Here is a 91568-nt window from a genome sequence, read left to right on the forward strand (position 1 = left end):
AAAATCACCTATACGCGTACCTATAGTGATAATGTCATCTCTGGTTAAAAATACACCAAATGGTATGTTTTGAATAGGGAAATCTGTATCTGCAGATGTTTCTAACCAGGTTTTACGTTTTGGATCGTTAGTCTTTGAGGGCATAGATTTTTGATAAAATGTTAGTAAATGCTCATTTCAAATATAGAATTAAAATAGTACCAAAGGCATGTATTCACTACTTTTGAACCTAATTTAACAAACTTTATAGCGCATGCAACGGGATACCGAAATCTTTGATCTAATTCAAGAAGAAAAACAACGCCAACTTAATGGTTTAGAGTTGATTGCTTCAGAAAACTTCGTCAGCGAGCAAGTTATGGAAGCTGCAGGATCTGTATTAACAAATAAATATGCAGAGGGTTACCCTGGCAAGCGCTATTATGGTGGTTGCGAAGTGGTAGATGAGGTAGAGACGATCGCCATTGAGCGCGCTAAAGAGCTTTTTAATGCGGAATATGCAAATGTTCAACCGCATTCTGGATCTCAGGCAAATACAGCTGTTTTTCATGCAGTAATGAAGCCGGGAGAAACTTTTTTAGGTTTTGACTTATCACACGGTGGTCACTTAACACACGGTTCTCCAGTAAATTTTTCAGGTCGTTTGTACAATCCGGTATTTTACGGAGTAGATAAAGAAACGGGATTGCTTAATTATGATAAGATTGAAGAGCTTGCTGTAAAAGAAAAGCCAAAAATGATTATCGCAGGAGCATCTGCATATAGCCGTGAAATAGATTATAAGCGTTTTAGAGAGATTGCAGATAAAGTAGGTGCAATCTTAATGTGTGATATGGCGCACCCTGCCGGTTTAATTGCAAAAGGTATTATAGGTGATCCTGTACCTCATTGTCATATTTGTACAACGACTACTCATAAAACATTACGTGGTCCTCGTGGTGGCTTAATTGTAATGGGTAAAGATTTTGAAAATCCATTTGGTATTACGTTAAAGAATGGAAATCTGCGTATGATGTCTTCTTTATTAGACAGTGGTATTTTCCCAGGAAATCAAGGTGGACCTCTAGAGCATATTATTGCTGCTAAAGCAATTGCTTTTGGAGAAGCACTTACAGATGATTTCTTACATTATATGGTTCAGGTTAAGAAAAATGCTGCGGTTATGGCTGCTGCTTTTGTTGAGAAAGGATATGATATCATTTCTGGCGGAACAGACAATCATATGATGTTAATTGATCTTAGAAATAAGGATATTTCCGGTAAAGATGCAGAAGAAGCTTTAGGTAAAGCAGATATTACAGTAAACAAAAATATGGTGCCTTTTGATACCCGTTCTCCTTTTGTAACATCGGGAATGCGTATAGGTGTTGCAGCAGTAACTACACGAGGTCTTGTTGAATCTGATATGAAAAAAGTTGTAGATCTTATTGATGCTGCTCTTATTAATTTTGACAATGACGATAAACTAGAATCTATTGCTGATGAGGTGAATGAAATGATGGGTCACAGACCATTATTTAAACATTAATCAGTTATCTATTAAATAAAAAAACCGATGCCAGCAGCATCGGTTTTTTTATTTAATTTTTCTTAGAGATTGTAAATTTAGTAAGTCTTAAAGAATCTCTTTTATAGTAATATAATCTTCTCTAAATTTTACTTTGTCATTCGTTTGGCTTCCATTCAAAACTTCACCCATAGGTGATGCGCTAGATATGCAATATATATTACCGGTAGCTAGTTTTAATTCTCCAAAAGGAATTCCTATAAAGTAAGATGCTTTATCAGTAATTACAAGACTTCCCTCACCTATAACCGCATTAGGAGTTAAACTTATACGGTTTAAAATTTCTTTTTGTTTTTCAGCTTGATCAATTTGACCTTGAGTGCGCTCCATCTCTTGTTGAATCATCTCAACACCAGTTTCATATTTATCGCCTGCACTGCTTTTGCCATCGCTTTCACGAGATTCTATAAGACCTGCTTTGGTTTCCCGCAATTGTTCAAGACGCTTGTTTAATTTTTCACGAAGCTCTTGAATAAGTTCTTTTTTTAACATTGCCAGTTTTTGATTAGAGGCGGCGAAATTAAGCTAAAACAAATCACCTACATCGTTGTTTATTTTAATTTAAGAATAAAAATTTAGGCATCTTTAATCACCTGCGTTTCAGATAATTTATCGTGAAAGCCTTTTTTGAAAATCAAAAATGATAAGCGATCAAAAGGGATAAGTCTGCACAGGGTACGTATGAGAATTGTTATTATACCTGGCTTTTCACCTTCATTAGTTACTACTTTAGTTTTAGTGAAATACTTCCCAAGTGTTTTCTGAAATACAAACTCCGAAACACCATAGTAGAGCATAAAAATCACAAATATTAAACCATAGCCAGTGGTCAAAAGCAGCTGCGTATCGCTTGTAGAAAAGATCGAATCTAAAAGTAAACTTCCTAAGATAGCCAGTATGACAAACGCAAAAAAGTCTATTATGAAGTTTACAAAACGTATACCTGTTGTGGTTACATAACTTTGTATATTAAGTGCAGCACTATTGTCTAAAGTAGCTGCCTTTACCAGTTCAGCCATTTTAAGTTTACTTATTTTTCGTTTTGCTAGTTCGCGTTCTGCTGCTTTTACTTGTTCTGGTTCAAATTTATGCACTTCAACAGTAACAATTTTTACCAGTTCTTTATCTGTGTATTTGTGCATACCTGTTTTAGGCTTATTAACCAATGCCATATTCTCTTACTCTTAATTTTTAAGATGTTGAAGTTATTGACTTCTATCAAATACTTGGACTTACTCTCTTAAAAAATTTTTAAGTGGAACAATGAATTTCTCAAAACGCTCTATATGCGGAAGGTGGCCAGTGTTTTCTATCTCAACTAAGCGGCTATTAGGGATTTTCTGTTGGGTGGTTTTACCTAGTTTATCATAGAGTCCCATTGTACTTGCTACTTCTTTTGAGACAAGAGGCTTACCTAAAGCTGTACGATCTCGGGTTCCTATAATAAGTAGGGTAGGTAATTGTATTTCAGGGAATTCATAGACTACCGGCTGCGTAAATATCATATCATACGTAAGTGCAGCATTCCAGGCGATTGTCTCATACTGCGAATTGAGCGTCCATCCTGCCAGTAAATTAACCCACTCATCATAAGCAGGATCCCATTTGCCATCATAGTAATTTTCCAGTTGATATTTTTTTATTGAAGCATAGTCTTTTTTAAGTTCGTTCTCATACCACCATTCTACCGGTTTGTAAGGCACATTTAATTTCCAATCTTCGAGACCTATAGGGTTTTCAAGAATTAATTTCTCTGTTACTTCAGGGTACATTAAGGCAAATCGGGTTGCCAGCATACCACCCATAGAATGACCTAAAACTGCGGTTTTAGAAACTCCTATACTATCTAAAACAGCTTTTGTGTTTAATGCAAGTTGCTGAAATGTATAATGAAAAGTTTCTGGCTTAGATGATTTACCAAATCCTATCTGATCAGGAACTATAACCCGATATCCCTCGGCAGTCAGCGCTTCAATCGTGGTTTTCCAATAGGCACCATTAAAGTTTTTACCGTGAAGTAGCATTATATTTTTGCCGATATAATTCTTTGGTTTAATATCCATAAAAGCCATTTCTAACTCTTGATTTTGAGCGGAGATGTTTATGGTTTCAGTCTTATAAGGATATTCATAATTGTTGAGTTGTAGATCTAGTAATTCTAATGAATTCTCTTGAGCGGAAGCTATAGAAACGCAAATGATAAAAAGCGGAAGTAGGAGATTTTTCACGACTGAAAGTTTAAGTGAGTGAAGGATATTTTTTATAAGATTACAAAATCTTATTTAGCTCTTCAACACTTTAATATATCTTTAATTATCGCAGCTGAATGCTGAATCGTAGAATTTATATATAGTACTTCTAAGTAATACTGAAATGGATAAATCAACAATAAGCAGGCGTAATTCGTTAAAACTCTTTGCACTCACAGGCACTACACTTTTGACAATGCCGGGATATATATTTAGTTCTAAAAAACAAAATTCTATACTTCGTTTTGGCATTATCACAGATTCGCATTATGCAGATCGTGAACCTGCAGGAAGCCGATTTTATAGAGATTCAATACCTAAAATGCAAGAGGCTATTGATAGCCTTAACACACAAAATTTAGATTTTATTATTCATCTGGGAGATTTCAAAGATGAGGATACCGGTGCTCAGCCAGGAGATACACTGGCTTATCTTGACAAAGTAGAAGCTGTGTTTCAAAAATTTAAGGGCCCTAAATACCACGCTCTTGGAAACCACGATGTAGATAGTATTACAAAGCAACAATTTCTAAATCATATCGCTAATAATGGGCAGGAAAAGGCAGAAAGTTACTATGCATTTACAGCAAACGGAATGCGATTTATTGTTTTAGATGCAAATTATGATGCAGATGGAACCTCTCATTTTTTCGCGAACGGCTCAGACTGGGAAAATGCTAATATTCCAGAGAAAGAACTGAATTGGTTGGAAGATCAATTGGAAAGTTGGCCAATTCCAACTGTTGTATTTTGCCATCATCCGTTGTACGAATTTTACAAAGAAGAGGCCAAATTTCATGTAACCAATTATGCGGAAGTCCAGAAATTACTAGAATCTCACGGTCAGGTTGTTGCTTGTTTCCACGGACATGTACATACCGAAGATTATCAAGAATTTAACGGTATTCAATACATCACGCAATTGGGAATGGTAGATTATGAAGGTGTCGAAAATAATGCTTTTAGTATTGTAGAGATTACCTCTACTCATATCAAAATTGAAGGGTATAAACGAGCTTCAGATCACACGATTATGATATAAACCAACGTGTTTAAAAATCAATAGCGGTAGTATTGTGAACCTCTTTTAAAACAAAATAGCTTTCTAATACACCGATATTGTGAATTTTTGAGAGTTTGCTTCTTACAAATTCGTGATATTCTTCAAGCCCTTCAAGATGAATTTTTAGAAAGAAATCTACTTTTCCAGCCATATGATAACACTCTTGAACTTCAACAAGTTCTTTAATTTGCTGTTCAAAAGTGTCGATAAACCCTTCATTATGGTAGCGTAAAGAAACCATGCAAATCGCTGTAACCGGGCGATTTAGCATTTTCTTGTCAAGTATGGCCACATAATGTTTTATGTACCCTTTTTTTTCGAGCCTACGTATGCGTTCATAGACGGGAGATGCTGTAAGGTGCAGTTGCTTCGCTATATCTTTAGTTGTTTTTTTTGCGTCATTTTGTAAAATTCTTAGAATTTTCAAATCTGTTTCATCAAGTAGTTCCATAGAAGAATATTTTCCTGTTAAACGAGTTACGAAGTAGCGCTTTAAGATTAAATACTGGTAAAATATTTAATATAAAGACTAATTTACTTAAATTTAAGGGAACTGCAGCTTATTATATGGTGTGAATAGTCTTTTTGGTAATTTTATACTGAAATATCGACGTTATGAAACAGCAAAAAATATTAATCACAGGAGCTTTCGGACAGTTAGGAACTGCTCTCACCCAAGCTCTAATTACAAAGTACGGCTCTGATGCGATTGTAGCAACAGACTTAAATATACGTGATGAATTTACGTGTGCTACAATAAAACTGGATGCTACTAATATTGAAGCTCTGGATGAGATTGTAAGACAACAAAAAATCACTCAAATTTATCATCTAGCCGCAATTTTATCTGCCAAAGGTGAAGAGTTACCCTTGCAAACATGGGATTTAAATAATTCTACATTTTTTAATGTGCTGGAAGTTGCTCGTCTAAACGATATAAAGAAAGTGTTTTTCCCGAGTTCGATAGCAGTTTTTGGTCCAGATGCTCGTAGCGAGAAAGTGGCTACAGATTTTGCTTTGCACCCTACAACGGTTTACGGGATAAGTAAAGTTGCAGGTGAGCACTGGGCACGATACTACAACTTAAAGTATAACCTGGATGTACGTTGTTTACGTTATCCTGGTCTTATTAGCTATCAATCTTTACCCGGTGGTGGAACAACAGACTATGCCGTGGATATATTTCACAAAGCGATTAATGGTCAGGATTTTGAAAGTTATTTAAAAGAGGATACGCAATTGCCTATGCTTTATATGGACGATGCAATTGAAGCGACTCTTCAACTTATGGAAGCGCCAAAGGAAGCAATTAAGACAGTAGGATATAACATACAGGGATTAAGCTTCTCACCGGTAGAACTTTTAACGGCAATTCAAAAATATATTCCTGATTTTACTGCAACTTATAAGCCAGATCACAGGCAAGCAATAGCAGAGAGTTGGCCAATTTCCTTAGATGATAAACCGGCTCGAGAAGAGTGGGGATGGAAACCAAAATTTGATTTGGATAAAATGACTCAGGAAATGCTTAAGCAATTAGAGTTAAAAAAAAATAATAGTCAGAAATTACACGCATAAATAGAAAGCTATGTTTACATCAGTAAGAGAAAATATACAAGAAGAATTACAAGAGATACGTGAAGCAGGTCTTTATAAAGAAGAACGAATTATCACTACACCTCAACGTGCAAAAATCAATACAAAAAACGGCTCTGAGGTTTTAAACTTTTGTGCAAATAACTATTTAGGACTATCTGCTCATCCCGAGATTATCGAGGCTGGTATTTCGGCTATAAAGAGTCATGGGTTTGGTTTGTCTTCTGTACGATTTATTTGCGGTACTCAGGATATTCATAAAGAACTAGAACGTAAGACGGCAGAGTTTTTAGGTACTGAAGATTGTATTCTTTATGCAGCCGCTTTTGATGCAAATGGAGGAATTTTTGAACCTATTTTAGGCAAAGAAGATGCTATCATTTCTGACGAACTTAACCACGCGAGTATTATAGATGGGATACGCTTATGTAAAGCTGCCCGCCATAGATATAGCCATAACAATATGGAGGCGCTCGAAGAAGAATTGAAAAAAGCTTCTGGTGCCCGTAGAAAACTTATAGTTACAGACGGGGTTTTTTCTATGGATGGTACTATCGCCCAACTCGATAAGATATGTGATCTTGCCGATAAATATGATGCAATGGTTATGGTAGATGATTGTCATGCTACAGGCTTCATAGGCAAAAACGGTAAAGGAAGTCACGAATACAATGACGTCATGGGACGTGTAGATATTATTACAGGAACCTACGGAAAAGCTTTGGGTGGTGCTTCAGGTGGCTTTACTGCTGCGCGAAAAGAAATCGTAGATATGCTACGTCAAAAATCAAGACCTTATCTATTTTCTAATACACTAGCACCAGCTATTGCGGGCGCTTCTATAAAAGCAATAGATATGCTTAGTAATTCTGCAGATCTTATTGCTAAAGTTCAAAATAATGCAAAACGTTTCAGAAAAGAAATGACAGAGGCAGGTTTTGATATTATAAAAGGGGAACATCCTATTGTACCTATAATGCTTTATGATGCTAAGGTGGCTCAGGAATTTGCAGCTAAATTACTGGATGAAGGAATTTATGTAATTGCTTTCTTCTATCCGGTTGTGCCTCAAGAAAAAGCACGAATTCGCGTTCAGCTTTCTGCAGCTCATGAAGATGAGCATATTACTAAAGCGGTTGCGGCTTTTACTAAAGTAGGAAAAGAATTAGGAGTTATCTAGTACATAACTGCTGTGAAAAACAAAACCCTTATGTGTGAGCATAAGGGTTTTTTGTTTGTCTTAATTGAGGTAGTTGACCTTTAAGGGCGATTTGAGTTTTTTAGCAGTACGCTCTAAAAAAGCTTTCCATTCTTCTTCAGTAGTAAATTCGCCTCTTTTTTTCCAGCCAAAACCTGCATAATAAGTCACCGTATTGTCTTCCGGTTTTATCGTTGCATAGAGATTGCTCTCATCGGTTTTTGTGGAGATATATTTCTGGGTGCTCAGTAAATTATTAGGTACAAGAATTGCAGATCCTATTTCAGAATCATCTAATGTTTCCCAATAACTTATATAACCCAGATCTTCATTTATTATCGTGTTTCCGGTGTTTTTATGAAGTGTAAGTCCTGCCGAAATACTGTCTGCACCTGTAAGATTAATTTCGAATTTAGAAAAATAGCTTCCGCGATCGAGAGTTATTTTTTTATGTTCTGTTATTGTGGTTCCACCAGCATCCCAATCTGCATATTCTAAAATAAAACTGGTACGTATTGGTCCATTAGAAAGTGTCTTCCAGTTTGTAAAGTTCTTTGAATAATAAAAAATAGTATCCTTTTTAACTGCAATTCCTCCAATTCCACGGCTAGCGCCCACGTGAAAATTATCTAAACCTTCTCCTGTATCTTCATGATAGGTGCCGGCCCCAGATAGTGTTTTTTTATACCATTTATTAATAATAGGGTAGTCAACTCGCTTTAACCAAGCATCAATGCCACTGGTTAACGTGCCGCCGGGAACACTATCTTCAACCATTTGCTGAGCGACAGGACCATAGGTTCTAAATGCTACTTTATCATTTTCCCAGGCATAATCATCGGTACGTTCTGGGACGAATCTGGAATACGCCAATGGATCAACAGAATCTGTAACTGTTTTTTTAGCCACAGGGGTTAATGTATATGTATTTGTACTTTTGGCAGCTATTTCAGGTTGAAATAATAACATATCTAAATTAGAATCACCATCTTCATCTACCAATTGACTTACCAAAGTGTCGTTTGTGGCCGTATTTACCACAGCCACTGTTTTAGTAGAATCATTCACGTTATACGGAATTTGATTTAGTGGGATAGCTATAGTTTCAAAAGATCTTTTTACATCAAGTTTATTTTCAACGCTTATCTGAAGCGAATCATTTTTAACACCACAACTTGATAAGATGAGTAGGGCAGTGGTTATAATCCCTAGGTTAGAATACTGCATTTAACTATTTTAAATTTTCAAAATCAATGAAAAACGAAGTTATAATACTTTTTTTAGTTGCAGCTGATTCTAATAAAGCGACTCTCAAAATTTGAAAGATTAAGAAGATTTACAAGGTTCGTTTGATAATATGCTAATAATACAAGCAGTTTTAAAGCACACTACCCACAATCGTATATGAAATATTAAAGTTGGAAACTCCTGCCGGAGCAAGAGCACTTGCCTCAATTCTAAACTGAATTGGGATATCTGTGCGGCAGCCAACAAACTCTAAAATTTTAATGGCTTGAGTACCATCATTAGGAATCTCGATATAATTCCCGCCATTTGTGGGTTGTAAATCCCGTGGACCAAGTGGTTTTATGATTAGTAGATCATATGGTATAGAAGCCGGAAATCTAATACCGCTATTACTGGTCGTTCTCGCACTGATTTTTACATTTTCAGGACTATTTTCCGTGTGTATATATAAACTATATCTAAAGATATTTCCGGTGCAAACGGTAGAGGAAGGAACTATAAGAACGGGATTAAGGATAAAACTTATTAAGTTTGCATCTGCCTCACTTTCAAATCCTAATGTTGAATCATCAAGACCTGCTTCTTTAATCACATCCTCAAACGACTGCATGAAATTAGGAAGACCTGTGACATCAAGCGTACCATCAAGAATTTGAGCTTCAGTAGAAAAAAATGGTGCACTAAGTACGATATATAATAAAAGAGTTCTCATTTAAATGTTATTTAATTTCAAAAACAATTTCAAAGCCTGCGGGCAATGAGATGGCATTTGGGTTGCTTATTTTATACTGAATTAAATAACCCGTATTTTCTCCATCACCCGTATAACCACTACTAAAGTCAGATGCAATGAGTTGGGGAGTAGTAGATAGGGTTAGCGGAGTCGAAATAGGATTTGGAATAAAATTTCCATTAATAGATGCGCTATTAATAACTTGTAATGTAATTACCATACCATCCGGTAAAGGTTGATTTATACGGGTATATAAGGAAGCTGTTTCTAAATTAGATCCTCTATAAGTATAGTTTAACCAAAATTCACCCGGGTTTGCAGATCCACCGGTTGGAAAAGGATTACCTGCTTCTTCAACAATAAAAGTTTCACCAGAGTTTGTATTTTCTGGTTCAAGATCAACGATTGCTATAGGTTGAAGATCTAAGGTTACAGTAACACTTTGCTGGCCGCCTCCTAAAATTATTGAGCTGAGCGTTGCGTTAATACGTTCCTGAGCCGTAAATCCTTGAAAGAACATTAGCACAACAATTAAAATAATATGTTTTGAAGTTCCCATAATTAATTACTTAGGTTGAAGTTTGTTGTTTTAAACTTAATTTTTCGATCCTTAGTTTTTAATCTGATATCTACATTTTCTTCTTCGCCAGGAGCAACTTGAACATTAAGTGTTGTTGGAATTTGATACTCACTTTCTATAGAGGTATTAGATAATGCTATTTTATAATTTCCGGGAACGATATTTTTAAATATAAAGTTACCTGCAACATCAGATTCTACTGCGTATTCAAAATCTTCATTATTTAGTTTTATGTAACCTTTATACCCCAAAGTATCACGAGAAATAATCTTCATAATTTTGCCTCTTACTGTGGCTGCTTTAACTAATTCTATATTTAAATCTGCAATTTTGTTTTGCGTAACAACTACTTCATAAGGCGCTTTTTTTGCTTCGACAAAACCTTCAGGAAGTGTTGCGTGATCTAAAAAAATATAGTTTGTTCCTAATGGTAAATTATTTAATCTAAAAGAGCCGTTTTTTTTAGAAGTGATACGTTGTCCTGCAGCAATAATTTTAATATTCTCACTCTCAAAATCTGAGTGGATAGAGTATAATTTTCCATCGATCCCACCTTGCTCTAAAATTCGTTTGATAGGAGCTCCAAAGCTGTACGTATATTTTCCGAAGGCTAATAATTCTCGTCGATTTACAGATCCCGCATTTTCATAATAATTAGCTCTAATCTCAAAAAGATGGTTTTTTGAAGGTTTATATGAAATATTTGCATTTAAAAAATCCCTTCTCAAATACGTGTCTTCTGGACTAAATCCACTATTATAAGAAGCATTTATACGTATGGCTTTACTCATACTATAGTTGATTCCTAAACTGTATCGCGTATAACTGGTACTAAGATTTGATAATCCATATCTATTATTATAGTTATGATTTAGTCCTACTCTAATCGACAATCCAGAGTCGATTAAATAAGATGCGTTAAAACTATGTGCGTAGGAATCTCTGTAATTACTTGTTGCACTTAATAAGTTACGTGTTTTAGCTAACCTCCCATTGAAACTAAAATTAAAACGCTCTCCTGAAAATAGGTATCTGTAGGTAATTCCCTTCTCTTTATAGAAATAGGATTTAGGTTCTAATTGATCTTCACGCTTTCTCTGATCTACCCGAATAGTTACAAAATGCTTTTGGTTAAAACGGTAGCCCAATAAAGCATAGCTATTTTCATAGTAGGGCTCAGCAGCATAGAATAATGGATTGAGTCTCTGGTTTACTCTAGAAACGATATGACCGATAGATGCATTCCATTTTTTATTCTTGTAAAACAGATTGTTTGCGTACTGCAAACTATTTCTAATAGAACCAAAGTAGTTCTCACCTGTAAGTGTAAGATTACCGCTGTATGTGAATTTTTTATAGGATTGAGAATAATTGATAAATCCTGCATAGTCTGTATATAAATTAGTGAAACTACCCGAAAGCTCTGTCTCAAGATGTGTATTCTTACTTTTATAATCGAGTGATACCGTTGCAATTTGACCCTGCTCATCTGGATTAGCATCAATTTTGTTACTAACACCTCTTATCGTACCTTTTGATTCAGAAAGAGATATTCCTAATTGTAATTTTTTAGTTACTGCATACTTTGCCTGCACACCATATAGGGGAGTGTCATTATAACTAAAAAGCCGTGGATTAGAATAAAATGCAGTGAAAATCCATCGCTTTACACGTTGATCTATTCTAAAACCCATTCCATAGCGGTTATCAAAACCCAATCTATTAATGAAGTAGGCATGATCTCCTAGATAGATTGTTGTTTGATTTTTATAATCATAGATCAAGCTGTACTGATCTGTAACCCCAAAGCGTTTTAAAGTTTGTTGTTGCGGTGCACGTAGCAGAAAATTTAAATGATGTTGTTTCTTCTCATCTAAATAACCATCTCCAGCTAATTCTGCAGAAATAGTCGAAAAAAGAATATCTTTTGCCGTGTAGCTATTATAATTGAAACTGGCTCTTATAGGAAATCTAAAAAATGCCTCCCGCTGCTTAATTTTACTTGGGAACACAGTCGTGTTTGCATAGCTCTTTAGAGATTCATTTATATTCGTTCCTGTTACCTCTAAATATGTGCTCAATGTTATTAGATAATAATGCTTTGCATTTGTAGGTCTGGATGATGTTATAGTTATTAAACTATCTGGTTTTACTAAAGGCATATCTATTTCGCTCAATAAACCATTCGAAGAAATTTGTATCTCTTGAAGCACATTTCCTGTATTGCGAATACCAAATATTGTTATAATTTCTTCTCCAGCCTTTACACTTTCAGGATTTGAAATAAGAAAAACTTCTAATTTGTAGTTTTCAGCTACAACAATTTTAAAGTCTTCACTCCGCAGATGTTTACCTGATTTATCGGTAAGCTTTAATGTGATTATTTCTGTGCCTGGAGATGTATTAGCCGGTATAAAAAAACTTAGTAATACAATTTTTGATTTACCGGGAGAGAGCTCAGAAATCTTATCAGACGAAATGAGTTTCCAGTCTTTAGGTAATTTAGGCTCTATATTAAAGATCATTGCGTTTTCACCTTCTAGTTCAAGCTCTAAAGCCAAAGTATGTTTTTGACCCGGCAGGTAATTTTTTTTACTATTTTTAATTTTGATGTTTAGAGCTATAGCCTTGTCAGTTGTTTTTCTCTTGTCTTTTAAACTATCAGATTTTGTATCATATGGGTTCTCTAATTTAGTGTGACGTGTTATATTATTATGATTTGACATAGTTGTATCAAAATCATAGTTCGCAATACCTGTATGTCCTAAAAGACAAACAGGAAGCGCATAAATTAATTTTAATACGAAGTTTTTCATAAGATATAAATCAGGATTTGAGGAAGTAGCTTACGCTCTTATTTTATACTCAGACTTATGTTTGTGCCCACGTATTCTTTGCGTGCATCTGCCGTAAGTAGGCATTGGTAAGAACCAGTTTTGAGATGAGAAATATCCAAATTGTAATCAATACACATATTCGGAAAAACCATTAGCCTCTTGGTTTTAGTTTTTAAAATCTGATCGCCGTTTTCGTTATACACTTCCAGATTGAGTCGCACACCTTCTACGTAGTCAGAGCTGTTAAATAGATTTACTTGCAAAGAATTTTTATGGTCTTCATCTTCCTGTAGTAGTACATTTTTAAAATCAAGGTTTACTTCAGATTTTTGATTTACATGGGTAATTAGCCCTATTGCGTATCTCACTTTAGTATCTAAATCTATTTGTTGCGTCAATCGCTCTTTTTTTATAGGCTTTTGAACTTCTATCATAAGTACAGACCAGAAAGTTCCTGATACTGTATAATCCTTTGGAATTTTAAGTGCGTATTTGTACACATACTTTTCTTTAGGAATTAAAACCTTGTCCATTAAGCTTCCTAAAAACCAGGATTTTGAAGATTGCGTATGGGTAAGCGAGTCGCTAAAAATACGTGTAGATCCGCAGGAGTATAATGCATCACTTAATTTGAAGATTAAGCGCTGTTCTTGATCGGTTGTGTTTAATAATACAATCTCTCCTTCAATGATATCTCCAGAATTTCCAGAGGATGTATGAGTAAGACCATTAAGAACAACAACACCCGCTTGTGTGGTGAAGCTGAGTAAGAAAACGAGTACAGTTTTTAAGGCTAAATTTCTCATAATATCTCTTTGATTTAGATTAAAGTTAGCCTGAAATAGAGGCGATTAAGATTATTTTCGGTGGTTGCCGTTTTCATTTAGACGAGTGGTAAGATTTACTCTTTAACCAGACTTTTACACGTTAAAAGGATTAAGCATAAAAAAAGCTCCATACTGTGTAAGGAGCTTTTAATGAAAGGGTTGAAAAGCATTATAGGTCTGTTAATGTATAAATAAGTGTTGATTGATAGCTACCTGCGTTATATGCTGCGAAGTTTCCATTTTGCTCTAGGGTATAGGTAAGTTTTACCCCTTGATTTTCATCTCCGGTGTACACACTTTCAATACTATCTACAAGTAATGCATCGGTTCCTACAGGGACTGTTTTTCCTAGAGCTACTCCGCCAGATACTACTGTTCCTCCAGAATCGACTGTACCACCGTCTGTAATTAATAATGGTGCTTCCGGAGTAATTCTCAAGTCTAAATTACCTGGAAATGTACTGCCGGTTTCAAATTGCACATTGATTTTTCTGGATAGGTCATATCCATCAGTATTTGCAGCACTTGCAACCACGCTGGTGTAGTTTAGGTAAAGGTCTGTGTAGCTCAAAGCTTGAAAAGCATAAAGTCCTGCTTCAGAATTTATACCGGTCACTGTAGCTTCAGACATATCAAATAAGATTGCTGCGGCTTCTGTATTTGTATTTGCGTCAAAGATGTCTAGAAGAGCAACTTCAGGAACATCTACATTAAGAATATGTGATGCAATATTGGTATCACTATTGTCTTGGGCATTGGCTAATTGAAAGCCGCTGATTGCTACTGCTACTACTAAATAATTTTTTAAATTTTTCATGTGTACGAGATTTAAGATTAAATTTTAAATTGAAATTTGTTATGATTCTTATATGTAATTAGTTATTAGTAACCCTTTATCTTATTACTTTTCTATCGAAGTATATTTTGTACAGAATCTTGTAATAAATAAATTGCTTACTCCAGTAGTCTTTAAAGCATTCTTAAAAGCTTTATTATTTAAGCCGGTAAGGCTTACTCTTTTTTGCTTCTCGACCGCAGTTTTCTTAATGAGATAGAGCATAAAAACACCAGATATATCCATTTTTTCAATTCCTGAAATATTTATGGATATATTGTTATAGCGTGTAAGTGCGTACTCAATTTTCTTTTGGGTTTCTGAGACGTTTTTACTGGTTAACTTCCCATTTATCTTCAAGACATATTTTCTTTTAGTTAAGGTTACCATAGTTTCTAGTTGATTTGGTTTGTCAAATATTTGTATTTATTCAGCTGTGAGTGGGAATATTCGATCACTAACCTTTTACTGTAGATAAATGGAAGTTGACTGTATTTGAGTCGATTAACAGTTGTTTTATAGCCGATTATGAAGATTTCCTGAAGGCAATTACAGTTATTTACAAGTGGAGGAGTTAAAATAATGTAATTCAAATTTCGGCTCATCTATACTTAATAGCTTTTCAAAGCGCAGAAGAGGCACTTCTAACTAAAAAATCCAGTTTCACTTAGTACAATAGTTAATTTTAGGATAGGTACTTAAAAATACCCTGAGCAGAACCTTAAGTAGTATACTCCAAATCAAAACATATACCTATGACACTGAAATTTGAATTAGACTCAGATGTTTTAAAACTAAACGGAAGATTTACCGAAGAATCAATTAAATTAGTCGAAGATCTTATTACCGCTTTTTTAAAGAGTAACTCCAGAATAATTGTGGACCTATCCTTTTTAAATAGGATAGATGTGGAGTGTATTTATTTTCTTGAAGATTTACAAACTATTCAGAGAGAACAAGAGAAGATAATACTTTTGAGACGTGTAAATAATAATAGAATATTCAAGGCTTTTAAAGTGCTCGATCTTCATACCATTTTTGAAAATTCTTAATCACTAGTTTTTTATATGTATTATCAGTTTCTGATTTTGCTACATATTTCCTCAAGTTATAAATTATCTAAAGTTTTATTAAACAATATTGCACTTAAGAAAGTCCGGTTAAATTTGTAAGTATGATAGTTGCTTACGATATAAATGAAACTCGCATAATCACGCAAACACACCATGCACATATTGCTGGTTTTATTTGTAATCATTTAAAAAGTGAGTATAGATCTCTATTTTTTTCTGAAGTTATTGCAGCTATATTCTATCACGAAACTCAGGAAACCGACTTTAATTACACCCGCCAACTTAACGATTTGGGACAACCGATTTCTTTTGATAAACCCGATATTACACTCGAAGAACTGGCTGAGAAAACAAATAAAATCTTAGATAAGTTAAAAACGCGTTCCTTATTAGTTGCAGCTTTAGTTTCATCTCATTTACAGTTCTTAAGTCCGCAAGTATTTACCTCCGGTTTAGTATATAAATCAAATTCTAATCTTGATCGCAAAGCAATGCGTTTGTATAAAATCAAGAAAGCTGATTACGACTACTTATATGGGATTGTTCGATTTTGTGATAGGTTGTCATTAATGATTTGTCAAAATGAGTTTCCAGATGCGCAAAGGTCTTTCGACATTAATAATGCACTTGATAATAAAATACACCAGCTCAAAGACAAAAACGGAAGACTTATTATTGATCCCTGGCCATTTGTGGGTACAGAACTTACTATACATTATGAATATCATAAACTAAAACAACGCAGCTTTAAAAACAGTGAGACTTTTTATAAAGCGGTTGACGAAAGTAGAATAGGACTCGAGAAAATTATATTTTCTAAAACATAGGTTACAGCTACAAATCTTTTTAGTTCTTAATTTTTTAGGTATTTTCTAAAAAATTTTTTTCTACATTTGAAATTCAATAGTTCATAAATCGAATTATTACTCTCACACACTTTTCATCTTTATCTAAAAATAAATCTTTCAGTAGGAGGTTTTAAGGCACTTAGAATGTTCCTGTTCCTACATTAACTTTTTTAATTTTTTAGATGAGAAATATATTTGTGCTTTGGCTATGCTTGTTAGGCATCCTTTTAAATTCGTGCAAACAATCAACTACTGAAAAGCCGGAAGAACCTATAGATAACTTGGCGTTTATTGAGGAAGAACTTCAGTTTGCTGATAAGCAATTAAGCGGACTCCTGACAAAGGCAAAGGCTGCAAATAAAAATCCCCGTACGGTAGAAAAAGATTCTTCCATCTATTTTATTGATAGCACTTCATTTGATTGGACCGAAGGTTTTTTCCCAGGGACCTGCTGGTATTTATATGAAGCGACTCAGGATACAAAATGGAAAGAAGCAGCAATTCATTTTCAGAGCTTATATAAAGATCACAAAGATTTACCTGCTTTTCATGATCTAGGATTTGTCTTTAATTGCTCGTATGGAAATGGAAACCGTATTGCGCCTAATGATGATTATAAAACAATTTTGATCGATGCAGCAAATACGCTTGCAAATAGATATGATGCTCGGGTGGGAAGTATAAAGAGCTGGGATGCAGACAAGGGATGGCAGGCAGATAGAAACTGGGAATATCCTGTGATTATAGATAATATGATGAATTTGGAGTTGCTTTATGAAGCGTCAATCTTGACTTCAGATTCAACTTTTGCGCAGATTGCAAATGCCCATGCAGATAAAACAATGGCAAATCATTACCGGTCAGATTACAGTTCGTATCACGTTGTAGATTATGATTCTATTTCTGGTGAAGTACGCAAAAAAGAAACCGCCCAGGGATTTGCAGATTCTAGTTCATGGGCACGTGGTCAAGCTTGGGGCTTATACGGTTTTACGCTTTGTTATAAATATACAAATGACAAGAAGTATCTTGATATGGCAGAGAATATTGCAGCTTATATTTTAAATTCAAAAGAATTGCCAGATGATAAAATACCGTATTGGGATTATCATACACCAGATAAAACAATAACGCCAAGAGATGTATCTGCGGCGGCTGTAACCGCTTCAGCACTAATAAAACTAAATGAGTTTACCTCCGGAAAATATGAGGAGGAAGCATTAGAAATTGTAAAAACACTAGCAACACCAGCATATAAAGCAGAGCTGGGAGCTAACAAGAATTTTTTATTAAAACACAGCGTTGGTAGTATCCCTCACGATAATGAAATTGATGTTCCGCTTAACTACGCCGATTATTATTATATAGAAGCGCTTTTGGGTCTGAAAAACTGTTATTCAAAAAAAAAGCAATAATTACAAAGATGAATACGCCACTATATAATGTAAAAAAAGCAACAGAAGTAACACTCAGCGGTAACGTAGATGATCCACAATGGAATGTAGCTAATAATCTTACAGACTTTAAATCTCCTTGGGATAATAAACCGGTAGATCCTATCTCATTTAGAGCGTTATATGATGAAGAATATCTTTATTTCAGCTTTATAGTAGCCGATAATGAGGTTTATACAGATTTAAAAGATGATAGTAAAGAAAGTATTGCACAGTCAGATCGGGTGGAGTTATTCTTAAGATCAGATTATTTATTAGATCCGTATTACTGTTTAGAAATAGATACGCAACCCCGAGTAATGGATTTTTTAGCTCGACCTAATCGGGATTTTGATCTCGGCTGGAGTTGGCCTGCAGCTGGCATAGAAGTAAAATCTGCTATAGATGAACAAAAATTTTCAGTAGAAGGCAAACTGAGTTTAGCTTCTTTAAAAACACTCAATTTGCTTAAGCAAGACAAATTGGGGTATTACCTCGAAGTAGGGGTTTATCGGGCAAAATATACCAGAGAAACTACCGGACAAAACAAGGCAACTTGGATTACTTGGGTAGATCCACAAACCGAACATCCGGAGTTTCATATCAAAGATTCGTTCGGAGTATTCCGTTTAGAACCTTAGTTTAAATATTGCGGAAAGTTTTCGGTATTTATAATATCAATAGGAAGTAAAACTGATTCCTGCAATGGCTTATCAAAAAGAAAAAATTCAATAAGATTTGTTAAACTCAGATATACCTGTTTCTTAGGATCTTGATGAATTAAAAATGCAATTTTGTTTTCTTCGAGATACTTTATATTTTCAGAAACAAGATCATACCCTATGATAACACTGTCTGGTGTATAAGTTGCGATATGATTTGCGATTAAATATGCTTTTGATGTGGTTACAAAAATACCGTCAATAGGATCAATAGATTTTAAAAAGTTTTCTATGGTTTGATCAAAGGTGATTTTTGATTCTTTCTTTAAATTATGAACATCTATTTTAAAATCAAGCTTTTTATTCAGATTAAAAAAATCTTTAAAACCACGTTCTTTTTCCTGCATATGTGATGCATTTTGGAAGGCTTCATCAATGTGTAAAATAGCTATAGAACCAGATTTACCAAGCAGCATATTGAATAACTTTGCTGCAACACGACCACTCTGAAACAAATCCTGACCTATTTCAAAATTAATCTTGTGATCTTTAATATAATTGTTGAACGTGGCAATTTTAATATCTGCTTCTACACAGCGTTTAGCAACATTCTCTGCTTCTATGTAAAACAAAGGAACCATTAAAATAGCATCTGGTTTAGAATCAATTAAGGCATCTGCAGCTTTTTTAAATGATTTAGTGGAGCTGGGTTTAAATAAGCTCTTATGTATTTTAATCCCAAAATGGCTAAACTCATTCTCTACTTGACTTATAGCTTCATAGCACGGTTCCCAATACGGATCTGCCTCAGCATCGGGGAGTAGAATAGAGATATTGTAGTTTTTATTATTCTTAAGACTTTTAGCAATAGGATTAGGCTTATACTCAATTTTGTCAAGTACCTTATTAACCTGTTCTAATGCTGCAGGAGAAACCTTTCCTCGCTTATGAATTACACGGTCTACAGTGCCTTTAGATACTCCTGCCATTTCAGCAATATCTTTAATGGTGTAATTTTCTTTCATTAGTACAAATATAAGAATCTGATAGAATTAAATATTCATTATGTGCTCGATAACATAATTTATGTGTGTTCGAGCACATTTTTATTGAAAATGCTTTTTTATAACATTATTTTTAGATAAATTGTACCAGATTTAAAGATTAAAATTGTGTGAGAGCAATATTATAATTTTATAAAATACTGAAAATTAGGTATTTAAATTATTAAATCTATTTGAAATTTTATTCGGTTAATAAAGTGCTCTTTTTAGAGATTTGACAATTTATTAACTAACCATCTAATTATTGAAAATAACCTTTATGTCATTAGAAAATCAAAATACCAAAGGGCCAACACTCGTAATTCTTGCAGCTGGAATAGGTAGTCGATACGGCGGCTTAAAGCAGCTGGACACTTTTTCACCTCAAGGAGATACTATTATAGATTTTTCAATTTATGATGCGCTTCAGGCAGGTTTTAAAAAGATTGTATTTATCATAAGAGAGAATTTGTTAGAAGAGTTTAAAGAAGTATTTGAACCTAAACTTAAAGGTAAAGCATCTGTAGATTATGTTTTTCAAGAGTTAGATCGCGTTCCTGAAGCGTATATAGATGACAAACGCACAAAACCCTGGGGAACGGGTCACGCCTTATTACTTACTAAAGACGTGGTAAAAGAAAACTTTGCAATTATTAATGCAGATGATTTTTATGGGAGACAATCATTTATCACAATGGCAAATGCGCTTATTGCTACAGATTGTGATTCTTACCATTTTAATATGGTGGCTTTTAAACTGAAAAATACCGTGTCAGATCACGGTTATGTGTCTAGAGGGGTGTGTACGGTTTCAAAAGAGGGAAACTTAGAAGATGTTACCGAACGGACACATATAGAAAAGCAAGGAGATAAAATCCTGGTAGAAGCCGAAGATGGAGTGCTAGAACCAATGGATCCCGATACCTTTGTGTCAATGAATTTTTGGGGATTTACACCTAAATGTTTTGAATTTGGCTGGGAGTTATTTAACGAGTTTTTAGAAAAGAGTAAGGGAAATAGTAAAGCCGAATTTTTTATTCCATCAGTAGTAAATGAAATGCTTCGTGCAGATCAAGTACAGGTCGAAGTCTTAAGTACTCCAGAAAAGTGGTTTGGTGTTACCTACAAAGAGGATAAGGCAATCGCACAGGCAGAAATTAAAAAATTAAAGGATAATAATATATATCCTGTGAACTTATGGGAGTAGATAACAACCAAATTATAACTGAGGTTTTCAACGCTTTCTTGCACAATAGTTCACTAGTTGGTATTTCCGAATTTTCAAGCGGACATATTAACGATACCTATTTTATACAAACTGAAGAGCAAACAGATTTTGTTTTGCAACGTATAAATAGTGATGTATTTAAAAATGTACCTGAGTTAGTTTCTAATAAAGTGAAAATCAGCAAGCACTTAGCGTCAAAAGTTCCGCATTTAACAGAACAAGAGTTGCGCAGAGCAGTACTTACTTTTGTGCCTACTTTAGCGGGTAACTATTATCACTTGGATGCGCAGGGGAATTTCTGGAACCTTACCTATTACATAGCAGATAGTCAAAGTTATGATACGGTTACGCATAAAGAAATTGCGTATGAGGGAGGAAAACTCTTTGGGAAATTCATTAATGACACCAGTGATTTTGACGCACAACAGTTGGTTGAAATCATCCCGGGATTTCACGATGTTCCGAAGCGACTGCAACAATTTAGAGATGCTAAAGAAAAAGCATCAGATGCGCGTTTAGCTGAAGCAAAATCGCTAATTGAACGAGTACAAGAGCTTCAGAACGAAATGGTGCTCTTGCAGCAATTGAAAGACAATGGGGATATACCCACACGTGTCACCCACAACGACACAAAAATTTCAAACGCTTTATTTAATACAGATAATTCCGGACTCTGCGTAATAGATACAGATACGGTGATGCCGGGCATTGTGCATAATGACTTTGGTGATGCCATACGTACGATCTGTAATACAGCCGAAGAAGATCAAAAAGATTTGAATCTGGTAAACTTTAATGTGGCTTACTATGAAGCCTATCTAAAAGGATTTTTAGAAGAGCTTCATGATTCGCTTTCAGATATAGAAATCGCGTATTTGCCATTAGGAGCAAAAACAATAATCTTCATAATGGGACTACGTTTCTTAACAGATTATCTGGCTGGTGATGTGTATTATAAAACAGCTTATGATATGCACAATCTAGATAGAGCAAAAAATCAATTCAAATTGATATCAAGTTTTGAGGCACAATATGAAGAAATTATAAAACTGAGTAAATCTATCCATAAGGAAAAACAGATATGAAAAAATATGTAATCACTGGAGGAGCCGGTTTTATAGGCAGTCATATTGCTGAAAAATTGGTCAATGACGGAAACGAAGTTGTCGTATTAGATAATTTGCGTACCGGTTTTAAAAAGAATGTAGCTCCCTTTAACCTTCAATTTGAGCAAGTAGATATTCGGGATGAGCAAGCTGTGAACAACTATGTAAAAGGTGCTTCAGCAATATTTCACCTTGCAGCTTTAGTAAGTGTACCAGAATCTATCGAGAAAATAGGAGAATGCAATTCAATTAATGCGCAAGGAACTATTAATGTTCTGGAAGCAGCAAAGAATACAGGAGATTGTAAAGTTGTTTTATCATCTTCTGCAGCAAATTATGGGGATAATCCGGTTTCACCCAAAGTGGAGACGATGACTCCTGAACCTATGACGCCCTATTCCATAACAAAACTGGATGGCGAGTATTATCTTGATATGTACCGCAATCAATTTAACGTGCCTACAACCTCATTGCGATATTTTAATGTATTTGGTCCACGACAAAATCCAAAGTCTGCTTATGCAGCTGTTGTGCCCATTTTTATATTAAATGCTTTACAGAATAAACCTTTAGTAATCTACGGTGACGGAGAGCAAACCAGAGATTTTATTTATGTTAAAGATGTTGTAGCAGCAAACCTTCTGGCATCACAAACTGGGAAAGGAGTGTACAACGTAGCTTTAGGAAATAGTACATCTGTTCTTGAGTTAGCAGAATTTATCATAAAACTTACTAATTCAAAATCTGAAATCAAGTTTTTAGATACTAGAGCAGGAGATATAAAACATTCTCAGGCAAATCCTAAAAAGTTTCAGAATGAAGGGTTTACACCAAAATATACTATTGAAGAAGGCTTAATCGAAACGATCGCTTTTTATGAAAGCGAATTAGTTGCACAAGTAAACAGCAATCTATAAATGGCAAATACAGCTAAACATACAGCAGCACCTCAGGAATCAAAAAAAGTTTCGATTGCTATCATTGCAGGGATGTTCTTTATCCTAGGATTTGTAACTTGGATTAACGGAGCCCTAATCCCCTTTATGAAAGCTATAAATGAACTTACAGATCAGCAATCTTACCTGGTAGCTTCTGCATCTTATATCTCGTTTGTAGTTATGGCTTTGCCAGCTTCTGCAATTTTAAAGAAGATAGGCTATTGTAAAGGAATGTCTTTGGGCTTATTTATAATGGGGTTAGGAGCACTTGTTTTTATTCCTGCTGCCGAGGCAAGAACCTATTCTTATTTTCTTATAGGAATTTTTATTCAGGGTGCCGGTATGACTTTGCTTCAGACCGCCGTAAACCCATACATTACCATTCTAGGTCCCATAAAAAGTGCGGCTAAGCGTATCGCAATTATGGGAATTTCTAATAAAGTCGCTGGAGCATTAGGTTCTTTAATTTTTGGAGCTTTATTGCTTTCGGGTATTGAGGCTACTCAGGAGAAGATAAAATCTGTAGAAGCCACTGAAAAATCGCTTTTATTAGATCAAATGGCAGACAGTGTAGTCTGGCCATATCTGGTAATGGCATTATGTCTATTTATTTTTGCATTTCTTATACGTAAAGCTCCGTTACCAGACTTAGAAGCAAATGAATCTGATACACCGGGTGCAGCAACTTCTAAGAAATCAGTTCTGCAGTATCCACATCTGTTATTTGGAGTATTAGCCTTGTTTGTATATGTAGGTGTTGAGGTAATTGCAGGAGATAGTATTATTTCTTATGGTTTAGCACTCGGTTTTCCTGCAGAGCAATCTAAATTTTTTACCAGTTATACCTTATTAGCAATGGTTTGCTCTTATGGACTGGGGATATTTTTAATACCAAAATATATAGAACAACGCAACGCCTTAATAGCAAGTGCAGTTCTGGGTATAATTCTTAGTTTTTTAATAATCAATACTACAGGACTTACTTCCGTTTTATTTGTAGCTGCGTTGGGTATTGCAAATGCAATGGTATGGCCTGCAATATGGCCGCTGGCATTAGATAATCTGGGCAAGCATACAAAAACAGGTTCTGCTTTATTAGTGATGGGTATTTCGGGTGGTGCATTAATTCCGCCACTCTACGGAAGATTAGTAGATACCAATAAAGAAGACTTAATTCAGGAAGGTGTGACCACTGCTGAAGTTGCAGGTGAAGCCGCAAATTCTGGATATATTATTTTAATTCCCTGTTATCTCATTATTCTATTTTTTGCAATCTGGGGTTGCAGAATCAAAAGTTGGTCAAAAACATAAACAATAAAATTAACGAGCATGTTCACTAGTACAATAGATACCGCAACTGAGTTTGAAAAGCGATTTGAAAAGATAAATACACACGTGTTTGATAATTCCGCGAATGCGTCAAAAGCTGTAGCTCACGAAATTAAAAAGTTAATCGAAGACAAACAAAAAGAAAACAAGTCTTGTGTTTTAGGATTAGCAACAGGCTCTTCTCCCAAGGGTTTGTACGCAGAATTAGTGCGACTACATAAAGAAGAAGGCTTGAGCTTTAAGAATGTTATCTCTTTTAATCTGGATGAATATTATCCTATGAAAGCCGCATCTATTCATAGCTATGTGCGGTTTATGAATGAGCAACTTTTTGATCACGTAGATATTTTAAAAGAAAACATTTACATCCCAGACGGCACACTTGAAAAAAATGAGATTGCTGCCTTTTGTAAAGAATATGAAGCAGCGATAGAACGTGTAGGAGGTATAGATTTACAAGTTTTAGGAATAGGAGGAAACGGGCACATCGGATTTAATGAGTCGGGATCACTTCAAAATTCCCGAACTCGCTTAGTGGCACTCGATCACAGTACCCGTATTGCGGCTAGCAAAGAATTTGAAGGGTTGAAAAATACTCCGCGTACGGCGATCACGCTTGGAGTAAGCAAAATTATGGATGCTAAGCGTGTTATTCTTTTAGCTTGGGGTGAAAGTAAATCTGCAATTGTAGCAAAGGCGGTAGAAGAAGGAATGACAAACCTAGTACCTGCCTCATTTTTACAGGAGCATCAGCAGGTAGATTTTATTTTAGATAAAGAAGCATCTTCAAATCTTACGCGTATAAATAAACCTTGGCTCGTTGAAGAAGTAGAATGGACTGATAAATTGATAAGCAAGGCAGTATTGGGTCTGGCACTTACGTTAGAAAAGCCAGTTCTTATGCTTACAGATGCAGATTACATTGAGAACGGGATGAGTGATTTGTTAGCTCAGATGGGTCCGGCATATGACATCAATATTAAAATATTTAATAAGCTACAAAATACCATCACTGGCTGGCCAGGAGGAAAACCAGGTGCAGATGACAGCAAAAGGCCAGAGCGTGCATTACCTGCAAAAAAGCGTGTACTTATTTTTAGTCCGCATCCAGATGATGATATCATAAGTATGGGAGGGACGTTTAAGCGTTTACAAGAGCAAGGACACGAAGTTCATGTGGCTTATCAGACTTCAGGAAATATTGCCGTTGCCGATGATGAAGCCATACGTTTTGCAAAATTTATCACAGATTATAACGAGGCATTTAATATTTCGTGTGATGAAGCTAAAGCGATTTATACAAAGAGTTTCGACTTCTTAAAAAACAAGGAAATTGGAGGTGTTGATATTCCTGAGCTTCGTAAAATCAAAGGAATTATACGTCGTGGAGAAGCACGAGCAACAAGCCATTTTGTAGGATTACCAGATAGTCAAATTCATTTTATGGATTTGCCATTTTATGAAACTGGTGCGGTAGAGAAAAATCCTTTAGGTGAAGAAGATATTAATCTTACCATAGCGCTTATCGAAGAAATAAAACCACATCAGATTTATGCAGCAGGTGATCTAGCAGATCCACATGGTACACATAAGGTATGTTTAGACGCCATTTTTGAAGCTTTAAAACAAATCAAGCACAAAGACTTTATGAAAGACTGCTGGTTATGGTTGTATCGAGGAGCGTGGCAAGAATGGGGTATCGATGAGATCGATATGGCTGTACCTATGGGACCAGATCAAGTTATAGAAAAACGCTTTGGAATATTTAAACACCAGTCGCAAAAAGATGGTGTTGTATTTCAGGGAGCAGATAGTCGCGAGTTCTGGCAGCGTGCAGAAGACCGTAACAGAGAAACAGCAGAATTATATGATAAGCTGGGATTAGCGCATTATGCGGCTATGGAAGCTTTTGTAAAATGGGAATATTAAACAGCTGATATGACATTAATTAAATCAATTTCAGGGATCAGAGGAACCATTGGTGGTAAAACAGGTGATAATTTAACTCCCTTAGATACTGTAAAATTTGCAGCAGCTTACGGCACGTGGTTAAAGCAGGAAAATGGGCAGGAGCAGATTACAATTGTAATAGGTCGTGACGCCCGTTTATCTGGATCTATGGTTAGTGGTTTGATATGCAATACACTTACTGGTCTGGGAATAGATGTAATAGATTTAGGCTTATCTACAACTCCTACGGTAGAGCTTGCTGTAGTGCGCGAGAACGTTCAAGGTGGAATAATTGTAACTGCTAGTCATAATCCTAAACAATGGAATGCATTAAAGCTTCTTAATCATAAAGGTGAATTTTTAAATGCTGAAGAAGGAAGCAAAATTATTGAATTTGCCGAAAAAGACATTTTTGAATTTGCTTCTGTAGATGAATTAGGGAGTTATACGGTTAACTCAAATGCAATAAATGCGCATATTGATGAGGTACTTGCCTTAGAGCATGTTGCAGTAGATGCAATTAAAGCTAAAGGTTTTAAAGTAGTTGTAGATGCTGTAAATTCTACTGGTGGAATTGCTATTCCTGCTTTACTTGATAAATTGGGCGTTACTTGTATTCCATTATATTGCGAACCTACCGGGCATTTTCCGCATAATCCAGAGCCCTTAGCCGAACATCTTAAAGCCATCTCTGAGCGTGTAATTAAAGAAAAAGCAGATTTAGGATTTGTAGTTGATCCAGATGTAGATCGTCTTGCAATTGTAAATGAAGATGGAAGCATGTTTGGAGAAGAATATACACTTGTTGCCTGTGCAGACTATATTCTGGGTAAAAATCCGGGAACTACGGTTTCTAATTTATCCTCTACGCGTGTACTTAATGATGTCACTGTTGAACACGGTCAGCATTATTATGCAAGTGCAGTAGGAGAGGTGAATGTGGTTACAAAGATGAAAGAAGTGAATGCAGTAATAGGTGGAGAAGGTAACGGAGGTATCATTTACCCAGACTCTCACTTCGGGCGCGATGCTTTGGTAGGTATAGCTTTATTCTTATCTCATCTGGCAGAAACCGGTAAAAGCTGTAAAGAATTACGAGAATCATATCCGGCTTATTATATAGCTAAAGAAAAAATCGAATTACCGCCAGCTACCGATATTGATTCGTTATTAAGTCAGATTCAAAAAGTCTATGCAAATGAGGAAATAAATACCATAGACGGTACAAAAATTATTTTTCAGAATAAAGAATGGGTTCATATGCGTAAATCTAATACAGAACCTATTGTACGCATTTATGCTGAAAGTGCATCGCCAGAGAAAGCAGATGAACTAGCTCAATTAATGATTAAAACTATTTCAGATTTAGTATAGTGTCATTTAAAAATTCTCATATCACCCATTTTATCAGAATATCGGTAACTGTTTGTGTAGCAATATTTTTATTAGCTTATGCTATACCGTTAGATTCTGATAAAAAGATAGATAAGGGAGTCATTAAAACTTTTATAAAAGATACTATTCCCGTGGAGATCGACTTGTTATATGATACCGATTCTTTACCTGATTTATACTATAGTTACATAGAAACTCCGGTTTGTGAAGAAGGGATTTGTTATGATTTAAAAGTGCACCTGTATTGGGACTTGCTAGGTAATTTTTCTGACTATGAGGAGGTGACTTCAGATCCGTTTACTAAGTATGAACACGAGTTATTTACTACTGAAGATCACCACAAGCTTAGACAGATTTTAGCCGATAAAACATCTCCCTTAGCAAATTACAAACCAGAAGAATTAGTCGATAAAAGTAAAACGCTTTATTCTCCTTTGATTGATGCTGTGGTTGGGGCGACGTATCCTGCACTAAAAAATAGTGTTGTTCCCGGGGCGGTTTATAGTACACATACACTTTGGAATATAGTCAATGGATCACTATCTACAGAAATCAAACAATACACAATTGCTCATCTCGATGATGCTGGGATAACAAAAATGGCTTTTTCAAAAAACCACGATTTACAAATGTATGCACTGCGTAATGCAGATAAAGAGCTAGAAGGATATCGGGATATTCTACTTCAACTAATTGTGAATGGGGAAAAATATGTTCCGTATTTTGCAATTGCAAAAGTAGATCAAGCAATGTGGTCTGACGTCAACTTTCAAAAGAGCTTAATTGAACATATTGAAACCGCAGATTTTGAATTACAAAATGAAATTATAAGCGGATTGGTTTCTGTTTCTATAGATTCTTCAAGCCTCAGTGCACTTATCAAGCAGCATCCATTTTTGAAAGAAAATCAATATGAGAAGTTCAGTACAGTTCTTAAAAACAATATAAATGGTTTAGATAAAAGTGCTCGACAGGCATTACAGAAAATAGCCACAGATACAAATAATACGTTTGCTCCATTTGCCAAACAACTATTAGAATTACGGTAAAAGAGAAAGCATTAAAATATAGAATATGAATAAAAGAAGAGGGTTTTTAAAAACATTAGGAATAGGATCTGGAGCAGTAGCTTTAGGCGGACCTATAAGTACTTTATTTGCTGCCAGTCATAGCGATTTTTCGTTTGAAGGCGATAAAAAAATCAACCCCGGAGCATTTTTAGCAAAAACGGAGGCTTATGCTAAGGTTGCTTATAATGTTGACGTTTGTATTGTAGGTGGTGGTATGTCTGGGATATGTGCAGCAATAGCTGCCGCACGTAATGGGCAAAAAGTTGTTTTAATGCAAGACCGTTCACGATTAGGAGGTAATGCAAGTAGTGAAATACGTATGCATATTTCGGGAGCAAGTCAATTAAAGCAAGTATGGAGAGAGACAGGAATTCTTGAAGAATTAGTACTTACAGAAGCTGTTACAAATCCACAACGTTCTTATGAGATGTGGGATTTTGTTCTCTATGACAAAGTAGTTTCAGAACCTAATATCACCTTGTTATTGGATACTGCTTTTTATGATGTTGAGGTAAACGATTCTAAGATTCAAAAGGTGTGGGGAATTTGTTCTCCTACAGAAGAAATATCTGAAATAACTGCAACCTATTTTACAGATTGTACTGGCGACGGATCACTAGCAGCAAAGGCAGGTGCAAATTGTATGCGTGGACGAGAAGCAAAATCTACATTTAATGAGTCTTTAGCCGTAGATGTTGCAGATCAAAAAACTATGGGTAACAGTATTCTTTTTATGGCTCAGCCGCACAAGGAAGCTATGCCATATACTCCTCCAGTATGGGCACGTAAGTACACAACAAAGGATTTTGTACATCGTAATATTGGTTCGTATGAATATGGCTACTGGTGGTTAGAACTTGGAGGTTCTATCGATATTATAGGTGATGGACAGCAGAATCGACACGATTTGCTTGCAACCTTATTCGGAGTTTGGGATTACATTAAAAACTCTGGGAATCATCCAGAATCTGCAAACTGGGCGTTATCTTGGGTAGGTATGATTCCTGGAAAACGAGAAAGTCGACGTATTGTAGGCCCATATATTATGAAACAACAAGACGTGCAAGCGGCTACTTTATTTGAAGATCGCGTAGCATATGGTGGCTGGCCGTTAGATGATCACCCACCGGGAGGAATGGATACAACAGGAGATGTGCCGTATGTTTCTATTCCACTTAAAGAGCCGTATTCAATTCCGTTTAGATCACTTTTTAGCGATAATATCAAAAACTTACTTTTTGCCGGTAGAAATATTAGTGTTTCTCACGTAGCACTTTCCTCAACACGGGTGATGGCAACCTGCGCTACGCTGGGTCAAGCGGTAGGGACCGCCGCAGCCTATTGTATGAATAATAATTTGACCCCAGACAGTTTAGCAAATACATCAACAGCAATGTCTAAATTTCAGCAATTATTATTGAAACAGGATCAGGCTCTATTGGGAATTAAAAATGAAGATGAAGATGATTTGGCTAAAAGCGCCCGTGTTAAAAGTTCGTCTGAAACTTCAGATGGTAGTGCAGAGAATATTCTAGATGGTATAAACCGAAATATTGCAGACGGTAAAACGCATCAATGGCGCGCTTCTCTTGAAAATGGGGAGCAATGGATTGAACTTAAGTGGAAAAAGCCCGTACGTATAAATCAGATACAACTCACATTTGATACCGGATTAGATCGCTTCTTACGTATGTCTCCTCAAGATTGGGTGTACAACGATCAGGTACGTGGAGCACAGCCTGAAACAATTGCAGCATACACTATCGAAGCAGAAACTAATGATGGAGCCAAAAAAATTATTGATATAGATAATAACTATTTACGATTAGCAAGTCACTCTTTTGAAGAAATAAGTGCAAAATCTATCCGTATCAATGTAACAAAATCTCACGGGGATAAGCTAGCGAGACTTTTTGAAGTGCGTTGCTATCTTGAGAATTAAAATAAGCGAATTAAAAAGTATTAAAATATAAAGACCTAATAAATGGAAAATAATCGAAGAAAATTTATGAAGTTAACCTCTATCGGAGCTGTAGGTCTGATGGGAGGTTCTATTTTAGCCCGAGAAGCTAATTTAACCTTTCCAGGTTCTAAATCTTCAGTGCCGGGCATTTCTTCATTTAATATGTCTGGCTATTCGGCACCTAAACTAGATGAAGTACGCATAGGTTTTATAGGTCTGGGAATGCGTGGCCCAGGTGCAGTGAAGCGTATGAGTCTTATTGAAGGAGTTTCAATAAAAGGCTTGTGTGATCTTCGTGAAGAAAGTGTTTTAAAATCTAAAGCGTTATTAAAAGATACTAAGCATAATCCCGATTTATATTCGGGTAGTGCCTATGCCTGGAAAGAAATGGTAGATCGGGATGATATCGATTTAATTTACATCGCTACTCCCTGGGACTGGCATACGCCAATGGCTGTCTATGCTATGGAAGCAGGAAAACACGTTGCTGTAGAAGTACCTGCCTCAAAAACGATTGACGAAGCATGGGAACTGGTAGAAACTTCAGAACGTACTAAAAAGCATTGTATGATGCTTGAAAACTGTTGCTATGACTTTTTTGAGCTGCTTACTCTCAATATGGCCCGTCAGAATTATTTTGGAGATATTATACACGGCGAAGGAGCTTACATTCATAATTTGCTTGATCTTAATTTTGATAAAGAAGAAGGTTACCAGGGTATGTGGCGTCTGGAAGAAAATGCTACGCGCAACGGAAACTTATATCCTACTCACGGTTTAGGTCCTATTTGCCAGATTATGAATATTAATCGTGGGGACCGTATGGATTACTTAAATTCTCTCTCTTCTGCAGATTTTGATATGCAGAAGAGAGCCAAACAGCGAGCAAATACAGATCCATTTTTTTCTGATTATGCAAATAAAAATTTCAGAGGAAATATGAATACAACGCTCATAAAAACCAAAATGGGCAGAAGTATCATGGTACAACACGATGTGAGTTCGCCAAGACCCTATTCACGAATTCATATGGTAAGCGGCACCAAAGCTTTTGCTCAGAAATGGCCTACACCCGGTAAAGTAGCGGTAAACGATATCTGGCTTACCGAGAAAGAAATGGCAGGTATTGAAGAAAAATATACTCCCGAACTAGTCAAAAAAGTAGGAAACCTTGCTAAAAAAATAGGAGGCCATGGCGGAATGGATTTTATAATGGACTGGAGGCTTATTGATTGTTTACGTAATGGATTACCTCTTGATCAAGATGTGTATGATGCAGCTCTGTGGAGTTCTGTAGGAACTTTAAGTGAACAGTCTGTAGCAAACAGATCTAACTCTGTCGATGTTCCAGATTTTACAAGAGGTAACTGGAAATCTAATAAACCCGTAGATATAGGTTTACAGGGAGCCGGAAACACATCAGTAAATTTTAAATAGAACAATGTTTATGTATGCAAACTGCTTAATAGGTTTTTTAATCTCTATTTTGGTGAATATTTGGTTTCCTGGGCTTTATGCTCAGGATTTAAAACCTATTAAATTGGTTTTTGAAAATGAGAACGAACTTTCAAAACTAGGCAGTGATGCAAATAGTAGCCTTACTCTAAGTGATAAACATTATCACTTTGGTAAGGCTTCCTTAAAATGGAATTTTAAAAATAACAGTTATATAACATCCGGATTTAGCGTACTCAGTGAAGCTGAAAGTCCACTAGCATATGGAGATTATTTTCCGAATAGTCCCACTACAAGTATTTCTATTTATAACGAGCAACCACAAGAGGGGAAACTCCGGTTCTCCTACGGAACTTCAGAAAATAGAGATCAGGTATGGTTTGATATTAACCTAGAATTTACAGGCTGGAGAACGATTTGGGTTCCTTATTATGAGATGGAAGGAGATACTCCTGAGCGAAATACACAGATTAATTTTAATTCTTTTAAAGTTCAAGCAATCGATGTAGTTACGGGAAGTATCTATTTTGATGATATAGTTTTTTCTCAATATCAGGATGATCGTTACGCATATCCAGATTTTTTAGTTCCCTTTATTAAAACCGATTTTGCTGCAGAGCAAGATCACTGGATGCCGTCATTAGTCTATTATCAATCGATAAAAAATCTTGAGGTGACTAAGATATCTTCCGAAGCGCAAGCAGAATTAATAGCGATTGAAAACCGATTACAGAAGCGCTTAAAAATAAAAGATACAATCACAGAAAAATTAGGTTCTGCTACTGCTGCCTATGATAAATTAGATCTCGATGTGGGACAGACCGTAAAAGGCAGACCGGTCTCCTTTAGAAATGGTGAGACTTATTTTGAGGAGACACCTAAATATGATGAAGATTATATCGAAGTTCATCGTTTGGGGCAAATCATGCTTAAACTCGCAGAAATTCATACAATCGCTGATGCTGAAACTAAAGAAAGAGTTTCGGAATATTTTATTAATGCGACACGTTATTTTTTGGATCAGGGATGGCAGGCAGGCTCTTCGGGAGGAACGCGTCATCATATAGGCTATAGCTTAGAAGACATTGCTGTTGCCTTTTTTATTATGAGGAAACCACTAGAAAATGCACAGTTATTAAATGAAGTAGGAGATAGCATGCAATGGGTTTTTAATCTGGGTAAAATTCTTGCAGATGAAGATGACTTCGTAGCCAATATCGATTATTTTAATACGCAGTCGTTCTATCATTTGATGATTATTTACATGCGGTCTGATTACAATGAGATCGCAGCTTTATTAGAAAAATACAGCCAGTATATGTCAATTACCTTGGCGCAGGATAATGTACATGGGGTATTTAAAAAAGACGGTACATCCTGGCATCACGGAGGCCATTACCCTGCCTATGGTATGGGCGCTTTTAAAAATTTACCTAAAGTGTTTAGAACGCTTGCAAGCACCCGCTATCAAATAGGAACAGACGGGCATCAAAACTTTAAAAAAGCATTACTTACCACACGATTATATAGCAATACCTATGATTTTGGGTTTGCAAATGCAGGAAGACATCCACTTGAAGACAATTCTATAGAATTTTTAGAACCTCAGTTTAGAGATATGATTTTTTCTGGTAATCCAGAACATACCTCAACAATAGATACTGATTTTGGAAGTGCGTATTTGAGATTGTGGGGTAGTGGTAATCCTAAAATGCAAAACGAACTAAAAAATGATTACAATCTCGAAGCAGAAGAGCTACCTGGTTATCATACCTTACCGTATGCGGCTACAGCAATTCACAGGAGAAATGACTGGGCGGCTATTTTAAAGGGATATAGTAAATATGTATGGGCATCAGAAATCTATATAGCTTCTAATCGCTACGGAAGATACCCAGCAAATGGAACAATACAACTACTTTCTGAAAAAGGTGAAGAAAAAAGCGGCTTTAATCAATTGGGTTGGGATTGGAATAGATATCCCGGGGCTACTATAATTTACTTGCCATTAGAGGAATTGGAATCAGATTTATCACTTTTGATGTTTAAATCAAATCAAACCTTTGCAGGAGCAGTACAACAAAATAATAACGGAGTATTTGCAATGATCCTAGATGAAAGTTCTGGCTCAAATGCAGATGGTCAGCGCGGAACTTATAGTTTCCCAGGAAAATTAAAAGCTCATAAATCTGTTTTTTCTTTCGGAGATAAATTGATTTGTATAGGAAGTTCTATTAATAGTATAGACGAGAATCACGATGTTGAGACGGTACTTTTTCAGAATAATTTAAACCACGCTACCAGATCTATATACGCAGATGTTACTGGGACAGTACAGAAATCACCTTTTACCAATTCGTGGAAAAGTACGGCAAAGGATGGATGGTTAATCGATGCATACAAAAATGCATATCACATTTTATCTGCAAGTACCATACATCTTAAACAAACTAATCAAAAATCATATCACAATAAATATTCTATAAATACGGGAAAAATGAATCCCAAAGGAAATGGTGTTCAGGAAACTTCTGGAGATTATGGAGTGGCTTATATAAATCACGGCAAAGCACCTAAAGATGAATCATATCAATATGTAATATATCCCTTCAGCGCTGAAAGCCGATTGACACAAATCGAAAATGGGAACTTTAAAGATTCGAGTTACAAAATATTGAATGCAACCCGGCAAGCACATATTGTTTTTGATAGAGAGAGTACCACAACCGGCTATGTAGTTTTTGATGAAGATTATCAAGTAAATAATGGAATATTAAAAAGTGTAAGTGATCCCGCAATGCTTATGATCAAAGAGGTTGATGCAAAAAATATTAGTGTAAGTATTGTACAACCAGATTTAAATTTTAAAACAATAGAAGGTATAGAAACACCGGGAGAAGGTCACGAGTTAAAGTTTGAAGCTACTATAAGAGGTATATGGCAGCTAGATACAATAAATGAGCAAGTGAGTATAGATCATTCAAAATCAAATACCACGATACAAATTACTGTAAAAGATGGAGCCACAAATACACTTCATCTCTCAAAATAAAGACGCTTATTAGTATTTAAGTGCGCTAAATACCAGCAAACAATTTTATAACATAACAATAACAAAATAAATCTCGCTAATTATCAAAAAAAAATTATGTGCTCGAACACATTTTTAAAAAATATTTAGTAGATTAGTAAAATATTAACAAAGTAGCTGCTGTCAAGGCTATTAAAAATGGTCTCCTTTTACATTCTGTTAAGAAGAGCTTTATTAATTATTTGTAGAAAATCAACACCAATATAAATCTAAAAACACAAATTATGAATCAACCTGCAATTCGGAATTGTCTCAAAGTCAATTTTTTCAAATTCAAAATTCCTGTCCATTTAGTACTGGTGGTAGTAATGGTGATTTTAGCTCAAGAAAAAATATTTGCAGCAGTAAGTGATTTTTCAATTCAAAACGATGCCCAATCTTTTTTAATTACAGGTACTGTGCTCGATAACACTGGGGTGCCGCTGCCTGGTGCTACTGTTATGGAGGTAGGAACAAGTACGGGGACACAAACCGATTTTGATGGTAAATTCAGTCTTAATGTATCTTCTGAAGATGCTGTGCTTAAAATAACATATGTAGGTTTTCTGTCGCAAGAGATTCCAATTGATGGTAAGAAGGAGATCCAAGTAAATCTGCAAGAGAATGTATCAAGTCTTGAGGAGATTGTTGTAGTAGGATATGGAACTCAATCTAAAAAAGATATCACTGGCTCTATAAGTGTGGTAAAGGGTGATGATATCACTTCAAGAAATGTAACTAATGTTTCCAATGCTTTACAAGGAGCTGTTGCCGGTGTTAGTGTTACCCGCAGTAGCAGTGCGCCAGGAGCAGGAAACACAATCAACATACGTGGTATTACCACTCTGCAGGGTGATAGCTCACCACTAATTCTTGTTGATGATGTGCCAGTTGACAATATTAACGATGTAAATCCAGATCAAATAGAGAGTATTTCTGTTTTAAAAGATGGTGCTTCTTCTGCAATGTATGGTTCAAGAGCAGCTGCAGGGGTTATAATTATTACAACAAAGCGTGGTAAAGAGGGGATTTACAAAGTGTCCTACAATGGCGAATTTATTATGAATACGCCTACTGAAAGCCGCAAAAATGTAAGTGTTACCCGTTATTTTGAAATGGATAATGAAAAAGCGTGGAATGATAACGGAAATACAGGTGTTGAGGATCCTACTTGGGCTTCAGATTATATTGCAAACTACGATGCAAATCATCTACTAGATCCAGATCAATTTCCAGATACAGACTGGAAAGATCTTATCCTTAATGATGCATCTTATGGTTACCGCCATAACATTGCCGTAAGTGGTGGTTCTGAAAAAATTAAATCCAGTTTTACGATGGGTTATGAATACCAGGATGCACTTTATGACAATAGCAATTGGAGAAGATATACTGGTCGATTAAATAACGACGTTAAAATTTCGGATAAGATAGGGGCAAATATCGATTTTGCAGTAAAACTTACAACAAACAATAATCCCGTAATTGATCCTACAGAATTAGCTCTAAATTCTGGTCCTAACTATGCTGCTGTATGGCAGGATGGACGTATAGCAGGTGGTAAATCTGGAGAGAATGCTTATGCAATTGTACAAAGCGGAGGTTTTCAGAAAAGTGAATCTTATTTATTTTACGGTAAGATAGGTGCCTATTACAAACCTACAGATTACCTTAAGTTATCGGTAAATCTAGCGCCTAACTTCAACTTCAATAAATACAAGTTCTTTAATGAAGCCATACCTTATTATGATTTTGATGATCCTAATCAAACCGGTGTTCCAGCTTATATTTCAGGACATAATGCAAGCCAGAATTATCTGTTAGAGAACCGTACAAATGACAATACCTTAACGACTCAGGCACTTATTAATTACGATAAAGATTTTGGTAAGCATGCATTAAGTGGAGTTCTGGGATATGAAGAATTTAATGCAGATTATGAGACGTTAAGTGTACGTGGTAATGAATTTGTAAGTTCAGATTATCCCTATCTTAATCAGGCGCCTTTAGATGGTGTATTTGATAATGGGACTACAATTTCTGAAAATGCTTATGTCTCTTACTTCGGAAGAATGGCATACAATTATAACGACACTTACTATTTGCAGGCTAATGTAAGACGTGATGGCTCGTCCCGTTTTGGTAAAGATTACAGATGGGGATCATTCCCTTCTATTTCTGCCGGTTGGGTATTGTCTAATGAAGAATTTATGAGTCCGTTGAGTGAGACCATTTCATTTTTAAAGTTTAGAGGATCTTATGGTTCATTAGGAAATGATAGATTAGGTAACTATCTATATTTATCTGTTTTACAATTTAGCAATGCTTTAATCGCAAACGGAAGCAATGTAGAAGCAGTGCGCTCTGCAGCACAGCGATTTCTTGCGGTAGAAGATGTTACTTGGGAAACCACCATTTCAAAAAACGTAGGTCTAGACTTATCGATGTTTAATAATTCGCTTTCTATTACTGCAGATTACTTTGTGAAGGATACCGAAGATATGTTACTTAATTTAAGTATTCCGTCATTAATAGGGTACGAAGATCCTACAGTAAATGTGGGAAGTATGAATACAAAAGGTTGGGAACTTGCACTATCTTACAACAATAGCATAGGAGATTTACGATACTCAATTTCTGCAAATGTTTTTGACTCAAAATCTGTTGTAGGTGATATAAACGGAAAACGCTTAATCTCTGGAAATGTAATTTCTGAGCAGGATAAGGAATTCAGAACGTGGTATGGTTATGTGTCCGATGGCATTTATCAAACTCAAGCTGAAGTGGATAATTCTCCAGTTACTAGTGCAGCGGTACGTCCCGGTGATATTCGATATAAAGATATAAGTGGTCCAGATGGTGTGCCAGATGGTGTGATCAACGAATTAGATAAACAACATCTAGGTGGTTCTTTACCGCGATACCAATATGGTGGTACACTTAATCTTAACTACAAAAATTTTGATTTTGGACTTACAGTTCAAGGAGTAGGGAAACAAAGTTTCTATTTGGCGCAAAATTACATCCGTCCGTTCTTGTATAACTGGCAAGCAGTAAACAGTATTTATGATGGTAATTATTACAGCAACTACAATACGCCAGAACAAAATGCACAAGCAGAATATCCACGTCTATCAGAAAGCTCTTCAAGTAACAACTATAGATTTTCGGACTTTTGGTTAAAAAATGGAGCATACACACGTATTAAGAATATAACCTTAGGATATACGCTTCCAGCAAGTGCAATACCTAACGCTCCTTTTACAAGCCTTCGAGTATTTGCATCGGGTAATGACTTTTTCACTTTTGATAGTTTACCAGACGGTATAGATCCCGAACAGCAAAGTGGATATTTAATTACAAAATCATTCATTTTGGGCTTAAAAGCTAACTTCTAAAAATATAGAGATGAAAAAATATATATTCAATACATTTTATACGCTTCTAATTCTAAGTGGTTTGTGTTTACAATCCTGTACCGAATTAGATCTTACACAAAAAGATGCTGCTAATTCGGGTACTTGGTACCAGACTAAAGATCAGTTTAGACAATCTCTAAATGAAAGCTATCGAGAAGTTTTTTGGCCTCTTGATGAGGTTTACGAGGGTATGGATGATGACTGGCAACGTCGAGATGTGCTTAATGCAATCAAGGCAGGAAATGTGAGCTCTGAATATGCAAAATCAAATACAGACTGGTCTAATTTATACAAAGGAATTGCACGTGTACTTGTTGTTGTTAATGAACTTGAGAATCAAACCGTACTTACCGAAGCCGAGTCTAGCCAGTTGCTTGGAGAAGCAAATTTTTTACGAGCGTCGTTTTATAGCTATTTAATCACACATTTTGGTGATGTACCCTTCTATGAGCAAGAGCTAACTGTAGATGAATCGTTTGAAGTAGCACGTACTCCTAAAGAGGAAATAAAGCTTAAACTTTATGAATATTATGATAACGCAGCTGCTACACTTCCAGTATCCTATAATGGTTTACAATATGCTACTAAAGGAGCCGCATATGCAATGAAAGCACGATTAGCCTTATATATGGGGGATTTTCAAATAGCTGCTACCGCTGCTGAAAATTGTATAAACCTTGGAGAGTACGAATTGTATGAAGATTATGCAGAACTTTTTGAGCCTACTACAAAAAACTCAAAGGAAACGATTTTTCATATTCCGCGTAATACAGATTTAAATATCATACGTAATGATAATGTGCGCGATTTTTTACCAAGGAATCACGGGGGTTATGCCGGGCGTAATCCTACCTGGGAATTATTGGCATCTTATGAGTGCGTCGATGGTTTGCCTATAGATGAATCACCTTTATTTGATCCTCAAAATCCGTTTAAAAATAGAGATCCACGTTTGCTGGCTACTATAGCTCCATTTGGTTCTTTAGAAGATGGCGATGGTCTGGAACCAGATTCTGGATCTAATTTTATGGATATTGAATATAATCCACATCCTAATGCTAAACTAGTTCGCGATTATGAAAATAATATAGACATTAGAAACCAAGACACACGTTCAATAGGAGCTTTTGCGGCATTTAACGGACTCCTGTTTAAAAAAGGAGTTACTAAAGATTGGAAAGATTACAGAACAGATCCCGATTTAATTATAATGAGATATGCAGATGTTCTTTTAATGTACGCTGAAGCCAAAATCGAACTGAACGAGATCGATCAGAGTGTTCTAAATGCGCTAAATACCGTTCGCGACAGAGCCTATGCAAATTCACCATTTACTAATCCGGAAATAACGACTACAAATCAGGCAGAATTACGTTATAAAGTGCGTAATGAGCGTAGAGCAGAATTGGCTTTTGAAGGACGTAGATACATGGATCTTATACGCTGGAGACTTGCAGAAAAGGCGTTAACCGGCTATACATATGGTTTGTTAAATGTTACAGCAGATGCTAATACAGATACGCCTCCTACAGGTCCATTGATGGATAATCTTGTAGATAAAGATCTTTGGTTTTGGGGTCAAACACCACAAATCGATGAAGACGGATTGCCAGACTTTACAGACTTACTAAATGCAGGATATTGCCGTACGCTTAATGTAACTACATTTCCAGAACGTCAATATTTATTTCCAATACCTGAAGAAGATCGCTTATTGAATCCAAATCTTACTCAGAATACAGGATACTAAATTTTAATAATTGTTTTTAGAAATACTAACTAATTAGTTATGATAAGCTTTTGTATTTCAATAGTTGTACTGGTAATTAGTTATTATACCTACGGAAAATTTGTAGAGCGTACGTTTAAAGTAGACACAACTCGCACTACACCTGCAATTAGATTACAGGATAATGTAGATTATATGCCGTTACCCAGGTGGCGCATATTTATAATTCAATTTTTGAATATTGCTGGATTGGGCCCCATATTTGGGGCCATTTCAGGAGCTATGTATGGTCCGTCTGCATTTATCTGGATTGTAATAGGAAGTATTTTTGCTGGTGGAGTTCACGACTATTTTTCAGGAATGTTATCCCTGCGTAATGATGGGTTGAGTATAAGTGAAGTAGTGGGTGTTTATCTGGGGAATAAAAGCAAATACCTTGTTAGAATATTCTCATTTGTACTTCTAATTTTTGTGGGTACCGTATTTATTGTAGGACCGGCAAAAATTATTGATGGGATGACCCAGAATATATTTGGAATTCAACTTTGGATAGGTATCATTCTAGGGTATTACATTATTTCGACGCTATTGCCTATAGACAAAATTATAAGTAAAATATACCCACTGTTTGGTATAGCTATGGTACTTATGGCATTGGGATTATTTGTTGCACTTCTTATTAATGATTATCAAATCCCAGAAATTTCTTGGACCAGTATTCAAAATGGAACTTTACAGCCCCAGGACACTCCTATTTTTCCTATGTTATTTATTACAATTAGTTGTGGCGCGATCTCCGGTTTTCACGCGACACAATCCCCTTTAATGGCTCGTTGTATGACCAGCGAAAAGCAAGGGCGCAGCATTTTTTATGGTACGATGATTACCGAAGGTATTGTGGCATTAATATGGGCTGCAGCAGCAATGGTAGTATTTAGAGGAGTTTCTGGCTTAAACGAGGCGATGTTTGCAAATGACTATAATGCTGCCTGGGCAGCAAATGAAATCACTTATAGTTTACTCGGAAAATATGGCGGCTTGCTCGCACTTATAGGTATTGTTATAGCTCCCATTACATCTGGAGATACCGCATTTAGATCTGCACGATTAATCCTTGCAGATTCATTTAAGTATGATCAGAAGAAAGTTAAAAACAGGTTGTTTTTAAGCATAGGAATATTTGTAATTGCCATAGCTCTAACCCAAGTAAACTTTGATATTATCTGGCGTTATTTTGCATGGAGTAATCAAACACTAGCCACGATGGTTCTTTGGACGATAACGATATATCTGGCACAGCGCAAAAGGAATTACTGGATTGTTTTAATTCCTTCTGTTTTTATGACAATGGTATGTACAACCTATATTTTACTAGCTCCGGAAGGTTTGCAACTAGATAATACAATTGCATATGCATTAGGAGCTATTTCAACACTTATAATTAGTGGTCTTATAGTAAGAAAAATAAAAAAAAAATAGAAAAAAAATAATGGTATGATAGCATTTAAAAATAATTACAACAGTGTACTGTACAGTTGTTGTTTACTCCTAAGTCTTCTAATTTCTAGTTGCACTTCAAAAGATTATGAGGATTTTAAATCTGTTCAGGTAGATGCAGATTTATATACGATAATTCCGGCGCCTCAAAACATAGAGACCAAAAGTGGCGTTTTTGTACTAGACAATACAACATCTATACAAGCAGAGAGTAGTGCCTCAAATGAAGTTGATTATTTAAAACATATGCTGAAAGAAATCGCAGATGTAGAAATAGAAACCACCTCGGAAAGTACACATGCAATACAACTTGAACTTTCTGATGAGGTAAAGGCTGAAGAAGGTTATAGTTTAGATATTCAATATGATGCGATCAAAATAAAAGCAAAAACTACAAAAGGGCTTTTTTATGCTGTGGAAACATTGAGACAGCTGGTTCAGAAAGTTGTAATAGATAGTAAATCATATACTGTAATTCCTGCATTATCTATTGAAGATGAGCCGCGCTTTGCTTATCGTGGAATGATGTTAGACACCGGACGCTATTTTTATGATGTCGAATTTGTAAAACAGTTTATAGATTTAATTGCTCTACATAAAATGAATACGTTTCATTGGCATCTTACCGAAGATCAGGGGTGGCGGATAGAAATTAAAAAATATCCTAAACTTACTGAAATAGGAGCGTGGCGTAATGGTACAGAGATAGGTCATACTCCGGGTGACGAAAGTGATAATAAAAAACACGGAGGCTTTTACAGTCAAGAGGAGATTAAAGAAGTTGTCGCTTACGCAGCAAAACGACACGTTAGAATTATTCCGGAAATTGATATGCCAGGCCATAATGGTGCAGCTATTGCATCTTATCCCTTTTTAAGTTGTTTCCCAGAAGAACCAACAAAAATGAATGATAATATAATTTCTGAATTAACAAAAGAGAAAATGAATTCAGGAACCCAGAAGGTTGTACAAGAATCCTGGGGTATAAAGTCTGATGTTTTATGTGCCGGAAAAGAAAGCACCTATTTATTTTATGAGAATGTATTAAGCGAAGTAATGCAATTATTTCCGTCGTCATATATCCACATTGGAGGTGATGAATGTCTTAAAGATAATTGGGAACAATGTCCGCATTGCCAACAAAAAATAAAAAATGAAGGTTTAGAGGGTGAAGAAGAGTTACAAAGTTATTTCATTCAGCATATGGAACGCTTTGTAAACAAGAACGGAAAACAAATTATAGGATGGGATGAGATTCTTGAAGGTGGTTTAGCACCCAACGCCACGGTAATGTCTTGGCGTGGTGTTGCTGGTGGAATTGAAGCCGCTCAATTAGGTCAGAACGTGATTATGACACCCAGAGAACCTTATTATTTTGATTATTATCAAGTTAATGACACTATAAACGAACCGCTTACAATAGGAGGAAGAGGACCAAATACGGTTGAAGATGTGTACACTTTTGAACCTATTCCATCTGAACTAACCAAGGAAGAAGAAAAAAATATTCTAGGTATTCAGGCAAACCTGTGGACAGAATATATAAGTACACCCGAATACGCAGAATATATGATTTTGCCTAGAATGACTGCACTTTCTGAAGTAGCCTGGTCACCCAAAGAGCAGACTAAAGATTATAAATCATTCCTAAAACGACTGGCTATTTTTAAAAAGAATTACGAAGACCGTAATTTAAATTACGCGAAACACGTATTTGATTAGTAAATAGCATTTATGTCAAATTAAGCCGGTAGTTTTTAAAAACTACCGGCTTAAATTTTTCTTTAAAAATGACGCTGTCTTGCTTATTTGATTTTCTGAAACTTCTTCAGGAGTTCCTGCTATAACAACATTTCCACCCTCATTTCCTGCTCCGGGTCCCATATCAATTACCCAATCACTGGATGCAATTATTTGCATATCGTGCTCAACTACTATAACGGTATTACCAGCTTCAACTAGTTTTTCTAGTTGTAGTTGTAATTTTTCTACATCTGTAGGATGCAATCCTGTTGTAGGTTCGTCAAGAATATACAGCGTATTTCCGCGATTTAGGCGTTGAAGTTCTTTAGCTAATTTAATACGTTGTGCCTCGCCTCCCGAGAGTTCGGTTGCGGGTTGTCCTAATCGCAGATAACCAAGACCTACTTCCTGTAGCACCTTTAATGTACGGTTTACCCGATCGTCCTCTTCAAAAAACAGAAGAGCCTCGTCAACAGTCATTTCTAAAACCTGAGCAATATTTTTATTCTTATAAGTAACTGCTAAAGTTTCCGGGTTGTAACGAGAACCTTCACACACCGGACAAGGTGCATAAACACTTGGAAGAAACAAAAGTTCGACCATTACAAAACCTTCTCCATCACAATTACCGCAGCGGCCTTTACCTACATTAAAGGAAAATCTTCCAGCTTTATATTTTTTTGATTTTGCGAGTGGAGTAGAAGCAAATATTTTTCGTACCACATCAAAAAAACCAGTATATGTAGCCAGATTAGATCTAGGAGTTCTACCTATAGGTTTTTGATTAACTACAACCATTCTTTTCAGACTAGTTGCACCATTTGCAATTGTACCTGATGTAGACGCTGTACTATTTAGAACTTCATCAGATTCTTCGTCTTCTATTTGATCGTTAGAATCTTGACCTAAATGGACTTTCATTAAATCAACTAGCACCTGACTCACTAAGCTACTCTTTCCAGATCCAGAAATACCGGTAACGCTAGTTAATGCCCCCAACGGAAATGAAACGTCAATATTTTTTAGATTGTTTATTGAAATGTTATTCAATTCTAGCCATCCTGCTGGCGAGAATACCTTTTTTGTAACTAACGGGTGCTCATTAAAAAGGTGTTTCCGAGTTTTAGATTCTGTGCACTGGCGTAACCCTTCTGGGGGACCACTATAAATAATATTTCCGCCGGCAGAACCAGCTTCTGGACCAACATCTACAATCCAGTCTGCGTGTTTTATGATATCCAGATCGTGTTCAACAATAAAAAGCGAATTACCACCACTTTTTAATTTATCTAATGTGCTCAATAATGCCTCTGTATCTGCCGGATGCAGTCCTGCCGAGGGTTCATCGAGAACGTAGACCACTCCAAATAGATTGCTGCGTACTTGAGTAGCCAATCTCAAACGCTGATGCTCACCGGGAGAAAGAGTAGGAGTATTTCTGTCTAATGACAAATAACCCAGGCCTAATTCTAATAGTACTGCAACGCGATTTACAAGATCTTCTGCAATACGTTGTGCAACAATAGCTTTCTCTTTATGGCTTGTAGCAATTTTTTTTAGGGCAGGAGCACTACCCTTACTATAAGGTTCAAAAATTACATTTAATTTTTTAAGAGGTAATTGAGAAATGTCCGCAATGTCATACCCTGCAAATGTGACAGAAAGTGACTCTTTCCGTAATTTTTTACCATTGCATACCGGGCATTCACTTTTAACCATATAATTAGACACCCTTTTTTTCATTAAGGCGCTTTGTGAATTTGCAAATGTGTGTAAGATATATTTTTTAGCGCCAATGAAGGTACCTTTATAGCTCGGTTGTAAGCCATCTTTTATAGCCTGCTGAACTTGCTCCCGATTGTAGTTTCTATAAACCGGAACTTGTGGCTGCTCATCTGTAAAAAGAATCCAGTCACGCTGTTTCTGCGGAAGATCTTTCCAAGGGATATCAACATCATAACCTAATGTTACCAAAATATCTCTTAGGTTTTTTCCTTGCCAGGCTTTTGGCCAGGCATCGATAGCGCGCTCTCTAATGCTTAATGTATCGTCTGGAACCAGACTCTTTTCTGTAACTTCATAAACACTCCCTAAACCGTGACACTCAGGACAAGCACCCTCAGGCGTATTTGTTGAAAAAGAATCTGCATACAAAATAGATTGTCCTTTGGGATAATCTCCCGCTCGCGAGTACAGCATACGCAGCAGATTTGATAGCGTTGTAACAGATCCTACAGAAGAGCGATTGCTCCCCGAGCTTCGGTGCTGTTGTAGGGCTACAGCAGGAGGTAAGCCTTCTATAGAATCTACTTCGGGAATGGGCATCTGATTAAAAAGTCTGCGGGCATAAGGAGAAACAGACTCAAGATAACGGCGTTGTGCTTCAGCATATAAAGTACCAAAAGCCAATGATGATTTTCCGGATCCAGATATTCCTGTGAATACTACGAGCGCATTCCGTGGTATTTTAAGAGAAACATCTTTAAGGTTATTTTGTCGTGCTCCGCTAACTGTTACAAAGCCATTATCATTATTTATCTTGCCCATAAACGGCGAAGGTGCAATAAATATACCAATGCGTGTTTTAATTGGATAACTGTGTGCTACCTTTTGACAAGGTGATAATTTCTTTTGCTAAAATTAAAGTAGGATCAATAAGTTTCGCAGTTTTTGCATGATGACCAAGTTCCTTTTCTAAAGGAAAGAGTAGTGGTAATTCTGTACATCCCAAAATGAGTATATCTGCACCCTGCGTAATTAGATAATTTGCTGCCTCCAAAATGTTATTCTTTGCATTGCCGGTTACAAAACCCGCTTTTACACCCTCTTTTCCGTAAATACTTTCCATAACGAGATCTTGATGCGTTTCATCAGGAATTAAAACATCAAAACCAAATTCGTTTAAAACATGATGATAAACTCGGCTCGCAACAGTTCCTGAGGTAGCTAGTAAACCTACAACAACGTTGTTTCCGAAGTTTTCTAATATATGCGATGCTGTTACCGAAAGCATATTAATGATAGGAGTTTTGAGATGGCTCTGTATAGCTTTTACATACGCGTGTGCAGTATTACACGGAATGGCAATCGCATTAACGCCGGCTGCTTCGAGCCGTTTACAAGTTGAAAATAGAGCGATTGTAGGATCTGTTTCATTATGAATTAAGTTTGCAGTTCTATCTGGAATTTGGGGATTTTGATCTACAATCATTTTTATATGATCCTGATCTTTATGGGCAGGTGTATTTAGAATCACTTTGTTCATAAAATCTACCGTAGCAGTAGGTCCGACTCCACCCACAATACCAAGTTTAAATGGCGGTGTTGAAATTGAAGCTGATGTGCTTAAGGCGTAATCTGCATAAACCTGGTTCACATCTATGATTGAAATTCCCCTTTTCCAAAGTTGGTTTGTAATTAATGATAACTCTGTTATACATGGCAAAATCACATCGCAATCAGCTTGAAGTAATTGGTTGCATTCCTCATAGATATATTCTAAAGGTAGGCCATCGAGATAGCCATTTTTAATACCGTAAGTACCATAAATAGCATCCATCAATGCAGTTTGATTTTGAGGAAAGACAAGCTCATAATCCTCAAAATAAGTAGTTATGAGTGGTAAGTTTTTGACAAAATCTGATGTTAGTATGCCTATTTTTGAACCCTTCTTATAATTTAGTTTTAAATAGTAAGAAAGCGCTTCAAACATATTGACAATAGGAAGTGAAACCTCTTCCTGTAACTCGTTTAGAAAAGAATGACTTGCAAAACAAGGTAACAAGATTTTAGAAAATTCTTTTTGTTCAAAACTTTTACAAATAGAAAAAGCATAGAATTTTCTCGATTTTATATCATTTTCATGATACAAAGGAACATCCATTTTTTTATAAGGTTGTTGTTCAAATGAAAAGTAATACTTAGACTGGTTTTTGAGTACTTCTTTATTTTTAAGTAATTTTAGTAGTAAATCACCACCTGACAAGGTTCCTAAACCCCCAATAACTGCAATCTTTTCCATTAAATAAAATTAAGTCAAAGATATTGATCAGTTATATTACTTAGCTGATTTTTATAATTAATTGGAGGTGTTTAAGTTGAACCAATCCCAGTGGCATCTCATATTTAATATTCTTCGTAAATTTTAAATATGAAGTGCTTATTATCCTAAATGCGAGCGAATAATCACTTAGCGACTACATTTTACTTTTTTTATTAGAACTTAATTTAAGTTAATAAATTACCATCTTCATCCCATTCTGCGATAACGCCACGTTCATCTTGATTAATACATTTTTTAATCCACTCAGGATCATAACTAACCCCATGTTTTTGAAGCACCTCTTCAGGAACACCATCCCAAATATTGGGTTGATTTCCTTTATACCCTAAATCTTCTAGACCCATTTTTGAAGTGTAATAACCGGTCATTGTGAGGTTACGCATCGTTGTAAAAAACTGAATCTCCAAAGGCTGTTCCCAGCCCGGTTTATCCCGATTGGGGTATGCAATGCTATCTAAAATAATCTTTTGATTTCCTTCGGGAGTTTCTTTAAATTCTGCATTAAATTTTGTGTTAGCAGTATGATCAAGCCACATTAATCCACCTCGAATTGGGGTTTGATAATAGGGCATATCTTTTACTATAAACTCAATAAATGCAGGGACACCTGCATCTGTGGCACTTCCATAATTTTCATTTGCCGGTAAAATTAGCGCACAAAGTGTTTCTAAAGTTTCCATTTCATGCGTGTTAAAAAATTGATCCTCATTGAGTTCTTCAATAAGCTTTAATTCTTCAGGAGTTCTCCCAAAATAGTTATCAGCAGCTTTTGCAATTTGAGGATCTGGTGGTGCTATATCAGTAGTACATCCAGATAACATAAGTCCGGTTCCAAGAGAACCTAAAAACATAGATTTTAAACTATCTCTTCTATCCATGATTTAAATATTTTGTTGTTTTAATTGTTCGATAATGTAATCTGAAGCTCTCCACGAAAGTGCTAAAATTGTCCAGGTAGGATTTTTATCTGCTTGTGATACAAACGGTCCTGCATCAACAATAAAAACATTATCTACATCGTGCAACTGTTGAAATTTATTTACTACAGAAGTTGCCGGGTCATTACCCATTCGTGTGGTTCCAACTTCGTGAATTATGCGTCCTGGATTTTCTAAACCATAGTTAGATTCTTTTGAGGGTGCATTTTGCAGGAGAGTACCTCCCATATTGTGTACAATTTCTTCAAAAGTATCATTCATATGTTTGGCTTGATTTACCTCATATTCAGACCATTTATAATTGAAACGTAGTACCGGAATACCAAATGCATCAACGGTAGTAGGATCTATTTCGCAATAATTATCTTTCATAGCAATAGATTCTCCGCGACCTGCCATACCTATGGTAGAACCATAATATTTTTTGATATCAGATCTCAAACTATTACCGTATCCACCCACTTTCTGGTTAAAGAACCTGTTAAGATCATTAGGATTAAAGCCAAATCCATAACTCGGCATTCCCAGGCCGCCCCAGACTTCGATGTGGTAACCTCTAGGGAAATTTAGTTTTTTATTATCACCCCACCATGGTGTATACACGTGCATACCACCTACGCCATCTTCGTTGTAAGTATCTCTATTCATCAATTCTGGAATAAAAGCAGAACGACTTGCTCCGGTAGAATCGTGCAAATATTTTCCTACATGATCACTACTATTTCCTAAGCCATTAGGATGCTGTTCACTCTTAGAATTAAGAAGAATACGAGCTGAACTACAAGCCGAAGCTGCAAGAACCACAACTCGTCCTTTTAACTTGTATTCTTTTCTGTCTTCTTTATTGATGTAAGAAACTCCAGTAGCTTTACCTTCAGTATTGGTAGTCACCTCACGAACCATCGCATTAGTAAACAGATCAATCTGACCTCCATTTTTTTGTGCAGGAAAAATTAGACAAGTCCCCGAAGAAAAATCAGCATAGACAGAACATGCACGAGAACATTGACCGCAATAAAAGCATATACCCCGGTCATCGTTAATTTTTTTAGTGAGCATAGACATACGGGAAGGTATTACCGGAATATTTGACTTGCGAGCTCCTTTTATATAGAAAAGTTCGTGTAATCTAGGTTTTGGAGGAGGAAGAAAAAAACCATTAGGTTCGTTTTCAAAATTCTCTTTAGATCCAAATACACCAATTAATTTATCTACTTTATCATAATAAGGCTTCACATCTTCATACCCTATTGGCCAGTCATCCCCGTGACCGTCATAGCTTTTATGTTTAAAATCACGCTCACCAAAACGCAAAGAAATGCGCCCCCAGTGATTTGTACGACCACCTAACATTCTAGATCTAAACCAGTCAAATCGTGTATCATCTTTTTGTGTGTAGGGTTCACCTTCAATGTCCCATCCCCCGTAAGCACTGTCAAAATCACCAAAGGGTCTTCTGTTAGAAGCTCCACGTCGTGGTGATTCATAAGGCCATTTAAGCTGTGTGCGTTGTTCCGGAGCAGCAGGATCAAAATAGGGTCCTGCCTCAACTACCGCTATTTTGAGACCGGCATCTGCGAGTACTTTAGTAGCCATTCCGCCGCCTGCACCAGACCCAACGATTATGACATCATACATTTTAGATGATTCTTTTATTTGCATATTAATAAGATTATAATATTAACTGTGATTAATGAGTTTTTTGTGACCGTATAAAAAAGGTAAAAAGGTACTATTTATGTTAATTTATCAAAATTTCAATATTTTGTGACAATTATACTAAAAGGTTTTATTAAAATTGCTAAAACGTTTTACTTTAACGTTTGCGTATTTTTTGATAAAACTAATGTTACAAATTGGAATTAAATATTCCGGAAACTAAACAATTATGGACAAGAACTTTAGAAAACTTATTCTGGTTTTTTTCTTTGCGTTAGGTATGACTTCTATACATACCGTGAATGCGCAAAGTGGAAAAACTGTTACGGGAACAGTAAATGATCCCAGCGGAATGCCTTTGCCGGGGGTTACGGTTCAGGAAAAAGGCACTTCAAACGGAGTAGCAACAGACTTTGATGGTAATTTTAGCATTGATGTAAGTGGAAACAATGCAGTATTGGTTTTCTCTTATGTAGGAATGGATAACTTAGAAAAAGTTATAGGCTCGCAAGATTCATTTACAGTAACCATGGAGTCTAGTGAAGAGTCACTTGAGGAAGTGGTTTTAATTGGTTATGGTTCACAAGAACGTAGAGCGGTATCTACGGCTGTGACTAAAGTAGAAACCGATGATTTTAATCAAGGGGTAGTTTCCTCTCCAGTTGAGTTAATTCAAGGTAAGGTTGCCGGTCTTCAAATTACAAGAGCTGGTGGTAATAATCCTAATGGAGGAACTTCTATACAACTTAGGGGTGTCACATCGATAACCGGATCTACATCACCACTAATAGTAATAGATGGAATTCCTGGTGGTAATCTTGACTTACTTCAGCAAAATGATATTGAGTCATTTGATGTTTTAAAAGATGGAGCTGCTGCGGCAATTTATGGAACACGAGGTACTAATGGTGTGATATTAATTACAACTAAAAAAGGAAAGAAGGGTACAAGCACATTCAACTACTCTACGTTTGTATCTCGAGATTATGTAAATAGTAAGCCAGATTTTCTATCGGCTGATCAGTTTAGAGCAGCAATTGCCGATGGTATAATAAGTGAAAATAATGATCTAGGAGCTTCTACAGATATTTTTGATGAATTGATAAATAACTCAAATTTAACTCAATATCATAACTTTATTGCATCTGGAGGTAGTGAAAACAGTAACTACAGAGCTTCATTGTATTATAAAGACTCACAAGGAATCGCTCTTGAAAATGGCCGAGAAGAATTTGGTGTGCGCGCAAGCTTTAACCAAAAAGGACTTGATGATAAGTTGACTTTTGCTTCAAGTGTTGTAGTTAACGTAAATGACGCAAATCTTTTAGGAGGTGGACAATTTGGGATTGTAACAGACTGGAACCCTACCGCACCCATATACGCACCGTTTAATACTTCAGAAGAAGGAGAGTTATTTAACCAAGGACGCTACGGATTCTATCAACCTGAAAATGGTTACAATCCATTTTCTGAGTATGCAAATCGTTTCAACCAAAGAAAACAACTTACTTTTTCTGGAGATGTTAAATTAGCATACGAAGTTACACCGGGTTTAGTAGCTTCTGTCTTTGGGTCGTATCAGAGAAACTCTTATAATGATCGTTTCTACCGCTCTACACAAGATTATCAGCAATATAATACAGGTAGTCCATATTTTGGAACCGGTTACGCTTACAAGGGTAATCATCTTGACTTTACACAAACAATAGAGCCCACAATAACTTTTTCAAAGGATCTAGGAGATAATAGTTTTGAACTTTTAGGAGGTTATAGTTATCAGTATTCTACCACAGAGAACTCATCAATGGATAACAGTGGTTTTACAACAGATGGTTTTGAAGACTGGAATTTTGGTGCAGGTAACGCCATCACAGATACAGATTTACCGCGACCTAATCTTTCTAGTTTTAAAGAAGATAATACACTTATAGCTTATTTTACCCGACTTAGTTATAACTACTTAGATCGTTACTTTTTACAAGCCTCTGTACGACACGAGGGTTCTTCTCGTTTTGGGTCTAACAATAAATGGGCTAGTTTCCCGGCAATATCTGGGGCTTGGTTAATATCTGACGAACCTTTTATTGAAGATGTTGACTGGTTAAATAATTTAAAACTGAGAGCCGGTTACGGTATTACGGGTAATCAGGGAATTCCTAATTATCAATCAATAGTTACGTTAGGAACCGGAGGTAAATACCCAGTATTTCTTGATGGAGCGGATGGAGCGACTTATTATCAAACCTATGGGCCGGTTAAAAACCCAAATCCGGATTTAAAATGGGAGACTAAAAAAGAATTTAACATAGGTCTAGATTTTGGATTTTGGTATAACAAACTTAGCGGTTCTATCGATTACTATACCCGTCGCACCGAAGACTTATTATTAAGCTATGATGTTCCTCAGCCCCCATTTGTGCAAGGAAGTATTTATACAAACGTGGGTAACATTACTAATAATGGTCTTGAACTGGCTCTTAGTTACAGAGCACTTGATAAAGGAGAATTTAAATGGAATATTGATTTTGTAGGAAGTTATCAAAACAATGAACTTACCACCCTATCTAATCAAATATTTTCAGTAAGTGAACTGTATGGCGGTAACATTGGAAACCCAGGTAATTTAGGAGATGCTATAAGAAATACTGAAGGTGGACCCATCGGTAATTTTTATGGAAAACGATTTGCTGGTTTTACAGTAGATGGCAAATGGTTATTTCATAAAGCAGATGGAACCATTGGGAGAGCTAGTGATATGGCTGAAGAAGATAAATCAATAATTGGGAATGGTCTGCCAAAGTATTATGCTTCGCTAACAAACACTTTTAGATATAAGAATTTTGACCTTACCGTTTTACTACGTGGGAAGTTTAAATATGACATCTTAAATACAGTTGATTTATTCTACGGTAACCCAAGCTTATTGCCAGGTAATGTACTTACCTCTGCCTTAGGGAAGTATAGCAATATCACAGAAGCACCTCAATATTCTGATTATTATCTCGAGAAAGGTGATTTTGTAAAGCTTGATAACTTGACTTTAGGATATAATTTTAATCTTAAAGATACCAGTTTATTTAGTGCCCTGCGCATTTTTGGTAGTGCTAGAAACCTTGCAACTTTTACAGGATACACAGGCCGTGATCCTGAAGTACAGGATACAGGATTGTATCCCGGAATAGATGATAGGAATTTCTACCCACGCACAATTACTGTAACTGCAGGTGTAAATGTTAACTTTTAATATTAGAGAAATGAAAAAGATAAACTTATTCCAGAAAGTTATCTGTGCAATGGGGTTTTTAATGACCATTGGATGTACAGATCTAGAAGAAACAACCTATTCTGAACTATCAGAATCCAATTTTTATAAAACCGAATTAGAGTTAGTTCAGGCAAATTTAAGGCCATTCACACATATGCAAGCTTGGCTTGCCTGGTCTGGTCAAAATGGATATTATTATCACAATGAACTTTCTGCAGATCAAACCGCCTGGCCTCAAAAAGGTAGACACGGCTATGATAATGCAGATCATATAAGACAACACTACCATACTTGGACAGAACAAGAAGGGCGCTTAAATAGTGCATGGAGATTAATGTGGACCGGTCTTGGATTTGTAAATACTGCAATTGAAAGTATTGAAGCTGTTGATGCGGCTGCTATTGGCGTAACACCAGAGCGATTAGCATCTATTGTTGCTGAGGCAAAAGTTTTGAGAGCTTACCATTATATGAAAATAATGGATATGTGGGGAAATGTTCCTATTGTAACTACAGTAGGTGAACCTAACAACCCTGCAACGTCATCAAGAGAAGAAGTTTTTGCCTTTATAGAACAAGAATTACTTGAGAATGTCGAAAAATTACAACCTCTATCACCTAAATTAATAGGTCGTATGAGTAGAGCTGTAGGATATTCAATACTATCTGAGCTTTACCTCAATGCAGAAGTATGGTCTGGTACACCACGTTGGGAGGAGTGTATAGTTTATTCTGATAAAGTTATAAGTGGTGACGGTGGATCACTTACAGGAAATATATCATTAGATCAGGATCCTGTTGGACCTTTTAATAATACTAATGAAGACTCTCCAGAAAACATATTTCAATTCCCATTTAGCCGTAAAAATGATTTTGGATACGACTGGAGATCATTCTACATGGGCTTTTCTAATATGACTGCAGCTCTTGATGTAAATTATAGCGGTAATAATGCTTTTGTGGTTGTTCCTACTGCTTATAATGCCTTTAAAGAAAACGACATTCGTAAGCAAGAGTGGTTCTTATTTGGGCCTCAATATAAGTATGGCACAGATGAACCTATTTTAGGATCTGAAGAGTACAATGGAGAACCTTTTATATATGTAAATAATATTAGAAGAAATACAGAAGGTCAAACGGGTGAAGGCTCTATGACAGATGGAGAGGAAAATAGCGGAGCACGTTTTAATAAGTATAGATCAGGAACTCAGGACGATCCTAATTATCTAGAAGGAGATTATGTGGTCTACAGACTTACTGAAATTTACTTCAATAAAGCTGAAGCATTAATGCGTTTAAATAATGGGAATGCTACCCAAGCATCTGTAGATCTAATTAATGCGAGTAAAAAACGTTATTTTACTGAAGATGATTGGGCTACAGAGGCATACACAACTACATCACTTACTATGAGTGAGCTACTTGCAGAGCGAGGTAGAGAGTTTATTTTTGAAGGAATGCGTCGTACAGATCTTATACGATTTGGTGCATTCACTACAAATTCTTGGTGGGATCATGAACCATCTGGTGATGCGAATCTAACACTTTATCCTATTCCTTATAGACAATTACAGGCTAATCCAAATCTTGTTCAAAATCCAGGATATTAAACAGTATATTATGAAAACAATTTTAAACTCATTAAAACTCTCAATACTTGTTATACTCTTTACGTTTTCAGCTTGTGAAGGAAGACGGGTATTTGAGGACATTGTAGAAACCGGTGTAAATCTTGATAATTACGATATTATCTTATTAGAATCAGGTAATTCACTTGATATTGTGGCAACTTTTGAACCTAATGTAGTTCCTCAGCGTGACTATATTTGGGAAGTTGACGATCCTAGTGTTGCAGATTTAGTACAAAACGATGATAAATCAGTAACATTAACTGCTACCGGTTCTGGAGAGACTACTTTGCATATAACAGCAGCCGATGATAACACACTTACGGCTTCTACTATTATAAAAGTGATAGCTGGTCCACCCGTTGATATTACAGATCAAAGTTCAATTTCTGTTAATAGAGAGTATAGCGGCGGACCTGATGGAGCTGAGGGTTCTACAAAGCTTATAGATGGAGACTCTAGTACTAAATTTTTGTCAGGGTTTGTAACACCTTTTTGGGTTAATCTAGAATTTCCAAGTCCAGTCATTGCAGGATATTATTCATTTACCTCTGGGAACGATGCTCCTGATAGAGATCCTAAAGCTTGGGAAATACAAGGTTCTCAAGATGGTACAAACTGGACCACATTAGATAGCAGAACAGATTTCAAATTCGCTGATCGTACAGAAACTCGTGAATTTTATTTTGATAATAATACCGCTTATAAATATTACAGATTAAATGTTTTAAGCAACGGGGGAAGTAGCCTGTTTCAAATGACAGAATGGAGACTGTTTCTTCTACCATTTTAATTAAAGTAAGCGTTTATTTTTAAATAACTAAACTTCGATACTACAAATGACAGATAAAGCCACCTATTTTAAATTACTAGGTGGCTTATTCTTAATAATACAAACGGTTTTTTATTGAATGTTAATAGAATAACTAAAACGTTTTACTTATTTTTACTTAAATAAGATCAATTCACTATATGCTATTCTGTATAAGACACATAGGAAAGCAATCTTTGATAAATATGCTTTAATAATATGCAAAGAAGAAAATTTTTACAAAATACAGCCCTTGCTGGAGGGTTGACACTTATAGATCCAACACAAGTTTTTGCGGGGACAATACTTAAAAAATTCCCAACAGTACGTGTGCCTCAAGGGCAACGCAATTTTGAAAGTAAGGCTATAGAAAATGCGATCAAGCAATTTTCTAAACACGTCGATGATGAAGAGCTGGCATGGTTATTTAATAATTGCTTCCCAAATACACTAGATACCACTGTAACTTACAGTACTTATAAAGGTCAGCCAGATACGTATGTAATTACCGGAGATATTGATGCCATGTGGTTGCGAGATAGTTCTGCTCAAGTATGGCCATATATGCAGTTTGCTGATCAAGATAAAGATTTAAAAAAGCTCATAGCTGGAGTTGTTAATCGCCAAACACGTCAAATTTTAAAAGATCCCTATGCAAATGCATTTTATGATGATCCTCAAAAGAAAGGGGAGTGGACTTCAGATAACACAGATATGCTTCCGGGAGTTCATGAACGTAAATGGGAAATAGATTCTTTGTGTTACCCCATACGATTAGCTTATAATTATTGGAAAACTACAGGTGATACAGCACCATTTGATAAAAATTGGGTTGAAGCCATAAAAACCATTCTTAAAACATTTAAAGATCAACAGGAGAAAAATGGTACTAATCCGTATTCTTTTGGTCGTGTAACTGCAAAAGGCACAGATACTCGTTTTTTAAATGGAAAGGGTTATCCTGTAAAGCCGGTAGGGTTAATCTGTAGTGCTTTTAGACCTAGTGATGATTCTACGGTTTACTCTTTTTTAATACCATCTAACTTTTTTGCAGTGGTTAGTTTAAATCAAGCTGCGGAAATGATCGATGAACTTAAAGGTGATAAAGCACTGGCGAGCGAACTTAAGGCTTTAGCTGTTGAAGTTGAGCAGGCTATCAAAAAATATGGTGTCACCGAGCACGAAAAATATGGGAAAATTTATGCATTTGAAACAGATGGTTTTGGAAATCATTTAATGATGGATGATGCTAATGTACCTAGTTTACTTTCACTTCCGTATCTCGATGCGATTAATATAGATGATCCTATTTATCAAAATACAAGAAACTTTATTTGGTCGCTAGACAATCCGTTTTTCTTTAAAGGAACTGCCGCTGAAGGTATAGGTGGTCCTCACGTTGGGATGGATATGGTTTGGCCAATGTCTATAACCATGCGCGGACTCACTAGTACCAGAGATTCTGAAATAAAGGATTGTATTGAAATGCTCAAAGCAACACACGGTAATACTGGATTCATGCACGAGTCGTTTAACAAAAATAACCCTAAAGATTTTTCTCGCTCGTGGTTTGCCTGGGCAAATACGCTATTTGGTGAATTGCTTTGGAAGACCTATCAAGAGCGCCCAGAGCTTCTAGGATAAATCTATATAATAATGAATTATGAGAACACATTCTGCTTTAGTAACTGTACTTGGTCTTAGTTTAGGATGTTTATTAGGATCGTGTAAGATGAAATCAATTGAAGATTCTGGTATTTCTACAACAATTGATGACTCAAAGGAGTTAGTTGCCTATGTCAATCCATTTATAGGTACCGCTCCATTAACCGATCCTGCTTTTATAGGTTATACTCCGCCCAAAGACTGGCGTGTCTGGGCGGGTTTAACTTATCCCGGTTCTACATTACCTAATGCAATGGTTCAATTGAGTCCTATAACGCAATATGGCAGTGGTGCGGGATATGAGTATGAGGATTCAGAAATTATAGGATTTACACACACAAACAAAGGTCATTGGAATTTATGTCACATTCCTATTCTCCCAGTATCCTCAGATGCTGATTTTCCTTTTAAATCTGGTTTTGATAAAAATACGGAAGCCGCTTCACCGGCATATTATTCGGTATATTTAAAAGATTACGAAGTGGGGGTGCGGGTAACATCAAGTTTGCGAGCTGGATTTCATGAATACACATTTAAGCAAAATGCAGTACCTAAAATTCTCTTTGATTTAGGCAGGGCAAATAACAATGTAGATGAATGGGAAATACTAAAAACAGGTAAAAATACTTTAGAAGGATTTCAGCGTACAGGGGGCGATAAGGTTTATTTTTCAGTTCAATTGAGCGAACAGATTATTAACTTAGAGACGGTAGATCCTAATGAATCAAAAGGCTATACTTTACTAACTTTAGATGCTAAAAATTCGGTTGTAACCCTTAAAATAGGTCTGTCCTTTGTAAGTTCAGCGAATGCTAAAAATAATCTGAAGGAAGAGATAGGAAATAAAAATTTTGAAACTATTCAGAAAGAAGGAATTTCAGTTTGGGAAAAACTGTTATCTAAAATTGAAGTAACTGGAGGTACAGAACGGGAAAAGGAGCTTTTTTATTCCTCATTGTATCGCAGTATGCAGTGGCCGGCTTTACGCAGTGATGTTAATGGTGATTTTACAGATGAGCAGGGGCAAATACAAAATAAAGGATTTCGTTTTTATACAAATCCATCATTGTGGGATACTTATCGTAATAAATTAGTTTTATTAAGTTTATTATCACCAGAGACGGTAGGAGATATTATTCAGTCTATGATCGAGCGCGGCTCAAATACTGGTTTTATGCCAACTTTTTTTCACGGTGATCACGCCGCCCCATTCATAGCACAGGCGTACGGTAAAGGTATTCAGAATTTTAATGTAAAAAAGGCTTACGAATTGCTTTTAAATAATGCGTATAAAGAAGGTGGAACGCGCCCTTTTATCTTAGAATATATAGAAAAAGGATTTATTTCAGATCCTGATGTTAAAAATCCAAATACCGAAACCAAGGCAAAAGCCGGAGTTTCTAAAACTTTAGAATATGCTCTAGATGATCATAGTTTGGCCATTTTAGCAAGGGATTTGCAAGATTTTGAACACGCGGAAGATCTTGAAAAAAGATCTATGAATTATAAAAATGTTTACGATCCAAAAACGCATTTTATGCGCGGTAAATTAGCAGATGGATCGTTTATTAGTCCGTTTGATTCAGAATATCCCTATTATGAATATATGTATCGTGAGGCAAATGCGTGGCAATTGTCATTTTATGTACCACACGATATGTCCGGATTAGTAAATCTATATGAAAATGATCAAGCATTTGAACAAAAGCTTGATTCGTTATTTACCCTCCCTTGGAATCCCAATCATATCGCTCGCAATGTAAGTGGATTTATGGGACAGTATTGCCACGGAAATCAACCTGATCATGAGGCTCCCTATGCCTATTATTTTATAAATAAACCCTATAAATCTCAGGAAATTATTGATGAGTTGTTGCACAATTATTACGGAGTAGGTTCAGAAGGATTGGCTTTAAGCGGAATGGATGATGCAGGAGAAATGAGTGCGTGGTATGTTTTTGCAGCTGCAGGACTATATCCGTTATCCCCAGCAGATAACAAATACCTTGTTTCCCTTCCAATTTTTGATAAAGTCAAATGGAATCTTGGAGAAAAATCTTTAGAAATTTCAAAAAAAGGAACTTCCAGAAAATTGAAAAATATAGAATTAAATAAACTACCGGTAACAACGTATTTTTTAAGTCAGGAGCAACTTATTGCAGGTGGTAAATTGATATTAGATACAAAATAATGCTGTTTATGCTAGTTTTTAACGGGTAACTTTTGTGGGTAATATTCAGCTATTTATAGAATCGAGAAAGCCATCTTAATATGAGAGTTTATTTTACATTATTTCTTATTATAATTACTAGTATTAATTTTTTCGCTCAAGAGCTCAATTATAAGATTGAAGAAAATATAAGTTATTATCCCACTAATGAATCAGGTTTGACAGCATATCAGAGAGCACAATGTCGTCTTGATATTTACTGGCCTACGCGAAAGAAAGATGTTCCTGTCATCATTTGGTTTCACGGAGGTGGCTTAACCGGCGGATCTAAAGAAATTCCGCAAGCTTTAAAAGATAAAGGGTATTGTATTGTAGGGGTTGGTTATCGCTTGTCTCCACAAGTAAAAGCGGCAACCAGTATTGATGATGCGACTGCTGCAATAGCCTGGGTTTTTGAGAACATCGCACGGTATAATGGCAATTCCAAATCAATTTTTGTTTCTGGGCATTCTGCTGGTGGTTATTTGGCTTTAATGTCTGTGATGGATAAATCACGTTTAAAATCATACGAAATAGACGCAAATAAGGTGGCTGGTTTAATACCGTTTAGTGGTCATACAATTACACATTTTACTATACGTGCAGAACGTGGAATTCCTGGAGAACAGCCTATTATAGATGAATTTGCTCCATTATATTATGTACGTAAAGATGCACCACCTACCTTATTAATTACAGGAGACCGAGAACTAGAAATGTTAGGGAGATATGAAGAAAATGCTTATTTCTATAGGATGATGAAAGTTGCCGGTCAGGAAAAAATAAAACACTATGAAATGCAGGGTTATGGACATAATATGACCTCTCCAGCATTTCCTTTATTAATAGATTTTATTGAAAAGTTCAAAGAATAGTATAGATTAATTAGATGTCTTTTAGATGAAATCCAACTAAATATGATTAATTTATTCATAGTAAAACCTTTTAGTTAGTTTATTTTTGCAGACAAATTGAAGGTTGTATTAGAAGTGCCAATACGATATATGAAAAATATTTACGAAGACGATAGGATTGTAATGACTTTAGATGCGGGAGGAACAAATTTTGTTTTTACAGCATTCCAAGCAGGTAAAGAAATTATCAAACCCATTAATTTACCTTCTTATTCAGATAATTTAGAAGCTTGTCTAAAAATCATAATTAATGGTTTTAATCAAGTAAAAAAAAGTCTCAAAGGTCAAAACCCTGAAGCTATTAGTTTTGCTTTTCCTGGTCCTGCAGATTATAAAAATGGCGTTATTGGTAATCTTGTCAATCTACCCGCCTTCAATGGAGGAGTTGCTCTGGGCCCAATGCTTGAAGAAATTTTTAAGATTCCTACCCTAATTAATAATGATGGAGATCTTTTTGCATATGGTGAAGCGGTAGCCGGAATACTTCCCTTTTTGAATAAAAAAATGGCAGATGCAGGTCTTGTACGTACGTATAAAAATCTGATAGGAATTACACTAGGTACAGGATTTGGTGGTGGCCTTGTAATAAATAATCAAATTTGTTTAGGAGATAATTCTGCAGCTGGTGAGGTATGGTTAACCCGTAATTATATAGAACCTCAAACAGTAGTGGAAGAGAGTGTGAGTATAAGAGCTATTCAGCGAGTTTATGCTAAACATTCTCAATCTAAAGATCTATTAACTCCACTTGAAATTTATAGTATTGCAACAGGTGAGAAAGAAGGAGATCAACAAGCGGCAATACTTGCTTTTGAGGAAATGGGAGTAGCTATTGGTGAGTCTTTGGCAAATATATTAGCATTATTTGATGGACAGATTGTTATTGGAGGAGGTATTGCAGGAGCCTCTCAATTTATAATACCAAAAATTATAGAACATCTTTCGGGATCTATTTACGATCTTGATAATAACGCAATGCCTAGAACTATTGCGACCATTTACAATATAGATACAGATAACGGACTTCAGGATTTTTTAAAGAATTCTGAAACCGAAGTAGTAATACCGTTTAGTACTAAAAAGGCATTCTATAGTCAGGAAAAACGCATAGCAATAGCGGTTTCAAAATTAGGTACTAGTACAGCTATATGTTTGGGAGCTTATGCTTTAGCACTAGATTTTCTCGATAAAACCAATATGTATTCAGAACTTATTCCATCTCAAATAGATTAAAAAAAGCCAGCTCATCGAGCTGGCTTTTTTTGTCTAAATCAAAAGAGTTTAAGTAATTTGGATTTCTTCTGAATACTATTAGATTAATTATAAAGATTTTTATTTGGTTTGCTACTCATATAAAAAGTGAGCTTACCACCATTCATAACCTGATCGTGAGTGATAAACGGCTTTTTAAGAAGTACACCGTTAAGTTCTACTTTGCGCACATACACATTTTTATCAGATTGGTTTTTAGCTTCGACAGTAAAGGTATTACCATTGTCTAAATGCAAGCTCGCTTCCTCAATCGCCGGACTTCCCAAAGCATAATCTACAGATCCAGGGGCAACAGGATAGAATCCTAAACTGCTAAATAAATACCAAGCGCTCATTTGTCCAAAATCATCGTTTCCACTTAACCCATCATTACCTGTCTGGTATTTATCTTTTAAAATCATTCTAATTTTATCCTGAGCTTTGTAGGCATCATTAGTCCAGTTATACATATAAGCAACGTGATGTGATGGCTCATTTCCATGAACATAGTTACCTATGATTCCTTCGCGTGAGATGTCTTCGGTATTTTCAAAATACTTATCTGGCAAATGCATAGTAAATAACGAATCTAGATGTATACTGAATTTTTCTTTTCCGCCCATCATATCTATTAACGATGCAGGATCGTGAGGAACATACAAACTGTAATTCCAACTGTTACCTTCAATGAAACCCTGCCCGTGAGTATTGAGCGCATCAAAATCTTTTTTAAATGTGCCATCGCTAAGTTTAGGACGCATAAAACCGATTTTTGCATCATAAACATTCTTGTAATAAGTAGAACGCTCTATAAATTCATCGTAAATTTCTTGCCGTCCTAATTTTTGTGCAGCTTGCGCAATCGCCCAGTCATCATAGGCGTATTCCAAAGTTTTGGATACTGAAGCGCCACTTTTATCTTCAGGAACATATTGCATATCTATATAGTCACCAATACCATCAAAATAGCGGGTTCTGGCGGTTTGAACGCAAGCATCTAGAGCTGCATTCTGATCAAAGTCTGCATTGCCTTTTACTATTGCATCAGCAATGACAGAAACACTATGGTAGCCTATCATACACCAGTTTTCATTAGCATAATGTGACCAGATAGGAAGCATATGGTGAACACTCTGCTCTTGATGTACCAGCATAGATTGAATCATATCTTGATTTCGTTGAGGCTGTAGTACATTAAATAAGGGATGTAAAGCTCTATACGTATCCCAAAGCGAAAAACTGGTGTAGTTTGTAAAGCCCTCTGCCTGATGAATATTGCGATCCAGCCCCATATATTTACCATCAACATCCATATAAACAGTAGGACCCAAGAATGCATGATACATTGCAGTATATAAATTTACTTTGTCTGATTCCTTTAAGGTTTCAACAGTAATTTTATTCAGCTCCTGATTCCAGGCATCACGTGCTTTTTGCTTTACAGATTCAAAATCCCAGCCAGGTATTTCAGTTTTCATATTGTTTAAAGCACCATCTGTACTTACTGGAGATAATGCCATCTTAACATTAATGGCTTCCCCTTCTTCAGTATCAAAATCAAAATAGAGACGTAAATCTTTTCCAGCCATTTCTGGGAAATTATGATTCTGGTCAAAACGCCCCCAGAAGCCACGATAAACTTGATCTTTTTGTTTTTCTTGGCCATAGCTTTTAAAAGCTTTACTAAAGCTCATTGCAAAATATACTTTACGAGTACGAGCCCAGCCACTGGTTTGTCTGTAACCGGTAATTGTAGAATCATTCTCTACACGAACAAACGTCCATACATTTTTACCATCATAGTTATAAATCCCGGCTTTCAGGTCCAGAATAATATGTGCCTCTGTACTTTTTGGAAAAGTGTATTTATGCATTCCAACTCGCGTAGAGGCAGTAAGTTCGGCCTTAATATTATAATCTTTAAGATTCACTGCATAGTAGCCGGCTGTAGCTTTTTCTTCCTCGTGCGAAAAACGAGAGCGATAACCCATGTCTGGATTTGCGGCAGTTCCGGGATTTAATTGTAATGTTCCAACAGTAGGCATTACTAGAAGATCTCCAAGATCTGAGTGTCCTGTACCACTAAAGTGTGTATGACTAAATCCTACAATGGTTTTGTCATCGTATTTATAGCCTGCACAATATTTATATACATCAGGGTTATACCGCCCGTTTACAGCATAGGGTATAGTGTCTGTATCTGGACTTAATTGTACACTTCCAAAGGGTACAGTTGCACCGGGGTAGGTGTGACCCATTTTCGCAGTACCTATTAAAGGATCTACATAACGTGCCAAATCTTCCTGAGCGTACGCGACATTAAAAACACCAACCGCAAGTAAGCTTGCGGTGGCGATTATTTTTTTAAATTTTATCTGAGTCATTAATTTAGGGTAAGAAATTTTTAATCTTCATTAGAAAGCGAATATGGAAATGAGGATTTATTAGTTCCGCGGATAGTGTTGGGTTCTTCACTCATTTCATAATCTATAGTCATGCCATTTTGAATAGCCTCATGGCTTAACCAATTTTTAGTATAGGTTTTTCCATTTACTTTCATTACTTCAATATAACGGTTTGTATTACTATTTTCTAGAGCGTTAATTATGAGTTCTTTTCCATTTTCAAGCTTAAGCGTTATTTTTTTGAATAATGGCGCTCCTAAAACATACTCGTCAGTAGCAGGAGCAACCGGATAGAATCCCATTGCTGAAAATACATACCAGGCTGAAGTTTGTCCATTGTCCTCATCACCACAATATCCATCTGGAGTAGGCATGTACATTCTATTCATTGTCTCACGAGCCCAATATTGAGTTTTCCAAGGTGCTCCTGCATAATTATACAGGTAAATCATATGCTGTATAGGTTGATTACCGTGAGCATATTGACCCATATCTGCTATTTGCATTTCGCGTATTTCGTGAATAACGCCACCATAAACGCTTTCATCAAAAATAGGAGGCATTGAGAATACAGAATCTAATTTCTTGACAAAATTTTTCTCTCCGCCCATTAAGTCAACTAGACCTTGTACATCGTGAAATACAGACCAGCTATAGTGCCAGCTGTTTCCTTCTGTAAAAGGATTTCCCCATCTAAACGGGTTAAAATCTTCTTGCCAGCTTCCATCTTCATTCTTACCACGCATCAAACCATAACTGGGATCAAAGAGATTTTTGTAGTTCATACTACGCTCTTTGTATTTGTTTATTTCCTTTTTAGATTTACCAATCGCTTTACCAAATTGATAAATGGCAAAGTCATCATAAGCATATTCAAGAGTTCTGGCAGCACTTTCATTAATACCTACATCATAGGGTACATATCCTAGTTTGTTATAGTATGGCGCTCCTGCACGTCCTACAGCACTTATGGGACCTTCATTGTTAGCGCCATTGATTAATGCTTTCCAAAGTGTTTCGGTATCATAATCTCTCATTCCTTTTATGTAGGCATCTGCAACTACGGATGCAGAATTGTTACCTACCATAATATTTGCATAACCGGGACTAGACCACTCCGGCAACCAGCCTCCTTCTTTAAAATCATTAGCAAGACCCTCTTGCATTTCTTTATTGATTGAAGGATATGCAAGATTTAAGAAGGGATAAAGGGCGCGAAAAGTATCCCAAAAACCAGTACCAGCAAACATATAACCCGGAAGTATCTGGCCGTTATAGGGACTCCAATGTACGATCTCATCTTGTGCATTAATTTCATATAATTTATTCGGAAAGAATAGGGTTCTATAAAGGCAAGAATAAAATGTTCTAATTTGATCTAAGGTTCCGCCACCTACTTGTATACGGCCTAGTTTTTCGTTCCAAAGGTCTCGTGCTTTTTGCTTTGTAGATTCAAAATCTGAAGCACCTATTTCTCTACTTAAATTCAATTCAGCCTGATCAAAACTTATGAAAGAAGAAGCAACTTTAGCATTAACAACAGTACCTTCTTTTGTATCAAAACCTACAATAGCACCCGCATGATTGCCTTGCATTTCTGCTTTTCCTTTTGCAAGCGTGCTACCTTCCCAGGTATTTACATCACTAAAAGGCTTATCAAACTTAATTACAAAATAGTTCTTGAAATTAGTAAGTTTTCCACGTGCATACTTAGTAGTATATCCAATAATTTTATTTTCTTCAGGAATTACTTTTACATAAGATCCTTTATCAAATGGGTCTATTACCACATATGAACTATCAGATTTCGGAAATGTCATTTTAAATTGGGCAGCACGTTCTGTAGGTGTTAATTCTACCGTGACATCGTGATCAGCTAGATAAACCTTATAGTAATAGGGCGTAGAAACTTCGGCTTTATGCGAAAACCAACTTGCACGATCATCCTGAGTGAACTTCATTCCACCAGTTACCGGCATCAATGAAAATTGACCATAGTCATTCATCCATGGTGATGGTTGGTGGGTTTGCTTAAAACCACGAATTTTATCTGCATCGTAAGTATAAGCCCATCCATCGCCCATATTTCCCGTTTGTGGTGTCCATAAGTTCATACCCCAAGGTACGGCAACGGCGGGGTAGGTGTTTCCGTTAGATAACCCCGGACTGGAGTCTGTGCCCATCAGCGGGTTTACGTAATCGACAGGATTTTTGATAGAATCTAAAATATCATTTTGTGCTTGTAAGCTGCCGATAGCGAGAAAACAAATGAGGAGTGTCGTTTTCAATTTACCCCAATAGTTAATGGGTAATAGAGCTTTTAATTTAAAGGGATTAACTTTCATCTAATTCTATAATTAAGTATTTAAATTTATCTGCGATTCTTATTCAAGGGGTTGGCTCGTACTCCTTCATTACTAATTTTAACAGGCTTTATAAAACCATCTTTATCAAAATACATCTTGTCAATGCAAATTTCTCTTGAGTTTTGATCGGTCTCATTAAGGGGTCTGCGGTGGTACACCATATAATAATCATCAGATCCTTTTTCATGAATTACACTATGATGACCTGCGCCTGTAGCAATTGCCGCATCTTGCTGTAATATTTTGGCCTCACGTTTAAACGGCCCAAACGGAGAATCTGCAATCGCATAGGCAACACTGTAATCTGGTCCTGTCCATCCACCTTCAGACCACATAAAATAGTATTTATCATCTTTGATAAACATAAATGGCCCTTCTACATAATTTTCAGGAGTAATTTCTTTAAAAATAGTACCATCTTCAAAAGGAATAAAACCGGTAAAATCTTTATTTAATTGAGCCACATTGCAATGTCCCCAACCGCCGTAGTACAAATAATAGTTACCGTTTTTATCTTTAAAAACAAATTGGTCAATTGGCTGCGCTCCATTGTGAAATTTATCGATTAGAGGTTTTCCTAGATAATCTTTAAAAGGCCCTTCTGGTTTATCACTTACAGCTACTCCAATACCTCCTAATTCATTATTACTCTGTATATCATTTGCACCGAAAAATAGGAAGTACTTATTCTCTTTTTTTATGATTGAAGGTGCCCACAAGGCCCGTTTAGCCCACTTAATTGCTGTGGTATCTAGAATACGTTCATGTTTTGTCCACTCGGTTAAATTTGAAGAAGAAAAAGCATCCAGATGAACCTGACTATCATAGGGAGCCGAAAATGTAGGATAGATCCAATACGTCGTATCAAATATGATTCCTTCAGGATCGGCATACCATCCTTTGAAAATGGGATTATTCTCTTGAGCATAGCTATTTGTAAGCAGCAAAAAAGCCAGGAATGTTAATGATTTAAGCATAATTCAATTATAGGTTATAAATATAAGCACAACCAGCGTAAAACGTTTTAGTTGTCTTTTTTATTTTTGTTTAATTTTCCAGTTGGTAAGGTTGATAATTTTATGAAATATCTCATTGTTTTGATAGATTCCTTTAAAATTTTCTGATCCGGGACCAAATGCGAACACCGGAATTAAGGTAGCAGAATGTCCCCCCGTAGAGAACGTAGGGCCAATTTCTCTATAATCACTATATTCACTACCATCATCCCTTTTATTCTTCTTTGCAGCTAGTGTAAAGCCTCCCGTTTCATGATCTGAAGTAACAATCACTAAGGTATTACCATCCTTTTCTGCAAAATCTAGTGCTTTTCCTATCGCTTCATCAAAGTCTATGAGTTCTGCTATAAGATAAGGAGCATCGTTATTGTGACCGCCCCAGTCTATTTGTGAACCTTCTGCCATCATAAAAAAAGGGGATCTGTTTTTACTTAAAAAATCAGTACCTGCCTCAATAGCTTTAGCTAAAAAATTACCACGACCTTCTTGCATTTTAGGCAAGGCGTTATCTGCCAATATAAAGCCTAACTTCTCATCACTTTTTATTGAGTTATAATTCCCTAATGAGGTAGTGTCTATGGTAAACTTTTCAGCGCGCAATGCTGCTATTAGATCAAGGTTATCATTTCTACCACTGAAAAATCGTAAACCACCACCAGCAAAAAAATCTACACCAGATTTTGGAAGATATGCTGCAATTTCATTTTCCATTCCTCTATTTTTTACGTGAGCAAAAAAACTAGCAGGTGTTGCGTGTGTTAGTGATGATGTTGTGATTAGACCAGTTTTCACATTATTTTCTGAAGCGATCTCAACAATTGTTTTAGCATCTTTATAATCATCTGAAAGTCCAATAGAACCATTATAGGTTTTTATACCACTTGCAAATGCTGTCGCTCCAGCTGCAGAATCTGTAATATCTTCCTGGGATGACGAGGTGTTTATGAGACCTATATTTTCAAAACGTGTATAATTAGAAGTTTTATCCTGAAAGTAAAAGGCGCTGGATATTTGAGATAATCCAGTACCATCACTTATTAGAAGAATTACATTTTTTGGTCTCTCTGTGCGTGTTGCAATTCCATCAGCTGTTTTGCAAGAGAATATGGAAAAAAGTAAACCAAAAAATAAAGTTGTTTTAAGACTATTCATTTCTTTTAGATTGAGGAGTAGGCGAACTCGTATTAATTAGAGATAGGTTGTTTAAATTTAAACACTTTTTATGGCGCGCATTTATCTCTTTAAAATCATTAAAAATCCGAATATTAAATCCCGTTTTAATTGTGAGAGACTTAAAATCCGGATTCATTTTTTAAATTTTAAAGCGTATAACCATCTCGGTAGTTTCGCTTTACAAACTGGTTAGCTTCTTCAAAATTAGTAACGCGCATATTTTTAGAATCCCAAAGCATTTCGATATAGCGGCCTGGATAATCATAACCACCACCTGAACGTTCTTTTCGTACATCAAAACCACGAATAGCAAGATTGGCGATTAACAAAGTTTCAGTTAAAGGTCCAGCAACACTAAAAGGCGAACTCACTTCTTTTTTACCAGGTCCTGCCAGAGCAGCTTCTACCCATTGTTTATAATGGCCATTTGCCTGACCTTCTACACGGTCGTATTTTTGCGCTACCGTAGTTTTTTCAGTTTTAGATGTAGGTAGCAATTGTGGATTTTCTGAATATGTGCCACACATCATTTTACCTTTAGTACCTATAAATAATACTCCATTACCACCATCACCAAAAACTTCGTTAGGATCTAACTCTTCAGGACGTGCGGGTTGAATTCCACCATCCATCCAGTGTAATTTAATATCCCCCTGAGTTTTGTCGGTTTTTGGGAATGTCATTGTAACGTGACTTGAAGGTGGGCAACCATCAGGGAAATATCCCCTTTTAAACTCATCAACATATACACTACCCACACTGCATTGAACATTTTTAGGGTATTTTAAATTTAGCACACGTACGGGAACTTCTACAAGATGACAACCCATATCACCAAGGGCACCAGTACCGTAATCCCACCATCCACGCCAGTTAAAGGGTACAAGACCACCTACATAATCTTTATAAGGAGCTGTGCCTAACCATAAGTCCCAATCTAATTCACCAGGAATTGGAGCAGATGTTTTAGGCCAAGGTATTCCCTGCGGCCAAACCGGGCGATCTGTCCAGCAATACACTTCCTGAATCTCTCCGATTAAGCCGGCATCATACCATTCGCTCATTAAACGTGTACCATTGTTAGAAGCACCTTGATTTCCCATTTGAGTAACCACATCGTATTTCTCTGCAGCTTCAGTGAGTTTACGTGCTTCATAAATATCGTGTGTTAAGGGTTTTTGAACGTACACGTGTTTATTCAATTTCATCGCTGCGATTGCAGGTGACGCGTGATTGTGATCTGGAGTTGAAATAGAAACAGCATCAAAATGTTTATGTTCTTTTTCAAGCATTACACGCCAGTCTTTATAATATTTAGCCTTAGGAAAACGCGCTCTTGAGGAAGCTGCTCTGCGGTCATCAACATCACATAAAAAAGCGATTTCAGCTTTACCAGAATCTGCAAAACTTTTAATATCACTTTCCCCTTTTCCACCTACACCAATACCTGCTACAAATAATTTATCACTGGGAGCTGTAAATCCCACACCACCTAGAACATGGCGAGGAACGATTGTAATTCCTAATGACGCAATTGATGCATTTTTTATGAAGTTTCTTCTAGGAGTAGAATTTGATTTTTTGTTTTCATCCATAATCTGTGATTTTTTTAATTTTTTGTAAGCGAAAAAGGTTTGTCTAATTCGTGAATTCCTCTTGATTTATTAGGCTTTTGAGACATTTCTAATTCAAAATTACCTCCCTGAATTATCTGCCCGTATGTTAGATAATTCTTGGTGAATTCTACAGAATTAAGATTAGCCTTGTTGATGTAAATATTCTTCTCTGAATTGTTTTTTGCTGAAATAATAAATTTCTCACCATTTTCTAACGTGATGGTTGTTTTTTCAAAAACAGGACTTCCTAATACATATTCATCTGTGCCGGGGCATACACTATAAAAACCCATAGCGCTGAGTACATACCAGGATGAAGTTTGTCCCTGGTCTTCATCACCGGGATAGCCGTTTTCAGTATAAGAGTATAATTTGCTCATTATTTCTCGTGAGCGTTGCTGCGCCTTCCAGGGTTGACCAGAATAATTATAGAGATAAATCATATGTTGAATAGGCTGATTACCGTGAGCGTATTGTCCCATATTAGCCATTTCCATTTCGGTCATTTCATGTATTTTACCACCATACGTACCTACATGCACTGTATTGGGAACTGTAAATACCGAATCCATTTTTTTATTGAAATTTTTCTCACCACCCATAAGATTTATCAAACCTTTTGGATCTTGAAATACAGACCATACATAGTGCCAGGCATTTCCTTCGGTAAAAGGACCGCCCCATTCATAAGCATCAAAATCTGGTAACCAACTTCCGTCTGCTCTACGACCGCGCATAAAACCTACTTCGTCATCCCACACATTTTTATAATTATACATCTGTCTGCTAAAGACGTCTACATAAAATTTATTCCCGATCATTTTCGCCAGGTTGTATCCACAAAAATCATCATAGGCATATTCGAGTGTTTTAGCTGTAGCTTCGCCATATTTAGGGTATGGCACATAGCCCAACGTATAATACTCTTTAAAGCCGTGACGTCCGTTTGCAGGACCCCAGGGCCCTTTTTCTGTAGCTTCATGGTAATATGCTTTTAATGCCTTCTCAGGATCAAAAGTGCGGATACCTTTTGCCCAGGCATCAGCTAAAAGTGATATAGCGTGATTACCTATCATACTTCCTGCTTCGCTTGGAAACGACCACGATGGCAACCAGCCGCATTGGTCATAAGCATCGAGTAATGCTGCAACATATCTACCATGCATTTCTGGATAGAGGAGTGCGTTTAATGGAAATTGGGCCCGGAAAGTATCCCAGAACCCGGTGTCTGTATACATATAACCCTCATGAATTTTGCCATCATATGGACTAAAATAATAGGGCTCGCCGTTCTCATTAAGTTCATAAAACTTTCTTGTGAATAAACTTGCCCTAAAGAAGCAAGAGTAGAAGGTTTTTAATTGCTCTTCGCTACCACCTTCAACAAGAATTTTACTAAGGTGTTTATTCCAGATGTTTTTTGCTGAATTCTTTGTTTCTTCTAGTTTTCGGGCTTTACCAAGTTCGTTTTTTAAGTTTTGTTTTGCCTGCTTTAAGCTTATATAGGAAGAAGCAACTTTGACCTGTACCGTTTCTCCGGTATTAAATTGCAGATAAGCACCAATGCCTTTACCTTCAGCGTTGGTATTTTCATCTTGTTTGTTTCCAGTAGTATTATCCCAGGTGCCAAAGGCTTTAAAAGACTTATCAAACTGAATGACAAAATAATTTTTGAAATTCTCAAAGCGATCCATACCACGTCCATTCTGCACATAGCCTGTAATGGTTTTATTTTTCTGATCAATTTTCACTTCACTGAGTCCGGTATAACCATCGAGTACCAGAAATGCATTTTCTTTTTTTGGAAATGTAAATCGCAGATGAGCGCCACGCTCAGTGGGTGCAATTTCGGTATTAACTCCGTTATTTAGAGCGACTTGATAGTAATAAGGTTTTGCTGTCTCTTTCTCGTGAGTAAAACCAGATTGTCTGTCATTTTCTTTTAGTTTTAATGTTCCCGTTACAGGCATAAGTGAGAAGACGGCATAATCATTACTCCATGAACTGCACTGGTGTGCCTGCTGAAAACCACGAATGGTTTTTTTAAAATACTGGTATTTCCAACCATCCCCATTAGGTCCCGTTTGTGGAGTCCAAGTATTCATTCCAAAGGGTAGAGCAGTAGTGGGATATGTGTTACCGCGAGTCAATTCATGTCTAGAATTTGTACCTTGTAAGGTATTTACATAGTCGGCAAGATCAACCTGTGCAGCTAATGAATTAGCTAAAATGTATAAAAGTAAAAAAGTAAAAATACGCTTAGTCATGCTATGAGTTTGTGAAAGTTTTAGAATGAGCATTACGTATTAGCTATATCAAAAGGTTAATTAAGTATAAATATAGTAAAACGTTTTACTAATCGAATTAACTTTTCTTTTAAAAAATGAAAAAATTATAAAAAGAAAAAAAATAGAGGATTCCGACAAACATATTTGTTAGTCGGAATAGCCTTTATTCTTAATGGATACTAAATTTAAAATTTAAGTTGAATTGAGAATATCTTGTTTATGAGTTATTGAGTTTGTTCTTTAAGCATTTTAATAAAATATCCTCCAACAACTGAGCGTGCTTTAAAACCAATCTTTCTAGAGTCTGTAGTTTCATGCCAGTCACTTAGTGGTACGCGATCTGGAGTTTCATTTACATACGTCCACATAGGATTCATTAAAGCTTTAAAATCTTCTAGGTTATCAGCCAATGTCGCAGTCCATAAAACCCAATCAGATTTAGTATATGTTTTTCTACTATCTAAAGGAAGACCGTAATCGTTTTGTTTGGTCAGGTAATACTTTACCTCGGTTTTTTGCACATCGTCAGGAAAAATATTTAAGTCTAAAATATCATCCCATACCAGATTATATTTTTGACTCCAGGTACCAGCACTGTCAAATGCGAGCACATAGTGATCGCCATTTGCTGCAATATCTTTCCATTTTAATGCCATTTCTTTAGCAGCGGTTGTGTATTTTTCTGCGGTTTCTGTTTCTCCTAACCTACCTGCTAATTTTCCATAAGAGGCAATTGCCATAATCGCTTTTACCGATAAGTTAGCATTTCGTGCTAAATGTCCGGCAAAGTCATCTGTGGAGAGTTGGTTTGCAGGATCAAATCCACTTTCGATTAAAAAATCTGCCCAGATTGTTAGGGTATTCCAATGTGCTTTAGCGTAGTCTGCATGCCCTTCCTCTTTTGCAATTGCTGCGGTTAAAATTATCATATTACCCGCTTCTTCTACCGGCATATCCTCGCCATAAGTTTGACCAGTTGCTATAGGATAGGTACCTAAATCGTGAGCAGGAAAGGGTTTTTTCCATCTGCCGCTTTCGCTGTATTCAAAAATCCCATTGAGCATTCCCTTTAATAAATCTGGATTATAAACCAGAAATAAGGGAGCTGATGGATAGGTGACATCTACCGTATTGATAGAGCCATTACTGTTATTTTCTTTTGAAAGAAAAAGTAATTCTCCTTTTGGAGATTCTACGAGAACGTGGGCTGCGATAGCTTGTCTGTAAGATAAAACACATAAGTCTGCATACTTTTCTCCACCAGCCTTAATGGCATCATTATATAAACCTTTGTCAAAAGATTTTACACGATTTATAATATCATCATATTCTGTATATGCATTTGCTAGTAGCTCATTAAAAGACTCACTTTCTTTTTTGTACCACGGCTTTAATGAATCCCCGAAGTAATTTACAGATTCCTCCTCATCGTAGCCCAATAAAAATAAATGATGTGAAGGATCAACTATTTCACCAAGATCAGCCACTGTATTTAAAACAAGACCGGTCTCAGGAAAATTTTGAGAGTTTTCATCTGAATTAGCAATTAGTGGAGCCAGAGCATTTTTTGAATCACTTAAGTATTGAAAAGTATCTTCTATGGGAGATGCTACATAAAAATAGCCCCAGTCTACCCGGAGATCATCTCCTTTTTTCTCAAGCACGGGTTGGTCTTTTGTACCAACTTTCAAAATGTTTAAACCGTTTTGTTCATATTTTTCTGCTGCAAGTTTTTGGGTGGGTGTATTTGCAGCGATATTACCAGATGCGCCAAGATAAATTTTAACTTTATGTTTGTTACTATCATTTGAAGCTACTGCCACATCTAAATAGGTTATGGGTCTGGCGTAAATTTTTAAGTCTTCAATTAGAAGGGGAGAAGTGAAGGTTGCAGTTAGAGTTGTTTCGCCGCATTTAAATTTATAGATGGTTTGATTTGCTGTAAGTTTTACACTGGTTTGTTCTGCCACTTTTACACTTTCCTGACCCATTATGTTAGATTCTGTAACTAAACCAGCATCAAGCCATCTACCACCAGCTGTATTTTTAATAGCAATGGCCAGTACGTTTCCAGATCTTTTCAGTGATTTTAAGGCTTCATTTGTAAGCGGAATATATTTAAAGCTATGTTGCCAGCCTTTGTAGTCATAGATTTCAATTCCATTTATATAAACTTTTACATTATCATCGTGGCGTAATTTTACGTATAGCGATTTAAGGTCTATTTGTTTAAGATCAAAATTTCTACGATAGTATAATTCATCACTTTCCCAAATTGTATTTGCTTGTGATTTGTCATCACTAAAGGGAGCTTCTCCCTTTTTCCAGTTAGCATCATTATAATCTGCTTGTATCCAGTTGTCTTCGGGTTTGTTTTCAGTATAGGCTACAGTATAAGACTCATCTTCACTGGTAGGTAACAGAGTCTCGTAAACTTTTGATTCCTTCCCTAAAAAACGATAATATTCACCATCTACTTCTGCAATTCCTACCAAAGACTGATCTTGCTCTGTCCAATGTTTAGTTGTTGATGTATTAAGTTTATCACCCATAGACCAAATACTGAAATTGGGATTGTGGGTTACCAGTGGATATGCGGGAGCTCGTAGATTAGCACTAAAGTTTATATCCTCTTGTACTTCTGGTACATTTTTCTTTTTTGAATCGCAGGCAGTAACTAAAATACACACGATCAAGAAAGCTTGTAATTTATGGTAATTTATCATATTGATAGTTAATTCTATGATTGAAACGCTTAACTTAAGATTACCGCTCCCTATCTAATTTATAGGAAGCGGTAAGTTAATAAGTAGCTCTCTTATTCTTTAAAAAGTCTCCATTCTGCAGCTTGAAATGCACCGTCCCCAAAGTTTTCGATTATGGTCCACTTATAATATAAATAGGGAGTTGAGTTTGTTAATCTAAATGGATAATCTTCCCCTCTTGCAGTAAAAGAATCGGTTAAATCTCTGGAATCGATTTCTTCCCAGATTGTGCCGTCGATAGAACCTTCTATGGTCCATTTTTTAGGATCTCTACCACTTGCATCATTTGCTGAGGTAATTTCATATAAAGTAACTATTTCAGGTTGCAATAGTTGTTGGGTAATTACTAGGGGTTCTGTAGAAATGCCATTAGTAAAACCGCCGGTTAAAAACTTTGAACTTTTATCTCCATCTATAAGCTTAAGTGAACCTTCATTTGCTGTTGCACCACCAGAATTATCTCGACTTGCGGTTAAAATAGCTCCTGCAGAAACATCTATAGGATCAAAATTTAAAAGTTGTAAGTTTTTTAATCTCCATTCTGATAATTGAATTAAACTACTTCCATTATTTTCTAGTAATACAATACGATAGGATTTATAAGCTTTCGTATTGTCAAAATTGTACTCTTTTTCAAGATTGCGAGAAGCAAAAACTTCATCTGTAATTTTATGCAGTAATTCAAAATTTGCACCATCATTAGATCCCTGAAGCTCCCAAGATTTAAAGTCGCGTGTTGGCGCATCGTTACCAGATACCATTGTATATTTATTTGCAACCTGAGCTGTAGTAAAATTTTGTTGCATATAAAATTCCTGAGGAAAACCGCCTGTAAGAAATTTAGAATTATTGTCATTATCAATTAATTTTAAAGATCCTTCACCAGCTGTGGGTCCCCCGTCATTGTCTTTACTTACTACTATGGTTGCATTGCCTTCACTTGTGACATCTATAATTTGCGAAGCGGGCGAAAAAGTATAGGGCATTTCGGGGAATTGTGCTTGAGCTATTAAAAGCTCCTGAGCCCAGTCTGGATTCCAGCCAAATGCATTTTCAAATAGTGGTTGTAAATTAGTTCCGGCTGCACCGCTAAAGAAATGAACAAATTCTCCTACATTCATTTGTCTTATATACTTAATTCCATCGACAGGATATTTGTTTTTTATCAAACTAAAAAACGCATTATATGTAGAGGCTCCGTTATACGTATCATATATAGGTAAGAACCAATCTCTAAACCAAAAACTATCTGGTGAGGGGAAAGTTTCACTTGTGGCACTAAAAAGTGTTTTTACACGCTCTGCCTCGTTTTCCATATCCTGAGATAAATAGCTGTCGTAAATAAAGAGTTCTGTAAACTTATTATTCCAAACCCCTTCTGCTGGGGAGCCACTGGTATTACCATAGGCAGATTCCACTATTTTAGCCATCAAGGCTAGTGCTAAATCTGCTGTTTGAGAATCAAATTCAGTATGTAAAAGTGGAAAATCAATAATATTTCTTGAAGTAGAGCCTTCTTCAAGATAATTACCCACGTAGGTAGATTTATCTTCACCGTGAGCTACGACATACAAACTACTTGGTTCACCATATCTACCATAGATGGAAAGCGTTCTAGGCCATATATTTCCGAAAAAGTCAAAAGACCATTCTGATTCTCGATTTACTTCAGGATCAAAATAAATACCTACTGAGCCAATTAGAGCTTGTCTGGTTAGCACTTCGTTATGATCAGACCAATCTTCATTGACACCTCTAGGTGGTGAACCGTCTGGATCTTTATTTATTATAGAATCTGGCAGACCATCTATAAGTGAGGAATCATCCTGCACACAAGAATGCATCACCGTCAATATTCCTAAAAGCAGGATTAATTTTAAAGTAATATTTTTCATAATTGTATTTTTTATTTAAAATCAAATTCAATTAATTTTGAAATTTATCGCACTAAGAAATAGTTAAGTGCTTATACTTGGGTTTGAACTATATATTTCCCAAAGTTCATCTAGATCTTTGCCTGTATAAGTTTTCCATAAATCTTCAGAATAGGTTTGATTCCTTAAATGCTCATCTAACTTGACAATAATTTTTTTATCATATTTTTGTCTTATCCATTCGAGAAATCGTGCTGTAATACGGTAACTGTTTGAATAATGCTGGTTCTTATTAAAAGGAGTTAAGCTCCATCCAGCCTCTTTGTTATTTAGGCCATATTTAAATCTAACGTAATCTGCAATGCCTTCTGTTAACCATCCCGGTCCACTACCTCCGGGGTATGATTGTATTATATGCATAATTTCATGGGTCATTAAGTCTAGATCTTTAGGATGACTGTGCATCCATTTTGAACTAACAGTAATTTGGCCATCGTGAGCGTAAGCCACCCCATTATAAGACGTATCAATTTTAATTTTGAGATCTTTACGGGCCTTTGAATTAAAATCTTTTATAAGCTGCGGATAAACGTGGAAAACAATCTTTTTAAAACCGTTTTCTATACTACTATCGAGTGTAGAATCATTATTTTGATAGCTAAGCGTGATGGTATTCTTTTGAGAAAACCCAAAAGAATACATCACGATGGCTAAAGACAAACAAATTAAATTTTTAATCATAATTATTTTTTTTACCAACCAGGGTTTTGAGTTAGAGAAGGTGTTGCGTTAAGTTCGTCTTGAGGAATAGGCCATAAATAGTCCTGAGGTCTAAAAACACGAGTCTCAAAAGGTTTTATATTGTAAAAATCCTCTTCAGCTCTGGCATTGATATCCATACCGTGAGTAGGTCCTGCCAGAACTTCATCAGCAGTTTTCCAACGTCTTACATCAAAGTAGCGCACACTTTCTGCGTATAATTCTACTCGACGTTCTTTGTGAATGGCCTCTCTCATTTCTTGTTGAGTTGCGGGAGCTTCAAGTTCTATAGTTCCATATTCAGGTATGCCTGCACGGCTACGAATTTTGTTTAAATAGATTAAAATATCTGGGTCTGAAGGCGCATATTCATTTAACGCCTCAACATAATCCAAATAGAGTTCGGCGAGACGCATCATAGGTATAGTTCTGGCAGTAAACGTTCGACATTCTCCTACGGGATAGGATTTTCTAACTACGTAGCCGGTAGGAGTGTAGTCATTAGTACCAGCCTGTCTCCCAGAATTCCCTCCAAACCAAGTTTTAGTTATGATATCGCCACCACCTCGGTTTAACCAAAGAGAACCATTGTAGGTTATCGAATTGTAGAAACGAGGTTCTCGATTTGTCCAGGGATTATAAGTTGATCTTGCTGTAAAATCGTAAGGTGCTTGAAAATCTGAAAAACCATCTGCAGCATAATTAGCTTGGGGATCATCAATAGATCTTCCATTTGATGTGAAAAATGCATCTACAGCTTCCTGAGTAGCACCTAAACCACCCGCACCTCTATTGCAACCATCGGCTCCTAAATGATAAGGAGTGATGTCATAATGATAAGCCATACCTCCACGAGGTCTTGCGTAGATGATTTCTTCATTATAGTCTGTAATCATCACTTCTCGCACAGACATATAAGGATCTCCACTAGGATCTATATAGAGTTTAAATCTACCGGGAACATACTTCTGAATAAACTCCCTTGATACATCTGCTGCAAGTTTCCACTTTTGAACATCATAGGTTTGAGGGATTAATTGCTCACCTTCTGCATTGACAAAGTCGGCATAATCTGTATTACCATTATATATTGGACTAGCGGCAAAGAGCAATGTTTTTTGTTTAATAAATAATGCAAAAGGAGCCTGCAGTCTGCCATCTTCACTACCTGGTTCAAAATTAGAAGCCTCTAAATTAGGGATTGCCTTATCTAATTCTGATACTATATATGCGGTTACTTCCTCAATAGAATTTCTTTTAAGACCTAAAGAAATTAAATCTGCATCTGGTGGTATGGGTGAATCACCAATCAATATCACGGGGCCCCAGGATCGCATTAAGTTATAATAGAAAAATGCTCTTAACGTACGAGCTTCAGCTGTATATTGTACAATATCTTCTGGAGTACAATCTGAACACTGATCTATATTATCTATGAAGGTTGATGCAGAGCGAATACCTCGGTAGAAATTAGACCATAAATTACTAACCTCCTGTGTAGTCGCGTTCCAATCTCCAACATTTAGCCAGTTACCCATATGAAACCCCCAAACATATTCGGCTTCATCAGAACCTCCTGTCCAAGGGCCTGAGTTGTCACTGGTCGTGTAACGCTGAGCATATTCACTTGGAATTTGTGAATAAACATTAGCCAGATAGCGTTGTGCATAATTCTCAGATTGAAATGTATCTTCAAATGTTAAGCGATCATCAGGTACCTGATCTAAAAAATCGTTATTGCAAGAGAGCAATACAGCTGTGCAAGTGAGTACTATTATAAACTTTTTCATACTAGTTATTTTATAATTCGATTTGCTAATTTTTAATCTCATTTCTCGTTTCTTAAAAATTAAATGTGCCACCCAGTGCGAAAACAGAAATATTGGGATATACGCTACCGTTACGCGTGTTAAGTTCTGGATCCCATAAATCAAAATTGCTAAAGGTCAGAAGATTTGTTCCTCTCAGGTAAATTCTGAAAGTATCTATACCTACTTTGTCTGTGATATTTGAAGAAAAGGTATAGCCTATTTCGGCAGTTTTTAGACGTAAAAAGTCGATGTCTTTGAGCCACCAGCTACTATCCTGTCTGTTGTTTGAATTTCCATTAGTTGAAGAACCATAAGATAATCTCGGAGAAAAGGCATAAGGATCATTATTTTCTGGAGTCCAGCGGTCGAGTGTTGCTGTAAATACAGTTCCTTCACCACCATCTCCTCCAAAAGGCTGTATACCTGCGCCACTTATAAAGCGACTTGAATATTTTTGACCCTGAAAGAATAAACTTAAATCAAAGCCTTTATATTGAGCGGTAAGTCCAAAACCATAGGTCAATGCAGGGACATCACCTTCACCTAAAACTTTGCGATCAAATGCATCTATTTGACCATCATTATTTAAATCTGTGTATTTAATATCCCCCGGTTGAATGCGTCCAAACTGTGTAGGAAAACCATCTTCTGGAGTTATAAAACCATCCCCATCAATGTCATCTTCTAGAGTAAAAAGACGTTCTGCAACATATCCTACCGAAGCTATAAGATTTGAACCTCTGCGATCTAGCCAGGGAAATGGCTGCTCTGGGACTCCGTTTGAGATTATTTTATTTTTATTGTAAGTAAAGGTTCCTCTAAAACCAAGTTTAAGCTCTTGAGCAATAGTAGCATTGTAGTTAATTGTACCATCAAAACCTTTATTTTCTACAATACCCAGGTTACCAGAAGGATCTGAACTAAGTCCTATATAGTTAGGAATATCACTACGATTTAAAAATGCGCCTTCCGTACGTTCTTTAAATAGATCAAAAATGATATTCAAATCATTATCAAACATATTTAGTTCAAGACCTAAATCTTGCTTGCGTGCTTCGGCCCATCTTACATTTACTCCGGTACGAGCTTCTGAGATACCACGGATAGGATTTCCACCATTAGAACCGTATGTATAACCTCCATTATCTGCACCTCCACCTGAATATTCATTTAAAGTACTTAAGTAAGCAAATCGTGGTGCGCCTGAATCTGAACCAACAAGACCATCAGAATATCTTATTTTAAGGTAATTAATGGTTTCTTCAAAAGCTTTGAAGAATTTCTCATTAGAGATAACCCATCCACCGGCAACAGAAGGGAAAAAACCATAACGGTTATCTGGGGCAAAATTTTCTGAACCGTTGTAACCGGCATTTACTTCAAAGAAGTACCGTTCGTCATAGGAATAGGTTGCCCGTCCTGCTAAGCCTTCACTTCTAAATGGTATCCCACTTACCAGATCTCCTGCAAATGCATCCACATAATCTTGTCTATTTGCCAAGAGTAATGCACTTACTGAATGTTTGCTAAAAGTGCGGTCATAGTTTAATGAAACTTGAGAATAAAATCTTCTATTACCACCATTATTATTATCGTAGCCAAGAAATTGACTATTAGAGGTAAAGGTTTCATTTAATACTAGTTCGCCATTTTCAGTATACGGGAAATTTTGATCTACAAAGTAGGTACTTTCACGTTTTTCTCTATTTAGGTTTTGCTCGTTATACGTGTCAAACGCAAATAAACCGTTTACGGAAAGTCCTTCGGTAATAAAAGTTAACTCCTGACCTATATTTAAATTAGTATTGAGTTTATTTCTATTGAACGTACGGTAACCTCTTAGGGCTACATCTGCATAAGGATTACGTAAACCGCCGTTAGCACTTTTTCCTGGCACAAACCCACCCGGGTAGAGTACAGGATATTCTACAGGAGATACTTCTAAAGCAGCTCCAAAAATAGACCCTACATCAACTCCGGGATAGTTACCTTCTGAGAGATAACCTTGAATACCCACATTTATATTTGTTGTTTTGGTAATGTCTATGGTTAAATTAGAAGTGAAATTATAGCGTTTAAATCGCGTCCCAGAATCATAACTCTCAAGTCCGTCTGTTACAAAAAGACCGGTCTCATCGTAATAACCTAAAGAAACATAATACTGTGCATCCTGTACACCACCACTTACATTTACAAGAGCTTGTCTATTTCTGCCATAGTCATTAAACACTTCATCCAGCCAGTTAACATTGGGGTAGAGTAGTGGCTGATCACCTGCAGCAGTATTATCAATATATTCTTGAGAAAATCTAGGAACCAAGCCTCTGGTTGTTAAGGCTTCGTTTGCTAAGTTCATATATTGTATTCCATCTACAATCTCTGGAACCTGAGTAAAGTAGCTCACCCCTTCATAATAATCTAAGGTGACCTGAGGCTTGCCTAATTTCCCTCTTTTAGTCTCTATTAGTATTACTCCATTTGCACCACGTATACCATAAACAGCGGTTGCCGAGGCATCTTTAAGAATTGAAAATGATGCGATATCGCGAGGATTGATGTTATCTAGAGATCGTTCAACACCATCTACTAAGACTAATGGACTTGCGTTACCAAATGTAGATATACCGCGTATCCACAAATCAGCACCATCAAATCCAGGTAGTCCGTCGCGTTGAACCCCAGTAATACCAGAAATTCTACCGGCTAGCATTGTACCTAGATTAGCAACAGGTAATTCTAATTCCTCTGCTTTAATAGTAGATTGAGCCCCTACTACACTTATTTTTTTCTGTTTACCATATCCTACAAGAACAACTTCATCTAGTGACTGAGCATCATCAGCCATTTGAATATTGATCTCACTTTCTCCATTAACGGGTATTTGAGCTGTTTTCATCCCAACATAGGAAAATACTAAAACCGCATTGCCGCTTTTTACGGTAATGGTGTAGTTACCATCAAAATCGGAGAGTGTTCCATTAGTAGTATTTAATTCTTTAATGTTTACACCCGGTAAGGGTACACCCTGAGAATCTGTAATAGTTCCCGAAATCGATATAGTAGAATCTTGGAAAGCAAAAAGATTTTGACCAGAATAGACATTAAGAATGATGAATAAGATGGCTACAAACTTAAGGTTCCTATTTTCTCTAAGACTCAAAGGCACGGAACGCAATAACTGACCTAACAGTAGATGAGAATCAATGTGTAATTTTTTCATCATTATTTAAATAATTGGTTAGTACTTGATTACAAAGTGTTTGCTAATTTAGTAAAACGTTTTACTAAATTCCTAATTATTTATTAAAAATGTGAAATAATTATTAAATTTTATTTTTTTTAGAGTGAAAAAAAATAAAATAGTGTGAAATAGTTACTAGCTAAAAAATGGGGGAGATGTAGATTTTGCTAATGATTTGGAAATGGATGTTCTTCAAAATTAAGCTTCATTTTTAGTAGACAATTTTTTTGAAGAGTCTCTTATTTGAAGTGAAGCTTCTAATGTTTTTTGTATTAAAGGGATGTTTTTGTCTTTCGATTTAAGAATTTTAAACATTATATCCATTAACTCTTTTGCGATTTGTTCAATAGGTTGGGCTACTGCAGTAATTGATGGATTATTAATTTTAAAGAATTCATTATCATCAAATGTTATAATGCCTAAATTATAAACTAAATCTGGATTGATTTTTTTAATAATTTCAAATGCAAATTGAGTTAAATAATTAGTTGAGAAAAACACGGCGTCGATATTATTTTTAAGCAATAAAGTTTTTATTGAAGTAATGCCTTCTTTTTTATTAATTGTTTCAAAGGGTAATTTCAAAACAATACTTTCAAGACCAGCATCGTCTATAGCTTGACTATAACCTTTAAATCTATCCGTCATTTGATTTTGAGGTGTTTCAATAGTAATAAATGCTATTTTCTCAAAGTCATTATTAATCAAATGTTGGGTAGCTGCTTTTGCAGCTTGAAAATTGTCTATTACAACATAATGGGTTGGTAAGTCTTCAAAATAGCGATCTCCTAAGACAACTGGAATTCCGATTTTTATCAGTTTTTCTATTTCTTTACGAATTCCTGCAGACGGTATAATTATAAATCCATCAACCAGACGTTCGCTAAAGACACGTATCAATTCTCTAGAACGTTTGTCATTATTTTCATTACTACAAAATAAAACTTTGTAGCCTTTCTTATATGCAATATCCTCTATTGCTCTTGCAATATTTGCAAAAAAGCTATTGGAGATATCTTCAACCATAAAAACCAAGATTTTGCTTTCGCCGGTTCGAAGACTTTGAGCAACTTGATTAGGTGTATAATTAATTTCCTCAACATAGTCTTCAATCTTCTTGATAACCTCTTTAGAAATTTTACGTTCTTCACCTTTGCCATTTAAAACAAAGGATATTGTAGTAATTGAAACGTTTAATGCCTTGGCGATATCTTTAATTGAAGGTCTTTTTTGTTTCATGCAGTGGGAGTAAATTAATTATAAAATGTTAACAGAGACAACACTTATGCTATGCAACTTAGTCTCAAAGTTTTCACGACAAAGTTAGGCTCTTTAAAAATAGTTATTGAGTAATTTTTACATTAACGCTAAGTATTTTCTCAATTTATACTAAAAATTAAATAAATGACATACTTTTATTAAAGTAAAACGTTTTAGTTAGGTTATTTCTTTATTATGGATTTAAAATTCTACTGCCATTTTCTTTTATTTTTTCTATTCTATGGCTCTCAAGCCAATGAAATTATCGATTTGAAAACCGAATACTTGACAAATCCTATAGGAATAGATGTAATAAATCCTCGATTCTCGTGGAAAATTAAATCGAGCGAACATTACAACTCACATTATCATCTTGTTGTAGGTACAGATTCTAGTGAGGTAGCTATGGGAATTGGGAAATATTGGAGTACTAAATTTAGTAATTATGAAAACCGAATATCGTATGCCGGTAAAAAATTGGATGCCTCAACGAAATACTACTGGGCAATCGCAAAGGATACTACTAACTCCAAAAAGGTATATTACGTAAGCAGCTTTGCAACGGGTTTATGGGGGATTTCAGAATGGAAAGGAAATTGGATTACAGATACTAGTGGTGTCAATTTAAAACCTGCTCCTTATTTTAGAAAAGAGGTTTCAATAAATAAAGTGGTAGCTGCTGCTACTGCCTATATAACTGCAGCAGGACTTTTTGAATTCTATATAAATGGTAAGAAAATAGGAGATCATTTTTTAGATCCTGTTTATACTCGTTTTGATAAGCGTAATACCTATGTGACCTTTGACGTAACTCCACATTTTAAAACGCGTAAAATAGCATTGGGTATCCTATTGGGTAATGGGTGGTATAATCATCAATCTACTGCTGTATGGAATTTTGATAAAGCTGGTTGGCGCAACAGACCTCGTTTTTTACTTAATATCAAAGTTGATTATACAGACGGCTCTTCTGAAATAATAAGAAGTGATTCAAGTTGGAAAACCAGTTTGAGTCCGGTTATTTTTAATAGTATCTATACGGCTGAGCACGTTGACGCGCGTTTAGATCAGAAAGGATGGAATATGCCAGGATTTAATAATAACTCCTGGGAAAATGCAATACCAGTTGCAGCACCTTCTTCACACATCGTAGCTCAATCTATACAACCCATAAGACTTACTGATACGTTAAAGCCCGTTAGTCTCAAAAAAATAAATGATACCAGTTATGTATATGATATGGGCAGAAATATATCAGGTATCACTCAACTGAAAGTTGAAGGGAAGGGTGGAACAACTTTTCAGGTTACCCATGCAGAACAATTAGATAGTATAGGTAATGTTGATCTCACCAATATTAATGTGCATTATAGACCTACAAATGATTCAGATCCTTTTCAGACAGATATTTATACTTTAAGTGGTGATGGACTGGAAACATTCTCACCAAAATTTAATTATAAAGGATTTCAGTATGTACGCGTCACTAGTGATCAACCATTTGTAGTAGACCAAGAAAGCCTCACAGGCTATTTTGCGCATAGTGATGTACCTCAAACAGGAACTATAAAAAGTTCAAACGAGATTATTAATAAAATTTGGGAAGCAACTAACGCTGCATATTTATCTAATTTATTTGGATATCCTACTGATTGTCCTCAAAGGGAAAAAAATGGATGGACAGGGGATGCACATATTAATATAGAAACCGGCTTATATAATTTTGATGCTATTACAATTTATGAAAAATGGATGGCAGATCATCGAGATGAACAGCAACCCAATGGAGTTTTACCCTCTATAATTCCCACGTGGGGATGGGGATATGATTGGGGAAATGGTCCAGATTGGACAAGCACAATTGCTATTATACCATGGGAATTGTATCAATTTTATGGAGATGATACGGCACTAATCGATAATTATGAGGCAATTAAAAAGTACGTAGATCACATTACAGAAACTAGCCGGGAAAGTGGGTTAACAGATTGGGGATTGGGAGATTGGGTTCCTGTTAAATCAGTTACTCCAAAAGAGTTTACCTCATCGATATATTATTTTGTAGATGCTACAATTTTAGCAAAGACGGCCAAGCATTTAAAAAAAGAAGAAGATTATGAATTCTATTCTACGCTAGCTACAGATATAAGAAATGCGATTAATTTAAAATATTTAGATCGTGAAACAGGGGTATACGGTCAGGGTTTTCAAACGGAATTAAGCGCAGCTTTATATTGGGATATTGTACCTGAAGATTTAAGAAGCAAAGTTGCCGAAAACTTATATAAACGAGTACTTGCAGATGATAAACATATTGATGTAGGCCTTCTAGGCACCAAAACCATTTTAGGAGCATTAAGTGAAAATGGATATGCAGATTTGGCTTACGAAGTGGCATCTCAAGAAACGTTTCCGTCATGGGGTTGGTGGATTAAAAACGGGGCTACGACACTTTATGAAAATTGGGATATAGCTGCAACATCAGATATTTCTAGAAATCACATTATGTTTGGAGCCATAGGTGCTTGGCTTTATAAAGGTATTGGTGGTATCTATCCAGACCCCAATGCTCCCGGATTTAAGAATGTATTGCTCAAACCTAATTTTGTGACTGGTTTAGATACGTTTACGGCAAAACATACAGGACCTTTTGGCGAAATTGTTTCTAGTTGGAAACGTGATGGATCTAATGTAATCTATACGGTTGTCATACCACCTAATAGTACCGGTACCTTGCAATTGTATAATGTAAAAAGTTTTTTAAGCGATGTTGATAAAGGCAAAGTAAACCGCTCAGATGACTTAATTAATACCCACCTTATAGCAGGTACTTATGTTTTTAAAATTGAATTAAAATAGATTTTTTAGTATTTAGAAAGCGTTAGATAATTTTTCAAAGAATTGATTTTGTAAACAAATACTTTCAGAAAAAAAATATACTTTTAAAAAGTAAAACGTTTTAGTTTATTTACGAGATCGATTGAGTTGGTTTTTTTTTACAAACAATCTATTACATACAAAATGACAAAAACAGAAAAATTTTAACTAATTAGAATTCAATATCTACTCGCAATATAATTTATAAGAAGAATGAATACATCAAAATCTATTCCTGTAGTTCCTAAAAAATTACTACTTCCATTTATTTTAGTTACCTCATTATTTGCATTATGGGGATTTGCTAATGCTGTAACAGATCCAATGGTACAAGCCTTTAAAAAGGTACTCGAATTGTCGAATTCACAAGCAGCTTGGGTACAAATGGCATTTTACGGAGGATACTTTTGTATGGCGCTTCCTGCCGCTTTGTACGTGCGTAAGTTCTCTTATAAATCAGGAGTTCTTGTCGGCCTTACACTTTACGCTGTCGGAGCACTTTTATTTTATCCTGCAGCGACAACGGGTATGTTTTGGTTTTTTTGTTTGGGTTTATATATACTAACCTTTGGTTTGGCTTTTTTAGAAACTACCGCAAATCCGTACATTCTGGCGATGGGTGATCCTTCTACAGCGACACGTAGATTAAACCTGGCTCAGGCTTTTAATCCCGTAGGACTTATTGCCGGTTTATTAATAGCAAAATTTTTTGTGTTAGACCTATTACAATCTGATGATGTGTCAAATTTTTCGGCATTGACAGAAGTTCAAAAAGTGCTTATCAAAAGTGCAGATTTGATGGTAATTCGTAATCCTTATGTGATTTTAGGATTAGTAGTTCTGGCTATTCTAGTTTTAATTGCAGTGAATAAAATGCCTCAGGCAAAGGGAGAAGGAGAAATGCCTAGCATTAAAAATACGTTTTTAAACTTATTTAAAGACAAAAAATACACACTCGGCGTTCTTTCTTTAGTGCTTTATATGGGGGCTCAAATAGGTTGCTGGACGTATATATATCAATATGCAGAATCTAAAGGAATACCAAGTTCTACGGCAGCAAATTATCAATTAGTAGCCTTTATATTATTTACTCTTGGTCGCGCTATAGGAACTTATCTGCTTCGATTTATGAGTTCTGGAAAGTTACTTTTCATATTTTCAGCTTTAGGAGGATTATTCACCTTGGGTGTTGTTGTTCTGGGAGGCACTTTGGGCTTATACAGTTTGGTAATGGTTTCCTTATTTCTCTCTATAATGTTTCCTACAATTTATGGTATTGCTTTAGAAGGTTTAAAAGAGGAAGAATCAAAAATTGGCGCAGCGGGTCTCGTTATGGCAATTGTAGGCGGGGCCTTACTACCTAAACTTCAGGGAATGCTAATTGACTTAGGAGGGGTAGATGTAAATGATATTTCAGTATTTGGGCTCTCAGAGATGAATCTTTCTTTTTCTGTACCTGTTATTTGTTTTGTGCTGGTTGCCATCTATGGACGATGGATTCATAAAAAGCAAACATTTGTAGTAACAGCACATTAAATATTAGAGCGTAAGTAAATTTCCACCTTTAATTAAATTCAGTACGCACGACATTATGAAAAAAACGGCGTTTATAATTTTGAGTATTTTATCTGTACTTAGCGCTTATGCGCAAAATACTCTTACTAATTATGTAAATGTTTTCTTAGGTACTTCTGGAGATCATGGTCAGTTATCTCCATCTGCGTCTACACCATTTAATATGATGAATCTTGGGCCGCAAACAAATCCGCATCAACATACAGGGTATGAGTTTTATGCTAAAGAATTTGATGGATTTACACACACCCGAATGGAAGGTGTGGGCTGTACCGGTAGTGGTGGTAATATTCTTATTAAACCTATTTTAAATGGAGATCCAGAAACTGCGCTACTGCGAAACAACCAAGATGCAGAACCTGGCTATTACCACGTAAATTTTAAAAATGGGATAGATGCAAAACTAAGTGTAGGTCAGAATTTTGGTTTACACGAATATGCATTTCCTAATAATGAGGGAGGTATATACCTAGATTTAAGTTTTGCATTGAGTAACCGATTTGTTTCAGAAACACATACTTTAAAAGGCAATATCCTGTCGGGATCTATTGAAACAAAAACCACCTGCCACGCAGGAACCTATCATATTTATTTTGCTATACAGCTGCCTCAAAATGCCCAAATAAGGAGTAGTGGAGAGCATCAGTATATCTTAAAGGGATTAGGCAATAATGCCCAGGTACAAGTGAGTTTTTCTTCTGTAAGTGAGACCTATGCTCAAAACAGATTACAGAAAGCTCCTTTAGCCGCTCTTCGAAGCAAAGCTTCTACAAGCTGGAATACCTATTTAAGTCATATTGAAGTTACCGGTGAAGAAGATCGAGTAGCCTTATTTTACTCGCTTTTGTACCGAAGCTTGCAATCTCCGTTTCTAGTTTCAGAAGAAGATGGAAGCTTTACTGCCACTGATGGATCTAAGCAGAAGGAAACCTACAAATACTATAATGGCTGGGCAATATGGGATAATTATCGCGAACAATTGCCATTGCTGTCCTTGGCATATCCTGAGGTTTATCAAGATATCATAACAAGTATTGCAAACTTATACCGTTTTGGTAAAAATAACTGGGCCACAGCATATGAACCTACGCCTACTGTACGTACAGAACATGCGATTGTGGTATTGTTAGATGCCTATAAAAAAGGATATAAAGTAGATTTTAAAAGTATTAAAGATGCGCTATTGCAAGAGGCTAACTCTCTCGATTTTGGTGCTCCTGATAAAGCTTTAGAATCATCCTACGATTTGTGGGCTTTAAGTGAAATCTTAAAAATAACTGGAGATTATAAATTGAGTTCAGAATATTTAGAACAGGCATTAACCTATAAAACATACTGGGAAAAAGACTTTAAAGATTTAACAAAAGGAGATGTCGACCGTATGCAAGCTCGTGGTTTATACCAAGGAACCATCTGGCAATACCGCTGGTTTGTACCCTGGGATATTAAAGGATTAAAAAATCTTGCAGGAGGTGAAGCCGATTTTGAAAACCAATTGGATCAGTTTTTTAGAGACTTTAATTACAATCACGCCAATCAACCCGATTTACAAGTTCCGGGATTATATAATGCAACAAGCCAACCTTGGAAATCTCAAAAGCTATTTAGAAAGATATTAATTGACACGGTGGTACAAACTTATTTTAATGACAATAGTAAAGGGATTGATCCTTATGTGGGGCGTATTTATCAAAATAAGCCAAAAGCATACCTCCGCACAATGGATGATGATGCTGGCACGATGTCCTCGTGGTTTGTCTTACACAGCATAGGACTTTCAATTGCTAATGTAGGCGACCCGGTGTATTACCTAACAGCTCCTATATTTAAAGAGGTTAAACTGAATTTAGGTCTGGGCAAAACCTTTAAAATTTCAGTAAAAAATTATAATAAAGATCATTTTTATATAAAGTCGGCAGTACTAAATGGCAAACCTATAACTCGAAATTGGCTGACGCATAACGAAGTTTCTCAAGGAGGAAATTTAATTATTGAAACGGCTGTAGAACCAAATACTAACTGGGGAATAAAGGAACAATTTATTACCTCAATACAAGAAGAGTAGCTAATTATTACAGCTAATACTATCTAATTTGAAGTGGATGGGATATGAGTAATTCTCAACTTTAGGTTCCGCTTTCTGTGATGTTATTAAATGTAGAGTTATACATTAACAACCGAATTCCTAATTAGCTAAAATGAGATTTATATAGAATCAAATGCAACTATAATTAGAATGATTATGAAGATATCAAGCGTATTTATTTTTGTTGGATTTACAATACTATTCGGGTTTACATCTTGTAAAGAAAAGCCACAAAAAGATAAAGAAATGGAAATAGTAAATGATACATTATTCTCCGACTTCAACAAGGATGAGATGTTGAAACCAGCAGCATTTGATACAATCATTGACAATAAAAAAGTGAGTTTATACTGGATAGAAAGTGATAATT

Annotated in this window: 61 protein-coding genes and 1 pseudogene (1 of these 62 running past the window's edge); 33 read left to right on the forward strand and 29 right to left on the reverse strand. The window is 36.0% G+C overall.

Annotated elements, in window-relative coordinates; genetic code table 11:
- A protein-coding gene (fahA, locus tag DSM00_RS13240) for a fumarylacetoacetase (protein WP_128758447.1) crosses the window boundary here: on the reverse strand, positions 1–144 show its beginning. It extends 1149 nt beyond the left edge of the window; 144 of the gene's 1293 nt are visible here — the first part of the coding sequence; its start codon is at positions 142–144; its stop codon lies beyond the left edge, outside the window.
- 109 nt (positions 145–253) lie between these two features.
- Here fahA and glyA point away from each other — a divergent pair, with 109 nt between their 5' ends.
- Entirely contained in the window at positions 254–1528 is a 1275-nt protein-coding gene (gene glyA, locus DSM00_RS13245) for a serine hydroxymethyltransferase (RefSeq protein WP_128758448.1), read from the forward strand.
- An 87-nt stretch (positions 1529–1615) separates the two neighbouring features.
- Here the strand turns inward: glyA and DSM00_RS13250 are convergent, their stop codons facing one another.
- The 3 genes from DSM00_RS13250 to DSM00_RS13260 form a co-directional block, all read right to left on the reverse strand.
- Positions 1616–2059, reverse strand: coding sequence for a 3-oxoacyl-ACP synthase (locus DSM00_RS13250; RefSeq protein ID WP_128758449.1), 444 nt, complete (start codon positions 2057–2059; stop codon positions 1616–1618).
- A gap of 83 nt (positions 2060–2142) precedes the next feature.
- The gene (locus tag DSM00_RS13255; protein ID WP_128758450.1) at positions 2143–2739 is read right to left on the reverse strand and encodes an RDD family protein; all 597 of its coding nucleotides are present in this window, start codon (positions 2737–2739) and stop codon (positions 2143–2145) included.
- A gap of 60 nt (positions 2740–2799) precedes the next feature.
- Positions 2800–3795 (reverse strand): alpha/beta fold hydrolase, encoded by a 996-nt coding sequence (locus DSM00_RS13260; RefSeq protein ID WP_206633810.1) that lies wholly within the window; start codon positions 3793–3795, stop codon positions 2800–2802.
- Positions 3796–3940: 145 nt separating this feature from the next.
- Here DSM00_RS13260 and DSM00_RS13265 point away from each other — a divergent pair, with 145 nt between their 5' ends.
- The gene (locus DSM00_RS13265) at positions 3941–4858 is read left to right on the forward strand and encodes a metallophosphoesterase family protein (RefSeq protein WP_128758452.1); all 918 of its coding nucleotides are present in this window, start codon (positions 3941–3943) and stop codon (positions 4856–4858) included.
- 10 nt (positions 4859–4868) lie between these two features.
- On the opposite strand, the gene DSM00_RS13270 is transcribed toward DSM00_RS13265, so the two are convergent.
- Positions 4869–5330, reverse strand: coding sequence for an Lrp/AsnC family transcriptional regulator (locus tag DSM00_RS13270; RefSeq protein ID WP_128758453.1), 462 nt, complete (start codon positions 5328–5330; stop codon positions 4869–4871).
- A gap of 164 nt (positions 5331–5494) precedes the next feature.
- On the opposite strand from DSM00_RS13270, the gene DSM00_RS13275 reads away from it, so the two are divergent.
- Entirely contained in the window at positions 5495–6457 is a 963-nt protein-coding gene (locus DSM00_RS13275; RefSeq protein WP_128758454.1) for an NAD-dependent epimerase/dehydratase family protein, read from the forward strand.
- A gap of 10 nt (positions 6458–6467) precedes the next feature.
- Positions 6468–7655 (forward strand): glycine C-acetyltransferase, encoded by a 1188-nt coding sequence (kbl, locus tag DSM00_RS13280; protein ID WP_128758455.1) that lies wholly within the window; start codon positions 6468–6470, stop codon positions 7653–7655.
- Positions 7656–7715: 60 nt separating this feature from the next.
- On the opposite strand, the gene DSM00_RS13285 is transcribed toward kbl, so the two are convergent.
- The 7 genes from DSM00_RS13285 to DSM00_RS13315 all read right to left on the reverse strand — a co-directional run bounded on the left by DSM00_RS13285 (position 7716) and on the right by DSM00_RS13315 (position 15123).
- Entirely contained in the window at positions 7716–8900 is a 1185-nt protein-coding gene (locus DSM00_RS13285; protein ID WP_128758456.1) for a DUF4861 domain-containing protein, read from the reverse strand.
- Between the two features lie 151 nt (positions 8901–9051).
- Positions 9052–9633: a hypothetical protein gene (locus DSM00_RS13290; RefSeq protein WP_128758457.1), complete on the reverse strand. Its 582-nt coding sequence runs from the start codon at positions 9631–9633 to the stop codon at positions 9052–9054.
- 7 nt (positions 9634–9640) lie between these two features.
- Positions 9641–10213 carry a hypothetical protein gene (locus DSM00_RS13295; protein ID WP_128758458.1) on the reverse strand — a complete coding sequence of 191 codons (573 nt, stop codon included), beginning with the start codon at positions 10211–10213 and terminating at the stop codon, positions 9641–9643.
- Positions 10214–10215: 2 nt separating this feature from the next.
- Positions 10216–13050 (reverse strand): hypothetical protein, encoded by a 2835-nt coding sequence (locus tag DSM00_RS13300; protein WP_128758459.1) that lies wholly within the window; start codon positions 13048–13050, stop codon positions 10216–10218.
- 38 nt (positions 13051–13088) lie between these two features.
- On the reverse strand, positions 13089–13877 hold the full coding sequence (locus tag DSM00_RS13305; protein ID WP_128758460.1) for a WxL protein host-binding domain-containing protein: 789 nt from the start codon (positions 13875–13877) through the stop codon (positions 13089–13091).
- A 190-nt stretch (positions 13878–14067) separates the two neighbouring features.
- Positions 14068–14715, reverse strand: coding sequence for a hypothetical protein (locus DSM00_RS13310; protein ID WP_128758461.1), 648 nt, complete (start codon positions 14713–14715; stop codon positions 14068–14070).
- Positions 14716–14799: 84 nt separating this feature from the next.
- Positions 14800–15123 (reverse strand): STAS domain-containing protein, encoded by a 324-nt coding sequence (locus DSM00_RS13315; protein WP_128758462.1) that lies wholly within the window; start codon positions 15121–15123, stop codon positions 14800–14802.
- Between the two features lie 365 nt (positions 15124–15488).
- On the opposite strand from DSM00_RS13315, the gene DSM00_RS13320 reads away from it, so the two are divergent.
- From DSM00_RS13320 to DSM00_RS13335, 4 genes are all read left to right on the forward strand, one after another.
- Positions 15489–15785, forward strand: coding sequence for an STAS domain-containing protein (locus DSM00_RS13320; protein WP_128758463.1), 297 nt, complete (start codon positions 15489–15491; stop codon positions 15783–15785).
- A gap of 122 nt (positions 15786–15907) precedes the next feature.
- The gene (locus DSM00_RS13325) at positions 15908–16633 is read left to right on the forward strand and encodes a DUF3891 family protein (protein ID WP_128758464.1); all 726 of its coding nucleotides are present in this window, start codon (positions 15908–15910) and stop codon (positions 16631–16633) included.
- A 203-nt stretch (positions 16634–16836) separates the two neighbouring features.
- Positions 16837–18069 (forward strand): glycoside hydrolase family 88 protein, encoded by a 1233-nt coding sequence (locus DSM00_RS13330; RefSeq protein WP_128758465.1) that lies wholly within the window; start codon positions 16837–16839, stop codon positions 18067–18069.
- Positions 18070–18077: 8 nt separating this feature from the next.
- Positions 18078–18728, forward strand: a complete 651-nt coding sequence (locus DSM00_RS13335; RefSeq protein ID WP_128758466.1) for a sugar-binding protein — start codon at positions 18078–18080, stop codon at positions 18726–18728.
- Here DSM00_RS13335 and DSM00_RS13340 read toward each other — a convergent pair.
- On the reverse strand, positions 18725–19774 hold the full coding sequence (locus tag DSM00_RS13340; protein WP_128758467.1) for a substrate-binding domain-containing protein: 1050 nt from the start codon (positions 19772–19774) through the stop codon (positions 18725–18727). The two genes, DSM00_RS13335 and DSM00_RS13340, sit on opposite strands and share 4 nt — an antisense overlap.
- 298 nt (positions 19775–20072) lie before the next feature.
- Here DSM00_RS13340 and DSM00_RS13345 point away from each other — a divergent pair, with 298 nt between their 5' ends.
- The 14 genes from DSM00_RS13345 to DSM00_RS13410 all read left to right on the forward strand — a co-directional run bounded on the left by DSM00_RS13345 (position 20073) and on the right by DSM00_RS13410 (position 43663).
- Positions 20073–20999: a nucleotidyltransferase family protein gene (locus tag DSM00_RS13345; protein ID WP_128758468.1), complete on the forward strand. Its 927-nt coding sequence runs from the start codon at positions 20073–20075 to the stop codon at positions 20997–20999.
- Positions 20990–22105: a phosphotransferase enzyme family protein gene (locus DSM00_RS13350; protein ID WP_128758469.1), complete on the forward strand. Its 1116-nt coding sequence runs from the start codon at positions 20990–20992 to the stop codon at positions 22103–22105. Before DSM00_RS13345 ends, DSM00_RS13350 begins: the two co-directional genes overlap by 10 nt.
- Positions 22102–23043, forward strand: coding sequence for an NAD-dependent epimerase/dehydratase family protein (locus DSM00_RS13355; RefSeq protein WP_128758470.1), 942 nt, complete (start codon positions 22102–22104; stop codon positions 23041–23043). Before DSM00_RS13350 ends, DSM00_RS13355 begins: the two co-directional genes overlap by 4 nt.
- Positions 23044–24375 (forward strand): sugar MFS transporter, encoded by a 1332-nt coding sequence (locus DSM00_RS13360; RefSeq protein WP_128758471.1) that lies wholly within the window; start codon positions 23044–23046, stop codon positions 24373–24375.
- 18 nt (positions 24376–24393) lie between these two features.
- Positions 24394–26322, forward strand: coding sequence for a glucosamine-6-phosphate deaminase (gene nagB / locus DSM00_RS13365; RefSeq protein WP_128758472.1), 1929 nt, complete (start codon positions 24394–24396; stop codon positions 26320–26322).
- Between the two features lie 9 nt (positions 26323–26331).
- Positions 26332–27717 carry a phosphoglucosamine mutase gene (gene glmM / locus DSM00_RS13370; protein WP_128758473.1) on the forward strand — a complete coding sequence of 462 codons (1386 nt, stop codon included), beginning with the start codon at positions 26332–26334 and terminating at the stop codon, positions 27715–27717.
- On the forward strand, positions 27717–28787 hold the full coding sequence (locus DSM00_RS13375; RefSeq protein ID WP_128758474.1) for a hypothetical protein: 1071 nt from the start codon (positions 27717–27719) through the stop codon (positions 28785–28787). The genes glmM and DSM00_RS13375 overlap by 1 nt, the downstream gene beginning before the upstream one ends.
- Before the next feature lie 25 nt (positions 28788–28812).
- Positions 28813–30750: an FAD-dependent oxidoreductase gene (locus DSM00_RS13380; protein ID WP_128758475.1), complete on the forward strand. Its 1938-nt coding sequence runs from the start codon at positions 28813–28815 to the stop codon at positions 30748–30750.
- A gap of 66 nt (positions 30751–30816) precedes the next feature.
- Positions 30817–32208, forward strand: a complete 1392-nt coding sequence (locus tag DSM00_RS13385; protein WP_241652421.1) for a Gfo/Idh/MocA family protein — start codon at positions 30817–30819, stop codon at positions 32206–32208.
- Between the two features lie 10 nt (positions 32209–32218).
- Positions 32219–35278 carry a chondroitinase family polysaccharide lyase gene (locus DSM00_RS13390; protein ID WP_164916341.1) on the forward strand — a complete coding sequence of 1020 codons (3060 nt, stop codon included), beginning with the start codon at positions 32219–32221 and terminating at the stop codon, positions 35276–35278.
- Positions 35279–35541: 263 nt separating this feature from the next.
- Positions 35542–38694, forward strand: a complete 3153-nt coding sequence (locus DSM00_RS13395) for a SusC/RagA family TonB-linked outer membrane protein (RefSeq protein WP_128758478.1) — start codon at positions 35542–35544, stop codon at positions 38692–38694.
- A gap of 10 nt (positions 38695–38704) precedes the next feature.
- Positions 38705–40465, forward strand: a complete 1761-nt coding sequence (locus DSM00_RS13400; protein ID WP_128758479.1) for a RagB/SusD family nutrient uptake outer membrane protein — start codon at positions 38705–38707, stop codon at positions 40463–40465.
- A gap of 39 nt (positions 40466–40504) precedes the next feature.
- Positions 40505–41923, forward strand: coding sequence for a carbon starvation CstA family protein (locus tag DSM00_RS13405; RefSeq protein ID WP_128758480.1), 1419 nt, complete (start codon positions 40505–40507; stop codon positions 41921–41923).
- Between the two features lie 15 nt (positions 41924–41938).
- Positions 41939–43663 (forward strand): beta-N-acetylhexosaminidase, encoded by a 1725-nt coding sequence (locus DSM00_RS13410; RefSeq protein WP_128758481.1) that lies wholly within the window; start codon positions 41939–41941, stop codon positions 43661–43663.
- Between the two features lie 42 nt (positions 43664–43705).
- Here the strand turns inward: DSM00_RS13410 and uvrA are convergent, their stop codons facing one another.
- From uvrA to DSM00_RS13430, 4 genes are all read right to left on the reverse strand, one after another.
- Positions 43706–46231 (reverse strand): excinuclease ABC subunit UvrA, encoded by a 2526-nt coding sequence (gene uvrA / locus DSM00_RS13415; protein WP_128758482.1) that lies wholly within the window; start codon positions 46229–46231, stop codon positions 43706–43708.
- A gap of 37 nt (positions 46232–46268) precedes the next feature.
- On the reverse strand, positions 46269–47705 hold the full coding sequence (locus tag DSM00_RS13420) for a cysteate racemase (RefSeq protein WP_128758483.1): 1437 nt from the start codon (positions 47703–47705) through the stop codon (positions 46269–46271).
- A gap of 206 nt (positions 47706–47911) precedes the next feature.
- Positions 47912–48625 carry a gluconate 2-dehydrogenase subunit 3 family protein gene (locus DSM00_RS13425; RefSeq protein ID WP_128758484.1) on the reverse strand — a complete coding sequence of 238 codons (714 nt, stop codon included), beginning with the start codon at positions 48623–48625 and terminating at the stop codon, positions 47912–47914.
- 3 nt (positions 48626–48628) lie between these two features.
- The gene (locus tag DSM00_RS13430; protein WP_128758485.1) at positions 48629–50347 is read right to left on the reverse strand and encodes a GMC family oxidoreductase; all 1719 of its coding nucleotides are present in this window, start codon (positions 50345–50347) and stop codon (positions 48629–48631) included.
- A gap of 226 nt (positions 50348–50573) precedes the next feature.
- Here DSM00_RS13430 and DSM00_RS13435 point away from each other — a divergent pair, with 226 nt between their 5' ends.
- The 7 genes from DSM00_RS13435 (at position 50574) to DSM00_RS13465 (ending at position 62068) form a co-directional block, all read left to right on the forward strand.
- Positions 50574–53588, forward strand: a complete 3015-nt coding sequence (locus DSM00_RS13435; RefSeq protein ID WP_128758486.1) for a SusC/RagA family TonB-linked outer membrane protein — start codon at positions 50574–50576, stop codon at positions 53586–53588.
- Positions 53589–53598: 10 nt separating this feature from the next.
- Positions 53599–55218: a RagB/SusD family nutrient uptake outer membrane protein gene (locus DSM00_RS13440; protein WP_164916342.1), complete on the forward strand. Its 1620-nt coding sequence runs from the start codon at positions 53599–53601 to the stop codon at positions 55216–55218.
- 10 nt (positions 55219–55228) lie between these two features.
- Positions 55229–56029: a discoidin domain-containing protein gene (locus DSM00_RS13445; RefSeq protein WP_128758487.1), complete on the forward strand. Its 801-nt coding sequence runs from the start codon at positions 55229–55231 to the stop codon at positions 56027–56029.
- 237 nt (positions 56030–56266) lie between these two features.
- Positions 56267–57691 carry a glycoside hydrolase family 125 protein gene (locus DSM00_RS13450; RefSeq protein ID WP_128758488.1) on the forward strand — a complete coding sequence of 475 codons (1425 nt, stop codon included), beginning with the start codon at positions 56267–56269 and terminating at the stop codon, positions 57689–57691.
- A 19-nt stretch (positions 57692–57710) separates the two neighbouring features.
- Entirely contained in the window at positions 57711–59903 is a 2193-nt protein-coding gene (locus DSM00_RS13455) for a GH92 family glycosyl hydrolase (protein ID WP_241652422.1), read from the forward strand.
- Between the two features lie 80 nt (positions 59904–59983).
- Entirely contained in the window at positions 59984–60796 is an 813-nt protein-coding gene (locus tag DSM00_RS13460; protein WP_128758489.1) for an alpha/beta hydrolase, read from the forward strand.
- Between the two features lie 129 nt (positions 60797–60925).
- The gene (locus DSM00_RS13465; protein ID WP_241652423.1) at positions 60926–62068 is read left to right on the forward strand and encodes an ROK family protein; all 1143 of its coding nucleotides are present in this window, start codon (positions 60926–60928) and stop codon (positions 62066–62068) included.
- 83 nt (positions 62069–62151) lie between these two features.
- Here DSM00_RS13465 and DSM00_RS13470 read toward each other — a convergent pair whose 3' ends face one another.
- From DSM00_RS13470 to DSM00_RS13525, 12 genes are all read right to left on the reverse strand, one after another.
- Entirely contained in the window at positions 62152–64470 is a 2319-nt protein-coding gene (locus DSM00_RS13470; protein WP_128758490.1) for a GH92 family glycosyl hydrolase, read from the reverse strand.
- 20 nt (positions 64471–64490) lie between these two features.
- On the reverse strand, positions 64491–66836 hold the full coding sequence (locus tag DSM00_RS13475; RefSeq protein ID WP_128758491.1) for a GH92 family glycosyl hydrolase: 2346 nt from the start codon (positions 66834–66836) through the stop codon (positions 64491–64493).
- A 26-nt stretch (positions 66837–66862) separates the two neighbouring features.
- Positions 66863–67834: a glycoside hydrolase family 43 protein gene (locus DSM00_RS13480; protein ID WP_128758492.1), complete on the reverse strand. Its 972-nt coding sequence runs from the start codon at positions 67832–67834 to the stop codon at positions 66863–66865.
- Between the two features lie 60 nt (positions 67835–67894).
- A complete protein-coding gene (locus DSM00_RS13485) occupies positions 67895–69025 on the reverse strand; it encodes an alkaline phosphatase (RefSeq protein ID WP_128758493.1) in 1131 nt (376 codons plus the stop codon).
- A gap of 167 nt (positions 69026–69192) precedes the next feature.
- Positions 69193–70641, reverse strand: a complete 1449-nt coding sequence (locus tag DSM00_RS13490; RefSeq protein WP_128758494.1) for a Gfo/Idh/MocA family protein — start codon at positions 70639–70641, stop codon at positions 69193–69195.
- Between the two features lie 14 nt (positions 70642–70655).
- Complete coding sequence (locus DSM00_RS13495; protein WP_128758495.1) at positions 70656–72929, reverse strand: GH92 family glycosyl hydrolase; 2274 nt, start codon at positions 72927–72929, stop codon at positions 70656–70658.
- A 245-nt stretch (positions 72930–73174) separates the two neighbouring features.
- Positions 73175–75676, reverse strand: coding sequence for a glutaminase family protein (locus tag DSM00_RS13500; RefSeq protein WP_128758496.1), 2502 nt, complete (start codon positions 75674–75676; stop codon positions 73175–73177).
- A gap of 92 nt (positions 75677–75768) precedes the next feature.
- Positions 75769–77610, reverse strand: a complete 1842-nt coding sequence (locus DSM00_RS13505) for a discoidin domain-containing protein (protein ID WP_128758497.1) — start codon at positions 77608–77610, stop codon at positions 75769–75771.
- Positions 77611–77673: 63 nt separating this feature from the next.
- On the reverse strand, positions 77674–78330 hold the full coding sequence (locus tag DSM00_RS13510) for a basic secretory protein-like protein (protein WP_128758498.1): 657 nt from the start codon (positions 78328–78330) through the stop codon (positions 77674–77676).
- An 11-nt stretch (positions 78331–78341) separates the two neighbouring features.
- Positions 78342–80138, reverse strand: a complete 1797-nt coding sequence (locus DSM00_RS13515) for a RagB/SusD family nutrient uptake outer membrane protein (protein ID WP_128758499.1) — start codon at positions 80136–80138, stop codon at positions 78342–78344.
- A 52-nt stretch (positions 80139–80190) separates the two neighbouring features.
- Entirely contained in the window at positions 80191–83382 is a 3192-nt protein-coding gene (locus DSM00_RS13520) for a SusC/RagA family TonB-linked outer membrane protein (RefSeq protein WP_241652424.1), read from the reverse strand.
- Positions 83383–83598: 216 nt separating this feature from the next.
- A complete protein-coding gene (locus DSM00_RS13525) occupies positions 83599–84639 on the reverse strand; it encodes a LacI family DNA-binding transcriptional regulator (protein WP_128758500.1) in 1041 nt (346 codons plus the stop codon).
- Between the two features lie 216 nt (positions 84640–84855).
- Here DSM00_RS13525 and DSM00_RS13530 point away from each other — a divergent pair, with 216 nt between their 5' ends.
- From DSM00_RS13530 to DSM00_RS13545, 4 genes and pseudogenes are all read left to right on the forward strand, one after another.
- Positions 84856–87519 carry an alpha-L-rhamnosidase gene (locus DSM00_RS13530; RefSeq protein WP_128758501.1) on the forward strand — a complete coding sequence of 888 codons (2664 nt, stop codon included), beginning with the start codon at positions 84856–84858 and terminating at the stop codon, positions 87517–87519.
- Positions 87520–87750: 231 nt separating this feature from the next.
- Entirely contained in the window at positions 87751–89073 is a 1323-nt protein-coding gene (gene fucP / locus DSM00_RS13535) for an L-fucose:H+ symporter permease (RefSeq protein WP_128758502.1), read from the forward strand.
- A 55-nt stretch (positions 89074–89128) separates the two neighbouring features.
- Entirely contained in the window at positions 89129–91177 is a 2049-nt protein-coding gene (locus DSM00_RS13540; protein ID WP_128758503.1) for a glycoside hydrolase domain-containing protein, read from the forward strand.
- A gap of 177 nt (positions 91178–91354) precedes the next feature.
- Positions 91355–91568: pseudogene (locus DSM00_RS13545) on the forward strand (hypothetical protein); the annotation flags it as partial.

Origin of the sequence: Leeuwenhoekiella aequorea (genome assembly GCF_004104375.1) — a bacterium.
Classification (GTDB): Bacteria; Bacteroidota; Bacteroidia; order Flavobacteriales; family Flavobacteriaceae; genus Leeuwenhoekiella; species Leeuwenhoekiella aequorea.

What these genes read in the sequence shown, in the direction of transcription:
- glyA (WP_128758448.1), top strand. Translation starts at nt 254, where the DNA reads ATGCAACGGGATACCGAAATCTTTGATCTAATTCAAGAAGAAAAACAA.
- DSM00_RS13250 (WP_128758449.1), bottom strand. Translation starts at nt 2,059, where the DNA reads ATGTTAAAAAAAGAACTTATTCAAGAGCTTCGTGAAAAATTAAACAAG.
- DSM00_RS13255 (WP_128758450.1), bottom strand. Translation starts at nt 2,739, where the DNA reads ATGGCATTGGTTAATAAGCCTAAAACAGGTATGCACAAATACACAGAT.
- DSM00_RS13265 (WP_128758452.1), top strand. Translation starts at nt 3,941, where the DNA reads ATGGATAAATCAACAATAAGCAGGCGTAATTCGTTAAAACTCTTTGCA.
- DSM00_RS13270 (WP_128758453.1), bottom strand. Translation starts at nt 5,330, where the DNA reads ATGGAACTACTTGATGAAACAGATTTGAAAATTCTAAGAATTTTACAA.
- DSM00_RS13275 (WP_128758454.1), top strand. Translation starts at nt 5,495, where the DNA reads ATGAAACAGCAAAAAATATTAATCACAGGAGCTTTCGGACAGTTAGGA.
- kbl (WP_128758455.1), top strand. Translation starts at nt 6,468, where the DNA reads ATGTTTACATCAGTAAGAGAAAATATACAAGAAGAATTACAAGAGATA.
- DSM00_RS13285 (WP_128758456.1), bottom strand. Translation starts at nt 8,900, where the DNA reads ATGCAGTATTCTAACCTAGGGATTATAACCACTGCCCTACTCATCTTA.
- DSM00_RS13290 (WP_128758457.1), bottom strand. Translation starts at nt 9,633, where the DNA reads ATGAGAACTCTTTTATTATATATCGTACTTAGTGCACCATTTTTTTCT.
- DSM00_RS13295 (WP_128758458.1), bottom strand. Translation starts at nt 10,213, where the DNA reads ATGGGAACTTCAAAACATATTATTTTAATTGTTGTGCTAATGTTCTTT.
- DSM00_RS13300 (WP_128758459.1), bottom strand. Translation starts at nt 13,050, where the DNA reads ATGAAAAACTTCGTATTAAAATTAATTTATGCGCTTCCTGTTTGTCTT.
- DSM00_RS13305 (WP_128758460.1), bottom strand. Translation starts at nt 13,877, where the DNA reads ATGAGAAATTTAGCCTTAAAAACTGTACTCGTTTTCTTACTCAGCTTC.
- DSM00_RS13310 (WP_128758461.1), bottom strand. Translation starts at nt 14,715, where the DNA reads ATGAAAAATTTAAAAAATTATTTAGTAGTAGCAGTAGCAATCAGCGGC.
- DSM00_RS13315 (WP_128758462.1), bottom strand. Translation starts at nt 15,123, where the DNA reads ATGGTAACCTTAACTAAAAGAAAATATGTCTTGAAGATAAATGGGAAG.
- DSM00_RS13320 (WP_128758463.1), top strand. Translation starts at nt 15,489, where the DNA reads ATGACACTGAAATTTGAATTAGACTCAGATGTTTTAAAACTAAACGGA.
- DSM00_RS13325 (WP_128758464.1), top strand. Translation starts at nt 15,908, where the DNA reads ATGATAGTTGCTTACGATATAAATGAAACTCGCATAATCACGCAAACA.
- DSM00_RS13330 (WP_128758465.1), top strand. Translation starts at nt 16,837, where the DNA reads ATGAGAAATATATTTGTGCTTTGGCTATGCTTGTTAGGCATCCTTTTA.
- DSM00_RS13335 (WP_128758466.1), top strand. Translation starts at nt 18,078, where the DNA reads ATGAATACGCCACTATATAATGTAAAAAAAGCAACAGAAGTAACACTC.
- DSM00_RS13340 (WP_128758467.1), bottom strand. Translation starts at nt 19,774, where the DNA reads ATGAAAGAAAATTACACCATTAAAGATATTGCTGAAATGGCAGGAGTA.
- DSM00_RS13345 (WP_128758468.1), top strand. Translation starts at nt 20,073, where the DNA reads ATGTCATTAGAAAATCAAAATACCAAAGGGCCAACACTCGTAATTCTT.
- DSM00_RS13350 (WP_128758469.1), top strand. Translation starts at nt 20,990, where the DNA reads ATGGGAGTAGATAACAACCAAATTATAACTGAGGTTTTCAACGCTTTC.
- DSM00_RS13355 (WP_128758470.1), top strand. Translation starts at nt 22,102, where the DNA reads ATGAAAAAATATGTAATCACTGGAGGAGCCGGTTTTATAGGCAGTCAT.
- DSM00_RS13360 (WP_128758471.1), top strand. Translation starts at nt 23,044, where the DNA reads ATGGCAAATACAGCTAAACATACAGCAGCACCTCAGGAATCAAAAAAA.
- nagB (WP_128758472.1), top strand. Translation starts at nt 24,394, where the DNA reads ATGTTCACTAGTACAATAGATACCGCAACTGAGTTTGAAAAGCGATTT.
- glmM (WP_128758473.1), top strand. Translation starts at nt 26,332, where the DNA reads ATGACATTAATTAAATCAATTTCAGGGATCAGAGGAACCATTGGTGGT.
- DSM00_RS13380 (WP_128758475.1), top strand. Translation starts at nt 28,813, where the DNA reads ATGAATAAAAGAAGAGGGTTTTTAAAAACATTAGGAATAGGATCTGGA.
- DSM00_RS13385 (WP_241652421.1), top strand. Translation starts at nt 30,817, where the DNA reads ATGAAGTTAACCTCTATCGGAGCTGTAGGTCTGATGGGAGGTTCTATT.
- DSM00_RS13390 (WP_164916341.1), top strand. Translation starts at nt 32,219, where the DNA reads ATGTATGCAAACTGCTTAATAGGTTTTTTAATCTCTATTTTGGTGAAT.
- DSM00_RS13395 (WP_128758478.1), top strand. Translation starts at nt 35,542, where the DNA reads ATGAATCAACCTGCAATTCGGAATTGTCTCAAAGTCAATTTTTTCAAA.
- DSM00_RS13400 (WP_128758479.1), top strand. Translation starts at nt 38,705, where the DNA reads ATGAAAAAATATATATTCAATACATTTTATACGCTTCTAATTCTAAGT.
- DSM00_RS13405 (WP_128758480.1), top strand. Translation starts at nt 40,505, where the DNA reads ATGATAAGCTTTTGTATTTCAATAGTTGTACTGGTAATTAGTTATTAT.
- DSM00_RS13410 (WP_128758481.1), top strand. Translation starts at nt 41,939, where the DNA reads ATGATAGCATTTAAAAATAATTACAACAGTGTACTGTACAGTTGTTGT.
- uvrA (WP_128758482.1), bottom strand. Translation starts at nt 46,231, where the DNA reads ATGGGCAAGATAAATAATGATAATGGCTTTGTAACAGTTAGCGGAGCA.
- DSM00_RS13420 (WP_128758483.1), bottom strand. Translation starts at nt 47,705, where the DNA reads ATGGAAAAGATTGCAGTTATTGGGGGTTTAGGAACCTTGTCAGGTGGT.
- DSM00_RS13425 (WP_128758484.1), bottom strand. Translation starts at nt 48,625, where the DNA reads ATGGATAGAAGAGATAGTTTAAAATCTATGTTTTTAGGTTCTCTTGGA.
- DSM00_RS13430 (WP_128758485.1), bottom strand. Translation starts at nt 50,347, where the DNA reads ATGCAAATAAAAGAATCATCTAAAATGTATGATGTCATAATCGTTGGG.
- DSM00_RS13435 (WP_128758486.1), top strand. Translation starts at nt 50,574, where the DNA reads ATGGACAAGAACTTTAGAAAACTTATTCTGGTTTTTTTCTTTGCGTTA.
- DSM00_RS13440 (WP_164916342.1), top strand. Translation starts at nt 53,599, where the DNA reads ATGAAAAAGATAAACTTATTCCAGAAAGTTATCTGTGCAATGGGGTTT.
- DSM00_RS13445 (WP_128758487.1), top strand. Translation starts at nt 55,229, where the DNA reads ATGAAAACAATTTTAAACTCATTAAAACTCTCAATACTTGTTATACTC.
- DSM00_RS13450 (WP_128758488.1), top strand. Translation starts at nt 56,267, where the DNA reads ATGCAAAGAAGAAAATTTTTACAAAATACAGCCCTTGCTGGAGGGTTG.
- DSM00_RS13455 (WP_241652422.1), top strand. Translation starts at nt 57,711, where the DNA reads ATGAGAACACATTCTGCTTTAGTAACTGTACTTGGTCTTAGTTTAGGA.
- DSM00_RS13460 (WP_128758489.1), top strand. Translation starts at nt 59,984, where the DNA reads ATGAGAGTTTATTTTACATTATTTCTTATTATAATTACTAGTATTAAT.
- DSM00_RS13465 (WP_241652423.1), top strand. Translation starts at nt 60,926, where the DNA reads ATGAAAAATATTTACGAAGACGATAGGATTGTAATGACTTTAGATGCG.
- DSM00_RS13470 (WP_128758490.1), bottom strand. Translation starts at nt 64,470, where the DNA reads ATGACTCAGATAAAATTTAAAAAAATAATCGCCACCGCAAGCTTACTT.
- DSM00_RS13475 (WP_128758491.1), bottom strand. Translation starts at nt 66,836, where the DNA reads ATGAAAGTTAATCCCTTTAAATTAAAAGCTCTATTACCCATTAACTAT.
- DSM00_RS13480 (WP_128758492.1), bottom strand. Translation starts at nt 67,834, where the DNA reads ATGCTTAAATCATTAACATTCCTGGCTTTTTTGCTGCTTACAAATAGC.
- DSM00_RS13485 (WP_128758493.1), bottom strand. Translation starts at nt 69,025, where the DNA reads ATGAATAGTCTTAAAACAACTTTATTTTTTGGTTTACTTTTTTCCATA.
- DSM00_RS13490 (WP_128758494.1), bottom strand. Translation starts at nt 70,641, where the DNA reads ATGGATGAAAACAAAAAATCAAATTCTACTCCTAGAAGAAACTTCATA.
- DSM00_RS13495 (WP_128758495.1), bottom strand. Translation starts at nt 72,929, where the DNA reads ATGACTAAGCGTATTTTTACTTTTTTACTTTTATACATTTTAGCTAAT.
- DSM00_RS13500 (WP_128758496.1), bottom strand. Translation starts at nt 75,676, where the DNA reads ATGATAAATTACCATAAATTACAAGCTTTCTTGATCGTGTGTATTTTA.
- DSM00_RS13505 (WP_128758497.1), bottom strand. Translation starts at nt 77,610, where the DNA reads ATGAAAAATATTACTTTAAAATTAATCCTGCTTTTAGGAATATTGACG.
- DSM00_RS13510 (WP_128758498.1), bottom strand. Translation starts at nt 78,330, where the DNA reads ATGATTAAAAATTTAATTTGTTTGTCTTTAGCCATCGTGATGTATTCT.
- DSM00_RS13515 (WP_128758499.1), bottom strand. Translation starts at nt 80,138, where the DNA reads ATGAAAAAGTTTATAATAGTACTCACTTGCACAGCTGTATTGCTCTCT.
- DSM00_RS13520 (WP_241652424.1), bottom strand. Translation starts at nt 83,382, where the DNA reads ATGATGAAAAAATTACACATTGATTCTCATCTACTGTTAGGTCAGTTA.
- DSM00_RS13525 (WP_128758500.1), bottom strand. Translation starts at nt 84,639, where the DNA reads ATGAAACAAAAAAGACCTTCAATTAAAGATATCGCCAAGGCATTAAAC.
- DSM00_RS13530 (WP_128758501.1), top strand. Translation starts at nt 84,856, where the DNA reads ATGGATTTAAAATTCTACTGCCATTTTCTTTTATTTTTTCTATTCTAT.
- fucP (WP_128758502.1), top strand. Translation starts at nt 87,751, where the DNA reads ATGAATACATCAAAATCTATTCCTGTAGTTCCTAAAAAATTACTACTT.
- DSM00_RS13540 (WP_128758503.1), top strand. Translation starts at nt 89,129, where the DNA reads ATGAAAAAAACGGCGTTTATAATTTTGAGTATTTTATCTGTACTTAGC.